This window comes from Vibrio kyushuensis (assembly GCF_050337325.1).
Taxonomy (GTDB): Bacteria; Pseudomonadota; Gammaproteobacteria; order Enterobacterales; family Vibrionaceae; genus Vibrio; species Vibrio kyushuensis.
The window spans coordinates 346,028-461,370 of record NZ_JAKJSV010000005.1 but is presented as its reverse complement, the minus strand read 5'-3'; the positions used below and the strand labels follow the sequence as shown (position 1 = coordinate 461,370).

The 115,343-nt window shown below is 42.0% G+C and carries 88 protein-coding genes (2 of these 88 running past the window's edge); 40 read left to right on the top strand and 48 right to left on the bottom strand.

The genetic code is table 11. The features are described from left to right. Positions 1-8,388 carry part of the coding region annotated (locus L4D20_RS13615) for a VCBS domain-containing protein (protein ID WP_428802137.1) on the top strand (this coding region is incomplete at its 5' end). Its footprint begins 187 nt before the window's first position, so 8,388 of the 8,575 annotated nt are shown. Between the two features lie 103 nt (positions 8,389-8,491). Here the strand turns inward: L4D20_RS13615 and L4D20_RS13610 are convergent. The 3 genes from L4D20_RS13610 to L4D20_RS13600 form a co-directional block, all read right to left on the bottom strand. Continuing rightward, on the bottom strand, positions 8,492-9,685 hold the full coding sequence (locus L4D20_RS13610) for a class I SAM-dependent methyltransferase (RefSeq protein ID WP_428802136.1): 1,194 nt from the start codon (positions 9,683-9,685) through the stop codon (positions 8,492-8,494). Between the two features lie 155 nt (positions 9,686-9,840). Further along, positions 9,841-10,497 carry a nitroreductase family protein gene (locus L4D20_RS13605; protein WP_428802135.1) on the bottom strand — a complete coding sequence of 219 codons (657 nt, stop codon included), beginning with the start codon at positions 10,495-10,497 and terminating at the stop codon, positions 9,841-9,843. Between the two features lie 274 nt (positions 10,498-10,771). Continuing rightward, entirely contained in the window at positions 10,772-11,545 is a 774-nt protein-coding gene (locus L4D20_RS13600; RefSeq protein ID WP_428802134.1) for a RelA/SpoT domain-containing protein, read from the bottom strand. 500 nt (positions 11,546-12,045) lie between these two features. Here L4D20_RS13600 and L4D20_RS13595 point away from each other — a divergent pair, with 500 nt between their 5' ends. Beyond that, positions 12,046-21,099, top strand: coding sequence for a VCBS domain-containing protein (locus L4D20_RS13595; protein WP_428802133.1), 9,054 nt, complete (start codon positions 12,046-12,048; stop codon positions 21,097-21,099). A 118-nt stretch (positions 21,100-21,217) separates the two neighbouring features. Then, positions 21,218-21,868, top strand: a complete 651-nt coding sequence (locus tag L4D20_RS13590) for a thiopurine S-methyltransferase (RefSeq protein ID WP_428802132.1) — start codon at positions 21,218-21,220, stop codon at positions 21,866-21,868. A gap of 154 nt (positions 21,869-22,022) precedes the next feature. Here the strand turns inward: L4D20_RS13590 and purT are convergent, their stop codons facing one another. Further along, positions 22,023-23,198 carry a formate-dependent phosphoribosylglycinamide formyltransferase gene (gene purT, locus L4D20_RS13585; protein WP_428802131.1) on the bottom strand — a complete coding sequence of 392 codons (1,176 nt, stop codon included), beginning with the start codon at positions 23,196-23,198 and terminating at the stop codon, positions 22,023-22,025. Between the two features lie 282 nt (positions 23,199-23,480). Here purT and L4D20_RS13580 point away from each other — a divergent pair, with 282 nt between their 5' ends. From L4D20_RS13580 to L4D20_RS13570, 3 genes are read left to right on the top strand one after another with little or no spacing between them, the layout of a single operon-like run. Next, positions 23,481-24,899, top strand: a complete 1,419-nt coding sequence (locus L4D20_RS13580) for an SLC13 family permease (protein WP_428802130.1) — start codon at positions 23,481-23,483, stop codon at positions 24,897-24,899. Positions 24,900-24,906: 7 nt separating this feature from the next. Next, positions 24,907-26,244, top strand: coding sequence for an ATP-binding protein (locus tag L4D20_RS13575; RefSeq protein ID WP_428802129.1), 1,338 nt, complete (start codon positions 24,907-24,909; stop codon positions 26,242-26,244). After that, on the top strand, positions 26,231-26,704 hold the full coding sequence (locus tag L4D20_RS13570) for a response regulator (RefSeq protein ID WP_428802128.1): 474 nt from the start codon (positions 26,231-26,233) through the stop codon (positions 26,702-26,704). Before L4D20_RS13575 ends, L4D20_RS13570 begins: the two co-directional genes overlap by 14 nt. 69 nt (positions 26,705-26,773) lie before the next feature. Here L4D20_RS13570 and cdd read toward each other — a convergent pair whose 3' ends face one another. The 4 genes from cdd to sbcB all read right to left on the bottom strand — a co-directional run bounded on the left by cdd (position 26,774) and on the right by sbcB (position 30,429). Further along, a complete protein-coding gene (cdd, locus tag L4D20_RS13565) occupies positions 26,774-27,661 on the bottom strand; it encodes a cytidine deaminase (protein ID WP_428802127.1) in 888 nt (295 codons plus the stop codon). A 189-nt stretch (positions 27,662-27,850) separates the two neighbouring features. Beyond that, a complete protein-coding gene (locus L4D20_RS13560) occupies positions 27,851-28,528 on the bottom strand; it encodes a CidB/LrgB family autolysis modulator (protein WP_428802126.1) in 678 nt (225 codons plus the stop codon). After that, positions 28,528-28,893, bottom strand: a complete 366-nt coding sequence (locus L4D20_RS13555; RefSeq protein ID WP_428802125.1) for a CidA/LrgA family protein — start codon at positions 28,891-28,893, stop codon at positions 28,528-28,530. The genes L4D20_RS13560 and L4D20_RS13555 overlap by 1 nt, the downstream gene beginning before the upstream one ends. Before the next feature lie 111 nt (positions 28,894-29,004). Then, on the bottom strand, positions 29,005-30,429 hold the full coding sequence (sbcB, locus tag L4D20_RS13550) for an exodeoxyribonuclease I (RefSeq protein WP_428802124.1): 1,425 nt from the start codon (positions 30,427-30,429) through the stop codon (positions 29,005-29,007). A 280-nt stretch (positions 30,430-30,709) separates the two neighbouring features. Here sbcB and L4D20_RS13545 point away from each other — a divergent pair, with 280 nt between their 5' ends. Further along, a complete protein-coding gene (locus L4D20_RS13545) occupies positions 30,710-31,711 on the top strand; it encodes a metal-dependent hydrolase (RefSeq protein WP_428802123.1) in 1,002 nt (333 codons plus the stop codon). An 89-nt stretch (positions 31,712-31,800) separates the two neighbouring features. Beyond that, on the top strand, positions 31,801-32,181 hold the full coding sequence (locus tag L4D20_RS13540) for a hypothetical protein (protein WP_428802122.1): 381 nt from the start codon (positions 31,801-31,803) through the stop codon (positions 32,179-32,181). 185 nt (positions 32,182-32,366) lie between these two features. Here the strand turns inward: L4D20_RS13540 and L4D20_RS13535 are convergent, their stop codons facing one another. From L4D20_RS13535 to L4D20_RS13525, 3 genes are all read right to left on the bottom strand, one after another. Next, positions 32,367-32,777 carry a hypothetical protein gene (locus L4D20_RS13535; protein ID WP_428802121.1) on the bottom strand — a complete coding sequence of 137 codons (411 nt, stop codon included), beginning with the start codon at positions 32,775-32,777 and terminating at the stop codon, positions 32,367-32,369. Positions 32,778-32,801: 24 nt separating this feature from the next. Beyond that, positions 32,802-33,470: a YiaD family glycine zipper/OmpA-like lipoprotein gene (locus L4D20_RS13530; RefSeq protein WP_428802120.1), complete on the bottom strand. Its 669-nt coding sequence runs from the start codon at positions 33,468-33,470 to the stop codon at positions 32,802-32,804. Positions 33,471-33,605: 135 nt separating this feature from the next. Beyond that, positions 33,606-34,559: a LysR family transcriptional regulator gene (locus L4D20_RS13525; RefSeq protein WP_428802119.1), complete on the bottom strand. Its 954-nt coding sequence runs from the start codon at positions 34,557-34,559 to the stop codon at positions 33,606-33,608. 169 nt (positions 34,560-34,728) lie between these two features. On the opposite strand from L4D20_RS13525, the gene L4D20_RS13520 reads away from it, so the two are divergent. Then, positions 34,729-35,502: a hypothetical protein gene (locus L4D20_RS13520; RefSeq protein WP_428802118.1), complete on the top strand. Its 774-nt coding sequence runs from the start codon at positions 34,729-34,731 to the stop codon at positions 35,500-35,502. Between the two features lie 33 nt (positions 35,503-35,535). On the opposite strand, the gene L4D20_RS13515 is transcribed toward L4D20_RS13520, so the two are convergent. The 6 genes from L4D20_RS13515 to L4D20_RS13490 all read right to left on the bottom strand — a co-directional run bounded on the left by L4D20_RS13515 (position 35,536) and on the right by L4D20_RS13490 (position 44,041). Further along, positions 35,536-36,726, bottom strand: a complete 1,191-nt coding sequence (locus L4D20_RS13515) for an OmpP1/FadL family transporter (protein ID WP_428802117.1) — start codon at positions 36,724-36,726, stop codon at positions 35,536-35,538. 261 nt (positions 36,727-36,987) lie between these two features. Further along, positions 36,988-38,211, bottom strand: a complete 1,224-nt coding sequence (locus L4D20_RS13510; protein ID WP_428802116.1) for an HlyD family secretion protein — start codon at positions 38,209-38,211, stop codon at positions 36,988-36,990. A 2-nt stretch (positions 38,212-38,213) separates the two neighbouring features. Then, complete coding sequence (locus L4D20_RS13505; RefSeq protein WP_428802115.1) at positions 38,214-38,537, bottom strand: MFS transporter; 324 nt, start codon at positions 38,535-38,537, stop codon at positions 38,214-38,216. Positions 38,538-38,886: 349 nt separating this feature from the next. Continuing rightward, positions 38,887-40,260: a CHASE4 domain-containing protein gene (locus L4D20_RS13500; protein ID WP_428802114.1), complete on the bottom strand. Its 1,374-nt coding sequence runs from the start codon at positions 40,258-40,260 to the stop codon at positions 38,887-38,889. Beyond that, positions 40,250-43,576, bottom strand: a complete 3,327-nt coding sequence (locus tag L4D20_RS13495) for an ATP-binding protein (protein WP_428802113.1) — start codon at positions 43,574-43,576, stop codon at positions 40,250-40,252. Before L4D20_RS13495 ends, L4D20_RS13500 begins: the two co-directional genes overlap by 11 nt. Before the next feature lie 15 nt (positions 43,577-43,591). After that, a complete protein-coding gene (locus L4D20_RS13490; RefSeq protein ID WP_428802112.1) occupies positions 43,592-44,041 on the bottom strand; it encodes a hypothetical protein in 450 nt (149 codons plus the stop codon). 134 nt (positions 44,042-44,175) lie between these two features. Here L4D20_RS13490 and L4D20_RS13485 point away from each other — a divergent pair, with 134 nt between their 5' ends. Then, positions 44,176-45,819, top strand: coding sequence for a response regulator (locus L4D20_RS13485; protein WP_428802111.1), 1,644 nt, complete (start codon positions 44,176-44,178; stop codon positions 45,817-45,819). Between the two features lie 87 nt (positions 45,820-45,906). Continuing rightward, the gene (locus L4D20_RS13480) at positions 45,907-47,082 is read left to right on the top strand and encodes an EAL domain-containing response regulator (RefSeq protein WP_428802110.1); all 1,176 of its coding nucleotides are present in this window, start codon (positions 45,907-45,909) and stop codon (positions 47,080-47,082) included. Positions 47,083-47,146: 64 nt separating this feature from the next. Here the strand turns inward: L4D20_RS13480 and L4D20_RS13475 are convergent, their stop codons facing one another. Both L4D20_RS13475 and L4D20_RS13470 read right to left on the bottom strand, forming a co-directional pair. Further along, the gene (locus tag L4D20_RS13475) at positions 47,147-47,974 is read right to left on the bottom strand and encodes an SDR family oxidoreductase (protein ID WP_428802109.1); all 828 of its coding nucleotides are present in this window, start codon (positions 47,972-47,974) and stop codon (positions 47,147-47,149) included. A gap of 241 nt (positions 47,975-48,215) precedes the next feature. Further along, complete coding sequence (locus tag L4D20_RS13470; RefSeq protein ID WP_428802147.1) at positions 48,216-48,995, bottom strand: response regulator transcription factor; 780 nt, start codon at positions 48,993-48,995, stop codon at positions 48,216-48,218. Positions 48,996-49,220: 225 nt separating this feature from the next. Between L4D20_RS13470 and L4D20_RS13465 the strand changes: the two genes are divergently transcribed. The 12 genes from L4D20_RS13465 (at position 49,221) to L4D20_RS13410 (ending at position 61,929) form a co-directional block, all read left to right on the top strand. Beyond that, positions 49,221-50,801: an arylsulfatase gene (locus L4D20_RS13465; protein ID WP_428802108.1), complete on the top strand. Its 1,581-nt coding sequence runs from the start codon at positions 49,221-49,223 to the stop codon at positions 50,799-50,801. A gap of 233 nt (positions 50,802-51,034) precedes the next feature. Then, a complete protein-coding gene (locus tag L4D20_RS13460) occupies positions 51,035-52,339 on the top strand; it encodes an anaerobic sulfatase maturase (protein WP_428802107.1) in 1,305 nt (434 codons plus the stop codon). A 9-nt stretch (positions 52,340-52,348) separates the two neighbouring features. Continuing rightward, positions 52,349-52,888: a hypothetical protein gene (locus L4D20_RS13455; RefSeq protein ID WP_428802106.1), complete on the top strand. Its 540-nt coding sequence runs from the start codon at positions 52,349-52,351 to the stop codon at positions 52,886-52,888. A 10-nt stretch (positions 52,889-52,898) separates the two neighbouring features. Then, a complete protein-coding gene (locus L4D20_RS13450) occupies positions 52,899-53,906 on the top strand; it encodes a tetratricopeptide repeat protein (RefSeq protein WP_428802105.1) in 1,008 nt (335 codons plus the stop codon). A gap of 159 nt (positions 53,907-54,065) precedes the next feature. Continuing rightward, the gene (locus L4D20_RS13445) at positions 54,066-55,013 is read left to right on the top strand and encodes an AAA family ATPase (protein WP_428802146.1); all 948 of its coding nucleotides are present in this window, start codon (positions 54,066-54,068) and stop codon (positions 55,011-55,013) included. Positions 55,014-55,022: 9 nt separating this feature from the next. After that, positions 55,023-55,973: a DUF58 domain-containing protein gene (locus tag L4D20_RS13440; protein WP_428802104.1), complete on the top strand. Its 951-nt coding sequence runs from the start codon at positions 55,023-55,025 to the stop codon at positions 55,971-55,973. Beyond that, positions 55,960-56,472 carry a DUF4381 domain-containing protein gene (locus L4D20_RS13435; RefSeq protein WP_428802103.1) on the top strand — a complete coding sequence of 171 codons (513 nt, stop codon included), beginning with the start codon at positions 55,960-55,962 and terminating at the stop codon, positions 56,470-56,472. Before L4D20_RS13440 ends, L4D20_RS13435 begins: the two co-directional genes overlap by 14 nt. Then, positions 56,459-57,505 (top strand): VWA domain-containing protein, encoded by a 1,047-nt coding sequence (locus tag L4D20_RS13430; protein WP_428802102.1) that lies wholly within the window; start codon positions 56,459-56,461, stop codon positions 57,503-57,505. The genes L4D20_RS13435 and L4D20_RS13430 overlap by 14 nt, the downstream gene beginning before the upstream one ends. Continuing rightward, positions 57,502-59,109, top strand: coding sequence for a VWA domain-containing protein (locus tag L4D20_RS13425; RefSeq protein ID WP_428802101.1), 1,608 nt, complete (start codon positions 57,502-57,504; stop codon positions 59,107-59,109). Before L4D20_RS13430 ends, L4D20_RS13425 begins: the two co-directional genes overlap by 4 nt. Continuing rightward, positions 59,102-60,355, top strand: a complete 1,254-nt coding sequence (locus L4D20_RS13420) for a BatD family protein (RefSeq protein ID WP_428802100.1) — start codon at positions 59,102-59,104, stop codon at positions 60,353-60,355. Before L4D20_RS13425 ends, L4D20_RS13420 begins: the two co-directional genes overlap by 8 nt. A 153-nt stretch (positions 60,356-60,508) precedes the next feature. Beyond that, the gene (locus tag L4D20_RS13415) at positions 60,509-61,513 is read left to right on the top strand and encodes a porin (RefSeq protein WP_428802099.1); all 1,005 of its coding nucleotides are present in this window, start codon (positions 60,509-60,511) and stop codon (positions 61,511-61,513) included. Between the two features lie 134 nt (positions 61,514-61,647). Beyond that, a complete protein-coding gene (locus tag L4D20_RS13410) occupies positions 61,648-61,929 on the top strand; it encodes a hypothetical protein (protein WP_428802098.1) in 282 nt (93 codons plus the stop codon). Between the two features lie 73 nt (positions 61,930-62,002). Here the strand turns inward: L4D20_RS13410 and L4D20_RS13405 are convergent, their stop codons facing one another. The 4 genes from L4D20_RS13405 to L4D20_RS13390 all read right to left on the bottom strand — a co-directional run bounded on the left by L4D20_RS13405 (position 62,003) and on the right by L4D20_RS13390 (position 66,803). After that, positions 62,003-63,037: an ABC transporter permease gene (locus tag L4D20_RS13405; RefSeq protein WP_428802097.1), complete on the bottom strand. Its 1,035-nt coding sequence runs from the start codon at positions 63,035-63,037 to the stop codon at positions 62,003-62,005. A gap of 26 nt (positions 63,038-63,063) precedes the next feature. Continuing rightward, positions 63,064-64,092 carry an ABC transporter permease gene (locus L4D20_RS13400; RefSeq protein WP_428802096.1) on the bottom strand — a complete coding sequence of 343 codons (1,029 nt, stop codon included), beginning with the start codon at positions 64,090-64,092 and terminating at the stop codon, positions 63,064-63,066. Next, positions 64,086-65,597 (bottom strand): sugar ABC transporter ATP-binding protein, encoded by a 1,512-nt coding sequence (locus tag L4D20_RS13395; RefSeq protein WP_428802095.1) that lies wholly within the window; start codon positions 65,595-65,597, stop codon positions 64,086-64,088. The genes L4D20_RS13400 and L4D20_RS13395 overlap by 7 nt, the downstream gene beginning before the upstream one ends. Positions 65,598-65,777: 180 nt before the next feature. Next, positions 65,778-66,803: a sugar ABC transporter substrate-binding protein gene (locus L4D20_RS13390; protein ID WP_428802094.1), complete on the bottom strand. Its 1,026-nt coding sequence runs from the start codon at positions 66,801-66,803 to the stop codon at positions 65,778-65,780. Between the two features lie 390 nt (positions 66,804-67,193). On the opposite strand from L4D20_RS13390, the gene L4D20_RS13385 reads away from it, so the two are divergent. The 8 genes from L4D20_RS13385 (at position 67,194) to L4D20_RS13350 (ending at position 77,324) form a co-directional block, all read left to right on the top strand. Beyond that, the gene (locus L4D20_RS13385; protein ID WP_428802093.1) at positions 67,194-68,153 is read left to right on the top strand and encodes a sugar-binding transcriptional regulator; all 960 of its coding nucleotides are present in this window, start codon (positions 67,194-67,196) and stop codon (positions 68,151-68,153) included. A gap of 9 nt (positions 68,154-68,162) precedes the next feature. Beyond that, on the top strand, positions 68,163-69,149 hold the full coding sequence (locus L4D20_RS13380) for an aldo/keto reductase (RefSeq protein WP_428802092.1): 987 nt from the start codon (positions 68,163-68,165) through the stop codon (positions 69,147-69,149). A 59-nt stretch (positions 69,150-69,208) separates the two neighbouring features. Then, positions 69,209-70,981 (top strand): glycerol-3-phosphate dehydrogenase/oxidase, encoded by a 1,773-nt coding sequence (locus tag L4D20_RS13375; protein ID WP_428802091.1) that lies wholly within the window; start codon positions 69,209-69,211, stop codon positions 70,979-70,981. Beyond that, positions 70,965-71,810 (top strand): class I fructose-bisphosphate aldolase, encoded by an 846-nt coding sequence (locus L4D20_RS13370; protein ID WP_428802090.1) that lies wholly within the window; start codon positions 70,965-70,967, stop codon positions 71,808-71,810. Before L4D20_RS13375 ends, L4D20_RS13370 begins: the two co-directional genes overlap by 17 nt. A 71-nt stretch (positions 71,811-71,881) precedes the next feature. Then, complete coding sequence (locus L4D20_RS13365) at positions 71,882-73,393, top strand: FGGY-family carbohydrate kinase (protein WP_428802089.1); 1,512 nt, start codon at positions 71,882-71,884, stop codon at positions 73,391-73,393. Positions 73,394-73,588: 195 nt separating this feature from the next. After that, positions 73,589-74,746: an iron-containing alcohol dehydrogenase gene (locus tag L4D20_RS13360; protein ID WP_428802088.1), complete on the top strand. Its 1,158-nt coding sequence runs from the start codon at positions 73,589-73,591 to the stop codon at positions 74,744-74,746. A gap of 89 nt (positions 74,747-74,835) precedes the next feature. Beyond that, positions 74,836-76,359, top strand: coding sequence for a CoA-acylating methylmalonate-semialdehyde dehydrogenase (locus L4D20_RS13355; protein WP_428802087.1), 1,524 nt, complete (start codon positions 74,836-74,838; stop codon positions 76,357-76,359). Positions 76,360-76,532: 173 nt separating this feature from the next. Next, complete coding sequence (locus L4D20_RS13350; protein WP_428802086.1) at positions 76,533-77,324, top strand: IclR family transcriptional regulator; 792 nt, start codon at positions 76,533-76,535, stop codon at positions 77,322-77,324. 10 nt (positions 77,325-77,334) lie between these two features. On the opposite strand, the gene L4D20_RS13345 is transcribed toward L4D20_RS13350, so the two are convergent. From L4D20_RS13345 to L4D20_RS13320, 6 genes are all read right to left on the bottom strand, one after another. Beyond that, complete coding sequence (locus L4D20_RS13345) at positions 77,335-78,117, bottom strand: IclR family transcriptional regulator (protein WP_428802085.1); 783 nt, start codon at positions 78,115-78,117, stop codon at positions 77,335-77,337. 84 nt (positions 78,118-78,201) lie between these two features. After that, entirely contained in the window at positions 78,202-79,128 is a 927-nt protein-coding gene (locus tag L4D20_RS13340) for an SMP-30/gluconolactonase/LRE family protein (RefSeq protein WP_428802084.1), read from the bottom strand. Positions 79,129-79,308: 180 nt separating this feature from the next. Further along, complete coding sequence (locus L4D20_RS13335; protein WP_428802083.1) at positions 79,309-80,100, bottom strand: carbohydrate deacetylase; 792 nt, start codon at positions 80,098-80,100, stop codon at positions 79,309-79,311. A gap of 168 nt (positions 80,101-80,268) precedes the next feature. Next, positions 80,269-81,429 carry an MFS transporter gene (locus L4D20_RS13330; protein WP_428802082.1) on the bottom strand — a complete coding sequence of 387 codons (1,161 nt, stop codon included), beginning with the start codon at positions 81,427-81,429 and terminating at the stop codon, positions 80,269-80,271. 216 nt (positions 81,430-81,645) lie between these two features. Further along, the gene (trxC, locus tag L4D20_RS13325; protein WP_428802081.1) at positions 81,646-82,080 is read right to left on the bottom strand and encodes a thioredoxin TrxC; all 435 of its coding nucleotides are present in this window, start codon (positions 82,078-82,080) and stop codon (positions 81,646-81,648) included. A 188-nt stretch (positions 82,081-82,268) separates the two neighbouring features. Then, the gene (locus L4D20_RS13320; protein WP_428802080.1) at positions 82,269-82,991 is read right to left on the bottom strand and encodes a hypothetical protein; all 723 of its coding nucleotides are present in this window, start codon (positions 82,989-82,991) and stop codon (positions 82,269-82,271) included. A 174-nt stretch (positions 82,992-83,165) separates the two neighbouring features. Here L4D20_RS13320 and L4D20_RS13315 point away from each other — a divergent pair, with 174 nt between their 5' ends. Beyond that, complete coding sequence (locus tag L4D20_RS13315; RefSeq protein ID WP_428802079.1) at positions 83,166-83,474, top strand: TfoX/Sxy family protein; 309 nt, start codon at positions 83,166-83,168, stop codon at positions 83,472-83,474. 53 nt (positions 83,475-83,527) lie between these two features. Here L4D20_RS13315 and L4D20_RS13310 read toward each other — a convergent pair whose 3' ends face one another. Beyond that, positions 83,528-84,220, bottom strand: coding sequence for an NAD(P)H-binding protein (locus L4D20_RS13310; protein ID WP_428802078.1), 693 nt, complete (start codon positions 84,218-84,220; stop codon positions 83,528-83,530). Between the two features lie 703 nt (positions 84,221-84,923). Between L4D20_RS13310 and cobT the strand changes: the two genes are divergently transcribed. The 8 genes from cobT to btuD all read left to right on the top strand — a co-directional run bounded on the left by cobT (position 84,924) and on the right by btuD (position 93,073). Beyond that, a complete protein-coding gene (cobT, locus tag L4D20_RS13305; RefSeq protein WP_428802077.1) occupies positions 84,924-85,952 on the top strand; it encodes a nicotinate-nucleotide--dimethylbenzimidazole phosphoribosyltransferase in 1,029 nt (342 codons plus the stop codon). Beyond that, entirely contained in the window at positions 85,952-86,806 is an 855-nt protein-coding gene (locus L4D20_RS13300; protein ID WP_428802076.1) for an adenosylcobinamide-GDP ribazoletransferase, read from the top strand. Before cobT ends, L4D20_RS13300 begins: the two co-directional genes overlap by 1 nt. After that, positions 86,803-87,354, top strand: coding sequence for a bifunctional adenosylcobinamide kinase/adenosylcobinamide-phosphate guanylyltransferase (gene cobU, locus L4D20_RS13295; protein ID WP_428802075.1), 552 nt, complete (start codon positions 86,803-86,805; stop codon positions 87,352-87,354). Before L4D20_RS13300 ends, cobU begins: the two co-directional genes overlap by 4 nt. Positions 87,355-87,363: 9 nt before the next feature. Further along, complete coding sequence (locus L4D20_RS13290; RefSeq protein ID WP_428802074.1) at positions 87,364-87,978, top strand: histidine phosphatase family protein; 615 nt, start codon at positions 87,364-87,366, stop codon at positions 87,976-87,978. Positions 87,979-88,049: 71 nt separating this feature from the next. Next, the gene (locus L4D20_RS13285) at positions 88,050-89,852 is read left to right on the top strand and encodes a M3 family oligoendopeptidase (protein WP_428802073.1); all 1,803 of its coding nucleotides are present in this window, start codon (positions 88,050-88,052) and stop codon (positions 89,850-89,852) included. 319 nt (positions 89,853-90,171) lie between these two features. After that, positions 90,172-91,200, top strand: coding sequence for a succinylglutamate desuccinylase (locus tag L4D20_RS13280; protein ID WP_428802072.1), 1,029 nt, complete (start codon positions 90,172-90,174; stop codon positions 91,198-91,200). 135 nt (positions 91,201-91,335) lie between these two features. Beyond that, a complete protein-coding gene (gene btuC / locus L4D20_RS13275) occupies positions 91,336-92,331 on the top strand; it encodes a vitamin B12 ABC transporter permease BtuC (protein WP_428802071.1) in 996 nt (331 codons plus the stop codon). Continuing rightward, positions 92,318-93,073: a vitamin B12 ABC transporter ATP-binding protein BtuD gene (gene btuD, locus L4D20_RS13270; RefSeq protein WP_428802070.1), complete on the top strand. Its 756-nt coding sequence runs from the start codon at positions 92,318-92,320 to the stop codon at positions 93,071-93,073. The genes btuC and btuD overlap by 14 nt, the downstream gene beginning before the upstream one ends. Before the next feature lie 108 nt (positions 93,074-93,181). Here the strand turns inward: btuD and L4D20_RS13265 are convergent, their stop codons facing one another. The 18 genes from L4D20_RS13265 to L4D20_RS13180 all read right to left on the bottom strand — a co-directional run. Next, positions 93,182-93,757: a nucleoside triphosphate pyrophosphohydrolase family protein gene (locus L4D20_RS13265; RefSeq protein ID WP_428802069.1), complete on the bottom strand. Its 576-nt coding sequence runs from the start codon at positions 93,755-93,757 to the stop codon at positions 93,182-93,184. Between the two features lie 192 nt (positions 93,758-93,949). Next, entirely contained in the window at positions 93,950-94,591 is a 642-nt protein-coding gene (locus tag L4D20_RS13260; protein ID WP_428802068.1) for a sugar transferase, read from the bottom strand. A 10-nt stretch (positions 94,592-94,601) separates the two neighbouring features. Continuing rightward, a complete protein-coding gene (locus L4D20_RS13255; protein WP_428802067.1) occupies positions 94,602-95,789 on the bottom strand; it encodes a glycosyltransferase family 2 protein in 1,188 nt (395 codons plus the stop codon). Then, on the bottom strand, positions 95,786-96,904 hold the full coding sequence (locus L4D20_RS13250; protein ID WP_428802066.1) for a glycosyltransferase: 1,119 nt from the start codon (positions 96,902-96,904) through the stop codon (positions 95,786-95,788). The genes L4D20_RS13255 and L4D20_RS13250 overlap by 4 nt, the downstream gene beginning before the upstream one ends. A 198-nt stretch (positions 96,905-97,102) precedes the next feature. Continuing rightward, on the bottom strand, positions 97,103-98,530 hold the full coding sequence (locus L4D20_RS13245) for a GumC family protein (protein ID WP_428802065.1): 1,428 nt from the start codon (positions 98,528-98,530) through the stop codon (positions 97,103-97,105). Continuing rightward, a complete protein-coding gene (locus L4D20_RS13240) occupies positions 98,527-99,681 on the bottom strand; it encodes a glycosyltransferase (protein WP_428802064.1) in 1,155 nt (384 codons plus the stop codon). The genes L4D20_RS13245 and L4D20_RS13240 overlap by 4 nt, the downstream gene beginning before the upstream one ends. A 4-nt stretch (positions 99,682-99,685) precedes the next feature. After that, positions 99,686-100,414: an acyltransferase gene (locus tag L4D20_RS13235; protein WP_428802063.1), complete on the bottom strand. Its 729-nt coding sequence runs from the start codon at positions 100,412-100,414 to the stop codon at positions 99,686-99,688. 215 nt (positions 100,415-100,629) lie between these two features. Beyond that, entirely contained in the window at positions 100,630-102,003 is a 1,374-nt protein-coding gene (locus tag L4D20_RS13230) for an O-antigen ligase family protein (RefSeq protein ID WP_428802062.1), read from the bottom strand. Then, positions 102,003-103,484: a lipopolysaccharide biosynthesis protein gene (locus L4D20_RS13225; RefSeq protein ID WP_428802061.1), complete on the bottom strand. Its 1,482-nt coding sequence runs from the start codon at positions 103,482-103,484 to the stop codon at positions 102,003-102,005. The genes L4D20_RS13230 and L4D20_RS13225 overlap by 1 nt, the downstream gene beginning before the upstream one ends. Positions 103,485-103,494: 10 nt before the next feature. Beyond that, on the bottom strand, positions 103,495-104,694 hold the full coding sequence (locus tag L4D20_RS13220; protein WP_428802060.1) for a glycosyltransferase family 4 protein: 1,200 nt from the start codon (positions 104,692-104,694) through the stop codon (positions 103,495-103,497). A gap of 10 nt (positions 104,695-104,704) precedes the next feature. Continuing rightward, positions 104,705-105,898 carry a glycosyltransferase gene (locus L4D20_RS13215; protein ID WP_428802059.1) on the bottom strand — a complete coding sequence of 398 codons (1,194 nt, stop codon included), beginning with the start codon at positions 105,896-105,898 and terminating at the stop codon, positions 104,705-104,707. Between the two features lie 155 nt (positions 105,899-106,053). Continuing rightward, positions 106,054-107,127 carry a glycosyltransferase family 4 protein gene (locus L4D20_RS13210; protein WP_428802058.1) on the bottom strand — a complete coding sequence of 358 codons (1,074 nt, stop codon included), beginning with the start codon at positions 107,125-107,127 and terminating at the stop codon, positions 106,054-106,056. Further along, positions 107,108-108,571: a sigma-54-dependent transcriptional regulator gene (locus L4D20_RS13205; protein WP_428802057.1), complete on the bottom strand. Its 1,464-nt coding sequence runs from the start codon at positions 108,569-108,571 to the stop codon at positions 107,108-107,110. Before L4D20_RS13205 ends, L4D20_RS13210 begins: the two co-directional genes overlap by 20 nt. Positions 108,572-108,756: 185 nt before the next feature. After that, positions 108,757-111,108: an ATP-binding protein gene (locus L4D20_RS13200; RefSeq protein WP_428802056.1), complete on the bottom strand. Its 2,352-nt coding sequence runs from the start codon at positions 111,106-111,108 to the stop codon at positions 108,757-108,759. Positions 111,109-111,143: 35 nt separating this feature from the next. Then, positions 111,144-111,947 carry a phosphate/phosphite/phosphonate ABC transporter substrate-binding protein gene (locus L4D20_RS13195; RefSeq protein ID WP_428802145.1) on the bottom strand — a complete coding sequence of 268 codons (804 nt, stop codon included), beginning with the start codon at positions 111,945-111,947 and terminating at the stop codon, positions 111,144-111,146. Between the two features lie 30 nt (positions 111,948-111,977). Further along, positions 111,978-112,664, bottom strand: a complete 687-nt coding sequence (locus L4D20_RS13190; RefSeq protein WP_428802055.1) for a P-loop NTPase family protein — start codon at positions 112,662-112,664, stop codon at positions 111,978-111,980. Continuing rightward, positions 112,664-114,715 (bottom strand): polysaccharide biosynthesis/export family protein, encoded by a 2,052-nt coding sequence (locus L4D20_RS13185; RefSeq protein WP_428802144.1) that lies wholly within the window; start codon positions 114,713-114,715, stop codon positions 112,664-112,666. The genes L4D20_RS13190 and L4D20_RS13185 overlap by 1 nt, the downstream gene beginning before the upstream one ends. A 67-nt stretch (positions 114,716-114,782) precedes the next feature. After that, positions 114,783-115,343: the 3' portion of an OmpA family protein gene (locus L4D20_RS13180; RefSeq protein ID WP_428802054.1), read on the bottom strand. It continues 273 nt past the right edge of the window; 561 of the gene's 834 nt are visible here — the last part of the coding sequence; its start codon lies beyond the right edge, outside the window — the gene reads right to left on this strand; its stop codon occupies positions 114,783-114,785.

Sequence of the window (115,343 nt, the reverse complement as noted above, 5' to 3'; positions counted from 1 at the left end):
ACTGGCACAATCAGTGTGGTTGTTAAAGGTACGAATGACAGTGCTACGGTTGGTGATGACAGTGGTCTTGTTAAGGAAGATAAGGGCGGTAAACGCGTAGCGAGTGGTCAGCTTGATATTCAAGACGTGGATACAGGTGAAGCCGAGGTTAAACCTTACACAGAGAAAAATGATTACGGTACGTTTGCTGTTGATAAAGAAGGCAACTGGACGTTCACCATAGACAATAGCAGTGACACAGTCCAAGCCCTTCCTAAAGGTGAAGAAATACCGCTTGAATTCAATGTGAAGTCATTTGATGGCACCGACAGTGGAACAGTTAGCATCACAGTCAAAGGCACCAACGATAGTGCGACAATTGGTGATGACAGTGGTCTTGTTAAGGAAGATAAGGGCGGTAAACGCGTAGCGAGTGGTCAGCTTGATATTCAAGACGTGGATACAGGTGAAGCCGAGGTTAAACCTTACACAGAGAAAAATGATTACGGTACGTTTGCTGTTGATAAAGAAGGCAACTGGACGTTCACCATAGACAATAGCAGTGACACAGTCCAAGCCCTTCCTAAAGGTGAGAAAATCCCACTGGAATTTGAGGTAACGTCGTTTGATGGTACAGGCACTGGCACAGTCTACGTTGTTGTTGAAGGCACAAACGATGGCCCCGTTGCGATTAACGATCGTTATGACACTCCTAATGAAACGTTATTATTCGCAGAATCATTTGAAGATATGACCTCAACGAGTGGCTGGACGGTTGTTTACGGTGACAATGTAGGTGAATGGAATGCAACTCATGGCTTAGAAGTTCAACATGATGGCCTTATCGCTAAAGCTACTGACGGTAATTACCTAGCAGAGCTTGATGCTCACAAAAACACGTCTATCTCGACGAATATTGATACGTCAGGCCAAGATAGCATACGTGTAGAGTTTGATTATAACCCTCGCCACAATGGGGGCAATAGCTCTTCGGATATGACTTTCAGCGTTGGCGGAGTGGTTATCACTGTTCATGCTGATGGTACTCTTTCCGGCGGTGAGAATCACAATGTTCAAATCAGTGGTGACGACGTAAATGGTTGGTATCAAATTACTGGTGAATTTGACGTTACAGGTGACAGTACTGAAATTAGCTTCGCGGGTAGTGGAGCTTCAGACTCTCTGGGTGCGTTGCTAGACAATATTTCTGTTACTGGTATTAAACAACCAGATTTAACTACTGAAGAAGATGAGCCAATTACTATTTCTTTTGCTGACTTGCTCGGCAATGATAGTGATATTGATGGCGATACTTTAAAAATTACAGACGTATCTACCGCTGTAAACGGTAGTTTTGTAGTTGATTATGACAGTAAAACAATTACCTTTACTCCAACTAAAGACTTTAACGGTGAAGCAACGTTTGAGTATTCAATATCAGATGATAATGGCGGTTCTGATACTGCGACGGTCACACTCAACGTAACTCCGGTTAACGATCCACCAAAGGCTGGTGATGACCATTACCTAAATGATTTAGGCGATAACCTTATTCTGAACGGTAGTTTTGAAGAGTTTACTGCAGCGGCTGGAACCCCTGGTTGGGGATCAAAAGCACAAGCGCTTGATGACTGGACATTTACCACCGAAAGTGGAAATGGAAATGTAGAACTAGTTGATTCTGAGACTGGTCATGCCAACATTGTTGGTACTGACATCAAGCATGCTCTTGATATGGAAGGTACTGGAAAATCAGGTGATAACGTAACCATTTCACAGAGTGTAAATGGTATTACACATGGTGCTGTCTATGTACTCTCTTTAGATGTGGCGAAATATGTTGCGATCCCAACTGCCGAATTGCAGGTAATGTGGAACGGTAAACTGATTGACACCATTACTCCTGCAGACAACAACATGACGACTTACACTTTTCATGTTGTTGGTGAAGCTGGTGACAATACAATTTCATTCCAAGAGATAGGAACTTCAGGTGATAACAGTGGTACTTATCTAGACAATATCAGTCTTCAACAAGTGAATTCAGGTTTAACAATTCTAGAAGACTCAAGTGAGCCTTTAGTTATTTCAGCCGAGCAGCTATTGGGTAACGATACCGACGTTGATGGTGATAAGTTAACCATCACCAATGTTGATCAGCTTGACTCCGACCAAGGTCGAATCGAACTTGTCAAAGATGGTAACGTTGTTACTGAAATCAAGTTCTATCCGGCCAAAGACTTAAATGGTGAAGTATCTTTCGACTACGAAATTAGTGACGGCAACGGCGGTACCGACGATGCCACAGTTACATTGCTAGTAGTACCTGTAAATGATGCTCCAGAGTTCATCAATGAAAACGTTGACGGCGGCGGTTATGAATTTAGCTATGCTGAGGGAATGACGGCGGAGGGTAATGAAAATACTCCTATCGGCAAAGTAGAAGTAACAGATATTGATAACACGGCCGACGAGATTAGTTTCTTTATTAAGAGTGGTAATGAAAATGGTTGGTTTGAAATCAATAGTCAAGGTGAGATTCGCCTGACTGAAACTGGTTTAGAAGCAGCGGCTAACGATTTCGAAGATGCTGGCCCAATCAACGAGCATAACCTAGTTGTTACTGTTAATGATGGTACTGTTGAGGTAGATACCAACGTTAGGCTTGAAGAAAGAAATGTTAATGATAACCAAACAGAATTTTCTAAAGACTCTGAATCTTCTATCTCATATCTAGAAGGTGCTCAAGCAGGCGCTACTCTTGGTAACGTAACAGCAACAGACCTTGATGGTGATGACATTATTTATAGCATCGCCAAAGAAGACAACATATACGCATTAGACGATACAAACAAAGACAAGCCTTATTTCTTTGTCGACCAAAACGGTAACATTAGCCTTACTGTTGACGGTGCTGCAGCTTATGCCAATGACTTTGAGCAAGCTAGTAACTCTCACTCGATTAAAGTAACAGCAACTGGTACAAGCGGTGAGGGTGAAGACACAGTTAGCACTATTGACGTAACGTTAAGTGAATTAAACGTAAATGATGAAGACACTAATTTTGCGTCAGACTCTATTTCGTTCAACTATGAAGAAAACCAAGTCGCTGGTGCTACGATAGGTACTGTCGAAGCCTCTGATAAAGATGGCTCCAATATCACTTATTCTATTAAGCAAGGCGACAATGTCTATATTGACGATAAGCCACTTTATGCAGTGGATGAGAAAACTGGAGAAGTTAGCCTGACTGAGGAAGGCGCTGCAGCTTATACAAATGATTACGAAGAAACGGGTAACTCTCATAAGATTAAAGTGACAGCGACAGGTACAGATGGTGAAGGCGATGACACTATTGGTACCATCGAGGTAACTCTCAATGAAACAGATGATGATAGTGATAATCCACCAGAATCTGAAAGCTTCACTTATTCTGTAAATTCAGCGGCTAAAACCCAAATAGTCTTCGACACGGCGAAAACACCAATCGATGGTGACAATAAAGCGTCTAACGACCATATATCAGATGAAGAAGATGACGCAGATAATAATGCTAATCTACAAATCGTAATTACTGAATTACCAGATCATGGAACGCTTTACTATAAAGATCCAGCGGATGGTGAGTTTAAGTTAGTAGAAGAAGATCACCTCTACGGTAATAGTAGTCAAAAACAATTTGATGCTGATTCCATTCACTATGAACCATACGCTGATTCTGATGGCTTTATTCTTGGTGTTAAAGATGCTCAATTGAATGAAGAAAATGCTAATAGTTCAGACTTCCTAAATTGGGGTGATGCTACGAGTAAGGGCGATGAACGAGTCTTGACGTTAGAAAATGGTGATAAGGTAACGATAACTTCATCAAATGGCCCGTTAGTACAGTATTTAGGTGATCCGAATGCAAGTCATGTTGGTTACGGAATTGGTGCTAAGAACGATGGTGGTATTCAAAGTAATGAAACGATATCGATAGATTTTAGTAGCCGACCAGCTGAGAGTGTAAAAATTGGATTAGATGGATTAGGTGGCTGGTTTGACGAAAATCTGGAAGATGGAGTCAATACTGGTAATGAATCTAGTGTTGAAGTCACCGTTCACTTCAATACTGAAGATGGAAGTGATAGCAAAATATTTACCTACCAGAAATCTGCGAATGGTGATGTCGAGCTATTCCACCCGATTACAATTCCACCTTCAGGCGATTTTGACGGTGGTACATTAACAGCGGTCGATGGACCACTTCCAGAAGGTGCACAAATCACTAGTGTTGATTTAAGTACTATTGGCAATGGTAACTGGGAACTTCGCTACTTAGAAACAGAAGCGAGTGATTCATTTGATTATCGTGCAGTTGACAGTGATGGTAACTTCAGCGATGAGTCTACGGTTACCATAGAAGAAGAAAATCTTACTCCTACAATTGACCTAAACGGTAACAGTTACACGATTAATTTTGAAAGCGAAAGTGCTTCACATTCCAATGTGTTTGGTTACTTTACACTTGATGCTGACGGTAAGCCTACATCTCCAACAATCATTATATTGGACAGTAATTCCAATTTGATAAAAGATGATTTGTTGGCAAACTTAGAATCAACGGAAGGATTACAATATTTCTTGATCAGTGATGGTGCAGGTACGTTAGGTGATAGCCCTAAATTATCCTTCTCTGCTTCGGGTGAGCTTTTAAATGATAATAAGTCAATCGATAAACCCGTATTCTTATCTAACGACGACCGAGAAAATAGTGATAGTACGAGTCAATATAAGTTTCACGTTAACGATGAAGATGGCGTTACTGAAATACGAGTCGAAGATCTATCAGTGAGCGACGGTAGTGGTATAGATTATAATGATCTCGTCGTTACATTACGCCCTGTAACAGATAATGGCACAGGCTATCAAACTACCTTCACTGAAGGCGACTCAGGTGTATCCATTGTAGATACAGACATAGATGTTTTTGATGATAAGGATATTATCTCCAAGATTACGATTGAGCCTACCAATGCGACAGAGTTTGATGGACTCGATTCTACGGCACTGCCATCAGGTTGGACGCTTACAGAAGACAGTAGCGGTATCTTTACTCTGAGTAATAATAACGGTCAGACAGACGCTGCTGATTTTGAAGCGGCATTGAAGTTGATTCAATTTACTAATGCCAGTAATGACCCAAGTGAGACTAGCAGAACGATAGAATTTACTGCTTATGATAACTTGGGCCAGCAGTCTAATACTGCAACAACGACAATTAAAATAATCGCTGTTGATGACACTCCAGATGCTGCGAGCAATGAAATAGACACTCTAGAAGATCAACCTATTGTTCTTAATTTAGCGCATTTTGGAATAACGGATAACTCGGTTGAAGTTACAGTGAAGTCTTTGCCTGTTGATGGTGTACTTGAAATAAAAGGGACTGACGGTTGGGAAGCCGTGACCGACGAGCAAGTTATTTCAGCAGATCTCATTGAAGATGGCTCTGTTCGTTTTACCCCTGATTTACATGAGTCTGGTAACGAAACTGATTTTAATGCAGATGGTGTTGGGGATCAGAAAGAAGACTACGCTTCATTTGATTTTGTTGTAAGTAAAGACGGCAACTCATCTGAAAAGCAGACTCTAACAATTGATGTTACTCCAGATGCGGATGCTCCTATTGTTGAATTAGTCCTAGGTAATATACAAAGCAAAAATGTAGTACCGAATTTTGATACGTCAGATAAAGAGGTGATCAAGGTATTGTTTAATTCAGGTGGGCTACTGAATCAGGTGAATGATGGGAATTTAGTAGAAGGGCCAAACTCAAGCGGTAACCCTCTTAACCCTGGAGATACGTCAGACGACCGTAGTGAAAATAATGATTTGTTTATTGCAAGAGCGCAGCACAATGAAATACCTGGTGGAGGAAAAGCTGAAACTCCTGTTCATTTTGTTGGCGATGTTTCAAGTGTTGATCAGGGAAGCGATATTTTCATCGGAAGCAAATATAACGATAAATTCGATGGGGGCATAGGCGGAGTTGATGATGAGAACCAGACAGACAGTGTTATATACAGCGGGGATCTATCTGATTACGAAATTCGTTGGTTCTCACCTGATGACCATGGAGAAGTCGGCTATTGGATAGTAGAAGATAAAAGGTTCATTGATACGGCACACCAAGGCCCTGCGAGCGACAAAGAAGCAGGTGATCATTTATACGAAATTGAGCAGATCATTTTTCAAGATGGAATTATTTTGCTCGATAATGTGAATGGTACATACGAAGTATTAACCGAAACGATTATCCCAATTACGAGCATTGAAATAAATTTACCTGATGCTGATGGTTCCGAACACTTATCAAATGATCATATTGAATTATCGGGTATACCCGTTGGTATCGACTTATATATCGGTGGTGCTCAAATTATTGCAGAAGACCCTGCAATAGATGGCGTCCAAACTTTCCACATACCAGTCGATTTGAATGCTGATAATGGATATGCAGCTAAGATAAGTAATGCTGAATTGAAAGTACCATCTGATTATGATGGTAGTCTTGATTTTGAAGTTACAGCCAAAGCAACATCTGTTGATGCTAATGGTTCTGAAGCAACAGGTTCTGACACTGAATTTGCTACAGTTTCTCCGGCCGAGTTAATAGTAGGCACTTCTGAGCCAAATACGCTAGATGGTAAGAGTGGCGATGATGTCATCATTGGAGATACTGGTGGGGATCAAGTAACTATCACTCCTGCAACTAACTACAACATTGCTATTCTGGCTGATACTTCTGGGAGTATGGAAGGATCGCGAATTACATTGTTAGAGAAATCATTATTGAATTTTGTAAAAGGCCTTGATACGCACGAAGGAACGATAAATCTTTCCATCATTGGGTTTGCAAACATAGCTTCAGATCCAATTGTTATATCTCAATCTGATATACAAAATGGGAAATGGGATGATATTGAAACAGCTATTAATACTCTATCTACAGGTGGTTCAACAAACTATGAAGCTGCATTTAAGAGTGCTGAAGCTTGGATCGATGGTTTAGGTAATGACTCAGAAAATATCACACTGATGGTAACTGATGGCAAACCAACGACATATATCGGAGACGACTCTAGCTCTGGCAGTTCAACGGACGAACTTGATATTGCTCGAGCGCTAGATGCCTATAATAACCTAGCGTCAGTGAGCAAAGTTCGTGCAATTGGCATCGCAACTGACGTAGATGAAACCAATACACTTCGTATGTTTGATAATTCAGACGTAGCTGATGGTGCATTTACGACAATTGGAGAAGGTACTATTGTCAGTGAAACGACTCAGAGCCTTGTCGTGACCGTGTTTAATGACGAACCTGCAGCGACTGATATCAGTGACGAGTTTACGATAGCCACAAATCAAATAGCATCTTTAGATCTAGGTTTCTCTACAGGTAGTGGAGGTGGTTTAGCATCGAGTGATAAGTTTACATGGAAAGTTGAACGATATGATGGTGAAAAGTGGAGTGCTGTGCATGGACCAATTAATTCAAGATCTGATACAGACTTAGACCTTTCAGTAGAAGGCACATATCGTATTTCAATTACTTTGGATAATGTTACTGATGATCCTAAAGATGAGGTTAGTCTTGAAGCCGAAATTGAGATTATAGAATATACACAAGTACCACTTGGGGAAGTTGATGTTGTAACCGACGGCACAATGTTAGCCGCTGCCCTCATTGGCGAACTATCAACCTCTAAACCTCAAGACCTAAGCGAAGATACTCTCAACGGAAACAAAGGTGATGACATTATCTTTGGTGACGCTCTAAACGGTGGTGCTCTAAATACACTTGCTGGAGTTGACTCTTTAGACGGTTTATATGAGCGTGGTGACACCGAAGAGACGATATATCAATTTATTACCGATAATCATGAAGTGTTAGGTGCCAGTGACACTAAAGGTGGTGACGATATACTCAATGGTGGTGCAGGCAATGACGTTATTTATGGTCAAGGCGGAAATGACACTATAATTGGTGGCGAAGGTAACGATTTCCTTACCGGTGGAGAAGGTAACGATCTATTTAAATGGGTAGATGAAACTTATACTAATCATCTTGACGTTATTACTGACTTTAAACTAGGTGAAGATCATATTGACTTGTCGGAGCTTGTAGACGGTAATACTTCTGAACAAATGGACAGCTTCTTAAGCAATATAAAGGTTGATGTAGAAGGGACCGGAGCAGAAGCTGATATTAAACTGACTCTAAAAGATGGTGACAATACCCAGGAAATTGTTCTACAAGACGTTGGTAATCAACAAAAATTTGCTGAATTTATAGATATGGGCACCCATACTCCAGCAGAAAATATGAGTTTACTAAATGATATTATCAAGTTGAATATCGATTAATAGTAATAGGGCCGACAGGCCCTTAACCTAACTCTTCAACACAACAAAAAGCCCGAAGTTCAACTAAGAACTTCGGGCTTTCTTTTACCTGCTTTTAAATGCCTTAAAGAACCTTACAAGCAAAACCTTTCAGGTAGAAACCTTCAGGGTAAGCGGTATCAATCAAGTGATCTGCTGCTTGCTCAAAACGCTCTACAAATTTCACGCTACGGCCTGCATCAAGGGCTGCATCTGCAATTACTTTTTGGAATAGATCTGCGCCCATTAAGCCAGAACAAGAATATGTCAGTAGTGTGCCGCCCGGTTTAAGGATCTGCATCGCTAGCATGTTAATGTCTTTGTAGCCATTCGCGCCAGACGTTAAGTTGTTTTTACTAGAAACAAACTTAGGTGGATCCATCACGATAACGTCAAACTTAGTGCCTTGGTCACGGTACTCACGAAGAAGTTTGAATACGTCAGCGTTTAAAAATACGGCGCGCTTTTTAGAGATATCAAACTCGTTAATCTCTGCGTTGTATTTTGCAGTATCAAGGGCAGGTTGAGACACATCAGCGTTAATAACACGCTTTGCGCCACCTTTAAGCGCGTATAAACCAAAACCACCAGTGTAAGAGAAGCAGTTAAGAACGTCTTTGTCTTTCACGTACTTCATAGACTGCTGACGGCTGTCGCGTTGATCAAGATAGAAACCTGTCTTGTGACCATTGATGATATCAACGCTGATTTTAACGCCGTTCTCTTCAATAATGACAGACTCAGGAGGAGTATCACCATGAAGAACACCAACAGTTTGTTCTAAACCTTCTTTCTTACGTACCGCGACATCTGAACGCTCATAAATATTGCACTCAGGGAAGCACTCTAATAGAGCCTCAACTAATATGCTTTTGTTATGTTCTGCTCCTGCACTAAGCAGTTGGCATACAAGATAGTTTTGAAACTTATCAATCGTAATGCCCGGTAGTGAATCAGACTCGGCTGCGATTAAGCGATAACCCGTTAAGCCATCACGTTCAATAATATCGTCGCGCAGCAATTGTGCCTGTTGAATTTTCTCAACAAAGAAGGCTTTATCGATGTCTCTTTTCTCAAAGCTCCAAACACGAGCACGAATTTGAGAAGTAGGAGAGTAAGCCGCTTTCGCTAACCATTTACCATCGTTTGCGTATACATCGACGGTTTCTCCAGATTGTGGGTCACCTTCAACACGTTGAATACCACGAGAAAAAACCCAAGGATGTTTGCGACGTAAAGACTTATCACGGCCTTTAACAAGATAAATAGCAGGAGTCATTTGCTTACTCAATAGAAAATTTTGGTGGGCTATTGTCTTGCAAGCGTTAGTAAAAAGCAACGAGATACTGATATATGAAGGGGAAGTTTATAAATGAGTGGGTAAAGGATGCTTAGCTCCTAAATTGGCAGGAAATAAGCATCACATTATTTGCCTTAAAGAACCGTGATTACATCTTCAAACGGTAAGCGAGATTTAGGTAAATTCGCGTTGAAATCTTCAACTTCATTATGGTAACCCATAGCCAAAGCAACATTACATTCGTAGCCACCAAGCTCTTTTGCAAACTCTTGGTTAATCAGCTCAGAATCAATCCCTTCTAGAGGGGTCGAGTCGATATTTAAGCGAGCAAGTACATGCAATGTATTGCCAAGTGCCAAATACACTTGAGACTTCGTCCAATCGGCGGTGTTACCCGTTTCATCGGTGTTTAGCTCAGCAAAAACAAAACCACCAAATGCGGCTTCACGGTCTTCAACTTTAGTGCGGCCGTCTTCAATCCCTTTATCTACAACCTTTGCATAGTCATCGCGGTTATAATGAGGGTTATGAGCGAATAAAATGACATGCGAAGATGATTTTACGTGAGGACGATTAAATTGAAATTTATTCGCGAAAGTATCCTCCAGTCTTTGTTTAGCTTCATCGCTTTCAATAACAATAAACTTCCAAGGTTGAGAGTTGATTGATGAAGCTGATAAGCGAATCGCTTCTAGTAGAACATCAAGGTCTTCTTTAGAAATGCGCTTAGAAGGGTCATATTGTTTTGTCGTGTAACGGCTTTCCAAGTCACGGATAATTGGGTGTGTCATCGTAGTACCATAGGATTAAAATTATCGAGAGTAGAAATGTAAGTTAAAACAATGTCTTAATCAATATTGGAGTGCTTTTTTAATGTAACAAAAGTAACTGATTAGCAAACTGATGGCAGGAAATAGGTTCTTACAGCTACGTGGAATAGCTTATGATTTATCATGAAATCAACATCGATTTACATAGTAAATTTAATACTTGCTATGACGGTTATTGACAATAAAAAGCCAAATGCGATAAGGCATTTGGCTAGTATTTAAGTAGCCGTGATAGTTACGCTGCTTTGATATGGGTAGTAATGTACGGTTGCCATGCATCTTGATACATCTGCAGTGATTGGCTTCTCATCTTGTTAATTTTGGTTAACTCGAACTGAACTAGATCACGTTGCTCAGAAGCGGCCGTGCGTTCAATACTCTGGATAACTTCATAGAGATCATGCTCAGGGCCATTTTTTACGTCTGCAATGGCTTTAAGGTGAAGCTGAACCTCTGCAACAATGTTAGTTTTTGGAAGTTTTACTAATAGGTTAAGGTCGCGATAGCCAGAAGGTGCCGGATTTTTAAAGCGATTCTTCACTTTTACGATATCTGTTTCTCTATCGAGTGCTTCATATACTTCCATCAAGCTTTCAACATCATCAGCAACAATAGTTGCTCTAGCAATGTCGGTGATGCGTTCAACTTTTCCGCCAAGCTCATGTTTGATTTTCTCTTGAGCACGGTGAGATGATTTTATACCTGCAAAGTGAGCGTTTGTTTGGGTCAGTAGCGCAGTACTGTTACAGATGTTTTCAAGTTCAAACTGAGCTTGGTGAGATTTGCTGTAAAGAGTATCAAAATCCGAATGAGGTTGAAGAGGCGTAACGTTTGTTGAAGGAATGCCGTAAAGGCCGCTGAGGTTATGTTTGAATAACTTAGCACAAACTTCATTATGACTTGGTGAATGCTTGTCATCACTGTTCGGCACAACAGGAAGTGCAGCGAATGCAGGTGTACGAGTCAGCATAAATAGCATGATTGCTGTCGTACGAAGAAATACGTTCATTCATTCTCCTTAAAGGATGGTGACTTAGTAAAAAGTGTATTTAAAAGACACTAAGAACAACCATTTTAAGCAGCTAATACATATATGGGGCCAGCGAATAAAAAACCAATACCAGTGATATATACGTTGCTTGGGTTGTGCCTTAGATCACATAGAAAATGAGTCAAACCAGCTGTCTATGTCTAAATTCCACAATATAGAGCCATTATAAACTTCGAGTATTAATGGAACATGAACACTTCAGTCAGATTCGAATATTATTCCGTTTTTTTCGTTTCGTAATAGCAGCACATCAGCACTTCAATTAGGTTTGCTTTAATGATTCTCAAATTGAGAAACAAAATGGAAAACCTAAATGCAATCTAATAACTACACCTATCCATTTGATAAATAACCAAATAAATATTGGATCGTATTTTGCTACCTAATGACTTCTAGGCCTTGTTCCAATAAGGATTGTTGTTGAGGCTCCAGCGTCACGTCTAACCAAGGAAGTCACCATGAGTAAACTAATTCAATTACCGGTTGATGCAAAAATTGTAATCAAACAAAACGGAGAGCTAGTACTACTAACGGAAGGAGAACCGCTACAGTCTGGTGATATTGAGATTACTCGTGAAAAGTTTGAAGCGATGACAAAGGATGGCTCAGACACAAAGCTTTTGAATCTTGATGTTACCCCCCATGAGGATGCAGAAGCGCTATTTTCACTTTTGGAGCAAGGTTTAGATCCAACCCAACTTGATGAATTTGCAACAGCGGCCAACGCCATCAACAACAGTCAGTTGGTCAATGTGGAAACAATTGAAAGAGATGGTAGTGAAACTATAGCCAAAACCTATTTTGAAACTGATGCTAATACGGAAAGTACGCAAAGAGACGAAATTTCCTTATTTGACGATCCTGCTTTTAGAGGAACGAATTCAGCCCCGGTTGTATTTAGTGAAACCAGAACATTTTCCGAAGAGTCAGGAGCGAGTTTACTAGGGCTAAACGTTCCATTTGATACAGACAGCACAACTCTAGTGATCACCATTACGGCATTACCAGTACATGGTTTAATCAGTCATTTAGACGGTTCATTGATCAGTATTGGTGACATATTAACGTTAAGTGAGCTCTCAGAAATATGCTTTCATGCTCCTGATGACTGCGATGATGGTGAGATTGCAGGCGTGTTGTCATATCGTGTGGACGATGGAAGTGGCCAGCTGAATGGGATACAAGAAGCCAGTGTCGAAATTATCGTTCTGTCGATAAATGATGCACCTGTTGCTTATGACGATGAGAATTCGATAAATGAGAATCAAGTGTTAGTCGCAACACTGCCTGCATCAACCGACATTGATGGCTCAGTTGTAGATTATCAACTCGTTCAAGCACCTACTCTTGGGTCAGTGGTAATTAATAGCACCGGTTCATATACGTTTGACGCGAGCGAAGGCTTTGATTACCTGCCAAAAGATCAGACGCTGGAGCTAACATTTACCTACATAAGTATTGATGATGATGGCTCTTCGAGTGAAGAACAAACAGTAACGATTACAGTGGTCGGGACTAATGACGCTGCAGTGATATCAGGCGACGCGGAAGGGATTGTTATTGAAGACTTTTCATTCGAAGAGAACGATCTATTGCTCCTTTCAGAACGCGGTTCACTGCGCTTAAGTGATGTTGACGGAGAAGCTGAAGAAGCGTTTGATACTGAATCGGTTACTGGTACTGACGGAGCTTTAGGAGCATTACAAATAAGTTCTGAAGGTGATTGGCAGTATCAAGTGGATAATAGTTTGGTGCAGTATCTTGGTGAAGGTGAGACCAAAATTGAAAGCTTCACACTTACTTCGATTGATGGAACTGAGCACACGGTCACCATCACGATAACAGGAGTGAATGATACTGCAATAATTTCTGGTGACGCTTCTGGTTCAGTTTTGGAAGACTTCAGCTCTGAAACCCTTACTGATAATGGTCAGCTGCTAGTTTCTGATGATGATCAAAATCAATCTAAATTCAATATCGCTAGTGTTATCTCACCCGAAGGCGCTCTGGGTTCCATTACTATTGATGAAGATGGGGCGTGGGAATATTCGGTTGATAATGACGCTGTTCAGTTTTTGAGTGAAGGTGAAACCAAACTGGAGAGCTTTGCCGTTAGCAGTGTCGATGGTACCGAACAGACCATTAATATCACGATTACAGGGGTCAATGATTCCGCTGTTATCACTGGTGTAGCCTCCGGTGATGTTGTTGAGTCAAATAGCGCAGTAATGCTATCTGAATCAGGTCTACTGCTCGTTGATGATACAGACCAAAATGAGTCAATTTTTGATGTTGAAAGTGTTGTTGCACAAGACGGTGTTCTGGGCGCATTGACTATTAGTGAGTCGGGGCAATGGAATTATAGCGTTGCCAATGGGCTTGTTGAATATCTCGGTGAAGGTGACACGAAAACAGAATTGTTTACCGTCTCAAGTGAAGATGGAACAGAGCACACTATTGAAATCACGATTACTGGAATTAATAACACAGCGGTCATTACTGGAGAAGCGACAGGTGACGTATTAGAAGGTAGTGCGCATACCTTAACGGATACAGGCGTGCTCACTGCAACCGATGTTGACCAGGGTGAATCGATTTTTGATGTCGAAAGCGTAGTCGCTCCGTTAGATGCTCTAGGGGAATTGAGTATTAGCGAGGCTGGAGCATGGCAATACACCGTACTTGACTCTTTAGTGCAATATTTGGGTGAAGGCGAAACCAAAGAAGAAATTTTCACAGTTCAGAGCGTCGATGGCACACAGCATAATATATCAGTTGAGATTGTTGGCATTAACGGTGCTGCAGTGATAACAGGCCAAGCGACAGGGTCGGTTACGGAAGATGACGATGATACGGTATTAGAAGAGTCCGGAAAGCTAGATGTAGAAGATGAAGACCAACAACAGGCGGTATTTGATACTGAAAAAGTAATAAGTAGTGATGGAGTGTTGGGTACATTAGAAATAGATGAAGAAGGTAACTGGCAATACCAAGTGGACAACAATAAGGTCCAATACCTTGGTGAGGACGAAACCAAGCTAGAGCGCTTCACGGTTTACACAGTTGATGGAACTGAACATACGATTGATGTGACGATCAATGGTATCAACGATACGGCTCAAATTGAGGGTGACGCTTCTGGCGACGTTATTGAAGACGAACATGCCACTACGTTAACAGAGCAAGGGCAGCTAACGATAACCGATGATGACCAAAACCAATCGGTCTTTAAAATAAATAGTGTGACTCCGCAAGGAACGGTACTTGGATCGTTAACCATTGATGAAGATGGCGCGTGGGAATTCAACATCAGCAATAGCCAAGTGCAGTATTTAGCCGTTGGAGAGCAGAAGATTGAGCGGTTTGATGTACAGGGCAATGATGGAACTACGCATACAATAGAAATAACCATTAATGGTACAAACGATGCACCAGAGATTAGTGGTGTGCTCTCTGGGTCAGTACAAGAAGAATTAACCACTCAGATTAGCGGTACTTTACTAGCCTCAGATATCGATAATGGTGCGTCACACACTTGGAAAATTGTAGGAAGTACAGAGTCTACTTACGGTGAAATCAGCATTGACCAATATGGTAAGTGGACTTATGAACTCGATAACGATGCAGCTCAAAGTTTGACGGCCGATGATAATGTCACTGAAACGTTTGTTGTAGAAGTAGCTGATGGGTTAGGTGGTGTCGATCAGCAAAACATAGTGGTCACAATACAAGGTACTAATGATTTACCTGTCATTTCTGGGGACGATAGTGGGTTTACCGTTGAAGACTTAGTCCAAACGACAGATGGTACTTTGAGCGTTGCAGATGTAGATCTCAATGATGATCACGCATGGTCGATTCAGGGGGATGGAGACGGTTTATATGGTTCGATCACTATCAATCAACAAGGGGAATGGGAATATACACTCGACCCAACAAAAGTACAGTCGTTCGAACAGGGCGAGTTATACAGTGAACAAACATTTACCGCAGTAGTCGATGATGGAAACGAAGGGACACACACGTTTGATATTAATGTCGACATACTCGGTCAAAATGATACCCCTTCAATTTCCGGTAGCTGGAAAAAATCAATCAGTGAGGATGCAGGTAATAAGGTGCGCAGTGGCACGCTTGTAACTGGTGATCCTGACGTCAATGAAACGCATACATGGACAATCACGACGGATCCAGTTGGCGAACACGGAACTTTAACGTTGAGCAGCAGTGGCGTATGGACATACACACTGGATACAACGGATGAGCAAGCTGAAAATACTCAAGCTTTATCACTTGGGCAGTCCTATCAAGATATCTTCTACGCACAGGTTTCTGATAAGCACAATCAGATCGATACTCAAAAAATCATGGTGACCGTTAATGGGAAAAATGACGAACCGGAAATAGCCGGTGTTACCACGGGATCCGTGACAGAAGATTCAGCAGCGTTCATTAGTGCTAACGGTCAATTAGAACATGGAGATGTTGATGGTAACGATCAGCACTCGTGGGAAATTCAAATCACCCAAGGACAATATGGTGTTATTGAAGTAGATGATGCTGGGAAGTGGACGTACACACTCCAAAATGAACATGCTTCTGTTCAAGCTCTCCTGCCTAGTGAAACGCTAACAGAAACGTTTACCGTCAAAGTCACAGACGATACTTATGATGATGATTCCTCAAACAATGCTTCCGACACAGAAGCGATCACTATTACGATTACTGGTGATAATGACCTTCCAACGATTACTGGGGCAACGACCGGCAGTGTTATTGAAGCCACTCCAGAAAAAAGTACCACGACGGGGACGTTACTTGCGTTAGATACCGACGTTAATGACATCCACTCATGGGAAATTGTCGGGGAAGATCAAGACGGAGAAACTAACGGTGAATATGGAATTCTGACGATTAGCGATGAAGGTCAGTGGTCATACATTCTAGATAGTACTCGGTTAAGTACGTTATCGATTCCACCAGGCACGACCGAGGTAGATTCATTCCAAGTAAAAGTAACCGACTCAGTTGGGGCAGAGGAGTTTGTCAACGTTAATATTTCTGTGGCGGGCGTGAATACTGATCCTGATATAGAACTTGGTATTGCTCCGCCAATTGTAGAAGACGACATTGCTAATAGTATCTCGGGCACCTTCGGTTCCGGTGACCCTGATATCGGTGATAGCACATCATGGAGTGTTATCAGTGCCCCTAGTTACGGTGACTTTACCTTGAATGGAGCGGGTGATTGGCAATACACATTAAACAATGAGAAAGACGCGGTAAATGAGCTAGATGAAGACGATAGCTTGCTTGATAGCGTTCAGATAAAAGTGGTCGATCAATTCGGTAAGGTTTCGATTAAAGATTTCATTATCGACATTGAAGGGAACAATGACGCTCCAAATATTGTAGGTAACCTAACTAAAACGATCGCAGAAGATACGGCAAGCTTCTCGGGTGACCTGAACCACGGGGATCCAGATGCTGACGACACCCATACTTGGACCCAAAGCCACATAGCGGGTGATTATGGCTACTTTGTTCTGGAATCATCAGGCCGTTGGACTTATCACTTAAGCAACCATTTAGACGAAATTCAGCAACTCAACCCAGATCAGACGTTGAGTGAAACGTTTAGTGTTGAAGTAGAAGATAGTCAAGGTGAGACCGATAGTCGTGATGTCACCATTATTATCAAAGGAACGAATGATCTTCCCACGGTTACAGGGGAGTCATCGGGAACTTTCGTTGAAGGCCAAGTGATTGAGGAAATCGTTGAAGGATTCCTGCTCGAGCAATGGCAAGATTTGGTATTACCGTTCAATTTAGGTAACGGAGTAGCGCCAGATACAATAGAGCAAATTATTGAATCTGCGGGTACACCAGACTCATCTGAAGTGGTTCAAATACCAGACCTTAAGACAAGTCATTCACCGTCGATTACTAATGTATCAAGTATGTTGACGGGTCTCGTCTACTTGGATGCCGATGAGACATATGTGTTTAGTGGTGTTGCGGATGATTCATTTAGACTTGAAATCGGCGGCGAGACACTTGTTTCTGAAACTTGGGGAAGCGTCGGGAGCGATGGTTATAACTCCGCAGAATTTACACCGGAAGCGTCTGGTTGGTATACGGTTACTGCATTCCATGATAACGAGGCCGGGCCGGGTAGCGCGACGTTTAATGTAAAAGTAGGGAGTGCGGCCCCCGTTGAGTTGAATACGACTAATTTTGAGATTGTTCCTGATGTTACTTATCTTGAAGGCAAAGTGAATTTTGACCCGATGGTTGAACATGACTCTGAGGAGGGGGGCTATTACCCTGCTTCTAGCTCTGAGCCTGTCGATGGTGAAATCGTTGGAACTCTAACGCTAGCCGATATTGATGATGACGATGTGCCTAGCTTTATAGAGCTTGATTACGTAGGGAACCTAGGTGACTTGGCTATTGAAGAATCAGGCGATTGGGCATTTGAAGCCAGTCCTGAATTATTGGATTCACTACAACAGGGTGACGTACATACAGAAACGTTTACTGTTATAGCGATTGATGAGTTTTATGGCGTCATTACTCAATCTATCACCATCAATATTGAAGGGACGCAAGATAATGCTTACGTACCTAGTGGTAGTTTTGATTCCTTTGAAGACATTCAGCTTGCAGATACGGTACTTGATGAGCAGACAGTAAAAGAAGACGTGGATGATCTAGATAGTGACAATAGCGATGGTGACTTCACTTGCAGTGGAACGTTAGCTATCCCTACAGGGCTTGGTACTTCAGCAACGTGGGTGTTGGTTGAAGGCTTTGGTGAATATGGTGATTTAAGTCTAGATCGAGATGGAAACTGGCAGTTCACGTTAAACAACAGTAGTGAGGCGGTACAATCATTACAAAAAGATGAAGAAGCTCAAGATACGTTCACATTCTTCGTCGTTGATAATAACGGTAAAACGGTGGTTGATAGTGAAGGCGTTCCACAGTTACTAGAGATTGTCGTTAATGTACAAGGTAGTGAAGACGCACCGAATATCACGGGTACATTGGTTGGTAGTACCGATGCAAACAGCGCATCGACGATCAGCGGGGAACTCGCACCAGGGGATATCGACACTAATGATTCCCATACATGGCATTCGATGTCTCAATCAGGGGATTATGGCGTATTTTCCTTAGACGAAAATGGGACGTGGACCTATAACATAGACGAAACGCTGACGACATTAATCGAGCTTAACGGGAGAGACTCTGCACCTTTACAGGAAACATTTACCGTTAAAGTCGTCGATATGTTTGGTCTAGAGTCTGAAAAAGATATTGTTGTGACAATTAATGGCGTGAATGAAGCGCCTACCATTTCTGGTGTTAACGTGGCGAGTGTCAGTGAAGATAACCAAATCACTCAAACCCTACAACTGATCGGTCAGGATGTAGATTCTGGCGATACCGTTACGTTCCAAGCAAAAAGCCTAAATGGTACTTATGGTCTGTTTATCATTGATGCACTTGGGGAGTGGAGCTATACCATTTACAATGACGAACCGCACTTACAAGCATTAGCTGAAGGAGAGCAAGTCACTGAAAGCTTTATTGTTTATGCGAGCGATGACCTTGGTGCTGAAGCAAGCCAAGTTATTACAGTGACGGTTACAGGTTCAAATGATGCGCCTATATTGTCTGGTGATACACAAGGAGTGGTAGAAGAGGCACCGGCAAGCAGTACGAGCGGGAAGTTAACGGCTGATGAAACTGATGTGGGTGACGTCGTCACATACGGTGTAGCTGAAGCCGGAGACTATGGGACACTTACGATTGACTCTGAAGGTGAGTGGACTTATGTGGTTAATGACTCGCACCCTTCAGTAGAAGCCATTGCTGTGGGGGAAACGTTAACTGATACGATTCAAGTACAAGCTATTGATGCAAATAATGATGTTTCTGAGAGTTTATCAATCACTATTGTCATCAATGGTACCAATGACCTTCCTACCGTATCTTTAGCTGAAAGCAACACCGAAGGGATGATAGATTCTGATAGCGTAGCGACAAACGTGGTTGGGACATTAGTTGCTGATGATTTCGATACGTCAGACACACACACCTTCTATTTATCGGGTAACGCTCAATCAGCGGAGGGTAACTTTGGTGAGCTTACGTTAAACCTCACGAGTGGAGAGTGGGAGTATCAACTTGATATAGATGCTGGGCTACTACTTAAAGATGAACTGGTCAGCGACACTTTTACCGTTTACGTAGAAGATGATAACGGTGGTGTAGGCTCTCAAATAATTACCGTTAATATCCAAGGTACCGATGATAATCCAATCATAACGGGTACCGCTACAGGGCAAGTAAAAGAAGATTATTCCAATAAAGCTTCTGGTACCGTCAGTGCCACTGATACAGAAACCGATGACTCAAACCTTACGTGGCAATTAATAAGCAGTAACGTAGGCCAATACGGTACTCTGAGCTTTAATGTCGCCACAGGAGCTTGGTTGTATTATCTAACTGCAGGATCAACCAATAATCTACCGTCTGATACTACTGATATTGAAGCGTTTATTGTTGAAGTATCTGATGGTGTGAAGACAACGCAAGAGACCATTACCGTGACAGTTATGGGTAACCATCTTGTACAAGGCAGTGAAGGGTACGATATCTTAAATGCCACAACTGCTGATGAATGGCTATGGGGCGGACCAACTGATTTAAGTGATGCAAACCAAAAAGACACATTTGCTTGGAGTGACACCACTGTTGGAACAGATCTGACTCCGGGCGTCGATTATGTGAAAGATTTTGACGCGCTAAATGATATTTTAGATCTCAGTGAATTCGTAAACGCTAGCGGTGTATGGACATCGGAAGACGTTGCTCATAGCGTAGTCCTCACTGAACAGAATGATGAAGTAAACATTGAGCTTAATGATGCTAATGGTGACTTAGTACAAACCGTTATTCTTCAAGGAGTGGCTTTAGATGATTTGGCAGAAACGGACACCGCTGGGTGGACGGATGAAGCGCTACTCAGTCACCTAGCGAGCGAACAAAAGGTTGTTATTTCAGAGCAATTTGGTCATGAAGGGAAAGACACGATATCAGGCACATCAAACAGTGAAACTCTGATGGGCGGTGCAGATGAAGATCTATTCTACCTTATGGCTGATCAGTCGGGCACTATTGCCAATCCGGTGATAAAAACCATTGGTGATTTTGATACCAGTGAAGATACCATCGACATAAGTGACCTGTTAATCGATTCACCGAACATGGAGGATTTACTTGCTAACATTGAGGTGGACGTTGTCGATGATGAAAATGACCCGTTTGACGCAGCAAGCACGACGCTATCTGTAACAGACGAATCTGGTGGTAAAACAGATGTCGTTATTAATAACCTAGGCTGGAATGAGCTTGGTATTATCGATGTTGCAAACGCCACCGATGAGACCGTAATCAGCGCATTAGTGGATCAACTCAAACTGGTAAACGTTGGTGAATAGACCTTAGTGCTAACTTATGGCTAGTCAGCCCTCAAAATGAACGATAAACTCAGCGTAAAAAGCGCTCTCGGGTACGTTACCCCAGAGCGTCGAGTTATCATAATATTGAGGTAAATTGATGCAAGATCCTGAGTTTTGGCATAATAAGTGGGCAGCAAATCAAATCGGCTTCCATTTAGACGATGTAAACCCATTGTTGGTTCAATATTGGTCTCAGACTGAGCCGAAAAGAAGTGACTCTGTGTTTGTCCCACTCTGTGGTAAATCAGAAGATCTTGTATGGTTAGCCACTAAACATGACGATGTTCAGGGTGTTGAACTCAGTAATATTGCCGTTCGTTCATTTTTTGCAGAGCATTTTTACACGCCAATGGTCACCACATTAAATGGACAACATGAGTTGTATCAGTTTGATGAACTGTCGATTTACGCCGGTGATGTATTTACCGCACCCGTTGCGAACGTGGACATTGTATACGACCGAGCTGCTTTGATTGCTTTGCCTGAAGCAATGCGTGGGCAATATGTAGAATTGATTAAATCGAAGCTTTCGCAAAATGGTCGTATTTTGTTGGTCACGTTAGATTATGCTCAAGATGAAATGGCAGGCCCTCCCTTTAGTGTTCCTAAAAGTGAGGTTGAAACCCTATTCTCAGATTATAAGATTACACATTTATATCGTGACGATGCAGATGAGAATCATCCAAAGAGAGTAAAAAAAGGTCTGAGTCGGTTTGCCGAAGAAGTGTGGCTAATCGAGCAAAGATAGTGCTTATTTAGGCGCACCTTTAAAAAGAAAAATCCTAACTCACTCATTGAACAAAATAATTTTTGATATAACAATGGTGGTTAGGACTTTTTGTTTTGGCGATAGTGTTCGTTTGGCGCTAGCTAAAGCCAGATAAGCTCGTTATTCGGTGAACTTAATACGTTATCTTAATCTTCTGAGCGCTTTCGATTGCATCTTCAATAGCTTTATCAACACTGTCACGACGTGTAAGTGAAACACCTAAACGGCGACGACCATCAATATCAGGCTTACCAAACAAGCGAATCTGCGTTTGAGGCATTGCTAACGCTTCATTAAGGCCTTCGTAACGGATATTATTTGAAGTTCCTTGCCCGAGTACTACCGCAGACGCTGAAGCACCATATTGCTTAATCGTGTTGATTGGCATACCAGTAAATGCTCGAACATGAAGCGCAAACTCTGAAAGCTCTTGAGATATAAGAGTAACGAGACCAGTGTCATGTGGGCGAGGGGATACTTCATTAAAGATCACTTTGTCGCCTTTAATAAATAGCTCAACACCAAAGATGCCGTAACCACCAAGTGCGTTCACGACTTTTTCTGCGCTGTATTCAGCCGCTTTACGCGCAGTGTCTGTCATTGCTTGAGGCTGCCATGATTCACGGTAATCTCCATCTTCTTGACGGTGACCAATCGGCTGGCAGAAATGAACACCATCGACCGCACGTACCGTAAGGAGCGTGATTTCGTAATCAAAGTCGATGAACCCTTCAACGATAACTCGACCTGCGCCAGTACGGCCGCCATCTTGTGCATAATCCCATGCCGCTTGAATGTCATCTTCAGTTTTCATGACACTTTGGCCTTTACCCGATGAACTCATCACGGGTTTACATACACAAGGCAGGCCAGCAAATTCTACCGCTGCTTTAAACTCTTCAAACGTGTCGGCAAACTTGTAAGGAGACGTTGTAAGTTCTAACTCTTCAGCAGCGAGACGACGAATACCTTCGCGGTTCATCGTTAACTTCGTTGCGTTAGCAGTAGGGACAACGTTTAGTCCTTGAGCTTCGAGCTCAACTAACTTATCAGTCGCGATAGCTTCAATTTCTGGTACAACGTAATCCGGTTTTTCAAGTTCAATAAGCGCTTGAAGTGCATCTCCATCAAGCATGTCGATGACATGACTTCGGTGAGCAACTTGCATTGCAGGTGCATTTTCGTAGCGATCACATGCGATAACTTCAAAGCCTAAACGCTGACATTCAATTGCAACTTCTTTACCTAGTTCACCTGAACCAAGAAGTAAAACTCGAGTAGCACTTTTGCTCGTAGCGGTACCAAACATAAAAACCTCTTCATCAAACTGATTTGTAAATTCTGTGACGGATCATACTGATTGTGACGGCAAACGCAAACGTTTGCGTAAAATTAAAATAAGAAAAATTTGTAACAAGATCAGTTAGCAACAAAGAAGTAAGTTCATGCGTAAACATCGACAGAGAATGACGTTTCATTGATCTAAAGCGGGGTAAATATCGTCCAACGCTTCAATAATGGACACTTAAAGTGTTGGAGTGATTGCTCCAGAACCAGTGTCGTTATTAATCTCAGGAAGAGTTGCCGTACCATGCGTCAGTATATGAAATACATCATTCCCATTGTTATCCCCCTAATTATCTTAATGTTGCCCTTATCAGCCTTTCCGTTTGAAGGCTTGACCATCGTACAACAACGAGTAATCGCTATATTTTTACTTGCGGCACTGTGTTGGGTATTTGAGCCGATTCCAATCTATGCCACGTCCGTTGTCATTATTGTTTTGCTGCTCTTGATGGTATCGAATAAAGGGATATTCTTTTTCAAATTTGGTGAGGGAGAGGCTCATTTTGGAGAGTTACTTGCTTACCAAGATATTATGGCAACATTTTCCAGCCCAATCATTATGCTATTTCTGGGTGGTTTCTTTTTGGCGATGGCAGCGACCAAATATCGTCTAGACGTAAACTTAGCGCGCGTTCTACTAAAACCATTTGGTCAAAATCCTAAGTACGTGATGCTTGGCTTAATGCTTATAACTGGCATCTTTTCTATGTTCATGTCGAACACAGCAACAACTGCGATGATGCTATCAATTCTTACCCCTGTTATTGCAGTCTTTGGCCCAAAAGACCCGGGCAGAATTGCCTTTGCGTTGTGCATTCCTGTAGCTGCTAACATCGGCGGTATCGGAACCCCAATTGGAACGCCACCTAACGCGATTGCTTTAAAATACTTAGTCGGTGATAACTTAATTACCTTTGGTGAGTGGATGGCATTTGGCGTGCCATTTGTCATTATTATGATGGCGTTGGCGTGGTTCCTTATTGGATTCATTTACAAAGCCGATCAAAAAACCATTGAGCTAAGCATTAAAGGGAAATTCTTAAAAACACCAAAAGCGATTGTGGTTTACATTACGTTTGCGATGACCATTATTCTTTGGTTAATGGGCTCTTCTCATGGAATGAACTCTTACACCGTTGCACTTATTCCTGTCGCTATATTTTCTATCACTGGCATCATCAATAAAGAGGATCTTAAGAGAATATCGTGGGACGTTCTTTGGCTTGTCTCTGGTGGTATTGCTCTTGGGCTAGCGTTAGATAAAACAGGCCTTGCTCGATTGATGGTTCATAGCATTCCATTTGACGCTTATTCTCCATACGTAGTGTTAGGTGGTGCGGCATTCTTGTGTTTGGTTATGGCGAACTTTATGTCTCACACAGCAACGGCTAACTTACTGATGCCAATCATGGCAGCCCTTGGTTCATCAATGGCGTCATTAACCCCATTAGGCGGTGAGTTAACCCTGATCTTAGTGGTTACTTTTGCGGCATCATTAGGTATGTCACTTCCAATCAGTACACCACCGAATGCATTAGCACACGCAACGGGACATGTTCAAACCAATCAAATGGCAAAAGTCGGAATCGTTCTGGGTGTCGTCGGGGTTCTGCTGAGTTTTGTCATGGTCTGGGTGTTACATTCAGTAGGTCATATAGGTTAGAAACGATATGCCTCAAGAGAAATTTAAACAGTTAATACAACGCTACTTTAGTGATGATGATAGAAAGCTCACCATTTCAGCCGGTTCGACTGTTCTTGAGCAAGGTGAGAACAATGATCGGCTGTTTTACGTATTAAGTGGTGAGCTAGAGGGGTATTTCACAGAAGGAAAAGAACTTCAAACAAGAGTGTTCTCAGCATCTGAAGGTGCGTTTATTGGTGTTCATAGTTTCTTCTCTGAAACGTGGATAGCATCTTCTACCGTTGTTGCGAAATCAGATACGCAATTGGCTTGGGTAGATCGATATACCCAAGCATTTGAAGCGCAAACATATGGTCCGTTAACGGCTCAGTTTACTCCTGTGATTGTGAATGAGCTATCACGCAGGCAAAGGCGAGCGACCCAAGAAGCAGTTGCAAAAGAGCAAGCGTTGCAAAAGCTACACACTGCCGAACAAATGACGACATTAGGACAGTTAGCAGCTGGCATCGCACATGAACTCAATAATGCAATTGGAGTGGTGAGCAGCAAATCTGAGCGTCTAGAGTCGGTATTGTTAGAACTGTTAGAAGAAGTACACCCAGAGGCTAGCCAGTTCTTTGATGCCGGTTTAATGCAAGGGCAAAAGAGCAGTTCTAGTGAGGTTCGTAAACGCGGCAAGTTGTTTGAAAAGCAATATAACTTACCAAAGGATACGGCACGAGATCTCGCACGGGCAGTTCAAACTGATGAAGTGAACGATCACTGGTTATCATCTCCAAAAGAGGCCATTCGATTCTGGCAAATGGGCCGTGATATTCATGATCTTCGATTGGCGTCAAAACATACGGTCGGCATTGTTAAATCAGTAAAGCAACTTGGTCGAACCGATATCGATTTAGAAGAAGAGCTAGATATTAACGATACGATTAATCGGGCTGTTTCTTTGCTTCAAAGTGATTTAAGAAGAGTAGCGGTAAGAATTCGACCTGCTGACTTGCCTACGTTCAAAGGATCACAAACAGAGCTTGTACAGGTTTGGGTCAACATTATTAAAAATGCATGTGATGCGATGGAAGAGATTGAAAATCCAAGTATCGAAATACAAACACGCATACATAAGAATCGAATTTTAGTTACGGTGAATAACAATGGTCCGGAAATAGAACCTTCTATTCGAAGGAAAATCTTTCAGCCAAACTTTACGACCAAGAAAGGCGGCCTTTCATTTGGCTTAGGTTTAGGGCTCTCTATCGTCAAGCGCATTGTTGCAGGTTATGGCGGCAGTATTGCGGTTAAAAGTGATAGTGAGAAAACAATATTTAGAATCAAGTTACCAATCGAGGGTGAACATGGAGAAGCTTAATTTAATTTGCGTTGATGATCAGCGAGAGGTATTGAGTGCAGTTTTACAAGACTTAGAACCGCTATCAAGTTGGCTAAACATAGAAGATTGCGAATCGGCCGATGAAGTTCTGGAACTGATGGATGAGTTGGATTCTGAAGGTGAAATGATCGCGGTTTTAATTTCTGATCACGTTATGCCTGGAAAAACAGGGGTCGAGCTTCTAACAGAAGTGTCAATGGATTCTCGGTTTGGTAATACAAAGAAAATTTTGTTAACGGGTCAAGCGACACACTCAGATACGATTGAGGCGATCAATGTAGCCGGTATTAACCACTATTTTGAAAAACCGTGGGAAGCGGAAACCTTGGTTAGTAGTGTGCGAACCTTAGTAACACAGTACATTTTTGATCAAGGGCTTGATTACACTGATTATCAAAATGAACTGGATCAGCAGGTGGTTCTGTCTCGTCTTAGGTAGACAAATACAATAATGCTCAGCACTTGCTGAGCATTATTAATGAGGAGCACTTAAAACAAAGAGTGAGCTTTAAATAGTCGCATACGTTAATGAAATGTCGGGATTGATTGCTTCTAGCGTTGCTTGAGTGTCCGCAACGTGACTAATGCTTCCTTCATTCATTTCGACGAGTGAAGCCGTTTCAATATCGTCAATCGAAGCATCATCCAGCAACAGTTGGATAATCGCCACTTGCAATGGTGGTAAGCTTGGGTTGAACGCCGCGTTCTCTGCATAAGCACCACTATAGACTTTTCCATTACTAAGTCGAAGCGCCACACCACTCAAGTTATTTGTGTAAGGTGCGTGACTACTATTGAGTCTTTGTAATGCGATAGCCACTAGTTCATCATCATCTTTGCAAGTATGCTTATGATCCAATTTAGACATAAGCCCCGTTGTAATGCCCAGGTCAGCAGGCCCGAATGATTCTGGCAAATATTGTTGTAACGTTTTTTGCTCTCTTTGTGGTAACTGAATAACCAGATTATCGGCCGTTGTCAGTTCATTCATAAATTGACGACAGTGACCACAAGGGCTGAAATTAATGGTGATATCACTAATCCCTTCTTCGCCCTTCATCCACGCATGGCTGATAGCAGATTGTTCAGCATGTACAGTTTGTCCTAATTGGACTCCGGAAATTTCAACATTCGCACCAAAATATAAGCGACCAGTTAGACCACGGACGATAGCACCAACATAAAAACTAGAGAGAGGCGCGTAGGAATAAGCAGCTGCGAAAGGCAGTAAAGCAACACGCAATTGAGCATCTTCTAAGCCAGAGATCTCAAGAAGTTGCTGAAATTGTTGCTTAGAAAGTGTCGCATCAAAATTATCGTCATTTAGAATTGGTGACAAAAAGTTAGATATAGCTTCTGGTGCGTCTTGTAATGCTTGCTGAAGTAGGGTGTTCATTCTGAGACCTCTTATTTTATCTAATATTCATTCTATTGAATGCTAGATAATAAACAGAGATCTAAATCACACAAATGATTGCAATGATAGTCAAGATTTCATTGCGAGAGTGAAGTCACACATTGTTTGGCCACTATATCGCAGTTTTAGGCTCTATATTGTTATGAAATCGTAAACCTATAAATGGCTTCAGAGCATCAACCAAACAGCGAAAGCAAAAAATGACGGTGCTAAAATAGATGTAATTACGCCGCAAATTACTAAAGCTAATGAGCTGAAAGCTGCGTCTTTGGCATCTTTTTCTGCACAAGTCGCGGTTCCCAAAGCGTGGGATACCGTTCCCATAGTGAGACCTTTAGCTATTGGGTGAGTAATGTTGAGAAGATTATAAATAGGGTACGCAAACATTGCTCCAAACAGGCCAACTAACAATACAAATATTGCAGCAATAGCAGGCTCACCACCAAGGCTACTTGATACTTCCATCGCGATTGGTGTTGTGACCGATTTACCCAATAAGCTCGCGATCAACGTAAGTTCTGTTTGCATAAAGACTGCAATGATTGTTGATGTGAACATAGACATAATACTGCCCACGCCACAAGCGAGCATGATGATACGCCAGTTTGCTCTGATCTGTGGTAGCTGTTCGTATAGTGGATAAGCCAGTGCAACAACTGCGGGTTGCAGCAGGTAGTTAATCCAGCGATTGTCAGCGTAGTACTGCTCGTAAGGCACTTTGAGCCAAATTAATGTAGGAATTAAAATAGCGATACTGATCATTAGTGGGTTAAGCAGCGGGTTATTGAGCTTCTGGCTTACGAAGCGAGCGAAAAGGAAAACGATGACGGTAATTGGTAACCACATTACGCATCTCCTTTCTTAAGTAGGCGATCGAGAAAGTAGCCAAGAGTGACAAGAACGATAAAAGTCGCACCAATGGTTCCGGCTAAAATTGGTAAAGCATTTTCAATTAACGTATCAAAATGAAGCATTAGCCCGACACTGATGGGAACAAAAAGCAGAATCATATAGCGTATAAACAGGGTAGCGCTTGGTTTTACCCAATCCACTGAAACAAGACCACTTGTAAGCAATCCAAAGAGAATCAGCATGCCAAAAATACTGCCAGGAATAGCAGTGTTCAACCACGTTTGAATCGCATTTCCTATCAACAAGCTCACGACAATGAGTGCCATAGAAATTACATATTGCATCAACTTAATCGCCATCGATTTGGTATTTTCCTAATTGAGATAACTGAAATGAATAGAATTGAATCGTGTATGAAATAAGTGCCTAGCAAAATATAAGATAGGCACATTGCAATGCGAAAACCTAGACTATGATGCGAGCTTCTCTACGTATTTATAGACAGCTTTTAGAATCGCCATTTTCTTCTCATCACTTTCATGTTCATGTGCAAGGTTTTCTAAGTTGAGCATGTAACTCTCAATATTACTTTCAAAGTAATCACGACTATGGTTTGCCCATCGAGCTTGCTCTTGCTCGCTCAAGGTTAAAGGGTAGTGTCTTGCACGGTAACGAAACAGAAGCGGCGCGATACGTTCATCGTTAAATGTAATATCTAAGGCAGCTAAGTTCGTAGGGTCGGTTGATCGAATGATATCCATCGATGCTTTATCGGCAGGAGAGAAAAATCCATCATAAAGCATAGTGTCAACATCGCCGCTTTTCTCATAGTCACGATCAACACTGTACAAACCGATAAGCTTTTCGCGAATCTCAGGGTTTTGTTTTATAAGCGCTAGATTTTTCAAGCACTGCTCGCGATTAATACCAATCTGCTCTGCATTCTCTGCCGTCAATGTTTTCGCTGGCGCAAGAATAGGGCATTTGTTTATGTGAAGAAGTTTAATCGGAACCGGCAATTCATCTTCAGCCAAGTCACTTCGTTTTGTGTATAAACGCTCTCGCAATTCATCGCTACTTAGTTCCAACAGTGGAGAAGGATCTTTTGCTAGATCAACAACAATAGCGGCGTTCTTATTGGTTGGGTGCCAAGCAACGGGAACTATCCAACTGGTGTAATTGCAGTCACGACCAAACATGCCTGAAACATGCATTAGTGGCGTCATGTTTACAATGTCGATGAGTTCGTTGAGCTTACGCTTATGGCGCATGCTCAAAAAGTAGTTAAACAGTTTTGGCTGAGCTGCTTTTAACTTCTTTGCCATTTCAATAGTGGCAATAACATCAGCCATCGCGTCATGCGCATTTTCGTGTTCAATGCCATTGGCAACAGAAAGATGCTCTAGTTTAAAGCTTGTGTGACCTTCTTCATTTTCGGGCCAAACAACACCTTCAGGACGAAGAGCGTGACATGCACGCATTACATCTAAAAGATCCCAGCGAGAATTACCGTTTTGCCAGCTCCAAGCGTACGGATCGATGAAGTTTCGGTAGCAGGTATATCGGGTAACCTCATCATCAAATCGAATGTTGTTATAACCGAGGCTTGTGGTATTTGGCTTTGCCATCTCTTCGTGAATCTTGGCGATAAATTCAGGCTCAGGTAAACCTTGTGACTGCGCTTTTTGCGGTGTAATGCGAGTAATTAGTGCGGCTTCTGGATTAGGTAGATAATCAGCGGGTGGCTGACAATAGATAACAAGAGGCTCACCAATAATATTGAAATCTTCATCGGTACGGACCCCAGCAAATTGGCTTGGGCGATCTTTGGCGGGGCTAACACCCCAAGTCTCATAATCGAAAAAGAAGAAAGTAGGTTGCTGCTCTTGTTGCATGGTTGATTTACCAGATAGGTCATTAGCTTAGGGTTATTAGACCATCGCAGGGGTTGTATAGCAATCTGGATATTGGACTAAGGAAGTATCAACTCTAACCCTACCAATATAAAGAGAGGAGCATAGACGGGTGTTTCTGAGTTTTAATTGAATATAGAAATAATTCTACGTGACGGCTCTTAGTTACAAGCTGTTATGTTATTCAGCCGTTAAAGTCGATTTTGTGGTGAAGCGTAATCTATCATCTACAATTAAGTCATCTAGTATCAATGAGTTAATTATGGACCCATTAACACAGGGAGTGCTTGGCGCCTCTTTGTCGCAATCAGTGAGCAAGAAACAACACATAGTTGTTGCGGGAGTTTTCGGGCTACTCGCTGGAATGGCACCGGATTTGGATATATTAATTCGGTCACAGAGCGATCCGTTACTGTTTCTGGAATACCATCGGCAGTTTACTCATTCACTGTTATTTATCCCTATTGGCAGTTTCATTTGCGCTTTGGTTTTGTATCAACTGCTTGGAAGGCAGCGCGGACTCTCATTCAAGCAAAGCTGGCTTTATTGTGCTTTAGGCTATAGCACTCATGCACTTCTGGATTCCTGCACTTCTTACGGTACTCAGCTGTTTTGGCCGTTCATCAAAGAACGCTATGCGTGGAATACAGTATCAGTGGTTGATCCCGCATTCACACTTCCAATATTAATCATGATCGTTTGGGCTACGTTTAAGAGAAATGCTTGGTTTGCTCGTATTGCATTTGTTTGGGCTTTGACTTATCCGACGATAGGGATGATACAAAGGGACAGAGCAGAGGCTGCTGGGTGGCAACTAGCGCAAGAACGGCAACATACACCGATTCGACTAGAAGCCAAACCGAGCTTTGCGAATATATTAGTATGGAAAGTGCTTTATGAAACAAAGGAGTATTTCCATGTAGACGCCGTGAGGGTCGGGACATCAGTAAAAAAATATCCGGGTGAATCTATACTTAAGCTCGATGTTAGCAGGGATTATTCTTGGCTTAATCCTAATTCGAAACAAGCTTATGACATTGAACGTTTCCACCAGTTTTCAAAGGGTTTTTTAGCACAAGACCCGGTCGACGAACTGAGGATCTTCGATGTGCGATATTCGATGATCCCGAACCAGTTCAATGCTCTATGGAGTATCAAGCTATCTCCTGAAGCTACTTCGGAAGAACACGTAACGTATACAACACACAGAGATAATACTAAGGCCTCAAGACAAATCTTCTTTGATATGGTATTAGATTTTTGATGGAGACACGCTTCAATCTTTATTGAGATAGTATTTTTTTATAAAACGCGCATAATCCTGCTATACAACACTTAAAGAAGAAATTATCTATGACTGATTTTCAATACTATTTTCACCAACTCCCTTGTTTCAACTGTAAAAAAACTACAGTAAACACTGATCTTGGTTGGTTAACTGCTGCGATGAAAGAGGATGTCGTAACGCAATTGGCCGAAGTTATCGCGCAAGGCAACCTTGAGGCAGATCTATCAGTAAACGTAACTTGTACCAAAGACGAAGCGCGAGATTACTTATTGCTGAATTTCTACGGTTATTCAGATGAAGAACTAGAGAATCAAATTGAAGCGGAAGATGAGAAAGAAGTAGCAGATGAAATAGCAGAACTGCTGGAAGAAGGTAACGATACGGTAGTATTTGAACATGAAATCGCACTACAAAGTTGTACTGATTGCGGTGTTGATGAAGAGTAGAACAAGCGAAATCATCAAAATTTAACATGTCATCAGACCTAACATGATGTTCATTTTGTTTAAGGCGTTAGAAGATATTAATCTAACGCCTTTTTCGTTTATGGGGTTTGCAGTAGAGAGTTTACAGGTTACTTCAAGTTGGATTAATTAATGTATTCCTGTACTAGCTTGCCCAACCTTCGCGCTTAACACGTAACGGTTTTACGAATACGATAATTCTCGTACCAGTAGCCTAATGTATATGTGACGATCGTAATATCGGTTATCGCAAAAGGGATAAAGCTCGTATTTAAGTGTGCTGTTTCTGGATTAAAGAAATTCGAAGTAAACAAATAAACCATAAATAACTTCTCTAGAAATGAATATAGAATGACAGGTTCTCTCCAACGTCGCACATAGGCAGAGGCCGCGATGAAGAACCCCATCAATCCAACCATTATTCCCCAGTGCCTAAATAGGAAAACATAGTTTGAGTCATAGGGGAGGTTATTCATCTCTTTTAATGCAGATTCTGGATTGAGAGCGTAGATCCCTGCATACATGGTGATTAGACCACCAATGACGAGAAATGGTTTGAGAAAACGATTAAAGAACATAGCTGTACACCTATTTAGGTTTGACTAGTTAAGTGCCAAAATGTTGATTTCAACACGGCGGTTACACGCACGTCCCTGTTGAGAATTATTGTCACAAATTGGGAATCTTTCACCGAATCCATGAGTAGAAACACGGCCAGAGGACACTTTTTGATTCACCAAGTAATCACCTACAGATTCAGCTCTAAGCTCAGATAACTTTTGATTGCTTGAATCGCTCCCTGAATTATCTGTGTGACCTTTTACTTCCAAGCGAGTCTCTGGGTACTCTCCGACAATTAGAGCCACACTGTTTAACGTTGGGTAAACGTCTGAAGATAGATAGTAAGACCCCGAATCAAATCCAATCCCGTTCTCCATAATAAGCTGAAGTTCGTTCTCACTAATACGTTTAACTTGAACGCCTGAATTCACTAATTGTTGACGAAGCGCCTGCTCTTGTTTATCCATATAATATCCAGCGCTTCCCCCAACCACACCACCCAACGCTGCACCACGGAGCGCTCTCTTTTTTCGTTCATCGGAGTTATCACCTGTTGCGGCGCCAAGGGCTGCCCCAGCAAGTACGCCAATCATTGCGCCTTTGGTCGCAGAATTTGTTTCCGCTTCTCCGGTGGTTGAATTTTGCCTTTGTGTTGCTTGACACCCGGTGATCATAGTAATTAACGAAAGAGCTAGAATTGATTTTTTCATCGTGATGTATTCTCGATTATGTCTAATGCTTTGCTCCGGTATCTTTAGGTGAGAGCAAAGACTTATTAAAGAAGTTCAGGAGATAGACTAAAAATAAACACCACAAAATTCATCGGTAAATCTACTGCATGGGTATTAACACTGAATAATATTCGGAGCCAGTTCATCCAGTTTGTGTTGTATGGATTTCTTAATTAATTCACTGCTGTATTGATATAAAGGATGGTTGTGATTTCGTTCAAGGTAGTACATTGCATGGCTGATGTTTTCGGGCAGAAGTTTACTTAACCATCTCGGCTTTAAGCACTGAATTGATTCAGAACACATTGATGCGGCAAGTGTTTCGGTAACGGCGAGAATATCAGAGTGCTCAGCAAGACAACTCAGCACCGACATGCTCGCGGAACGATATTGGAAGTCGAATTTTCCAGGATACTGCCTTTCTAGTATTGCATTAAAGTCGGTCAGCCCTGGAACTAAAATGCCTCCAGTCGGGTAGGTGGAAAATTCAGACTGAGTGAAACCTGAAGCCTCCCAAGGATGATTATTTCGAGCAATTACGATCGGTTCGCTAGTCGTTAGTGCCACGGAACGAATAGATTTAGGTGTCTCTATTGGGTAGAAATTTAGCCCAATGTGGACCTCACCATTTTGAATAGCTTCAAAGGTTTTGTCGTTCCAAGTGGTGATATTAAGTTTTGCATTAGGAAACATATCGAAGACCACAGAACTGGTTAACTCCGTCGCGATGGCCTCTAAAAACACACTTGAAACGGCAATGGTGAGCTCACCATCAAATTGATGAGGCTCAGCGAAGATATGTGACGATAGACGATTGTCTAACAGTTCAATATGTTCATTCAGACCATGACCAATTTCATCGGCGCGATGGGTGGCGTGAAGCTCATTACCTGATAAATAGAACAGTTTATCGTTAGTGAACTCTCGTAACTTTGCCAGTGTTTGACTTACCGCCGATTGCGTTATACCCAGTGTGTTTGCTGCTTTTTTTGTACTTCTATGAATATAGATGGCATTAAAAGTTCTTAGGTAATTTAAATTTAACTGTTGATTGTATTTTCGGTACATATTAACTACGACCCCGTATTAATTAGCGACACTATTTTCCTGTTAATAAGTGAATTAGCATTACTAATATTTCGAATAAGTAGAGTATGAAACTCAGTTTATTTAGAGTGCTTGCCACAACAAATGAGTAATAATTAAAGGCATAGCAATGAATAAATTAAACGCACTAATGACTACCTTAGCCATGGTATCGGTCGGGGTGTCGACGTCTTCCTTTGCGGGTGATAATAATGAAGGACAGGAATATCATGATGCAGATCCGAGAAACAGTTCGTTAAGGGCTGCGGTTTTTTCTGATGATCAAGGAGAGTTAAAGCTGCTTGCAGGAGGAGGTGCCGGTGGGCTAACCAGTGATATTTCACAAACCGTGGGCTTTGCGGAATATTATACTCAGACAAATAATGCAAGGTTTCGAGCGGCGCACTTTGATAGTTTCGGGGGAGTGTATTTGGATGTATATCACCTAGATGATGCCGCAGGCATGTATACGACGGGTTATATGCTCCCCTTATCAAATGATGATGGTACGTTGTTCTTTCCTTCACTGAATTACACCTATGTAGATTTTAAAACCAATGAACTTGCAGATTTGGCTAACGGCATAGCGGGCTCTCCTTTACCTGCTATTACATCAAGCCAGGTATCTATGGCGCTTGGCGGTGAAGAGGCGCATTTAGGTTCTGTAAATTTATATGCGCTTCACCCTTGGAATGACACGCATTTTTCGGTATACAATGTAAATCTAGGATCTTCCTATGGTGGCGTTAACATGAATGTTGCTAATCTCATGTGGCTGCAAGGGATAAAAACCAAAGTAGCAGACAAGACAATTAACATAATGTTTGAATTCAAATATGACTATATCCAACTAGAAAATACCGTTATGGGTAATATTGATTCTGAAGAAGTCACCGCATCAGTTGGCATCGATTACCGTTTCTAAATAAGGGCACGGATAACGTGCCCAAATCGATAATTAAAACGTAAAGTTTGCCCCAATAAAGTGGATACTACCTTCAAACGAGCCATGAATTTCCGTGTATGACGCGGTTCGTTCTATTTCTACCGACCCCAAATCTGCATACTCATAGAAGAGATCGATACGAGTGGTATTCCAGTAAGTGCTCGCACCTAGAGAGTAGCGATACTGCTCTCCGACGGGAAGGTCGACCCATTGTTTGGTTGGGTCATCTTGTGGTGAGGTTTCATACGAAAATCCAGCCTTAAGTGCCCAGTCTGCGTTTAGCTGGTAATCCGCACCAACCGCAACTTTCCAAACATCGTCCCAATCTCGGTTGATCGCAAGGGATGGATCTATTCGGTTTAACGGATCGTTATAAACTGGAGTTTCTGAGAACTCGCTCCATTGATGAAATTGGATTGATGACAGTAGGTCCAGCTTTGTTGTTAATTCATAACGACCACTTAAGTCGATGATTGCCGGTATGACGAGCTCAGTTCCAACTATCGTTTCTCTTCCATTAATTAGCTCTCCACCGGACGTTAATGTCGCCGTAATATCGTCAAAGTCGTGAATTAACTTGGAGCGGTAGCTTAACCCCAATGACCACTGCTCAGCTTGGTACATTGCGCCCATGTTATAGCCAAACGCCCAGTCTGTTGCCATGTCAGATTCAAAGCCAGTCGTACTTACTTCCAGAATCCCATAATTGACCTGTGCTCCAAGACCAATCGACCAATTATCGTCAATTTGATAACTCAGGTTCGGGTTAATCTGTAGCGCTGACATGAAGGCTTTATCAAGATGATTTGCACCATCCCAGTTGTCACCATATTCGATGGATGACCCGCCTACAGCGCCAAAGTTAACACCAATGTGGATGTCTTCATTGAGCTGACGTACGTGGAAGATCCCCAGAGAAGGCATGATGGTTTCAGCATTAGCGTTACCATTATAGCTGCCTATATCATCATAGTCGGTGTAGTCCATCTGCAAATACAGAGCCATGGTGTTGATTGTTGTTTTACTCTCGCCCATATGGCTCATAGTGGCAGGGTTTGTCCAGCTTGCTGTGGCTGTTTCAGTATAAACACCGTCGCCAGCTCCGCCTGTACCAGCGTTGGCCGTTACGGCTTCTTGAAGTAATAAGCCACTAGCATTCGCGAAAGACGAGCAAATTAACAGAGTTAGAATTGATTTTTTCATAATGTTCACTTAAGTAAAAACGAATGAGTACGTTCACTCATCACGATTAATGTGTTTTAGAGAGAAAAGGGGGAAACCTAGCCACCAGTTATGGGCAGGACCGTCCTTGGTCCGACTAGGTTTCAAATGGTGTTAATTATTGGCATCAAATCATTTGGCTAACGAGGTAAACAAAAACCGATAGAAATAGACACTGACTTTTTCTTCTGTGGGTGATATCAACAAAGTCACAGATTTGATGGAATAGATTCATATGCTTATCTACATGCTGTATAAGAAATAGATCTGAGCTTTCATACGAATAATGATGCCTCGAATGACGTTCAAGAAGTTCAAAAATGGAATCGGCTTTTCAGCATTAACCCAAGCTAGACCAACAGCACCGACAGGAATGTCGTAACCGTCAGGCTCCGTTATACGTAAACGTACAAAGTGGTGCTTATTTTTGACGTTCTTACCTGTCGTGGCGCGAACATTGGTCTCTTTGGCTAGCAGTGAACCTTGAGATTCACCTGTCGCTTCAACAATACCTTCGACTTGTGCTGAGAAAACCTTGCCCGGATAAATCGCTGTGGAGAACTCAGCCTCTTGGCCGACTTTGATGTTACGAAATGCTTGGTGATTAATTCGCATCAACACGAATTTTTCATTACTAAACATCTTAAGGCGTGGCATTGCTCCAACATATTGACCTTCACGAGCCATAAAGTTCGTAACATAGCCATCGGTAGGGGCGAAGACCTTAGTTTGAGATAAATCCCATTCAGCTTGTTCAAGTGATGCTTGTTTGTTTTTGAAATCTGCTTCTTTGCTCATTACGGTTAGCTGTGATTTCGCCATCAGATTTTTGTTTTTTTCCGATGTAATCAGTGCTTTATCATATTGAGATTCTAAAATTGAAATCTGGCTCTTAGCCATAGCAATCACGGTTCTTTGTTGATCTAGGTTACTCTCAGTAACAGTATTTTTTACCTTCGAGTTTTGATCGACAAAGCGCTTAAGCGTGCGTTGTTTTAATGTCAGATCATATTTTGCTGCAGTAATTTGATTGTTAATAATATCGATATCTTCAAGAGAAGACTGGAAATTAGTAGTGGCTATATTGATGTCTTGTACGGCTGATTTATAGGCAGTCTGTGCAATAGTGACTTGAGCGACGGCTTTATCAACAGCAATGACATAGGAATCGTTGGTGAGTTCATACACCAATTGGCCACTGGTTATCTCTTGGTTTGGTGAGATATGAAGCTTTTCAATGTTTCCGGTTACTCGTGTTGAGCCTGGACGAAGCTGAATATGCGGAGATTGAACTACGGAGCCGCCAGAGAGATCCATTGGCGCCCAAGTGATTAGTCCGACCCAAACAAACATTAACCAGGCTGTACCACCGCCATAGGCAAATGTTTTAAATGGCGTTCCCCAAGGGATACCGACTAAGCGGAGAAGATATATAAATAGAGCCCAAACAGCTAAACCTTCTAACATGGTTATTCTCCTACACTTTCTGTTTGATTAGGTGAGGCATCGTGCCAAATATGACGAACACGACGGATGCTTTGCTCGACATCTACAAAAGCAATGATGACTGCGACAACCCATACCCAGTGCCAAATGAATCCAATCCAGGTGAGTATCGTGACTAGACCAATTTGTCCGTGTTTCATTTTATCGGCATGATGAATAGGCAATTCATGAAACTTCCAAAATGCATAAAGGGCACCTAAAACAGTACCAATGAGTACAATCCCTGCAACAACGTGTAATCCAGTGTCGAATCCAGTTTCGACAAAAGGCATGCTAATTAAACTCATAAAGCTTCCTAAAGTGGTGTAAAAAAGAGTGAGCTAGAGTCGTTACTTAATCGGTAACGTGTAACGAAATGTTACGTGTGGCGAGCGGAGAACGAATCAGTAAATTTACTGCTCTGAATGAGAAGCGTACTGAACATTGATCTGACGGGGTATTTTCTGCTTGTTCGTATGGGGCTTATGACAAGTACGCATCGATGTTACGCATTATTTGGCCTCTCTTAGATTAACTGAACTTAGATTAACCGTACTTGGTTTGACAGTGATTGGCCTGAGAATGTTTAGTCTGAGAGTGATTGGCGTAATGCTGTTTAATTTAGCGTTAAATAGCCCTAAAGTGATGTTTGGCGTGCTAATTTGTAACTGGTTTAATCATAACCACCGACCGATTACCGTGTTCAATCGGTCTAACGGTAATATTGGCCACCATTGGGGGAACAGTATTAGATATTCCAGACTTCAAGGTACAGACGGTATTATAGCTTTGATGATCAGTTAGAACTTTTGAAAACCAAAAGCCAACAGAGTCACCTTCAATTACCTGCAGTAAGAAATCCAGAGGCTTTCCTCTAATGTCATAACTGTTACTTTTGCCAAACCATAGCTCAGCAGCGGGGTTGCAATAGGTGACTTTTAAATTCTCATCAGCGGTAATAATAATGTCACTGATGGCGTTCAATAAATCTTGATTGAATTGTAATGTACCCATCAGGTTTAGGTGATTATCTTCAATGTTTTTAGCGAGGCTAGAGAGTTCATCGCGGTAAGGGTACTGGAACGGTTCGGGCTTAGATGAACGGTAATTTGATAGCCACTGGCTCATTTGAACAACAGGCTTACTCACGTGATTTTTTAAGATCAGATAGAAAAATAAAACTAATAGAATGACCACAACAAACTCAAACACAATAATGGTCAGAAGCTCGCTAGTTAGAAGATGCTCAAGTGGACGGTGTACCACCAATTTAAATGGAATTATGTTTTTATTACTATCTATCAACCTAAAGGTGGACTGATTGATACTCCCAACAACTATACTTGTTTCAAGTTGTCCTGTTATTAAAGGTAGTGCGGAGAAAGAGACGGAAGTATCCTTATCAGCGGGCTCTAATTGCAATTTAGTACCAATGATTTTGGAGACATCATCAATCAAAAACTGATCGATTTTTTTAGAAAATGAAATAAAGCCGGTGGCTTGGGATAAATTAGATTCGTTAAAAATGGCCCGAGTAGCGACGACATAGAGTTCACTTTTCTCTACAATAATTTGAAACTTAAGGTCTCCGTAATAACTTAAGTTATTAAAACCATGGACGCGTTTATACACTTCCTGGTTAAAGTCAGGTTGGTGGGTTTGATAGAGTAACTCTTCACTTTTAGAGAAGATTGAAATGGACATAAATCCATAATCTAAGAGATGATCTAACAACGGCGCATAGGTGCTATCACTCTTGTGGTCATTGTTAGCGTGTTTAGCGAGTTCACTCCAGTACGAGTAATCTAAAGTAAACTGAATACTAGTGTCGTACTTTAATGAAATGACATTAATAGCAAGTTCACTTAATTGATGAGTATGCTCTAGTTCTTTATCCGTCGTGATTTTGCTCGCCAATATGGCAGACATAGACGAAAATATCACGCTAATCACTAAGAACAGGCATATAAATATAGCGGTCAATCGAAACTCAATTGATGTATTGAGGCGTGTTACGATTTTAGCCAGCATGCGTGTATTGCTCGATTTGCTTAGCGATTAAAGCCATGTACTGATTCAAGATTTGTAATCCTTTTACAAGCTCATCTAGGTCCATATCGAAGGCATATTCCTCTAGTTGATTTGACAACTCCCCAGAGGACTCCAATCCTAAGTATAAGAAACTCCCTTTTAGTTTATGAAAGGCATCTTTATGTTGTTGCTTCGTCTTATGAGCATCTTCGGTTGAGCTATGGTCTAAATTGGCTAAGAAAGACATGAGTATATTTTTAGCCATCTCTTCATCATCGCCACATATCTCAATAACATGATCGGGCGAGAATGGTGGCGCAGCCTCGACGAGAGAGACTAGGGCATTAAAAGGTTTGTCACTAAGTGAAAGTTTCGTAGAGTTGGTGACTTGTACTTTTGTTGGTAAGAAGTCATTAACTAAATCATCAAGCTCGTCAACCTCGTACTGTCCTTGTTGCGCTGAAGTATTTGGCGGTTTTGGCATCGAGCTGATGGCTAATGATTTCTCGCTTGGCTTTAAACGGGAATCGACATTTTGTTGATCTTTTTCTTCAATGATAGCTATAGAGTTAACGAGTTTGTGCTCTAAGATATCAATCGGGCATGGTTTAGATAAGTAGTCATCAAACCCAGCATCTAGACACTTTTGGGAAGTGCCACTAACGACATCGGCGGTTAATGCGATCAGATACGGTTTATTTGGTTGTTGGTTAAGTTTTCTGGCGAGAGCGAAGCCGTCCATTATTGGCATGTGACAATCAGACAACACGATATCGTACTGGTTACTTTGGCAAAGTTGATAACCTTCTTGACCATTTATCGCGACGTCGTGACGAATAAGCAATTTATTCAATTGCCCCGAGATAACCTGTCGGTTTAATTCGTTATCTTCTACGAGAAGAATAACAACGTTTGAAAAATCGGAATTTGAAAATAAACCCTTAGTGTTTTTTTCGCTGTTTTCGACAGATTGGTCATCCGTTTTTGTTAGTGTTAATTCCGTTTTAAATTGTGTGCCTACACCTGGAATCGACGCCACTGAAATATCCCCTTTCATGGCATCAATGATCTCTTTGCATATGCTCAAACCAAGCCCAGTGCCGCCGAATTTACGGGTGGTACTGTTTTCTGCTTGTGTGAAAGGACTAAATAAGTTTGGAATCGCATCTTCAGGAATACCAATTCCCGTGTCTTTAACATAGAGCGCTAAGGTATCAGATTGAGATCGGTGCTTGATAAGCGATACCTCGATCGTGACCGTTCCTTTTTCTGTAAATTTAATTGCATTAGACACGAGGTTATTGAGTACTTGCATTAGCCGGGTCGTATCACAAAGGTAATTCGAATGCAGGGCAGGGGATACGATAATATCGATGGAAAGCCCTTTATCACTTGCGGTAATAATGAAATTCTCACGCACTTGGGTCAGTAGTGATTGGATGTTGCAGTTCACCTCTTCAATCGTGAGTTTACCTACTTCCATTTTTGAAAAATCAAGGACATCGTTAAGTAGAGCTAACAAACTGTTTGCGGCTCCGTTTAATGATTTAAGCAGCCCTTTTTGTTCTTTATTCAGTTCGGTAAAAGTAAGCGCTTCTGCCATTCCGAGCACGCCATTCATCGGGGTTCGGATTTCATGACTCATTCTCGCAAGGAAGTCTGATTTAGCGGTGGCAAGTTGTTCGGCTTTATTTCGTTGAACCTCTGCGTTGTGTAAAGCACTCTCTAGCGCAGAAGCAAGTTGCAGTTTGTTGCGTACGCTTCGACGATAGAACATGAAAGCAATAAGCAGTGCAATCGCTCCGACCAGTACATAAATTGTGTATTGTTTAGTGACCCTATCAAGTTCACTAGAGATGTTGATTGAGTTTGCTTGTCTTTTCCAACGATCTTGAGCTTCTGTTTGTAGATCACTTCCTAATGAGAACAACGCATAGTTAAACAGGCTCGTAGTGTTTTGATGTTTTTTCTGTAGACCGATTCTTATTGGCAGATCAAAGTTAAGATTTTCTGCCCTAAGTACCTGAAGGTTGTGAAGCTCTTGTGCTGATACTTGGTAGGAGACATTAAATATATTTCCGACAAAGGCGTCTGTCTTTCCTTCTGACACTGAAAGGATGGCTTCTTGAATACTTGGAAAGATAACCGGAGAAAAATTAATGCTCGATTTTAATATGTTGTTTTCTGCATAACCCTCAACCAATGCGATATCTAAGCCATCCAATTCAGTACTTGAGCTGTAACCTTCTTTACTGGTTATTGCGGCAATGTTATTTCCTATTGATTGAGTAAAAGCGAGAAAAGAGCGCTCTTCAGTCTTAAATAAACCGGGGAAGAAATCGACTTCTTTCTGCGCTAGAGCATTAAAGGCGGTATCGAAATCTTCATAACCAACAGGTTCAAAATTTAGGCCGATCTGTCTAGAGATCTTCTTAATAATATTAACTAAGTAGCCATCAACAAAAAAACCATCAGAGGTAAAATCAGGCTCGCTTCCTTTTACGATGTAAGAGAAAGTTAGGGTAGGAGTTTGCGCTAGTATACTGACATGTTTCGGTGCTAGGTTCTTATCATAGGTGCCGATTAGTAATGAGTAATAGGAGCTACCTTGGCTAAAATATGTATACCAATCGTCTAGTAAGAGAGAGAAGTCGTCATTGATAATAGAGTGATTGATTTTTTTAATCAGAGCGGTGTTATGTTTGCTGGTTATTGCTGAAATTTTTATTCCCGGATCGACTTCATTACTAAGCACGAATTTTTCCAATAAACCAATACGTTCTAGCTCAGTTTTTATCTCATCAGTTTTGATTGTATAAAGGTAGTCGACATTATTGAGAACTCGGCTGATATCTTTGATGTTATAGCTGTGCATAACAACATCGTTATGGCGATCAAAATAGGAAGGAAGTACATTAGGTGGTAGGTTTAGCGCGATTTTACCATTAGTTTCGCCGCTAAGGTTCTCGTAGAGAGCTCCAACTAAACTAATGTAGGGTAAACTGACAAGAAACTTGCTCGAAGACACCGACGAACTGGTTGCTGTGGTGATAAAGTCTATCTCTCCACGTTGTAATTGTTTGCTTAACTCTAGAAATGTACCTTCAACAATTATTGGCTGATAGTTATTCTTATACGCCCATTGTGTCCAGTAGTTAAGTATAAAACCGAGTACCTCTTCTTTATCTGGAACCTCTCCGGATAAAACTTCTGGTACACCTATTGTTATAGTAGGGTTGCTCTCTTTACTCTCTGATGCAAAAGCTAGAGAGCTAAAGAGAAAAATACACAGAGATAAAATCAATCCATTACGCATGAGATACACTTTCTATTAGTTAATAGTAATAGTCTTGACCTGCCATATCATTTGGTCTCTAAAATACTGGTTTGTTGTAATAGGGTACTTTGATACATCGAAGAGCAACCAGTAAGGACCTCTTTTTTCAGGCAAAGGTTGAAAATTTACTTTATTTACGAGTATAGCTTCGTGCAGAACAAGCATTCGATATTTAACCGCGATTTGGTAGCCATTTTTTGCCTGTAAAGTGAGACTAGAGATTTCATTCGAATCATATGCAGTTATGAGATTTTCCATCCGAACACCTGAGTAAGTCTTGGTTTCATTATGCCACGGGAGCCAAGTTGTTAATTGGCTCGTGGGCAACGACGAAAAATCTTGCTCTGTAATACTGTAGACGTGACCGCTTGAGTCAATGATCTCCAGTGTCGTTGCGTAGACATGACTGACACTAAATAAAGCCAAAATTAATAGTTTCGACATGTTCATTCCCTAACAATTGCCTATCTTGTCATCATAAAACGCTAACTAAACATACTAAACAGTATATTTACCGTATTTATCATTTTAAATTGGCGTACTATCATAAACATAGGTAAATCTTAAGGGGTTTGATAGTGCAGGCATCACCATTTTTACTTCAGTCGCTCAAAACATTAGTGATCGATGACAGCTCAATGTATCGTGCCTCGGCGCGTGAAATGCTAATTAAATTGGGTTTTAGTACCTCTAACATCATTTTTGCTAATGATGGGAAACAGGCGGTTTCAGTATGTCGAGAACTATCGTTTGATTTAGTCTTATGTGACTACAACCTTGGTATTGCGCCTGATGGCTACGACTTGTTAGATCAGCTTAAAGATGAAGATTTGCTGCCTCCAAGTTGTGTGTTGGTCATCATCACTGGTGATGGAAGTTCAGAGGTTGTTAAAGGGTTCTCTGAATTGGAGCCCGATGGCTATCTACTAAAACCCATTAGCTTCGATATATTGAAAGATCGATTGCCCAAGCTTATTGATAAGAAACTTAAATTACGAAAACCTCTTGAATTAGTCAATGCTGATAAATTTGATGAGGCGATTGAAGAAGCTGATGCACTTGCGTTTGCGGGGGGAGAGGTTGGTTTTAATGCGCAGTTACTGAAAGTTAAAGCGCTTATGCTAAAAGGGGAGTTACATCTCGCTAGAAATTTGTTGGTCTCTTTAAAGAACCCAAGCAAGCCTTCCGCTATGCAGCTTGAACTCGCTAACCTAGCATTGCAGCAACGTAATTACCCTTTATGTGAATATTTACTCGAGTCATTCTCAAGCTCAAAAATAGCTAAGCCATTAGATTTAAGAGCGAAACTTGCCTTTGTTAAGGGTGAATATACTCAAAGCGTTGAGTATCTAGAACAAGCCATTTCAACGTCGCCTAAATCGATCACAAGATACAGTTTACTGACGTATTGTTATGTGGCTCAGTTTGATCTTAATGAAGCTATCACCGCACAAAAAAAACTCATCAATCGCGCAAAGGGGTCGTTTCGATTTGATATTGAGATGATTCAACTAGGGGCTTCTTTGTACTTAGACTTCTGCTCATTGTCCCAAGAATCATCAAATATAACTCAATTGAAAGATTTCCCTACTTGGCTAGGTGAGTGGCGGGATAACTTCCCTCGAATATCGTATCAATATTTCGAATTACTCAGTGTTGCAAGAGCACATCTCATTCAAAGTAACATCCATAAAGCGACGGTCGTTTACCAAAAGTACAAGATGTTGCTAGAACAAAGAGACGAGCCTATTTCTTTAATGGAGCAAATTGAGAGCGTTAAGATATCGATGCTGTTACGCAATTCTGAGCAGTTTGATGCGGAATACGAGAAGCTAAAAATTACGCTGAATAGAGATAAGGATACTAATATATGTTCAGCGGCTCTGCTGCTCTATATAGCCAAGTGGGTTGCCCAGATGAGTTCCTTGTTAAGTGAATACGATAGCAAGATAGCGCTAAGTCAACAGCACTTTGCTGCAAGTGAATACGAAGATGCGGTATTACGCTCTATCGAAGCAATGGCGGTAAGCCCGGTTGGTAATGCTGATGGGAGCATTCATACATTACGCTGTCTTTCTAAAGCTTGGCCTGTCGGCAAGTCAAAAAAAGAGATGTTGGCCATATTTAATGCCAATAGAGATGCCGTCATTGGTTGCGATTTCGCCCAAACGACTGAATATGAAAATTTAATGAAAAAGATGCTGAGCCAATTTAGTTTATAACTCGCATTGTTCGTAAATGTAGTTAAGCCCATAAATACGGTGTATTTGCTTGTCACTTTATCGAAAAGTTAAACCCAGAGGACGTACATGAGTAATCTAAGTTATGTCTTAGTGATTGAAGATGACCCATTCCAGCAGGCGGTCATTGAATCTATGATTCAAAAGTGCCAAGTAATGACCGTCAAGAGCGTGTCTAACGGTTTTCTTGCGTTACAGAAGATAAAGGCCGAGATACCTCGGTTAGTCATTTGTGACCTTCACATGCCGGTGATGGATGGCGTTGATTTTTTATATGAACTGTCAAAAGAATCGGAAACACCACCTGTATGTATCCTCTCGAGTGTTGACGTTGAAATACAGCGCTCGGTGGTAGAAATGGCGAATAAATATGGCATTGAAAACGTTATATCAATCAATAAACCGTTATCAATAGATAAAATTGAAAACGCGTTATCTCTTATCGAAAGAGGATTAGCCAAATCAAAGTCGAAAGTGGTTAAGTCCCCATTTCAATTCTCTCGTTTAGAGCTTACGTCAGCATTAGAACAAGGTGAGATTCAGCCGTTCTTGCAGCCTCAAGTGGATAGCCATTCACAATCAATAGTCAGTGTTGAAGCATTAGCACGGTGGGATCACCCTAAGCATGGCTTATTGTCTCCATTTCATTTTCTAGATCAAATCTCAGAGCACAATCTAGATTATGTTTTGTTTAAGGGCATCATTTCTCAGTCAATTAGCGCCGCTTCCGCTCTTCGAGATAAAGGTCAATCCCTTAGTGTCTCGGTGAACGCCACGCCTAGTGATTTATTGCAGGATGGGTTTCTAGCTTTTGTACTTGAGCTTCTTAGCAAACATGATTTTCCTGCTCGTTTGCTCACTATAGAAATAACCGAGACGCAAGTGACAAAAGAGGAGGCAAAACTACTTCACATTGTCAGTAAGCTTCGTATCAATGGTATTGAGCTCGCAATTGACGACTTTGGAACGGGCAACTCTTCGCTTAGCCAGCTTATATCAAGTCCATTTACAGAGCTGAAAATTGATTTGAGTTTTGTAAAAGAGATGCTAACCAGTGATAAACATATGGCAGCAGTGAGCTCGTCTATCATGCTAGCAAAAAACTTAAAGCTAAAAACGGTTGCGGAAGGCGTTGAAACAAAAGAGCAGGCGGAGACGCTTTGTCAGTTAGGTTGTGATTTGATGCAAGGGTATTATTACTACAAACCTCTCTCTATAGAAAGCTTACTCAGATGCTTTGACTAATTGTTATGGTGAGTCAGCTTCTTTTGCTATAAAAAGCCAAGAGTGGGTGCTCTTGGCGTTATGTTTAAGCTGGTGTGCGCTCTATTAGTTTAACAAAGAGTTTCCCCAACGCATTCTCCCCAATTAGCCTTTGAACCCAGAACATCAACTTTGAATCTAATGTTGTTTGGTAACTTAGCTTTGGTTTGTTATCTAATCCCGCTTTCAACATGTTGTTTACAGTGGATTTAGGTGATGAACCTGAATTATAAGCATTTTGCAGAAAGTTATGAGATTTACGAACAATGCTGTCATAAGCTTCCAGTTCGGATGTTACTTTCATGTCTGCCAGTTGAATCGCATCAAACTCCGTTTGAACACAGCCAGGTTCAATCGTTGAGATGTGTATACCAAACCCTTGAACTTCTTGAGCAAGCCCTTTGGCCATACCATTTAGCGCATGCTTAGTGGAAGAGTACCAGGCGTTCATACTGGTGGAAACACGACCTGCAATAGAAGTCGTGAAAATGATTCGACCTTGTTTACGTTTTCTCATATGGGGCAAGACTGCTCTCGCGATCCTAGCGGCGCCGTAAACGTTTGTATTGAATTGGCTATGGACTTTTTCTATCGAGGTTTCTTCTACGGGCCCTGCGATAGCGAACCCTGCATTCGCGTACACAATATCGATATGACCAACCTCTTCAATCATGGTCTTAACGAGTTCATTGACTTGTTTTTCATCAGTGACATCGACGCTAAATATGTGGGCTCCATTGGCATCAAGATTAACCATCTTCTCTAGTCGCCGAGCAGCGCAAAACACGGTGTGATTTTTCTCTAATAGGTTAAGGGCCAGATCATTTCCAATTCCCGACGATGCGCCGATGATAAGTATATTTTTTTTAGACATTGTTTGACTCCGAATAATTACGAACCCTCAAATATAAATAAAAGTTCTCGCTACTAATATTCTGTTATTGAAGGAGGGATATTGTCGATATACACACGAGTTAAATAAAATACAGTGTTCAGTGCTGGATCAAAATATAGAGAATTAGAAAGTTTGGATAGAGTAAAATTACCGCATAAATCTGGTTTATGCGGTTAGTCGTGTTAGTGAACGTAGATCAAGAGAGGGAGGGCGTTACGATCTATTCTTCAATACCTAAGCCATTTCTCAAAGCAAACTGAACCAGCTCGGTATGATTTTCTAAATCGAGCAGATCCAGCATACGATACTTATGAGACTCTATCGTTCTAGGGCTAAGGAAAAGCTTTTCTGCACATTGTTTTGCCGTATAGCCTTGTGCAAGTAACGTTAGAACGGAGCATTGCTTTTTCGAAAGCAACAGTAATTTTTCACCTTCATTGGCATTATCAGACTGGTCTTGTTTAAGGTTTCTTGTCATTGTTGAGTGCTGCCAATAACAAAGCCAGATATCGCACAGCAGCTTTAGCCGAGTCATTTGCTTTTCGGTTAATGGCGTTATATCACTGTTAAACTTAGAGAATGATAGTGCTCCCCAGTTTTGTCCAAACAATTCTAGGCGGATAATCCCATGCCAGCGGCCGCCTTCGGAGTGCAGGATCTTAAGTGTGTCGATTTTATGATTCACCATCTCTTCGGCAGTGAAGCTGTGCCAAGGCGCTTTTGAACGAAGCAATTTCATATAATCTTGATAGTTGCCAGGTAGAAACATTTGCTTGTTTAATTCTGGGACACCATCACGGGAAACGGAAACTGTTTTACCGTCGTTAAGTAGAATCATTGAGTTTGGGAAAAGAGTCAGCCGATCGATTTTAAACCAATCCAGAGCGGCTCTAGCAACTTCACGAAAAGTGTCATCAAAGTGCTTGGGTTGGCAGGCGATAAGGGTAGTCGATTGCTGAATGACAAGTTCTTCAAAAGAAATAATATTGCTTTCTTCTATCATCAATCAGTGCCTCATGTTTTAGGTGAATATAATAAGCTAACGTTATTGATGGGTTAGTGTCAATATTATAATAATATTTTGTATGATTTATAAAATCGAATTCAGTAATATAAATATCAAATAATTCCTATGCAGTAATACTACTGATTACCCCTATTAAACATTCATAAATAATAGCTCAGAAATCAAAATCTATTTAACCTAAATCAAAGGTCTTGAGCTATGTTCAAAAAGAAAACCTTCCTACAGTTAGCAATGGGTGCAGCACTCGCATCAACTGCAATGGCAAGTTACGCCACTACCGACACCAGTCGCCCAAATATTCTCGCAATTTGGGGTGATGACATTGGTATTGATAACATCAGTGCTTACACCAGAGGTCAAGCTGGCCACTGGACACCGAATATCGACCGAATCGCGAATGAGGGCGTATTGTTCACTGATTTCTACGGAGAGAACTCGTGTACCGCTGGTCGTTCAGCGTTCATTACCGGTCAACATCCAATGCGTACTGGTCTAACAAAAGTAGGTATGCCGGGCGCAGCTGAAGGTATGCGTCAAGAAGACCCGACCATCGCAACGATGCTTAAAGATAAAGGCTACATGACCGGGCAATTTGGTAAAAACCACCTAGGTGATCGCGACGAGCATTTACCGACTGCGAATGGCTTTGACGAGTTCTTAGGTAGCTTATATCATTTAAATGCGGAAGAAGAGCCAGAGAACCCAGATTACCCGAAAGCGCCTGGATTTAAGGAGCGTTTTGGTCCTCGTGGTGTAATCCATTCATTCGCTGATGGACGTATTGAAGATACAGGCGCTTTGACAATTAAACGTATGGAAACTGTGGATGAAGAGTTCCTTGAAGCTGCGCTTGATTTCATCGACCGTGCTCATAAAGAAGAAAAACCATTCTTTGTATGGTTCAACTCAACACGCATGCACGTATGGACTCACCTAAAAGAAGAGTCTAAAGGGCTATCAAAACGTGGTGGCCTATATGGTGATGGTCTAGTTGAACATGACAACATGGTTGGTCAGCTACTCGATAAACTCGATGAGTTAAAGATCGCAGATAACACGATCGTATCGTACACAACAGATAACGGCGCAGAAAAGTGGTCTTGGCCTGATGGCGCGACATCACGCTACTACGGTGAGAAGAACTCAACGTGGGAAGGTGGATTCCGCGTACCCGCTATGATGCGTTGGCCAAACAAAATACCAGCAGGCAGTGTTGCTAATGAAATAGCCGCGCATAACGATTGGGCACCAACATTTCTTGGCGCTGCTGGAGAAAAAACAATTGTTACTGACCTGAAAAAAGGTAAGAAGCTAAACGGTAAAGAGTACAAAGTTCATTTGGATGGCTTTGATTTGATGCCTGCACTTAAGAAAGGTAACAACACAACCGCTGATAATTCTGTGGAATGGCCTCGTAAAGGTTTTGTTTACGCAGCCGATGATGGTCACATCTCAGCAGTCCGTATGGGCGATTGGAAAGTGATGTTCACAGTGAACGAGTGTCACGGTATTGAAACTTGGCAGTGCCAGTTTGAAGAGCTTCGTTTCCCTTATATCTTCAACTTACGTCAAGACCCGTATGAGATGGCTCATAAAGAAGGCATCGGATACCAACAGTGGCGTGTTGAGCACCTTCCTTACATGTACTTGGGCGCGGCTTATACGTTCCAATTCTTGAAAACATTCCAAGAGTTTCCACCTCGTCAGGTACCGGGTTCATTCTCAATCGATAGAATTGTTGAAAAAATGAACATTTGGCAGAGAGCACAATACCAATAAGTATTTGAACTAAAAATTGGGAAAAGCAATGAAAAGCGGACGTTATGTCCGCTTTTTTATGCCTATCGAAAGCTCTCCAATTCACCAATAAGAAGAAAGGGACAAAGCAGTAATACTACTGATTACCTAAGAGTGCCTCTGGTGAATAATGAGCACAGACAACAAGCAGCACCAATCAATTCTTAGGGAAGTAACAACACAGTGAATGTGAGCGAATAAGAAGAGAAAACATCATGACAAATCAAACTCAACGTAAAAACATAATGTTGCCAAAAGACGCTCCGGCTAAACGAATGAATATTATGACTAAACCTATTGGTTCAGCATGTAATATTGATTGCACTTACTGTTACTACCTAAGTAAAGAAGAGCTACTGGGTCATGAAAGTGGTTGCGAAACCAAAATGACGCCAGAGATGCTCGAAACTTACATCAAAACATATATTGAACAGCATAATTTCCCTGAGATCGTATTTCATTGGCAAGGTGGAGAGCCAACCCTACTTGGTGTTAACTTTTTCCGCGATGTTGTTAGATTGCAAAAGCAGTACTGCCCACAAGGCGTAAAGATAGAAAACAACCTCCAAACCAACGGCACACTCCTTAACGACGAGTGGGGCAAGTTCCTAAGCAAAAACAAATTTTTAGTCGGTTTGAGTATTGATGGCCCAGAGATGATCCACAACGCCTATCGTACTAATCGTGCTGGTCGCGGAACGTTCAAACAAACCATGAAAGGTGTGGAAATACTTCATAAGCACAAGGTGAACTTTGCAACGTTAACCTGTGTTAATAACTTGACTGGTTCGAACCCTTTAGAGGTTTATCGCTTTCTTCGTGACGATATCCGTTCGCCACAAATGCAGTTTATTCCGATTGTTGAACCTAAATCGTTTCGAGATACCGCGCCTCAAAAATGGTCGGATGATGAGATCCTCTTCCAAGGCATGCCAGAAACTGAACCAAGCCACCCTAATTCAATTGTAGAGGCTTGGTGTGTATCACCTACACAATGGGGATCCTTTCTATGCACCATCTTCGATGAATGGCTAGAAAATGATATTGGTCAGGTGAACGTACCATATTTTGAATCGTGCGTGGAAACCTGGATGGGTCGAGTGAATCCATTATGTACTCTTGCTCCCATGTGTGGAAAAGGCTTAGCCATCGAGCATAACGGTGACGTGTTTGCTTGCGACCATTACGTATACCCAGACTACAAACTTGGAAACATTAATGATGCTTCGTTAGAAGACATGCAGTTCTCTAAAGGCCAAGAAGAGTTTGGTCGCGCCAAAGAGTCAACATTGCCGAAACAGTGCCGTGAATGCCCTTACCAATTTGCATGCTTTGGCGAGTGCCCCAAAAACCGCTTTATTAAAACACTCGACGGAGAGTTCGGTCTGAACTACCTGTGCGCAGGTTGGAAGCAGTTCTTCTCTCACATTGACCCATATGTCTCGATGGTTGTGGCGACTATGGGCTACCCAGTTCGCAAAGGCATTAATGCAGACGCAATGAAAATTAACTTTAAGTAGGGGGTTATCATGAATAAATTAATAGCAGTACTAGCCATGTTTACTGTCTCGATTACTCCAATCGCATCTGCCGAAACAATCGATACCAATGATATTGATAGACTATTTAATCAAGCCTCAGTTGACGCAGTTATTTCAATGGCTTACCAGACGAAAAGTGCAAGATACACTGACTTTGCTCAGCTTTTTAACTTGTGCCAAAAACGCCCGCAAGATGAACGTTGTGGTGATGAGTACAAAACAAAACGCACCAATTATGAGGTGGCGAAATCCAATCACGGCGCTTTAGTGATGGTGAATACGCCTGAGTTTCAGTCTCTATTTATGCCTGAAGTGAACTACCCAGAATTTGTCGGTTCACTAAAAGCATTGGGGTATCTAGACTCAGATCTTGAATCCTCAAAAACAAATCAAATCAATCAAGAGCAACTGCTTGTAGCACTGAATAGATGGCTAGATTCAAATGGGTTTGAGCAAACATCTGAGATCTATTTTATGCATGCTTTATTAGTTAGAGCGCAAGAGCTATCTCAACAGCTTGAAAGCTAGGGTGGGATACATGAATAAACTAGAGAATCTGACTTGTTCATATTTCAGCGTTATTCTTACGGGCGTCATTCTAATCGTTTCTCACATGAGCTTTGCGACCGAAGTTCAAGTTACTGATAAACTGATGACTGAACTTGAGCAGCAAGAGGCTTTGCTCGCTGAGTATTCTCAAAGTGAGGCTTTGGGCCTTGAACAAAGAATCTCAGCTACTGTTGCTCTTGGTGATTATTATGGGGCAAATGCGATGATCGCGGTTGCTCGTGCTTCACGTTCAGAATATCAAGAGCTTCGTATTGCCGCCATTCAAGCCGCGGCACAATGGCAAGGAAAGGCAAAGTGGGATGTCGTATCTCCACTCCTCAATGACCCCAACGGCTTAGTGAAAAACGAGGCGGTTCGTACCCTCATTGTATTGTGGCCAGTGATGTCCCAATCGTATATCGAGATACTAGAGCCCTCTGTTGATGAGTATTTAGATAACTTGCCTGCAAGCTTAGAAGGAGATCTCGAGAGAGCGTGGTTCTACCGAACTCAAAGCAAACATCAACTAAGTGAAGCGTTGTATTTGGAAATGCATGCTACATACAGTGACCCTCGTATTTCAATCGTTCAGGCAGAGTACTTAAATAGCGCTGATAAAAACGAACAGGCTATATCAGTTCTAGAAGTTAGTTTATTTGAATTTCCTAGCTATGCGCCGACCTATTACAGCCTTGGTTTAGCGTATCACCGAGAAAACAATTCGGAAGAAGCTATAACGCACCTTGAGCGGTCATACGAAATAGATCCTAACAGCACCACATTTGGGTACGCTTACGCAACGTTAGTCGGGGTATCAAACCCTATGAAAGCAGCGCAAGTGTTCCAAGATATCTACGAGCTTAACCCTGAATCTACTTATCTATATGCATGGTGTAACGCTCTATTAAGCGCTGGTCAGGCTGCTGACACTTGCTTGATTGAACTTGAAAAAGTAGCACCCAAAGAAATCGTTGCTGATTTAAGACAGCGTTATTAACCCTCTTTAATTGTATTCGTGAAGGAAAGCTCAATGCCGACTGACTCTGACTCTGTAATTTCAGCCTCTTATACTGCAAAGGCTGATAGTTCAAACGCTACTATTTCAAACACTGCTATTTCAAATGGTGCTAATTCAAATACTGTTATTTCAAGCTTAATGGAACGGGTAAATCAATCCATTGTTGGGCAAGAGATCGTTACTAAATCAATGATCATTGCTTTGCTAACGGGCGGTCACATTTTACTTGAAGGGCTTCCGGGTACCGCAAAAACTCGCGCAGCGAAAACACTTTCCGAGCTTTTAACGTTAGGATTTAGCCGCGTTCAGTTTACGCCCGATTTATTGCCTTCCGACGTAACTGGCACTCAAATATATCATCAAGAGGAAGCGACATTAACGTTCCAACCGGGCCCTATTTTTCACTCAATGGTATTGGCAGACGAAATAAACCGAGCACCAGCCAAGGTACAAGCGGCACTGTTGGAAGCGATGGCGGAAGGCACGGTGACAGTAGGTGGCGAAACCATGAAACTGCCCGATCCCTTTTTGGTCATAGCGACCCAAAATCCAATTGAACAAGAAGGCACATATCCGCTACCTGAAGCTCAAATGGACCGATTTATTATGAAGGTTGATGTGGAATATCCTGATGCAGATGCCGAGATGGAGATCATCGATTTAGTAAGAAAAGAGGAGCTTGGAGAAGCCCTTATCGATAAACAAGAGTTTAGCGGTATTGAGCAAGCCGCTGAGTGTATTGCACAGGGTAAAGACGAGGTGAAGCGCGTTTATACCGCTCAGCCGATCAAGCAGTACATTGTAGATTTGGTCATGGCGACTCGTTTTCCACACCTTTATCCGCACTCGAATTTAGATAGTTGGATAGAGGTCGGCGTCAGCCCTAGAGCGTCGATTTCTCTTGATAAGTGTAGCCGTGCTCATGCGTGGATTGAAGGGCGTGACCACGTAACGCCTGACGATGTAAGAAGTGTTGTTCATTCTGTACTAGGGCACCGTATTACGCCAAGTTTTGATGCGCTGTCTAATTCCGTCAGTTCAAAGCAGATTGTTGATGAGCTTTTGCTTAGCGTTGCGCTGACGTAGGGGAACACTATGAATATCGATTACGACCCAAGAATCGCTGTAAAGTTTGAAGCCTTAATGGCCATGAAGTTGAAAACGGCAGGTTTTCGTTTACCCCCATCCTCTAAATTGTCGAGCCGTTTGGCTGGCTCAAATCGCTCAAAGTACCGTGGCCGCGGAGTGAATTTTGAGGAGTTTCGCCACTATCAAATGGGCGACGATATTCGTAGCTTGGATTGGCATGTAACTCAGCGTACTGGTGAGCCGCATGTTCGTCTTTACAGTGAAGAGAAAGATCAATCGGTAATATTGTTCGTTGATCAACGTAGCAGTATGTATTTTTCTACCATCGATACAATGAAATCAGTTGTTGCGGCCCACATCAGTGCCTGCTGCGCATGGAAAGTGACAAAGGATAGTGACCGTATTGGTGCGATGCTGTTTAACGACCGGGATATTAGTTGGTATAAGCCGCAGCGAAATTCAGCCCACGTATCACGCATTCTGCGGACGCTAACGGAGATGAATAAAGCGCTATCGGAAACCCAAGTTAAGCAGCCTTCGCAGGTCATCGAGTCGGGCTTTAGTCGAGGGCTATTGAAACTAAGCAGACAGAAGCTCAAAGGTAGCTTGGTTGTTATGGTGAGTGATTTTACCAATTTATCAGATGATGACCTAAATCGCATTAAGTGGCTGAAGCAACATAATGATGTATTGGGTGTTTCAATCAGTGACCCAATGGAAGTAAACCTCGCATTCGACGAATCTGCAAATATAAGTGACGGGCAACTACAGCTCCCTGTAGGTCCGTCATTGAATTCAAAATTGACTTTGTATAATCAAAATAATGCGATACACAATGAACGTATACGTCACTTAATCCATGCTGGTGGTATGGATGTCATTCAACTTGATACGTCTGGTCGTCATCTTGCTCAGTTTATAGAGCAGGCGAGTGGAGGTCGAAGTGTCAAACAATAATATTCTTTTAAAAAACCTGATAGAACCCTCTGCTCGTCCAAGCATTGATTGGTTCCCAAGCACAATAGGATGGAAGTGCCTGTTAATCGTATTGGTCGCAGCTGTAATATGGGGAGGGTATCGTTGCTATACACGGTTAAAATCTGAATCGTATCGACGAAAAGCGATCAAAGCTTTGAATCAAATACCATTCACTCATCCAACGGCGCTAGAGCTTCAATCAGAATTAAGACGCTTTAACAGTGTTGTAAAGCACGTCGCTTGTTTTGCTTACCCTAACTCGCGTGTCGCTATGCTTACAGGTCAATCGTGGGTCGACTTTTTATACAAAACAACATCGAATAATGACCTTGATAGTTCTCTGTTAGAACGATGGCAAAGTGAGCTCTATCAATTGAAGCTTGTAAACTCGTGGGAAGTCGCAGACTTGAATAGGCTTAGGATCCTGTGTATTACGTGGGTAAGAACTCATGATAGGAGCGACTATGATCGAGTTTGAAAACCTTTGGGCGTTTTTTCTCATACCGTTACCTGCTGTTGTCTACTACATTGCCCCGCGTCATCACACTCGCCAACTGGCTGTTATAGTCCCTTTCTTTAGCCTACTCATATCGACTTTGAATTTGAGTGCGAGTAAAGGTGCAAGTGAGTTGAGCGCGACACCTTGGCAACGATTATCGCTTATCTCTGGCTGGGTGTTACTTATTATTGCCGCTGCAAAACCTATGTGGTTAGGACCAGAAGAGACTCGGCATTTGTCTGGTCGCGACTTGATGATGATTGTTGATCTATCAGGCTCGATGGCAACGAATGATTTTACCAATGCGAATGGAGAGCAGATATCAAGACTAGCCGCATCAAAAGAGGTCCTGAGTGAGTTCAGCCTACAGCGAAAGGGCGATCGCCTAGGCTTGATTGTGTTTGGAGAGTCAGCTTACGTTCAATCACCGTTCACCGTGGATCATGACGCCTGGTCCAAATTATTGAATGAAACCCAGCCGTCAATGGCAGGTGCCAGCACCCATTTAGGTGATGCAATCGGTCTTGGAATTAAAACCTTCATTTCAGAGGCAAGCGCTGTTGATGACAATGGACTAGAGAACACAACTAATAGTAGCAAGCAGAGAGTCATGATTGTGCTTACCGATGGGAATGACACCGATAGCTTGGTTCCACCGATTGATGCTGCAAAGGTGGCAGCCGCTCATAATATAAAAATCCACGTGGTGGCTATGGGTAGCCCGAACACGACGGGAGAGCAGGCGATTGAGATGAGTGTTATTGAAGAGATTGCGGATATTACCGATGGAGAGAGCTTTCTGGCCATGTCACCAAGTGAATTGAGTAATATCTACCAAGCAATTAACCAGATTGAACCACTCGTGTTTGAAAGCTTTAGCTATCGGCCAAAAACGAGTTATCACTACATTCCAGTGATCATTGCCATCATTCATCAGCTTATATTTATGGCATTCAGCGTGGTTCGACGTCGAAGTCTGTTCCTTACAGGTGAAGGTGTAGGGGCGAAATGATCATGATGACAGTGATTGAAAACTTTCACTTTACTAGACCTAGTTGGTTATTGCTTACTCTGCCTTTCTTAGTGCTAGTGATTTTGAATTGGCGTGGTGAGAACCGAGGGAATGCTTGGGCAAAAAAGCTACCTAAACACTTACTAAAAGCGCTACAGGTCGGAGACTCTAACTGGAATAGTCGCATACCGATTAAAACACTCTCAGTCCTGGGTATTATGGCGATCCTAGTGGCATCTGGCCCAAGTTGGTACCGACAAGCGTTGCCGTTTGGCGAAAGCACGACGCCTTTAGTTATCGTGTTGGACGTATCAAATTCAATGCAGCAGCAAGACCTAGCACCGAGCCGTTTGTTTCGAGCCAAACAGAAAATACTATCGCTTATTGAGTTAAGACAATCAGGGACTACAGCGTTAATTGTCTATTCCGGAAGTGCTCACATGGCGATGCCTTTGACACAAGATATCGAAGTTTTTAGACCACTGTTAGAGTCAATATCAGCTGAAGTGATGCCTAGAGACGGTAAGTTTGCAGAATATACCTTGGCCGTTATTGAGCAGGTATTACCTGAAAACAGCAATAATGCGACGGTGTTATTGGTGACCGATGCAGTAAATCAAAAAGCGTTTAACGAATATCAAGATTACTTTGGCGTTAAACCGTATCAGTTACTTGTGTATGGAATTGGCGATGAAGCGATCACTACGCCATATCCGTTGGAGTCTCGAACGCTTTCGTCTTTGGCTCGATTAACGGGGGGAGAGTTCGTTACGTTTACTCAAGAACAAGGGGATATAAAGAGACTTAACCGTGAGATTATCTCGTTTTCTGAGCTTTCTGGTGGCGAGTTTGAACCGTGGCATGATGCAGGATATCCATTAGTTTGGTTCATCATTGTCCCTTACTTATTGTGGTTTCGAAAAGGTTGGCTGGTTAAATGGAGTCTCGTCTTTTTAGTTTGTAACGCGTCATTATTTCCCTCACCTGTTTACGCAAGTGAGCTTAATTGGCTTGATGTATGGTTAACGAGAGATCAGCAGGGTGCACTGCACTATGACAGGGCCGAATATACCAGCGCAGCAGAGTTGTTTGAGAATGAAAATTGGAAAGCTGAATCGTATTACCTTGTAGGGGATTACGAAACTGCCCAGCAGTATTACATGCGAAATGATGATGTAGCATCGCTGTTAGGCGCTGCTGCTTCACTCGCTCACATGAAAGAATACATAGCGGCGAAAAAACTCTATGAAGAGATTCTACAAATTGATCCGAGTAATAAAGTCGCAGGTAATAATCTACAAGTAGTGACCTCAGTTATCGAACATATCGATACCTTCACTCAAAGCCAATCGAATAGTAACGAGCAGCAAAGCAGTAAAGAGCGCGGTGACAAACCGAAAAGCTCTGAGGGCATATTACAAGAAATCGACAAGAAGCAGCTAATTCAAGAGTCGTTGTCTGCGAAAGATATTCTCAATAATCCAGTAATGAACGAGAAGTGGATGAAACGTGTAGAAAGTGACTTAGCCAATTTTCTAGCGACTAAGTTTCATCTACAGCTTGAACAAGGAAAGGGTAGATCGACGGAGTGGCGTGATGAGTAAAGGTCTAAAAAAATCCGTTTTTAAATTGTTGCTTATATCGCTGCTAATATTTGTCGGACATGCTCAAGCAAGCGTGATGAGTGAGCTTCAAGAACAAGGCAAAGTGAGTATAAAAACGTGGGTGAGTGGGGACATTGAGTCAATTTCAACTCATGAGCAAGTGATTGTTAATATAGAGGTATCCACAGATACTTGGTTTACTAAAGGCACGCGAATTCACCGTATTGAGGTCGATGATGCGCTTGTCATTAATCGTAGTTCGTTTGCCATAAACTCTACAGAACGTATTAATGGAAAAACCTACTCGAAACAACTTTGGGAAATAGTGCTTTACCCTCTGGTTAGTGGGGAGTACCGAATTCCGCCAGTTACCGTTGAGCTAGAAGTGAAAAATGGAAAAGATAAGGTTAGCGGGCAGTTAACGACGAGTCCTTTGAGGTTTCGCACACATAAGCCAATGGCACAGACGACCAAAAGTCATCACTGGGTGACAGCTACGGTTTTAGAAGTAACGGATCGATGGGAAGTGATTCGCTCAGCATCGAATGAGGTAACGGAAGAGTCATCGGTTCGTGTAGGTGACTCTTTGAAGCGAGTGATTACAACAACCGCGAATGATACTAGCATCATGCTATTACCGGACTTATTACAAGAACCAGTGCTGATGATTGATAGCTTAGCGTTTTATCCTCAGGCGGCAAAAAATGAAGAGCACCAAGTTCGTGGTGAACGTTATTCAAAAAAAGTAGAGACAGCGATATATATCGTTAAACAAGCAGGACGCATTACCCTTCCTCCTATTGATGTTTACTGGTGGAATCCAGATACCAAATCAAATACGAAAGTAATATTAGAAGAACAGACTTGGCAGGTAACTCACACCTTTTCATCATGGATTAGTTTGTATAAAAGCATAATTATCAGCTCTGTCTTGTTGGTGTTATTGATAACGGTAAGTTTATTTAAGGTATATAGGTACTATAAATCAAGATCTCTACCTAGGTGGGTTAGAACCCTTATAGCGATAAAAAGAAATTTATTACCGAATTTTGAATCGGTTTTATATGAGCGCTTATTAATAAAATATGACCGATATAGGTTGATAGACGGAAATAAATTAGCTGGAACGTCAGATAATGAAGAAATTAAAATTGTACATCAACGATATAAGCGTAATGAAACAGAAGATTTATCAAGATACCAATTAATTAATATATGGATAAGATCTATAGCTAAAAAGTATTAGTTACTTCGGTTGGTTCTTGGTGATTAATAAAAAACTCGAATAAATGCAGTAATATTGCGGTATTTTCATTCCACCAATTTAGTAAAAATGACCACACATTCGAAGTCGCACTAGCGATGAAGTTAAAACAATCGATAGGGAAAAGTGGTCATTATGAAAAAAACAATCTTAGCAATTTTAATTGCATCAACAGCTACATCAGCATTTGCGGTTCAAACGAGCTCTCAAAATAGTAAACCAGCATTTGAATTTGATCCTGTACATAAGGACCAGTTTTCAGTATCAGGATCTTTTGGTCTCGGCGGTTACTACGATACTGAGTCTGATGCTTTTTATGATGACTGGGCAACAGGAATGACCATTGCTGTTAACTATCAAAACAACCGATTCCTAGGCTATTTTGAAACAGATTTACAAGTAAATTGGACGACAGATGACAAAGCAAATCCTTGGGATATCGAAAGCGGTACAAACACCGATGTAGATAAAGCATGGTTAGGCTTTGATACTGGTTACGGTATTGCTTCATTCGGTTGGGAAAATGATACTGCACTAGACAGAGTGGACGGTGCTGGTGATATGACTTATGAGTTTGGAGCTTCTGCTGGAGATGCTTCAGATGCTTTTAACGTCGTAAAATTTGAAGGTTCTACAGTAGGTGTGGCATATGGTATCTCTTACTTTGAAACAGAAGATAGCCATAGCCTTGCGGACAAAGGCATTAATGGTTACCTAGGATATCAGCATGATGCATTCAATGTATATGCGGGCTATGAAGAGCGCGATGAAGCAGACTTTAGTGTTATTTCACTTTCGGGTAACGCTAAGCTAGGAAAGATTAAAGTTGGTTTTAACTCATGGATTGATGAAGGTAAAAAAGACCTAGAAGTTAACTCTAACGACTATCAAAATAGCGGTTATTACTTATCTTCGGCGTTTTCTATTAACGAGCAACTAACTCTTGCAGCAGGCTACGGCGCAAATACCACGGAAGAAATTGGTCAGGCTGATGAAGACAAAAGCTACTATAACGTTGCAGCCATGTACACACTGAACGAACGAGCGGATATGGGTATCGATATTAAACGTGATATCGACGCTGGCATCGATAGTGACGAAGAGACATATGTATTTGCAGCGGCATACTATTACTTCTAATTCCCCAAAACTGTAGCCAGTTAGTCCTTAACTAACTGGCTAGTACTGCCTTTAATTCCCCTATATCTGGTAGCCTAATATTAGGGTTTACCACATTTAGATTATGTAAATGTGGATTTAAGTTCGGAGTTAAAATGATTATTGATATTGTTGCTAAGGGTAGTATTTATGGCAACGAAACAACTTTTCGCTGTGAGGCTAATAAAGAAGGATACTTTGAGTTATCGAAAATAATAGGAAGGAAGTCTGGTACTAGACCACAAAGCCTATGCAATAAAGTATATGTAGAGACAAAAGAGGAAGCGGCGAGATTGTTGCTGACGAATAAGTATTACATATCTTTAACTGGACGATATTCAGGTATTCACAGAAAATCGTTAAGAAGGATAGCTGCTTGTACAATTGTGAAGGTTTAATTCTAACGGAACAGATATTAGCAACAGGCAGGCATCTTAAACCAATGCCTGTTGCCATTAGATAACCACTGATTTAGTTTCCAATTTGTTTCTTACTCACCAAGTGGTTTGAAGCCGCAGCTGCTAACAGTGCAGCACCGATAACTAAGGTTTGAAAATAGGCAGGGACAAGCGTCAGCATGCCGACGGTGAGTGTCATGATGATAAGCGCCCCAATGAAAGAACGCAGAACTTTGCCTTCACCGCCACTAAACGCAGTACCGCCAATGAGTACGACTAATATAGCGGTAAGCTCCATACCATCGCCGGATAACGGATCACCGATGGACATGAAACTCGCACGGGCAATACCGGCTAAAGAAGCACAAGCGCCTACGATAGCGTATAAGCTAAATACGACTAACCCTGTCTTAATGCCGGATAGCTTCGCTGCGGTTGGGTTGCCCCCTGTCGCTGCGGCGTATTTACCAAGTAACGACCGATTTTGCAGCAAGATGAGGAAAGCGGTCACACCAACGGCTACCCAAAACGCCATCGGTAAGCCCATCAATACGGCGTCTCGTCCATAGTCATTAAACCAACCAGGCATTTTCATATCGCCCATTGATTTGATGGCCGATACACCATCTTCTACCAGCAATAGAGCCACACCTTTATACAAACTCAGTGTTATTAATGTCGCAATAACTGGGGTAATACCAAACTTTACGACTAACAATCCGTTAAACGCCCCGAGTAAAACACCACAGAACACCGTAATAGAAAATGCTGCCCAAAACGGTACACCATTAATAGCGAGTAGTGCATAGATAACAGCACTTAAACCCATGGTACTTCCTACGGAAAGGTCGATATAACCTGAGATCATCAATAACGTAAATGCCCCAGCTAATACCAAGATTGGCGCAGAAACACGTAAAATATTGATGATGTTTTTCTTATAAAGAAAGTTGCCGCGTTCGAACAGCGCGTATTGTTCTAAGTTAACACTACTAAGAAAAATCACTATCGCAGCTAATACAAAGTAAATGTAGTAATTGAGAACAAACTTAGACACTTGGTTACCGAAGGACGACGGTGTGTTGAACACTTTTGTTGAATCAGACATGACGTTCACCTATTGATTGACTTCGGTTATTTACTGCGAAGGGACAACGCCCACGTTTGAGCTGTAATAGCTAAAAACACCGCGACGGCCCTCAATATAAATTGCCAGTCGGGTGACAAGGTGAGGCCGGTGGCTGCCGATGTCACCACCGCAAGTATGATGGCGCCAAAGAACATACCGATGACAGAACCAAACCCACCTGCAATGGCAATACCACCTAGAAGTGCGATAACTAACGCATCGAACTCCATAAGCAGGCCGCGGTTAGAGAAGCCAGATTTGAACTCAGAAGAGAGTAGAATCCCGACTATTCCAGCAACTAAAGCACTAAACAGATATAAATAAGTAATATGCTTGGCATTATCAATACCAGACAGCTTCGCGGCTTCAGGGTTTGCGCCAATCCAATAGGTAATGCGTCCGAATACGGTTTTACGCTCGATAAAAATAGCCGCTAAAAAGAGAAGAAGCATGAAGAGAACGGGGAACTGCATAGAAGTGCCAAACACTTTGAGACTACCTAATACACCAAACTCTGAAGGTAAATTAGTGTTTCGTTGTGAACCCTGAGTAATAACTTGTGCTATTCCTCTGGCAACCATCATTGTTCCTAATGTGACAATGATAGAAGGGATACGAAACCGAACAACGAAGAGGGCATTTAATCCACCAATAACTAATGCGCCCAACAATGCACCTACAATCGCTAGCCAATAAGGCAAACCAAGGCCAGAAGAGAGTGCAGAAGCACCCGTGACCGATTGTGCAAACCATACAGATAGAACACCTGATAGGGCGACAATTCCTCCAACCGAGAGGTCAAAGTTTCCAGAAATAAGCAAAAACGATACGCCAACCCCGAGTGAAATAACTGCCCAGTTATTGGTGACTAAGTTCAGCATGTTCTGAACTTGAAAAAAGTTTGGCACCAAGACGGACGCCACTAAAAACAGTCCAACAGCAACTAGGGCGACCAACAATGTAATATACATTTGGTCACTGACTTTACGGCGTTGTACTGGTGAGTCGTTTAATTTTATGGAAGTATTTAACATACTGCCTCCTCAAGGCCACCAGTAGCAGCGTTCAAAATATAGTTTGTATCAACGTCCGGCCCATTTTTAATCTCAGAGACTAATGAACCGTCATAAAGTAGGAATAAGCGATCGCATACTCCGAGTATCTCTTCTAATTCTGTAGAAAATACCGCGACAGAGTTACCTTCATTGGCAAGACTTTTAACGAGATCATAAATCTCGGTTTTAGCACCAACATCGACTCCACGCGTCGGTTCATCTAACAGCAATAATTTGGCTTGAGAGAATAGGCATTTCGCGATGACTATTTTTTGTTGGTTGCCGCCTGAGAGTTTCTCGGCAGGTTTTTCAATCGAGCTTGTGGCAATCGACAGCTTTTCAACATAATCGTTAGCGGCATTGAGCTCATCGTCTGCTTTGAATACCCCAAAATCTGACATTCTTGGTAAGTTCATCACAGGAATGTTTTCGCGAATAGTCAGACTGGTAAAGAGCCCTTGTGTTCTACGCTCTTCGGGTACTAACGCAATACCTGCCGCTAGTGATTCTTTAGGGGAATGACCGATTTCTTCGCCATTGAGTTTAATGCTGCCTGTTACTTTGTCTGCGCCAAATATCGCTCTTGCGATTTCCGTCTTTCCAGCGCCAACAAGGCCATAAAACCCAACAATCTCGCCTTTGTTAATATCGAAAGAGACGTTATTGAGTCGCTTGTTATTGAGATTGCGAACGGATAAAAACGTATCGTCAGTGACAGTGTCTCGAGGGGTATAATCATGGAAGATGGTTCGTCCAATCATCATGTCGATGAGCTCTGCGCGTCCTTCCACTTCAGAAATGGGTTTGGTTGAAATATGTTTACCGTCTCTCATGACAGTAACGGTATCCCCTAAGGATAGAATTTCATCAAGCTTGTGAGAAATGTAAATAACGGTGACATTTTGAGCTTGAAGGCGTCGAATTACCGTGAAAAGCCGGTCAACTTCACGCTCAGATAAAGCGGCGGTTGGCTCATCCATAATGATAATGTTGGCACCGGAAGAGGCTGCGCGCGCAATCTCCATAATCTGTTTTTGGGCGACGCCAAGCGTCGAGACTCTAGCGTAGGGATCAATCGAAGGTTCTATCGTTGCCAACGTTCGAATCATTCTTTCTTCTAGGTCGGATTTTATTAAAAAGCCAAATCTACTTTTTTCCATGCCCAAGGTTAGGTTTTCAAGTACCGTTAGCTCGTCAACAACATGCAACTCCTGAAAAAGGGTAGCAATGCCGGATTCTCTGGCGGATTGTGTCCCTTTTGGGCTATACGGTTTACCGTTTACTTTCATGGTGCCTTGAGTTGGGTTGATAGCGCCTGTGATCATTTTCACCAGAGTCGATTTACCCGCACCATTTTCACCGATTAAACAATGTACTGTGCCGTGTTCAATTGAAAAACTGACATCGTTAACCGCCCGCACACCGGGGTAGTCTTTAATGAGCCCTTGAATTGAAAGAACAGAAGTAGAATTTTGACTATTCAAGATGATCTCTCCTTTAGTTGTTGGTTCTTCAAACTGTTGAATCAGTGTCGGCAATACAGTTGAAGTGACCTTTCCTTGTCTATGAGATTTGAATCTAACTTCAGTTAACATGCGGCTTAACGCTATGCTAAGCCGCCGTTGACTGTTACTTAGTTATAAGCGGTCACATAATAATTGATGTTAGTTACTAAATTGCGCGTCTAACCATTGCTGTGCGTCTGGCTTTGGCATTGACCAATAAGAGATGGTGTATGCCTTATAGAAGAACTCTTCAGCTTCAACGCTGCTAGGTGCTACTTTTTCATTGATAACGTCCATCACCAAGTCGATACGTCCGCGTGCAGTTTCAACCGGCGGAAGACCCATAGATAGCTTCAGGCTAGAGTCGGGATCATAAATTTGGTCAAACTCAACCGAGTCAAAGTCTACACTCGCAACGATTTCAGTATGAGGTTTACCATTTTTAAACTTACCTCGGCCAAGTTGAGATAGCGCAGCCATAGTTCCCACTGTTAAGTTTGAAGCCTCTGAATAGATAAGGTTGACCTCAGGTTGCTGAGTTAATAAGTCGACAACAATCTGTTTTGCAGCTTCTTGACCGCCACTTGCATCTAAGGCTCCAAGGTTTTTCGCGGTAGGGTCTACTGATAATACGCCATCAGCAAATGGGTTGGTTCGGCCTGAACTTACTTCGGTATGGTTTGGCCAACCTAGCTGAACCATAACAATAGGTTTGTCTGGGTTTGCTTCTTTCCATGTTCGAGCCATTTGTGCGCCCATGTCAAACGATACTGTCGCCTCATCGCTACGTGCGGTCGGGATGCCTGTATCGGTAATCGGGCTGAAGAAAGAGGTCATTGCGATATTCTCTTCCAGTGCTTCTTTCACACCTGGTGTGGCTGCTTCGCCATCCCAAATGTGAAGTGATGCACCATCAAATGCGCCCGCTGCAACCTGATCGATGTTTTGTGTCATGACCGCAGAGTCGGCTTTCCCATCAAAAATAACCACTTCCGCGCCATACTTCTCTTTTGCGTAGCGTTTCGCTTCGGTTGCTTGAGATTGGTGGAAAACATTCGACAAGTCTGAAACGAAAAATGCTATTCGCTCATTTGCCTGTGTCGTAGCAGCAAGGCTTGAAGCAACAAGAATACTTGTAGCGATAAGTCCTTTATTAAAAATCTTTTTTAATGTTACTGACTTCATGATCTTCTCCATGTGTATTAGGTATTCACTTGTTGTTATCACTGATTTGAATTTTCTTTCAAACGGTGAAATGTATTTCACGTGTTAAAAGGTAGTGAATGAAAATTGGACGGTCAATGGCATATTGATACATTACGTATCAATATTGTTAAAAATGTGATCGTTCGCAACAAATGAGCCAAAACGAAACTTTTTGTATCGTTTTAACTTGTAAAAGCCTCTTGTTGTGATTATTTTTTACACAGATGAAATAAATTTCACTGCTTATGAACAAATAAATGTGCCCTGATTGAGCTTAAGAAAAACAATACCGCTCAATAAATCGCGACTATATAGATAGTTGTATAGAGAGAAATACAGGCCGAGTGGACAGTGAACTAGGGAGAGATTATGGCGATGAGTGAACAAGACGACATTTTAAGGCAAACAGCTAAAGTTCTGACGTTACGTTATATGGAGAACCTAAATCAGTCCGATATAGCTAAGCAGCTTGGTTTGTCGACGGCCAAAGTGAACCGCGTCATTAAGCAAGCTCATGATGATGGGCTGGTGGAAATAACGCTGAATCTGCCACAAGAGAGAACCCATACGTTGGAGCAACGAATGCTCGACGCTTTTGGGCTCAAGACGGCAGTGATTCAACCTAGTTTAAGTAAAGATGAAAGTGTGGTCACTCGCCAAGTGGCTAAAGCAGCAGGCGAATTACTGATAGAAACGGTGAAACCCGACAGCGTTATTTGCATCAGTGGTGGTAAAACCATGGCTCAAATAGTGGAAGAGATTAAACCGATGAGCTTTCCTAATGTCCGAGTCGTCCCCGCAACAGGCGGAATCCAAGGCCACCATTTCACGGATGTGAATTATCTCGCAAGTCGGTTAGCTGAAAAACTAGGGGGTAGCAGCACTCAGCTCCACGCACCTTTGTTTGTGGATACCGATGAGCAACGCTCAATACTGATGGAAATGCGCAGTATTAAAGAGGTATTGGATCTCGCAAGAAGTGCGGATATTGCTTTGGTTGGCGTTGGCTCTGTCGCCAGTGAGAGTGACAGTTATTACGATTTACGCTCGTTAAGTGGTCACCAAGCAGAAACGGTCATCAGCGCTCAGTGTAAAGGCGAAGTTCTTGCGCATCTTTACGATGAAGATGGAAACAAATGTGCTGAACATATTAACCAGAAACTGATTGGACTGAATCTACAAGAATTGAACAGTATCGAACACAGCATTGGCGTAGCAGCGACTCATTCAAAGGTCGATGCTCTAGTCGCGGCACTAAAGGGGCGACTAATGAATGGCATAGTTTCGGATGAAGATACGGTAGCCCGTGTATTAGAACTCATTAAATAGGAAAAGATCATGAAAAAAAGAGAAATAGGAAAGTCAGGAATTGAAGCATCGGTGATTGGTTTAGGTACATGGGCTATGGGCGGCTGGATGTGGGGTGGTACTGACGAAAAAGCCGCAATAGAAGCCATTCATGCCTCGCTTGATAATGGCGTATCGCTCATTGATACCGCACCGGCTTATGGTCTTGGAGTGTCAGAAGAAATTGTCGGTAAAGCAATAAAAGGTAAGCGTGACCAAGTGGTCTTAGCGACCAAGTGTGGATTAGTTTGGCATACAAACAAAGGCAATCACTTCTTTGATGAAAATGGCAAACCCGTTCATCGCTATTTAGGCGCTGATGCGATTCAACACGAAGTGGAACAAAGCCTTAAACGATTACAAACCGACTATCTCGATCTTTATATTACGCATTGGCAAGATCCGACTACGCCAGTCGAAGAGACGATGGAAGCGCTGTTATCTCTCAAAAAAGCCGGGAAAATTCGAGCGATTGGAATTAGTAATGCCAATCAAGCGGAACTCGCGAAGTATCAAAGCTGTGGTGTTGTCGATGCAGTACAAGAGAAATATAACCTAATCGATCGTCAATTAGAGCAAACACTACTGCCAACAACGATTCAAACTAATGTTGCCTGTCTTAGTTATTCATCTTTGGCGATGGGGTTGTTAAGTGGGAAGGTGACGCCAGAGCGAGTGTTTACCGGGGATGATCAACGCATTACTGATCCAATGTTCACCATTGAAAATCGCCGCTGGGTACAGAAATTTTGCCAATCTATAGAACCTATTGCTCGACAAAAAAATATCAGTGTCGCTCAACTCGTGATAGCTGCGACGTTGCAACAACCGGGAATTACCTACGCCTTATGCGGTGCGAGAAACCCACAACAAGCGATTGAGAATGCAGCCGCTGGTAGTGTTGAGTTGTCATTAGAAGAAGTGAAATTTATCGATGCTAAATCCCTAGAGTTTTTTGGCGAGTTGGAACTGGCTTAGGCCGTATTTCATAGCGTTCAAAACCGGTTGGAAGGAACAGCACTTGGCAGGAAGCAAAGATGAATAACAACACAAAAGTATTCCAAAACTTAAATCTACAAAGTGGTTTCGATGTCGTGGTTATTGGAGGAGGTATCAATGGTATTAGCGTATTTAGAGAGCTTGCACTGCAAGGCGTTAAGGTATTGCTTGTTGAAAAAGATGACTTTTGCTCCAAGGCAAGCGCCGCTCCTTCTCGGATGATACATGGTGGTTTGCGCTATCTCGAAAATGGTGAATTTTCATTGGTGAAAGAAGCGCTATTTGAGCGTAATCGCTTACTCAGTAATGCACCTCATTTAGTGTCGCCGCTGGAAACGACTATTCCAATATTCTCAACCTGGTCTGGAATTTTTGATGGATTGTTTAAGTTTATCGGGCTTAAAGACCGTCCTTCTCAGCGCGGATCTGTGGTGATTAAACTTGGTCTTAGTTTGTATGATTGGTTTACCAAACGAGACCAAATGATGCCTGCCCACAAAATGCATTCTGCCAGTGTAACGCAAAAACGCTGGCCGTTAATGGGTAAGAAAGTCAGCAGTAGTGCGACCTATTTTGATGCTTGGATAAGCTCACCTGAGAGACTTGCCATGGAGCTTATTCAAGAAGGCATTAAAGCAGGTGGAACTGCGCTTAACTATACAAAAGTAACTGATTTAAGCGATGGACGACTTACGTTGCAGCAGACGGGCAGTGAATCACCAGCGCATGTGTTTAGCCGTCATGTTGTGAATGCAACTGGGGCGTGGGTTGATAGCACCAATGGTCTTTTGACCGCACCCAGTCAATACATGCAAGGCACCAAGGGATCGCACATCATTGTTGATAATGCCGATCTTTTGCATGAGCTAAAAGACAACATGTTGTTTTACGAAAACAGTGAAGGAAGGGTTTGTATTCTATTTCCATACTTTGGCAAGGTACTTATTGGCTCAACAGATATACCAGTGAGCGACCCTGAATCGGTTCACTGTACCGACGAAGAAATTGACTACATTTTGGAATCGTTAAGAGGTGTACTACCCGATCTCAATATCAGTCGAGACCAAATTGTTTATCAGTTCAGTGGTGTGCGTCCATTGCCTTCTGTGAATGCATCAACAACAGGGCAAATACCGCGAAGTCATTCGATTAAACGGGATTCTATAAATGGAACGGACGTGTATTCACTAATTGGCGGGAAGTGGACTACGTTTCGGGCTTTCGGCGAAGAAGTGTCTGATGAACTATTGGAAGTACTTGATAAGCCAAAGTGCTGTAGTACTAAGCAAAAGCAAATCGGCGGAGGAAAGGGTTACCCTGTCACTCAAAAGGGTAAGGGAAAATACGTGTCGAAACTTGCCGACCGTTATTCTACTCAGCCACACAATCAAATCGACGTTTGGTTCAAGCGCTATGGAACTGGGTGTGAAGGTCTACTGGAATGGTTGGAAGGTCAGTCTGATTCACTGCTGAATTCACTCCCTGATTATAGCGTAGGCGAACTCACATACATTCTAGAACATGAGCATGTTGAAACGTCTCTAGATGTATTTTTGCGACGAACTTCGATTGCCATAGAAGGTAAATTGAATGATGCGGTTTTTGAAGAAATATCGGACATAACTGCTGATTTCTTCAATTGGACCCCACAACGAAAACAGGAAGATCGCGAGCAAACAAAGAATGTCTTGCTCACCTTTCATGGCGTCGAGTTAGACGGCCTAAAAAAGACGCCTGAAACCACATCACAATCAAATAATGTAGAAAATCAACAATTAGAAAATGGAGAAGAGTATGTATTTGACCAATAAGGTTAGGATGAACCGATTGTTTAAGAACGGGCGATGCCTCGATGTAGCGATTGATCATGGAGTCTGCAATGAGCCGTCTTTTCTAGACGGGCTTGAAAATATGAGCTCGGTCGTAGAGCAGTTGGTTAATGCAAAACCTGACGCTATCCAGATGAATGCCGGTCAAGCGGACCTTCTACAAAATGTCGACGGTAAAGATAAGCCGGCATTAGTGATGCGAATAGATTTGGGTAACCCTTATAACGCAGAGCGTCACCGCCACATGTGGGCGCTTCTACAAAATGCAGAGCAGCCAATCATTCAGGCTTTACAGATGGATGCCGCGTGTGTTGTGGTCAATCTATTTATGCTTCCAGATGAGCCCGATCTATTTAAACAATGTGTCGCGAACATCAGCAAAGTTAAAGCGGAATGTGAAAAATACGGTATGCCTTTGATGGTAGAACCGCTAGTGATGCAGCCAAATACCAAAGGGCAGGCTTACATGGTCGATGGTGATTGTGAAAAGATCGTGACGCTTGCTCGAATGGCTCGTGAGCTGGGGGCCGACATTATTAAAGCAGACCCTACCGCTAATGCTGAGGATTTTCATAAAGTTGTTGAAGCCGGTCGTTGTCCAGTCCTTGTGCGTGGCGGTGGTCGAGAAGATATTGAGTCGGTATTTAGTAAAGCGAGAGCGTTACTTGATCAGGGTGCGTTAGGTATGGTTTACGGCCGTAATATCTATCAGCACCCAAACCCAAGCCGTGTTGTTGATGCGCTGATGGCGATGATCCATAACGATGCGTCTACGTCAGAGGCCATGAACCTTTATATTGGCGACAAATAAGGCATTGGCGATAAAAAAACAATTCGCGATAAGTAAGAGTCAGTAATAACTAACAGAATCAGGGAGGGGATATGACGTCATACGCACTTGGAATTGATTGTGGCAATACAGCGGTTAAAGCCGCGTTATTTGATGAAAATGGCGTAGAGATTGCGACCGTAGCCAATAACTATCCGACCCATATCCCTAAACCTGACTATACCGAAGCGGATCTTGATGAATGCTGGGGGCTGTGTGCTGATGCTATTCGCCGAGTAATGGACAAAACTAAGGTAGATCGAAACCATGTTGTCGCTGTTGGTTGTAGTGGCCATGGAAACGGGCTCTATCTATTGGACACAAATAGAGCACCATTGCTCGGTATTAAATCCCTAGATAGCCGAGCGCAATCAGATGTTGAGCGTTTGCAAAAATCGACTCTATTTTCGACCATCAATCGTAAAAATCATCAGGGTGTGTGGAGCTCCCAAACTGCACTGTTATTACATTGGTTAAAGCGTCATCAACGAGAGACGTACGAACAAATAGGCGAGGTGCTTTTTTGTAAAGACTACCTGAATTTCAAACTTACGGGAGAGTGTGCAACAGAGTGGGGAGACATCACTGCTTCAGGTCTATTTGATTTTGAATCGGACAGTGTATCTGATGAGTTATTAGGCGCTTACGATATTGCTGACATTAAATCTAAATTGCCAAACATCCTAGAGAGTAATCAGGTGATTGGTGGCATTACGTCAGAGGTTTCTGAATTAACAGGACTAAACATTGGAACGCCTGTTATAGCAGGGCTATTTGATGTAGTTGCATGTGCGTATGGCTCGGAAGCCTACCACCTCGGTGAAACGTCTGTTGTCGCAGGAACGTGGAATATTAATCAAGTTGTCACTGACACGCTTCCTCCTCAAGAGATATTCATGGGGTGTAAACTTGGGAAAGATCGTTACTTAGCGATTGAAGCAAGTACATGTTCAGCCTCAAATTTGGAGTGGCTCGTTCAGCGGTTCTTTACAGAACACGTCGATAATTCACTATCAGGTGAAAGTGTATTTGAGCGATTTAATCGTCAGTTAGAAGATGTTGAATTGAATGATACCTTACCGCTATTTCATCCTTACTTATATGGTTCAACGGGTCAACAATCCCCATCCGCCAACTTGTTTGGCTTGAAAGGCTGGCATCAAGATATCCACATTGTTTATGCTTTTTATGAGGGCATAGTGTTCGCGCATTTAGAGCACATTAATCGCCTACGAATTGCGGGATATCAGATGGACTCTGTCGCAATTAGTGGCGGAGCGTCTAGAAGTGATTATTGGTGCCAGTTGTTTGCTGACATTCTTAACGCTGAAATTAAAGTGAGCGCATCTGATGAAGTTGGCGCTAAGGGCGTAGCTATGCTTGCGCTTAGCACCGTTTCGGAATTACTAGCTAGAGACCTTCCTCAAACGAATAGGCCTCAAATGAATAAGCTTAAAACTAAGGCGTCACAACGCGTATTTAGACCAAGCGATGAACGCCATGAGTTCTATGTAGCAAGATTTAAGAAGTATTGTTTTTTGAAAGAGTTACTGGCCGACGTCTAGCGAAATAGCCGATCTTTTTAAGCCAAATGTCTGTTTCATCAAATGTATAGATGACCAAATATTTACATGAGTAAATAAGCGAACAAATAAGAGTAAGCAGTCAGTGATGATCTCGACACAGATCATTTCTGCGCCCAAAATATATTTTATTAAATAATGATACTAAATGTATCGATATTAAATTTAAGGTGATTTATGAGCCAATCTATTGTTTTACCAAAATTCTTAGAAGTCGGAGAAGGCGCAAAAAGTGCAACTGGCGACATAGCACGTCAGCTTGGTTGTAAACGAGTGTTGATAATCTCGGATCCAATTATGAAGACGTTAGGTCACGTTGAAAATCTTCAAGCGATTGTCACAAAAGCCGATATTCAATCCGATATTTTTACGGACACTATACCTGAGCCTACCGAGGCGTCGATTCTTCCAGCGGTTACCAAAGCGATTGAGGGAAATTACGATGGCATTATTGCATTAGGCGGCGGCAGCGTAATAGACAGCGCAAAAGCCATCGCGTTATTAGCTCAATATAAAGGCCGTATCCGCGATCACTCTGTACCAAATGTCGTCACGTTACCGATCATGCCACTCATTGCCATCCCAACAACCGCAGGTACGGGTTCTGAAGTGACGAAAGTAACTATCATTACCGATGAAACGAATGATGAAAAGCTGCTTTGTATGGGGCCTGGCTTAATTCCGGCTGCTGCCATTATCGATTTCGAACTCTCTATGACAGCGCCTGAACGTATTACTGCGGATACAGGAATAGACGCTTTGACTCACGCAGTAGAAGCGTACGTGAGTGGAAAGTCTGGTTTGTTTACTGATCAGCAAGCGCTGCTCGCAATGAAGCTTATAGCGCCTAATCTACGTGAAGCAGTTAATAATCCAGATAATAAACACGCCAAAGAGCAAATGATGCTTGGTGCAACACTCGCTGGCATCGCATTTTCCAACGCTTCAGTGGCGTTAGTTCATGGTATGAGCCGACCGATCGGTGCTCATTTCCACGTACCACACGGCATGAGCAACGCAATGCTGCTTCCAACGGTTACTGAGTATTCGATTCCAGCTGCGAAAGCTCGCTATGCAGAATGTGCTCGTGCAATGGGAGTCGTCGAGTTATCAACCAGCGATGACGCCGCTGTTGAAGCATTACTCATTGAATTAAAAGCGATAAATAGAGACCTAAGCGTTCCATCGTTAAGTGAGTTTGGCATAGACAAACAAGAGTTTTGGTCAAACCTCGACATTATGTCAGAGCAAGCTTTAGCGTCAGGGTCTCCTAACAACAATCCACGAGTACCTGATAAAGAAACCATGATCGAGCTATATAAAGCGGTTTGGTAACTAAAGTAGCTTGTTAATTGAAACCGACTGGTAACACCAATTTAAAATTTTAAATCAAAGCCCCAAATACTTTATACAAGGAAGAGAATATGATCTGTAATTTCATCAATAACCAAAGTGTTGAGAGCCATTCAGAAAGGCAGCAACCCGTCTATGACCCTGCAACAGGTGAGATACAAAACCATGTGAAACTTTCGGCTAGAGCAGAAGTAGAGTTAGCCATTCAAGTTGCCGACAAAGCATTCAAATCATGGTCAGCGATTACACCTCTAAACCGTTCACGTGTTCTGTTTCGCTTTAAAGCTCTACTAGAAGAGAATCGAAACGAACTGGCTGACATCATCAGTCGCGAGCACGGAAAGGTGTTTAGTGATGCGTTAGGTGAGATCACTCGCGGACTAGAGGTTGTCGAGTTTGCTTGTGGGATTCCGCATCTACAAAAAGGCGAGCACAGTTTAAATGTGGGGACGGGTGTGGATTCCCATTCTCTGATGATGCCTTTGGGCGTTGTCGCTGGTATTTCACCGTTTAATTTCCCTGTCATGGTGCCGATGTGGATGTTCCCAATCGCGATTGCCACGGGCAACACATTCATTTTAAAACCGTCGGAGAAGAACCCTTCCGCACCTCTATTTTTAGCTAAATTATTACAGCAAGCAGGGCTTCCAGACGGAGTGTTCAATGTCGTTCAAGGCGATAAAGAGGCGGTTGATACATTACTGCAAGATGAGCGCGTTCACGCCGTCAGTTTTGTCGGATCTACACCGATTGCTGAGTATATCTACTCTGAAGGCGCGAAATACGGTAAGCGTGTTCAAGCATTAGGTGGCGCTAAGAACCATATGCTTGTCATGCCCGATGCGGATATGAATGGCGCTGTTAATGCTTTGATGGGCGCAGCGTACGGTGCAGCCGGTGAACGCTGTATGGCGATATCAGTCGCGGTAACCGTAGGCGAAGAAACAGGGGACGCATTAGTACGTCTTCTTCAAGACAAATTGGCGACTCTCAAAGTGGGTCAAGGTTACGGTCAGGAGATCGAAAATGATATGGGGCCGCTTATCACCAAAGAGCACAAACAAAAAGTCTCTGGCTATATTCAGCAAGGTGCTGACGAAGGGGCAACCTTGGTTGTAGATGGCAGGGAACTACCACTAGCGAAATCAAGCAATGGTTATTTCGTTGGTGGCACATTGTTTGACAACGTCACGACTAATATGACCATCTATCAAGAAGAGATCTTCGGTCCAGTGTTGTGTGTATTGCGCGCAGACAATTACCAACAAGCCCTAAAGATCATTAATGATCATGAATACGGAAACGGCACCGCTATATTCACCGCCGATGGGGACGCTGCAAGAGACTTTTCAAGCAAGGTTCAAGTAGGAATGGTGGGGGTGAATGTCCCAATCCCTGTACCGATGGCCTTCCACAGTTTTGGCGGTTGGAAACGTTCGTTGTTTGGGCCTTTACACATGCATGGTCCTGATGGTGTGCGATTCTTCACTCGAATGAAAGCAATTACTACACGCTGGCCTGAGTCTGATATCAAATCAGGCGGTAAGGAAAATACTCAAACTCAAGCCGAATTCGTCATGCCAACCATGAAATAACGCATTGATGTGAGGAGGTGCGCGGTAAGATTTTCTAACTTAACAAAGGCTTACTTTAAAAGTAAGCCTTTGTTTCTTATACACGTAGGCCATGTCACTGTTGCGCTTAGGTCACAAAAACAATACGCTATAGGAAGCACATCGAATCCCATTTCAAGGAAGAACTCAGCTTTATGTCAACACTTAACTCGACTACCCCAACGAAAGGTTCAACCTTAGATAGAGTACTTCAAGTGCTGTCTTTGGTGGCAAGTAGCCGAGGGCATATAGATAGAGAGTCGATTGCCAGTCAGTTGAATATGCCAATGGCTTCTGCAAACAAGCTGATTACACATCTAATGTCTCTAGGGCATTTACAGGAAAATATTGTGGGCCGAGTGATAGCAGGGCAGAAACTGCAAAACCTATCTCATGATATTTTAAAAAATCAGCGCTTCTCTGATCAGCGAGCGTCCGTATTGCAGCGTTTATCTGACCATATTGGAGAAACCTGTGGAGTATCAGTGCCAAATGGTATTGAAATGATCTATTTTGAACGAGTGAATTGTAACTGGCCTCTACAGATTAATTTGGCAGAGGGGAGTCCCGTTCCTATTGCAGCATCAGCATCCGGTAAGCTTTACCTTTCTATGTTGGATGAAGAGATCAGAAAGAATGTGGTTCAGAATATGGGGCTAACCGAATACACGCCGAAAACCATTACCAATGAAGCTGTATTTCTAGAAGAGTTGATACGTATTCGAGAGCAAGGCTTTGGGGAAGATAATGAAGAGTTTGTTGATGGCATGGCTGCCATTTCTGTACCCATCGGGTCTGATGAACTTAGCTTTGGTTATCTGTTTTGTCACGCCCCAAGTTTTAGAACCTCTTTAGGGCAGTTAAAAACGTACTTACCTGAAATGCAGCTAGCTGCAAAAGAGATTCTCGACTTTACCGTTAAAGAGCTTGTCCATAAGACGCTATAACTTTGTTAGTCTAATTAAACTGATCTTTCATATCTCGATAAACGGCCTCTAGGCTTTGCTGCGCAGAACGAAGAATAGGCAAGTAATTCTCAAGATCATTAACACTCTTACGGCTTTTAGGGCAGTGACAAAATGTTGCTGCCATAAAGTTCCCATGCTGGTCGTAGAGGGGCAGCGCTATCGCAACCATTCCATCGATAAACTCTTCATCATCAACACTATAACCACGACGCTTAATCAAGCTGAGTTCACCCTTTAACACCTGTAAGTCGGTAATCGTGTTTTTAGCGCATTGTGTTAATTCAATTTTGCTTAAGACTTTACGAAGCTGTGAGGGGGTCAGTGTACTTAAAAACAGCTTCCCACTCGCTGAGGCCCATAATGGAGTAGGAAAACCGACTGGAATGACTATTTGTAGTGGCCAGTTAGTTTGAATTCGGTCGTAATAAACCATGTGCGGTGTTGGGTCGTCATTGGCGAGCGCTAAACCACATGTCTCTTCAAGTTTACGAGACAAACCATGCAGAATGGCTTGGCGTTGCAGCTTGTGCTGATTGGTCCATTTAACATCCAACGCGATAGATAGCATTTGTGAGCTCGGATAAAAATGTCCACGCTCATCTTGCTGAATGTAGTTTGTCTCTTCTAACAACTGCAGTAATCGATGGCAGGTTGGTTTAGGTATCCCTGACTCAAAAATGATATCGGAAGCGGGGACTGGATTTTTTGACGAACCGATCCTTTCGATGACATTGAGCAGCCGATCGACCGAGTTAACTTTTTCCGACACCATAGATTCCTTTTAAATGACTTTTACATTCATCTTAATGCTAATGCAAAGATGAGAATCATATCTTCCCAAACTATTAATTTAATATCAACTTGTTAGAGCTTGAGTGTTTGTGCTCTTCATCGGTAGCAACGTTGAGATTAGACGAAATTCTGCATTCCCCTTAGTTGGAGCGTCTAATATAAATAGCTGCCCAGACTGAGGGGAGAGGTTAGCCTCTGTTTGAGTCAGACCGTAGTTTGCTGTCGTTACAAATAAAGAATCAAAATATTTTCCCCCGAACGTGCATCGGGTCGCATGTTTCACGGGTAGTTCGATGTCACCCAGCTTTTTGGCGCTGCCTATTCTGGTTGGCGATGGCATATAGTAACTGATGATTCCAGCGTCCCAGTGACATATATACACGTTGCCATATTTGTCGGCACACAGACCATCGGGAAGCCCTTCATGTGATCTGAACTCAACAAAAATTTTCTTGTCCAAAATGTGAGTCATGCTCTCATCAAGTTGATACTCATAGACTTTTCTTTGAAACATATTAGAGCAGTAAGCTCGTTTTAGGTGCTGGTTAAAACAGATACCATTTGCGACACTAAATTCTCTGTCCATCTCTAAAATTGAGTTATTATTAAGCTGAAATAGCTTCCCGTCTGGTGATTCTAACTCTTCACAATTCATTGAGCCGAACCACAAATGGCCATTGGGAGATGCTACTGCGTCGTTCATATGAAGTTGTGGTGAATGCATAAATGGATTTTCAATTAAAGAGAAACTGTCAAAGCTGGGTGAGCTATAAAACAGTCCTTGCTTGCTCGCGCATATCCAATGGTCATTATCGCAAGGTACGATGGCAGTGATATCAAATGGCGTTTTGAAATGGTTTATTTGCCCGTTATTGATGAAATATTCATAAATATCGGTACCAGCAGCGTCTACCCAGATTATGCTTTGTGAACTAGTTTTCCAAATCGGTGACTCACCAATGGTCGTCGTTATTTCATTAATTGAATTCACACTAATTTACCTATATTGATACGTATAGTTTCAATATAGCAACTGAACCCTGTTTTTACAGTGATGTCACGTTTGTTTTGTGATCAGAACCAGCGATAATGGTTCTATTGCCTTACTTTAAATGACAAGCCCAAATTTACGCCTATTTGCACAAAGTTGAGACTGTATAAAACGCAGGCTTTAATCATTTAACTCAATGAGTTTTTTAATGCCGATTAATTCAAAATCGTTATCTTCTAAATACGCCCTAAATTTTTCAGATGTAACTATATCAAGATCCTGTTGACGACATTTTGCCGCCCAGCGATGAACTTGTTCACTCGATAATGAGAGTGCATTTTGTTCGGTATCATCAAGCGCACAGTGACTAATAATGTGGTAAATGCCAGCTTTATAGGAAGAGAGCCGCTTCGTGATTTGGTCAAAAGTTAAATGTGTCATCGTGAAGCTATCATCAACGTACTTATAGTGACCTTTCTCTACCGCGTAGGTATAGATAAGCCCAAATTCAGACGCGACTTCTTCAACTGCATTTGCAATAGGTTGAAAAATTTCTGAGCCATCAAACAGTAGCTCAGGAAGCATGTGTGTTTCAACGTGGGTAGGCGTCACCCCGCTTTTTATAACTCTTTGAATTTGAGCTCGGTACTCGTTTTTTACATCTTCTATGTTTAAGCTTCCCAATAATTCCGAGTAGTCACTATAAAAATATCCTAGTTCATTAGATAGGGACTTGGCACCGGTAATTGGACCACAAGACATGTTAGTCCACTCACAAGTCAATGTTAGATGTACGCCAATAGGTAGATCATGTTGCTTGGTTAAACGAACAGCTTCTGGCAGCCAAGGCGCAGCAGCCATAAAATTACTGCTTTGAAGTAAGCCGTGTTGAAATCCACGTAGAATTCCCTGATTGACACTATGACTGATGGCGAAGTCATCACTAGTGATGAGAAGGTATTTTTTACTCATGAGTTTGACCTATCTACTGTGTTTTAAACGCCATAGCACTATATCGGGAATGCTAGAGTGGCGAAAGGACATAACTGTAACCATAAATACAGGGTTAACTTTCTGGCTATGAGACAGAATAGCCATGCGTGTTAAACGCACAGCTATTAATTACGGTTCTGATTCTTTTTATTCACCAGCCATAATTTGGCGTTTTCCTTTCACACTTGCAAATAGCATGTAGAGACACGTTGCGAGTAACGAAACAAACAAGTAATCCATTAGCCCATTTTGGGAAGCAATGAACTTGTTGGCGATAATTGGGCCTGAAACTGAGCCAATACTATAACTAAACAGCATAACTTGTGTTGCTGAAACGATGTAGCTTGCGTCCAATCCATCGCAACCTAAGTTAATAGCGACAGGGTAAAGTGCAAAGATTGCCATACCCAAAATAAATAGGCTGACTGCAAATACCCCCATATCACTGTGTAGCACGGTTATAGAAACTGCTGCGACACCTAATAAACAAAACATTGCCATCATTAACGTTCTCCCCAAAAATTTAGAGAACAAAGGAACCATCGGCTGCACAGCCATACCACCAAGAATGATTAAGGCCATAAGCCCCCCAATATCGCTATTGTTGATTCCACGTTGTTTTAGTTCTAATGGCATTAATCCGTAAATTGCGCCAAGCGTTAGCCCGGAAACAATACAACCTATAATGGCAGCATGATTGAGCTTGGCGATCTGTTTAAAAGATAGTCGTGCAGACTCTTCACCTTTTGGTTGATCAGAATCACCAAAAATCAATACCAAAATAGCAATTAGCATCAGGGTCAAAATAGCGATAAATGGTACGCCACCAGTCACGCCAATAGTGCCAATCCCTAACTGGCCGATAGAAGATCCTCCGTACAGAGCGCCCATATATAGGCCAAGTCTTTTTGCACGGTTAGATTCATCGCCATGCAAGAGCCAAGATTCTACAATGACAAATACACCTGCGACCGAGACACCCGCAGTAAATCGAGCAAAAAGCCAAACCGACGTATAATTGAGGGCAGGCATTATAATCACAGTCGCCATTAGCACAACTAAACACAAAACAAATGCATTACGATGACCTAATCGAGAAACTATTGGTTCAATTCCAATCGCACCAGCGAGTAGGCCCGCATAAAAAATACTGGCTAACCAACTCGCTAACCCCGAGTCTAAACCGTAGTGAGGCAACATAAGAGGAATCAAACTCATCAAATAACCTGATGCAACGGCGTAAAGGGACAGTGCAATAACAGGTACTGAAATACGAGTATTTTGCGCAGAAGTAGTTGATTTTTCCAATGAATGAGCCTCCGAAAGTATAAAGTTAGGAACGTTTTCGGGGGCGAATATGGGCTTAATTTGAATGGAGGTAAAACGAATTATTTTACTCCTAACGACAAAAGATATTTATCGCTAGGAGCGGTATGTTGAACCTAAAAAATCACTAATTAAATTGCGATTAATTTGCGATTAATTGAAGGTTAAAGGTACATGAAAATTGAAAAAATGTAGGTTCTACTTAGTGATGGCTTGATTTAACCATTGATCAAACTGACCTTTTGGTAATGCTCCGTTTATCATATCGACACGTTTTCCACCTTTGAACATCATAATGGTTGGTATGCTGCGAATTTGATATTGAGCTGCTAGCTCTTGTTGAGCTTCTGTGTCGACTTTGACGTATCGTATTTGTTCGCTTCTCTCTTCTGCTGACAGTTCAAACACAGGAGAAAAACCAACGCAAGGGTTACACCATGGGGCCCAAAAGTCGATAACGACAGGTTGGTCACTTTCGAGTAGAGCGCTGATATTGGATACAGTGCCTTCGATTGGTGCGCCATCCAATAGAGCAGATTGACACTTACCACATTTCGGGCTTTCTGAAATACGTGTATTAGGAATTCTGTTGAGCCCCTTACATGAAGGGCAGCGGGTGTTAAATGTAGTCATGGCGTTCTCTGTTCCATCTGAGTGCGGCGTATAGTGAATGGATGGTCTCTGAATAGACCAAAAGGAAGATTCAATTACGCTCTAAAATATTTCTAATAAGATACGAAAATAACAGTCAATAATAAACAGGATTATGGCTGTTTATACCTATCAATATGATAGGCATAAACTATGATCTTGATGAACTCCTAAATTGCTTCTGCTTTTTCTGTTTTTAGCTGTTTCAATAGGGCCATTTCATCGTTTAAGCCGATTTTGACTGATTCTAGTAAGTACAAAAAATGTTCTTTTTGTTCAATAGAGTAGTCACAATTCTCATTAGAAAGTGCAGTTAGGCCCATCTTGACTAGATCATTAGCGGTGGTGAGGCGTCCGTTGCGTTTTTCTTGGGAAATACGGTACTTTAAGTTCTCAATATGAACTTGAAGTTTTAGTTGGTCTAAACGAGCAATCTCAATATTGGAATCTTCGATATTGAGCACTCCCATCTTCCGTTCGTTATTGATCGCTACTTTTAGGGCTTTAATCCGTTTAAGAATTGAGATGCATTCTTGAGAGCTTTTTGGAACTTTAAAAGCACCATTGGCAGGGGTGTAAGGTAAGGAAAGTGCTTTTACAGCAATTTTACTTTCATTAAAGCGATCAATGATATTTGTATCTTTAGGTCTTAAATCGGCCATCGCTTCAGCAATGAAAAAACAGCGTTTAGTTAAGCTACTATTTAGCGTTTTACTTGATGGAATAGGATAGGAGCGATGTAACAACCCGTCATAGCGCTTAAGAGATAGTTTCAGGCGCTGAAGATCTTTTTCTATCTGTTTTTCTCGATTTGATCTTTTTAATATTCGGGTATAGAAATACAAACTAACTAAGGCAAGTGCACTTACAATTCCAGGAAGAATAAACGTCATTCTAACGGCCGTATTGATAAAAAAGATATTGTATTCGTTTATGTGGTGGTTGTTCTAGTCCTTATGTAACAATTAGTTACGCGACTAACATATTACGTGATGGATTGATGAAAATATGTACGTTATTTATACTGAAAGCAGATACATTGTTCCGTTTAGCTATTAGGGTGAACCATGGGGAAGTTAAGAGATTTACAAGGGCTTGGCCCTAAGTCTGAAGCAATGCTGGTTAATGCAGGTATAGATTCAGTTATGTTGTTAAAAAAGCTAGGGGCGATCAGGGCATTTATTAAGGTAAAGAAACAGGGTGATATTAACCCAAGCTTGAACCTACTTTACGCAATGGTTGGAGCTCTAGAAGGTAAGCACTGGTTGGAAATTGCCAAGAAGCAAAAGGCAGAGCTAATTATTCAGCTAGAGGGGTATGAAGAACTTGAAGCTCTGTTTGAATCAGAAGGTGAACCACTAAATATAGCTGATTAATGTAAGCCAATAACGTTTACCCAACACACAGGGTGTTAATGCCGCCATTGCAACTAGTAGTTATAACGTTTAACCAAACGTTTCATTTCTGAACTGTTTAACGTTTTATGTGTATGGCTACTCTGATCGAACACTTCATACAGCATCGCTTTCGCTACATTTTCAGCTTTGATAGGAATGTATTTAGAAAGAGGACCGATCATCAAAGGGGTAAGAAACTTTAATACATATTCGACAATGACTTCGTTTTTCCGAGTCTCGTCTCGTAGGCCTGTTAATGGACCAGGGCGAGCAAACACTAGTTTATCAAACCCCATCCTACGAATTGTCTCTTCCATTCGTCCTTTGCACTTCAAGTAATGAGAGAGCGAATAAGGAGAAGCGCCAATACTTGATACAACGGCGAGCTTTTTAACACCGACGACTTTCATTGACTGAGCAACGTCGCAGACAAGTTGATAATCGACCTGTTCCAGTTTCTCTTTCGAGCCTGCTTGTTGAAGTGTCGTGCCAAGGCAGATAATGCCAATTTTAGGGGTTGGGTTTTCATTATGCCATTCAAGAATACGTAACTCGTTATCTTGAATTTGTTCTAACTTAGAGTGAAAGAAGGGGAGTTTTTGACGAGTTAGTGCATACACACGTGTGATTGGATCTTGCTCTAGAAGATGCTTTAGCACTTCTGTACCTACCAGGCCGGAGCCTCCAGCAAGAATCACGACCGAATTATCACCCCAAATACTCATTGTATAGTTTCCTAAATTTGTACTTTCTATTGATCTAACTTACTTCGTTCTAGCCTGACGTGCTATATGGCTATGAATGCAAGCAGTTTGAAATATATACAAACGTAGCGCCTTGATCTGTGACCAAATATCCAAAGTTTTTAATCATTTATTTTTGTTACCATTGCTTTACAGGGTATAACTAAGATAGAAAATCAGCCTCGTTATTTGAGGCTGATGAGATTTAAGTCAATGATAATGGCACTTTTTTCTTTCCCTTGCTTTGTGTGCGTGAATGCGAGTTTTGCTTTTTATCATTTTTTCTAGGTGATTTTTGATTAGCAAACATCTTTACTCCTTACGCTGTAACACTTGATTGAGTCGTGTTGAATCGTAATCTTATGCATCCTTCATGCCTAAATTTGCTGATGATACCGCCTTATTATGGCGGTCTTTATAGGTTAGATGATGAATTTATCAATATCCAATTCAAACTGATTGTCATATTAGAATATTTCTCACGGATTCGTATACTGAAATGGACGCGAGGTTAAACGGTTGGGCCTTTAACAATGCTTACTAAATATTTTTGCATGATAGTTAAGTGTTTGATTTCGAGTTAAACTACGTATAAACCCAACACGGACGTGTGACCAATAAATGCATTGATGCAAAACCTATTGGCTTTCTGAACGTCCTCATTTAGATGAGACCCTAATCTGTCATGTTAAATCGCGATTTTTCACAACAAATCCAACACCGTATCGACCAGAAAACCAAACCTCTTGGTGCGCTTGGGCAACTTGAAGGGCTCGCTTATCAACTCGCTCTTATTCAAAGCCAAGGTCATGATGCCGCAGTGACGAATATTGCCATCAATAAACCAACAGTCGTTGTTTTTGCCGGTGACCATGGTATTGCTGATGAGGGTGTGAGCATTGCGCCAAGCGCTGTGACTCAACAAATGGTCATTAACTTTCTTCAAGGTGGGGCTGCGATCAACTGCTTTTGTCGTGTTAATGATGTCGCCATGAAAGTCGTGGACACAGGTATCTTATTGCCCGTTGAACATAGCAGCACGGATTTCATTGTTCAGCGTCTCGGAGACAGAACTCAGAATCTATCTAAACAAGCAGCAATGAGTAAAGAAACGGTTTTGGACGGCATTGAGTTAGGAAAAAGCCTAATTAAAGATATTATCTCCCAAGGCAGTAACGTTGTTATGTTTGGAGAGATGGGCATTGGTAATACGAGTAGTGCATCAGCTATCTTAGCTGCTCTCTCAAAAAGAGATGTCGGTTCGTGCGTTGGGCTGGGAACGGGCATTAACCCTGAACAGTTAGAAAAGAAAATTGAACTGGTTACACAAGGTGTCGCTCGATGCTCATCGTTAGATCCTATATCGGTGCTGTCTGAAGTAGGTGGCTTTGAAATTGTACAGATGGTTGGCGCGTTCATTGGTGCTTACGAACAAAAAACACCCGTTATCGTTGATGGGTTTATCGTGACTGCCGCTGCGTATGTGGCATCCATTATCAAGCCAGAATGTCGTGAATATATGATATTTTCACACCAATCAAAAGAAGCGCCTCATCAATACTTACTGGAAGAACTGAAGGCTAAACCATTACTCGATCTCTCGTTACGATTAGGCGAGGGGACTGGTGCGGTACTTGCGATGCCTCTTATTCGTGCGGCAGCTGAATTTTACAATAATATGGCAAGTTTTGAAGACGCGGGAGTGACTGTGTAATGTCGAAAACCGTAAAGTATCAGCTTGAACTGTTTTGGCTTGCGCTGAGTTTTTTTTCACGCATACCGATCCCCAAGAACACGCCTTACAGTGATGAGCGTATGAATCGTTCTGGTCGATACTTTGCGCTCGTTGGGGCATTACTTGGCCTAACCTGTGGTGCCATTTACTCGTTACTTACTCTCTTTCTACCAAATGAGATAGCAATATTTATTACCATGCTTTTCAGTTTAATGCTGACGGGGGCTTTTCATGAAGACGGCTTAACTGACATGGCCGATGGTATTGGTGGTGGCATGACGCTAGAACGCCGTTTGACCATAATGAAAGACAGTCGAATTGGTACTTATGGTGCGTCCGCGCTAATCATGGCATTACTTGGAAAATTTACGCTGCTAAGTTACTTGGCGAATATCAATTATTCAGAAAAACAGTATCAATTATGGGGAACTGCGGAGGCGACGTCTTTACCTGTGGTATTACTCATGTTTTTGATGGCTTATACAGTTAGTAGATCATTCGCAGCGTCTCTTATTTATGATATGCCATACGTGAGTGACAGCGATACAAGTAAGAGTAAACCGTTAGCGAATAAGCAGACGACTGGAGAGTTGTGCTTTTTAATTGCATGCGCTGTTGTAACAACATTGATCTTTTCACCTGCGGTATTCATCACTGTCTTTGCTGTGCTGATTGTAAGTCGGTATCTGTTTAAGCGTTGGCTATTGAGTAGAATTGGTGGGTTTACAGGCGATTGCCTAGGAGCAGCACAACAACTTAGTGAATTACTGGTGTATCTTATCCTTGTGGGCTTTGCTTATAACCAATGCGTTCTATTCGGAGGTTGGCTATGACTATTCATCTCGTGTTAGGTGGAGCGCGCTCAGGTAAATCGACTCATGCTGAAGGCTTGGCTAAATCTCAATTACTGAATGCTACGCATCAAGATCTGAAATTGCATTACGTCGCCACAGCTCAGCCATTTGATGATGAAATGAAAATGCGAATCAAGCATCATCAGAATAAGCGTGGCCAACAATGGCAAGAACATGAAGTACCGATACACCTCGCTAAGATTGTCTCGGGCTTTAATGCTAAAGATGTCGTACTTATTGATTGTCTAACCCTTTGGTTGAATAACATCATTTTTCATCTAGGTGACAATGTCACAGAGCAGCAAGTTCAAACAGAGATAGATAGACTGTTAAGTTCATTAGATGAAACGGATGCAACTATAATATTGGTCTCGAATGAAGTTGGCCTTGGTGTTGTCCCTCTTGGTGAAGTCTCCCGCTTGTTTGTGGATCATGCTGGATGGATGAATCAAAAGATTGCAGTCATTGCATCTCATGTTGATTTTATCGCAGCAGGAATAGCACTGACCTTAAAACCACAGAAATAGGAGTGGCGATTGGACAGCACCTATAATATTTATCTATTACGCCATGGTAAAACAGAAGGGCCTGCTGCCCTTAATGGCATTACTGATGTTCAAGTGAGCGATGTGGTTCAATCGAACATTGCTGAATTACTATCCGCTGAACGCTTGGGTTTTAAAACGATCGTCACTTCACCGTTAAGTCGATGCCGAGATCTCGCTGAGAGGATAACGAGTAGAGATTCATCAATCGAATTTGCTGTAGAACCTAGGTTCCAAGAGATGAATTTTGGGGATTTCGATGGAAAAACCTTTGATGAGCTTCAACCGCAGTGGAACGTGCTTGATTCATTTTGGAAAGATCCAGCCAATCATTCTCTACCCAATGCTGAAAGCCTGCAGGGCTGCTACAGCCGCGTAAGCGGTGCTTGGGATGAAGTGGTCTCGGAGCTTAACCAAGATACGCTCATTATCTGCCACGGAGGCACGATTCGACTGATATTGGCTCATGTTCTTAATGTCGACTGGTCAAATCCATCGTGGTATTCAACACTTAATATTGCTAATCAATCGATTACTCACATCAAAATTTTAAAATCGCATCAAAGTGCGCCCCACGTTCAAGTGATTGGGAAGCCACTTTTTTAAATCAATTGCTTTTAACACTAGGTCTAGTGAATGGATCTTGTTACTAATAATGCCAGTTAAGGATTTTATATATGACCGCACCAAGTTGGGATCTCTCTATCGCTTATCAGGGGTTAGACGACCTTAAGATTGAACAAGATATTCAATTAATTGAGCAGTGTATTGATGCTTTAAAACTTCATGTTGGAAATCGTGTTCAAGTACAGGTCATGCAAAATGCGGTTCAAACCTCAGAAGCAGCTGGGACATTAATGGCAACGATCAATACGTTTGCTACTTGTCACGCCTCCGTTGACTCATCAGACGACACTGCAAAAGCATTGATGGGACGCATTGCGAAACTTAACTCCACGCTTAGTCAGTCTTTCGCACCATACAGCGATACGATTACTCATGCCGATAATGACTTCATAGAGCAGGTGCTTGCACATAATAGTGGTGATGTTTCGGGTCAAGCTTTTCAATTTGATTGTTTACGTCGCCTAGCTGACACCAAATTATCGGTTGCTGAAGAACAGCTCTTAACGGCGTTTGAAGTTGATGGGAAAGATGCATGGGGGAGAATGTATGACAACCTAACGGGAACGCTTCAGGTTGAGTTGGAATACGCTGATGGAACTACCGAACAGATGGGCTTCTCTCAAGCGGCAAGCTTACTTTATGGTAATGATTTCGCGAAACAACCTATTGCCTGGAAAGCCATTCAAAAAGCGATGGAAGTTCATAAAGAGAGTTTCGCATCGGTACTAAATGCTTTAGCGGGCTGGCGTCATACTGAAATAGAGAAGCGCTCGACAAAACGAGAGGTGCATTTTTTAGAGCCTAGTCTTCACGACAGCCGTATTTCTGAAAAGACACTGGATACTATGATGTCGGTTGCTAAATCGAATCGCCATGTGGGACAAAAAGCGGGTAAGTTGATGGCAAGAGTGCATCAGCTTGATGAAATGAAACCTTGGAACCATCAAGCAGCGATGCCTGAACTTACTGATTCTCAAGGAGAGAGTGGTTATTCGTTTGACGAAGCCATTGAGGTAATTCGCTCTGCGTTTTCTGAAGTTGCCCCTGAAATGGCAGAGTTTGTTGACGTTATGGTTGAAAATGGCTGGATTGATGCAGCGCCTAGTGAGCAGCGTCGCTTAGGGGCGTATTGCACCAAATTGGCGGCTACACGCTCTCCGCTCGTGTTTATGACCTGGGGTGGAAGTCGTTCTGACCTGCTTACATTAGCGCATGAACTAGGGCATGCATTCCATAACTGGGTGATGAAAGACATGCCACTGTGCAAAACCCGTTACCCGATGACATTGGCAGAAACAGCATCCATATTTGCAGAAAATATTGTACGAGACTACTTACTGAGTCAGGCTCAAAACACGAACGAGAAACTTGAAATGCTCTGGGAAGAGTTGTCTTCATGTTACGCATTGATGGTTAATATACCGGTACGTTTTGAATTTGAAAAAGCATTCTACAAACAGCGTAAAAATGGAGAGCTTTCAGCTAATCAACTGTCAGAACTGATGAGTGAGCATTGGCAAGCTTGGTACGGAGATTCGATGTCTGAAGCTGACCCTTACTTCTGGGCAAGCAAGCTCCACTTTAGCATTTCGGAGGTGAGCTTTTATAATTACCCATATCTGTTCGGTTATCTATTTAGTAAAGGTGTTTATGCTCAGCGAGAAGGTAAAGGTGAGAGCTTCTATACCGATTATATAGCACTACTTCGTGATACAGGTAGCATGAATGCGGAAGAGGTTGTCGAGAAACATTTAGGAATGAAACTGACTGACGACGAATTTTGGCAACAGAGCATCGATCGTGTAAAAGAGAAGGTAGATGAGTTTGAAAGGCTACTCGACAGTAATAAATAATATGATGATGGGACTTGCTTTTATCGGTTAATCTTTTCTTATAAAAGGTTAACCGAGAGTGGTGTATTAGAGAGAAAACTCAAATTAGCGTCTCAACTTATGATCGTGGTTAATTTATAGTATCCATGCTTAAGCTATTGTTATTTCGACTAACGGCAGTGTTTTGAATGAGTATGTTTTGTGCATAAAACATACAGGTCTTCAATGCATTGCCATTTTTGCGATTTATAATCAGATTTCTGTTAATAAGTGGGATCGTATCAACATATTTTGCCTGTCCAATTCATTACCATACCGCTGTGAAATAAAGGAGTAACACATGACGAAAAATCTCTTTCGCCAATCATTTCTTTTAGACAGCTTAGATCTAAAACATGGAATAGAAGCTGCGGAATATACCGCGCCATCTGGAGTGATTTTTAAGCTGCATCAACGAGGCGTTCTCGAAGTAACGCCTGCTCAGTACAGTGAGCAAACCAAGAATGTTATTGTTTCGTGCGGTATTCATGGAGACGAAACGTCACCGATGGAAATCGTCGATAAAATAGTAACTGATATCTTGTCTGGTTTTCAGGCTGTTTCAGAACGCTGTTTGTTTATCATCGCGCATCCAGAGGCGACAAATCAGCACACTCGTTTTATCGAAGAGAACTTGAATCGTCTATTTGATGAAAAAGATCATGCGTCGAGTCGAGAAGTCACCATTGCTGACAGTCTAAAAGTGTTAGTGGCTGGTTTTTACCGAAATACACACGTAGAGACACGTTGGCATCTTGATCTTCACTGTGCGATTCGTGAATCAAAGCACTACTCATTTGCTGTGAGCCCTAAAACTCGTCACCCTGTGAGAAGTCGTGCTTTATTCGACTTTGTTGAGCAATCGCATATCGAAGCGGTTATATTTTCTAATTCTCCGGCAAGTACGTTTAGTTGGTTTAGTGCTGAAAATTTTTCTGCTCAAGCGCTAACGATTGAACTAGGGCAAGTTGCACCGATTGGTGAAAATGAACTAGAGAAACTCGTCGCGTTTGATCTATCGCTACGTGATCTCATTGCTGCGAGCGAACCTGAGCATCTTGCTAAGAAAGCCATCATGTATCGTGTTAGTCGCACCATTGTAAGACTACATGAAGAGTTCAACTTCCTTTTTGATGATAATGTTGAAAACTTTACCAGCTTTAAGCATGGGGAAGTATTTGGATACGATGGTGAAAAACCATTGATGGCGAAAAACGAAGATGAAGCGATTGTTTTTCCTAATCGTCATGTCGTTGTCGGTCAAAGAGCAGCGCTTATGGTGTGCAAAGTCGAGATTCGTTATGATCATGATCAGGCTATTTACGACTGATCAGTTTGTCCCTGAAGTTTCGAAATAGCTTATTACCAATAAGTTACGTTACTACTTTCTATTTTAATGGCTTAACGCTAAGGTTAAGCCATTATTGTTTTCAAAGGTTATCAAGCGCTAGAGTTTGGTAAAAGCATGCAATTTAATCAACTTCTATTACAAAAGCATCGCCGTTGGATGCGTTACTCTTTAATCCTCTCTCTTCTGTTATGTATCAGTAGTTCTATTTACTTGATTATCGGTGAGTTGACGATATCTCCATTTGGTTCACTCTCTTCCCTCGAGTATCAACTTTTATATCAATTACGTTTACCTAGGCTGATCGCAGCCATGGCGATTGGTGCCTCCCTTGCTGTATCGGGGGCTGTACTCCAAGTTCTATTAGGCAATGTATTGGCTGAACCCGGAGTGCTCGGGATATCAGGCGGTGCAAGCGTCGCGATGGTTATTGTTCTATTTTTCTTCCCACTCGCTGCTTCTGCGCACGTATTTATGCTCGCTGCGGTTGCAGGGGCGATGGTCTTCACCTTAATTTTAGTGAGCATGGCTAAGGCTATGCGCTTGACCACAGCACGCTTGTTACTCGTCGGCGTTGCGCTTGGGATTTTAGCCAGTGCAGCAGTTACGTGGGCATTTTATTTTAGCGACGACCTTAGCTTACGTCAGTTAATGTATTGGCTAATGGGCAGTATTGGTGGCACAAGTTGGTATCAACACACAGTTACATTGGTGATCTTACCCGTTCTGCTCTGGCTTTGCTTACAAGGCAATGTGCTAGACAAATTAATGATGGGCGAAGCTCATGCAAAACAACTTGGTGTTAATGTTGACTCAGTAAGGTGGAAACTGATTTTTGCTGTGTCTATTCTGGTTGGTGGTGCGGTTGCGATTGGTGGCGTAATTGGTTTTGTGGGTTTAGTTGTGCCGCATTTACTACGATTGGCGTTTGGTACGGAAAATAAATATCTCATTCCCGTTGCTGCACTGAGTGGTGCGTTGCTTGTGGTTGTTGCCGATCTTATTGCTCGTTTAGCGCTTGATTCGGCTGAACTACCACTTGGTGTTGTAACCACAACGTTAGGAGCGCCTATATTTATCTGGATGCTGGTGAAAAATCATGATTCAAATTAATGGAGTTTGTGTTGATTCGCGAATATTGCCACTATCATTTGAATGCAAGGCTGGCGAGATACTGCATATTATTGGACCAAACGGCAGTGGTAAAAGTACGTTGCTATCCGCTATAGCTGGAGTCTTACCTTTTACTGGAGAGGTTAGTTTAAATGAAGTAGATGTTGGCTCTGCGTCGCTAGACACACTTGCTCAGTACCGAGCTTATCTAAGCCAAAGTTCTAGACCCGCTTTTAATTTGGAAGTGTTTCAATATTTGGCATTATCCGTTCCAAAACTGTGCAGTTTTGAAGACGACAACGTGCAGAAAGCCATTACTGAACTGACTAAGTTGGTTGATATTGAAGATAAGCTTCATCGTTCTATTCATCATCTATCAGGGGGGGAATGGCAACGGGTGCGTTTAGCCGCGATATGTCTTCAAGTATGGCCGTCACTTAATCCTCACGCCAAACTACTCATTTTAGATGAACCAGCTGCTCCACTGGATATTGGGCAAGAATCACTGTTATACCAACTTATTGATGAAGTCGCGAAGCGTGGTTTGTGTATCATTATGGCTAATCACGATTTGAATCGGACACTGCGTCATGCTGACAGCGCCATTTTGCTTAATAATGGTGTTATGCAAAAGGTAGGCAGTGTTGATCAAGTGCTAGATCCAGAACTATTATCTACCGTATTTCAAACATCAGTTAAAAAAGTATCAATAGAAGCTAAGTCTTACCTGATTTTTGACTAGAGAAAATAATAAAAGTAACTTCAATAAAAATGGCGAGCTAAATTAGCTCGCCATTTTTGATCTGTTAACTAAGTTGACTGAAAAATCATGGTTATGATTGAATTAAGCTTACTTAGTTAAAGGTGCTAAATCAGCCGGACGGTAGTAAACAGACTTTAAAACTTTACCTTGGCGAATTGTTTTTGCTTCAGATACAAAATCTTCTGCACATTTAGCAATGATGTAATCACCTTTTTGAACGGCCATTAGCTTAATACCTTGTTCTGCGTAGAAAGCTTCAGTTTCAGCATACTCAGTCTCATTGCGACACACTTTACTCATATTGCTTGAGTGCACTTCATCCCAGCATGGTAGGAAATCTACGCCACGATTAATCGAGACATTAAGAAGAAGATCAATCAAGTAACTAATCGCTACATTATCTTCAACTTTACTGTGACCTAAGTGAACTAAACGCCCCATTAGTACGTAGACGCTATCGACGATGGCATCAGCTTGTTCCATTTTACAATCGGCTTCAGCGAGCTCTGTAAGTTCTTCGATAATTAAAGATGTATGAAGAGTATCTGCTTTTTCATTTAAGCTCGCTACATCAGCAACAGGAAGATCGAATGTACTACGGAATTCTGAGATATCACGATAAAGATGATCAAAAATAGGTTGAGTCAATTGAGATAAAAGCATGAACAAAGTCCGTTATAAATGTGCGTAAATAATTCCGGCTATGATAGCAAAGCGTAGGGCTTGCTTCTATCTACTTGTTGCTACATTTGTTATGAGAATAGGATTAGTAGAAAGGGCTTTATACGTTGTCATAGGTACAAAAAAGGAGTTACCATAAAGTAACTCCCTCTGCGTTATAGTGGTTAGTTCTTATTATCGACCACGTCCATCAACCATCACAATGATCGTTTTAGAAATGATACTCAAATCCATCATTAGCCAATTGCGTAAAGAACTCAATGAAAGTGCATAGCTATGGTCAAAGCCGACTTTACGACGAACATCATCAATACATGTGTCATAACCTTGGTTTACTTGAGCAAGGCCAGTAATTCCAGGCATTACACCATAAGTACGGTCCGCAAAGTATGGGATTGCTGTTTCAAGTTTATTATAAAAGCTTGGACGTTCAGGGCGAGGACCAATCAATGACATTTCACCAAGAACAACATTAATCAATTGTGGAATCTCATCTAAACGCGTTTTTCTTAGAAAGCGACCAACCGGCGTTATACGTGGGTCACCTTCAGTTGCCCATACTGCTCCTGAGCGTGTTTCAGCGTCTTGGTACATGGTTCTAAACTTGTAGATTTCGAAGAACTCCATATGGCTCGGTGTTGATTTACCCACTCGTAACTGTTTGTAAAATACAGGGCCAGGTGATGTAACTTTGATTGCTAGAGCAATGAATGGCATCACAGGACTAAGTAGTAATAGACCGACAATTGCACCTGTTAAGTCAAAGATTCGTTTTGCGCACCAAATTGAAATACGGGTTGATTTGTTAGTAGTCATAATAAATTCCTTAGTGATTAACTCTTGTCCAGCGACCAGATTCAAAACCTAAAAGGTAACGAAGTCCACCAACAAAATTTGCGAAGTGGCCAGATACTAGGTAAGTCATGAGCTTGCAAAGTTTGCAGGTTAAAACGGTTGGAAATATAAGGCTCAGGGTAGCAAGTGTATAAACTGTTACTTGTCCAACTAGAGCCGCCAAAAACAGTGGGTGTTCAATTAACATAAATGAAGTACAAAGGCATATCAGCATCAGGTACGGCATAGTTAGTCGTAAACCTTTACCTGAGATGAATGCAAATGCGACCCCTTTGTACTTTGGATTAAATAAGCTAGATAACAGAATTGCTTGTTGCATGTTACCTGCTGATATACGTAGGCGGCGTTTAAAGTCATTGCTTTGATTTGTTGCTTCCAGTTCAACTGCCACCATTTGATCATCATAAATTGCGTTATACCCCTGTTTTACTATTTGCATGGGCAACACAAAATCATCATTAATTGTGTTGCTGGCTAATGGCTGAAACAGGTGAGTTCTAAATAGATAAAACGCGCCGTGTGCCCCTAATGTTGACCCAAGGGAGGCTTCGTCATGCTTAACTTGGCTTTGATAATTCCAATAGCTTGCTTCGCCTTCGTTATTGGTTTCTAGTAATTGATATCGGCCGTTAACAACACCTGTCGTTTTGTTTTTGAAATGCTGTTCTGCGACCAATAACGCGTCAATGGAAATTAGAGCTGAGACATCGGATAGGGCAGTAATGTCAGATGAAATAGTAAGCATTTGCTGATTGATAACAGCGACCTTTCCACGATTTTCATCAAAGTCTCTTATTTCGAAATGAACATCACTACAAATAGATTCTTGAATCGTATCTTGTGCAATCGACACTGTGTTGTCAGTACAGCCATCACAAGCAATAATAATCGTCAATTGATTACGAGGATAATCCAAGCTAGCTAGGTTACGGATTTTATCTGCAATCCATAGCTCTTCATTATACGCCGCAACAAGTATTGTGATTGAAGGGCGAGCGCGATCAAGTTTGTTACTACGATAGCCTCTGGTTGTATTGGCAAGTTCCGTTTGCGGGTGATTCTTTGAATACCATTTTAGAACCAGTGGATAGCCAACATGGTGATAAACAATCAACGTTGCGCTCGCTAGCGATATGAAAATTGTAATGAATTCGATCATGCTAGAACCTCCGTAGCGATTCCATTCTCAGCGAGCGTTTCATACGCCTTAACCATATTTCTAATGTTATTGTTTTTAAGTACAAACGCTCTTGGTTCGCCGATAGCTGTAATTCGCGTCATATGAAAAAGTACGTCAGCCATATCGTGAATGTCGTTTGCTCTGATCAGTTGTCCGGTTTTCGGACATAATGTTTCGCGGCTTGCTCCAACGTTAGTCACAGCAGTACGTATGTTACATGCTTGCGCTTCGAGTGGAGATAAAGGAAAACCTTCAGAGCGAGATGGTAGACAGAATAGGTCGAGTGCTTGATAAAAACGTTGCATGTCGTCAACTAAACCTAAAAAGGTTACACGGTCACTAACTGCGTATTGATCTGCGATTCGTTCAAGAGCAGCTCTCTCACTACCAATACCTGCGATAACAAGATGAATACTTTTTGGCAGGTAAGAAAGTGCTGCAATCGCTAAATCATGCCCTTTCACGCGCTCAAGCCTACCTGCACAACCAATAATGGTTTTGTTAAACGGGATACCAAAGTGTTTTCTAGCAATATTCATTGAACCAGGACGGAATCTTTCACAATCGACTCCATTTTTAATCGTTGTCGTATTTTCATAAGAAAAACATGACAACAACGTCTCTTTTACTAGGTTAGCATCGGCGACAAGTAGGGGCTTAGTTACGTTCAATGCCAATCGTTCAAGGCGAAGATGTTTGTCATTATTCAAATGCCATACGTCATGTTCGGTGTGAATTCGAGTAGGTACTGATGTTAATCGAGCAGCAAGGCCCGCATAAATGAGTGGGCCAATATGATGGGTATGTACAACATCAGGCTTAATTTGGTTAAAGGTTTTTATCAACTGAGTTAATGTTTGAAATTTAACCCCTGGCTTTTTTTCTAGAAATAGGATTTGACTTGTAAATGGCTTCAAACGTGGCCATTTCTCAATTGCTTGTTCTTTTTCACCCTCTAAGCTAACGATCATGACTCTATTAAGAGGGGTAGAGAAAGTAAGAAGATCAAGCGCTAGGCTTTCTAGTCCTCCTGGAGCTAAGTGCTGCACGACATGGATAACAGTTTGTCCTGTTGCTGTGTGTGTAGTTTTCATGATTGGCTCCTAGAGTCTGCACTGTTTTAGTATCTATCTATAACAATGCATGGAGCGTACCAACTTTAACTCCCTTTTATATCAGTCTCTTAGGGTGGTTTTTGGTGTTTTATTATGAATATTCCAAAATGAGAATCGAATTGAATAACAAATTGAAGACGGTGCTTTATTTTGAAAATGAAGAGAACCTAGCGTTAACTAGGCATCTATTTTAGGGATGATAGTAATAACGGGAACCCCTGTAAGCTCTTCAAGCTGATCTTTACGACGAACGGATGTATCGAAAAGTTCAACGATTGTGGCTAAACCACAGCCAAGAGCAATACCAGCGACAATGCCTGCTATGACAAAAACAATGGATGGAAGGTTAGAGGGGCCACTTGGTGAAAAAGGTAAATCGATGATTTTAACACGCTTGTTTTGTTCAAAAATACCAAGAGAGCCTGTTAGCTGAGCCATTTCATAGCGCTCGACTAACTCATCGTACAGTTGTCGTTTTATTTGGACATCACGTTGTAGCCGATAAAGTGCTTTCGCATTGTCACCAAAGTTATTGGCTTTTTGCTCAAGCTCAAAAATCATCTGTTTTAAGCTTTTGGTTTCTTCATTTAATGACTCGTACTGACCACGAACGAGTTGTAAACTGTGAAGTTGCGTGACTAGTAATGGCTGTACTTCTGAAAGATCAGACACCGTTGACGTGCTCGCAATATCCCAAAGTTGGTCACTGCTTAGGTTAGGTTGTTCGACTTTTAGCAAAGAGGTACGTTCGATTTCCAATCGAGATAATTCTCTCTTTTTCGCTTGCACTGCACTGTGTTCTTCAGTGTAACGAGCTCTTAAAAGGCTAAGGTCACTTCGAATCTCTATTATTTGCTCTTCTATTTTACCTACGACAGGGTTCGTTTTTGACAGTTGTTCATCGAGGCTACCGAGGCTTTTTTTAACCCCCGCGAGTTCCGCCTTTTTTTCCGATAGACTCTGTTTGAGTGTCGCAAGACGATTTAAGCTTTGTGCCTGCATTTCAGGGCTAACGGATGAGTTCTCGTTTTTGAAATCGGCGAGTGCATTTTCTGCTGTATCTAGATCACTTTGGCGTTTGTCGATATGAAAGGCTAGAAACTCACTAGAGTCTTTAATGGATGAACGCTCTGGTGCTAACAATTGCTCTATAAAATGATCACTGATCGATTGAAGAAGTTCCTTCATCCCTTCGGCTTTATCGGATTTCAGTTCTATTTTGAGAAAGTCTTTACCAAGCTGGGAGACATTCAAACTGGATGATATGTCATACATCACCTGATCAATTTTGGCAGGTGCAGTATTTTCGTCGATTAGGCCTTGTTCTAAGGCTACAGAGTGCAGAACATGGCGGCTCTTTAGAAGTGTGCTTAATGCATTAAGACGATCTTTTAACATGGTAGAAACTGCTATATCTTCAAGAAACGGATTCATTTTGGCGGTTTCTTGAATCAACATGCTGGTATGAGAACGGTAAGTTGTTGGTGCAAGTTTCGAAATTCCGGCTCCGATAAAAGGTAAAATCAGAATGGGTAAACAGATGAGATAGCGCCGTCTCCAGGCTGCACTAAATATTATGATCAATCGAAACTTTAATTCATTCATAGAAGCTCCAACATCCAGTCAACAAATTCACTGCGTGCGTCCCAACTGTGCTGATTTACAATCCCTGAAGGCAATGGCTGTTGATGTCTAGCTGCTTGTAACGCAATACTCATATCTTCACTATTATTTACTACATTTACGTAGCGTTTGTATGCTTCTAAAGCGGGAAAAGAGGTCGATATTATTGGACGTCCAGCAGCAAGATATTCCATTAATTTTAAGGGACTACATGCAATAATTTGCTCATTCAATTTAAAGGGTAGCAGACTTACATCCCAATGCTGGCTATATCGGGGTAATTCGTGATGAGGCTTTGGACCGAGGTAAAAAACATTGCTGCTTTTAGGCAGTTTTGATTGGCTTAGCTCTTGCGGACCAATAAACACAAAGTCCCAATCCTGATTATTAGCCACAACCTGTTCAATCATGTCGTAATCAAGCCAATTAGATAAGCTGCCATAAAAACCTGCGACTGGACGCCCTCTGTTCGGTAGGTCTGATGCTCTTGGTGCTGCCGTTGAGAACAAATCACAATCTACACCATGGGGCAGTAACTGTGTTTTGGAGGCAGGAAAACGAGACTGCATCTCTTCACTTGCCGCGAATATGAGGTCCGCTTTTTCTATCAATTTAGATTCGTGCTCTGAGACGACTGAATGGTCCACCCCTGCGAGCGATGAAAAATCATCGCCACAATAATAAACGACTGCTGATTCGCCCATGTACCCACAAAGATCAGCGGCGGTAGGAAGAGAACACCAAAGCACAGGCTCATTGAGTTTGGCTTGCTGTAAGAGAGGCTTAAGCTGGGCAAGCATCATTGATTTAGCCATACTCCGAGCGAGCCCTGATTTTGGTGCAGGTATGGTTTTAAGGTTAACAACAGTGACATTACCGCAGGATCTCTTCTCTTCCGCATTCATTTCATCACCTTGAGAAGATGTATTACTGGGTGTCGAGAAGCCACCTTTAGACCGGCCAAGAAGCTTGTTAATTGCGCGTTTTCCGTCGTGAGCATTGAACTTGGGTTGACGCAAACCGATTGAATTAACCCAGACAACTTTACGCTGCGCAGCCAAGCGTTTAATGATGTGCTGGGTGCTAGAGGGAAGACCTCCAAAGTCTTCACCGAATACGATTAGATCATGCATGGCGTTATTCCCCATGTTGATGTGAGACGATGGTTTTAACCACCTTGGCAGGATTTCCTGCGGCGATAACATACGGAGGAAGATCACTGACAACCACGCTTCCTGCTGCAACTACAGTACCTTCACCAATTTTAACGCCTTGGCGAATTGTGACATTAGTGCCTAGCCAAACATCTTTCTTTAGAACAATATCACCTATTTGTGATTCGTCATCTGGCTCGCCGAGAGCGCGGCGGTGGGCATCAAGGGGGTGACCGGAGTAGCCAAATAAAAATGCTCGACCCGCAATTCGTACGTTGTCTTCGATAATGACCGTTCGGCCAACAGCAATCGTTGTTTGCCATCCAATATCAACATTTTTACCTACAATAAGCTGAGGGTTACTGGTTGATGGTCTTCCACTGAAGGTGGTTTGGCCGGAAACTCGGCAGTTTTTACCTAGGCTAATTTCGAGTGGGCCAGAAATAAATGGAATGCCGCCATATAGAAACAGTCCACGACCATACTGATTTAACCGGCCTTTAAATGCAGGCGTATGGAACAGAACTCGGGTCAGTGATTGCCAAATGGTACAGGTGAGTTTATACACACTATAGATCAGCTTATTTAGTACTTGAGGCGTTGGTATTTCAAACATGCGAATCTTTTTGAGAATCAAAAACAGACCGCGATAAGTTGGATTTGGGTGGCATTGTAGCCATATCTTCATATCATTTACGCGAGTAGCCAACATATTGTCACCTGTGCTTTTGTAAGAGTTATTAGTTCTATTACACAGATTGTGCCAAAACATTAATTAATAAATATCAATAACTTAAGGTGGGTGTTGTTTGCAGGTTTTATTATGCAACTTAATGATTCTCAAATTGAGAATTGTTTTGCATAGTTAATTTGGGCAATTCCAGGCCTAATTGCTAATTGCTAATTGCTAACTTTGGAGTTTGGATTTTAAGAAGCTTGGTTCTCATTGATTTGAGTCTGAGTAATATTAGCGACCGCAACGGTGAGCGCGGCAAGAATATAAATCGGCCAGTTAAAACCTTGGGTAAGAAATGTTCCTGACACAATGGTGCCGATAAGCCCAGCGTAAACAGCATTAGCGGCAACGATAAGGTTAGCGGAATAGTGATCTGGATTCTTAGCTATCGCTGCTAGGGTATTTCTTGCGCTCAATATTAACGAAGTAATGAATCCAATAAATACAATAAGCCCTAAAAAGCCCGTTTCGGCTAGTACACCAAACCATGTGCTATGAACGGCGTGGTTTAGGCCATCCCAATGTGGGCTATAAAAAAAATAATTCGCATAAAAATTATCTATTCCAACACCTGTTAGTGGATTATGCAGTGCCATTTTAAAGGCCGCTTCCCATGCGTATAAACGACCCATTGCTGACTCATCAATTCCTTCCTCTGCTGCGCCTCCAGATGACCTATCGGAAATGCCCGCTACAAAATAGAGAATGATACCTGCAATAGCGCCAAGTGAGATAAGCAATACTTTTGAGCGAATTAATTTAAGTGCATAAATACCAATAACGGCAATTGACCCCAATAAACCACCACGACTTTGAGTCGCGATGATTGCGCTCATTAATAAGCAGGTGGTGATTAAGGCGATAAGTCGACTCGGAATTGGAACGCCTTTGGTCGTAACAAGTGCAATTGAGAACGCAAGTGGAAACATCAGAACTAACGATAGGTCATTTGGATCCCCCAACATTGATCCAATACTGCGGCCAATTGATACTCTTGTGCCTTCTACTAGGTCGATTCCATTGATTGAATTAAAGATAGCGACGCTGGCAATTAACGCACCTGAGAGTGTGATCAGGATAGCGATACGACCAATGTTCTTATTGTTGTTCACAAGCCACGCGATAGCGAGCGTCATGACAATGATCTTCCAATACACAGATTTAAAGCTCGCGATGGCGATACCAGGACTAGAGGCAAACAGAATTCCAATAATTACGAGTACCCAGAAGATAGAGAGCCAAGTAAACGAGCGATGCCAATACACCTTAATCTGCTTACTTACTAAGGTATGCCAAAGTAGTGCTGAAAGTGCACCTAGGGATAGCATCAAAGGGATTTTTAATGAGTAGAGAGCAGGAATGGCTTCGTGAATACGAAAAAATGAAAAAAGTACAAACAACGTCACCAACCAAAAGGTTTGGCTTAATACAAACAGGGCGCCTAACGGGATAAGTGCAAGAACGATGGGAATAACGGGGTGAGGTACAAAATACCAAACAACGCTGATCACACAACACAATAATGAGATGAATAATGTTGAGAGATAACGTTGTTTGGTTGTCATTACAGTCCTCTAATCACGCTCGGAAAATAGCGGGAAAGGTTAGGTAATTCAAATGCATCTAAGAACTTGAATCGATATGCGACCGCCAAATTAAATATAGCACCAAACAGAGCAATCAGGATTAACCATAGAGGGTGCTGATTGAAAAAGCTTAACGCTAAGCAACTGAGAGTGTTAATTAAAATCAATAGTATTGCAGAGTACTGGTAGGGCAGTTTGATTAACCGCTGACTAAAGTAGAGAATCAGTGTTGCTCGAGTTACCTGAGCAATGGCAATGGATACTATGATCCCCCAGACACCATACCCCACTAGAGCCCAACATAGCCCAAGGCCCCCTACGGTACATGCACTATTGATCATTAATATCAATTGGGTCTTTTTATGTTGCAGAATACCTATATTGACTAGGTCAGACAGTTCTTTAAATAAGGCAATCAGTATCACCCCTGAAAGTAACTCGGTTGCGGTGATATAGGCTTGAGGAAGTGTCCATGCGATGAATATTTGGCTCGCGCTGGCGACGGTTATAGTCAGGATCGAGATATAAACCAATCCACATTGCGTCACTTGCGTCGTATAAGACTTACCTTGATACATCAGTGCATTAAAGCGTTTTGGCATCCACCACATACTAAAGGGCTGAATAAGAATACACATTGCTAACGAGAACTTTGCAGCCACCGAATAAAGACCAAGAACCTCGATAGAGAAAGAATAGCCAATAATCCATTTTTCAGCGCCTGTTAACCCAAAAGCTACAAGTGTAGAAAGCATTAAAGGTATAGAATATTTTAGTAAGCTTTTTAGGTTCTTAAGGCCGGCCCACACCCAAGTGAATTGATTGACTCTGTGTAGTATCACGAGTTGAAATACACCCGTTAAAACACCGATAGCATAGATATATGTCACGACAGGAGCGGTATAAAGAACAAATATAACAGCAGACACCTGTAGAACACTGCTTAACACACTGATGACAAAGAAAACGTTCGCGCGGTCTTGAAACCTCAACCATGCCATACTGATCCCTAACGCACTCTCAAACCCCAGCACAATACAAAGCAGTGCTATATCTGTTGATGTGAAAATGGATTTAAGTGAAGGCAGCATAAACAGAAGAACAGTGACTAACGTCGCGACGATAAGCGATAACAAAACAGCATAGGTGTAGAGTTCACTGACCTTATTAAATTGTTCGATCTTACATTTTAGCTCTCCAACAAAGCGATAAAGGTTCTCGTGCATGGCAAACCCAACAAGCAGACTTAGGAAAACGGTCGTCGTTGCCAGTAGCTCTAATTTACCAAGCTGCGCAGGTGATAAGAACTGCGCAACGATGGGCAGCATAATAAGGGACATGCCTTTTACAAGAAATATACTAACCGCGTAAATAAGCATATTTTTTAGCGAGTTAGGAATCTTATTGAATAGCCCCTTATTAAGAAATGTTTTATTAAGAGACATTTTATTAAAAGACATGGTAATCACCTTAACGAATAGCTTTCGTTGGTATAAGTGATGGTTCCTCATTGATAAAGTCAGGATGGTTTAATCCATTAACAAGAGAACGATAGCAATTTTCAGCTTGGTATTGCTTGGCCACGTTAAAGGCTTCACTGCCCAGTGTTTTTATTAAATCGACGTCCTGAGTCGCACGCGAAATCGCTTCGGTTAATGAGCTAACACAGTTAGGTTCATATTTAATACAGTTCACATTATGAGTTAGTACTTGGTCCCAATATGCGTTGTCTTCGGGAATGATGATGCACATTCCAGCGGCCATAGCCTCAAGGATCGATAGGCCGAACGGTTCATTACGGCTTGTTGAAACGAATATATTGCTACGGCTACGAATTTCGTCGAGGTTTTTGGGCTCTTGATACCATTGAACATGCGGAAGCAGAGTTGGTGCATTACATGTTGGCAAAGAGGTATCAATCGGGCGAATGAAGCAGATATTCGCTGCGAACGGTGATTGTTTATCTAACTTTTTTGCCGACTCGGTGAGCATGTCCAAGCCTTTCCACTTAAGCAGTGATGCGCACCAAAAGATAGTCGGGAAGTCGTACTGAACTCGGCTAGGCCAATGCATGTTAGATATACCATTTTGAAAACTTTGATAATTTTCACTTAATAAAAGGTAGTTGCTAAGTGCATAGGCATCGACGCCTGAAAGCTTCGTTCTCAGGTAATGGTTTAGTGCTTTGTAAACGCTATTCTTGGCCGAAGATAGATAATAGACACGGTCAGCAATTGTAAGGCAGTATCCTACCGAACGTGATTTCTCTATCGGTCCGTGAATTAGCTGAATAATAGGGATGTTGATGAGTTTTTTTACAATGTATAGAGACATATCAACACCAGGACCAGAGTTCCCTATGAGGGCTGTGATTTTCTCGCTACGTAACCATACCGCCAAAATGAATAGCGTGTAGATACACTGTTTTAGCCAATAACCTAATCCATTATCAACTTTACTTAACCCTGCAATTGAGGGAACGGTTATTACGTTGACTTGATGCTGTTTACAAAAATCATCGTTAGACCATGACTCTTTATGCGCAGTTAAAATTGTATATTTTGAATGGTTTGGGTTGGTGAGTAGCAATGCTTCTTTACTCGCGATTTTTGAGCCACCAAGAAACGCAACAGGATCAAATATAAGGTAATGATTCATTGGGATATTCATAGCTATTTCCTTATGCGATACGATTTGCAAGGAACGTTCTAATTGGGCTAATTGCTTGCCAAAAAGAGGTCGTTGGTTGCTGATTTTCGGAAATAGCTTGAACGTAGATCTTCTCAATTGCTCGAGCATTGTGAGTCGCGGTATGAGTTTCTAAGATGTGCTCTTTAGCTCTAAGACCAATGGTCTTGGCACTTTTTCTGTTTTTTACGACAGCACGCATGGCGTTAACGATAGGACCAGTCCCGTTATTTTTGTAAAACACAGCGTTATTCTTGTGAGTCAAAATCTCTGGAATACCACCTTCAAATGGCGCAATAACGGGCAGAGCCGCAAGGGCTGCTTCTGCAACAACAAGTCCGAACGCTTCTTGACGAGCGCCACTTACAAATCCATCAACGCCCTTTAACCAACCTTGTACGTGTCTTTGCTCACCCACAAAGTGGACGTGGTCTGATAGGTGTAAATAGTCAGCTTGCTGTTCTAGATTTGCTCTTTGTGGTCCATCACCGATAACAACTAAATGAACGTTTGGATACTCTAAAAGAAGGTGGCGAAGGGCAAGGAGTAGACGGTCAACGCCTTTACGGTGAATAAGGGAGCCTACCGTTGCGAACGTGAAGGCATCTTCATCGATATTCAGTGCTTTCTTAACATCGACAGGGGCTTGATTTTCAAGCCTTTCGACATCAATTCCGTTGTGTACGATAGATAGACGTTCTTGTGGGTATCCATCTTTAATCAGTTGATGAGTGATCGCTTTACTTACCGCAATGATTTTTGGTGAGAAATGCAGACCTAGAGTTACACGGTCACGTGCAGGGTAGTCAGAGTGAAGCTGAGTAACCATAGGGGTGTTGGTCACTTTTGCTACGGTATACATCCACTGACATGGCGCTCCACTATTAACGTGAATTAAGTCAATGTTTGCTTTTGCGATATATTGTTTTGCTTGTTTTACCTGACGTAACCACGCTCGTACATTGAAACGAGGCGAAGACCAACCTAGTAGAATAGAAAAAGATTCTAGTTCACTGTGAATTCCTGCATTAATCATTTCGTCATGCAGTGAAGGGTTGTTGGTTAAGATAAACGGAGTGAAGCGACTACGATCAATATTTGAAACCAAATCAAGTAGACACTGCTCGCTACCACGAATCCAGTCATCTCCATAATGTACAAATAAAATATGCTTAGTCGTCTTCATATTGTTACCCCTTTAGTTTCAATCTGAAATTGAGTTTTTATTTCTATAGGGATAACTGCAATAGAGGTGCCAACTATTTGCGGAGGCTAAGTTGTTGATTTGTGGTTGTTAGTTGGTTGATTTTTTTTGTAGGAATTGATTTCTCAAATTGAGAATCAAATTTGATAGATATCTAAAAGCTGCGGGAGCACACTTTTTGTCGAGTAATGTTGCTCAATAGTCTGTTTTGCTGCATGTCGAATTTTCTGTTTATCGCACTCGCTCATCAATAGCCATAGTTGTAATTGTTGTTGAAGATCTCCTTCGTTATCGACAATAAACCCATTGTTTTGATGTTCAATTAATTCGCTTAGATCCCCGACATTCGTACAAAGAAGGGGGATACCACGCGCCATCGCTTCTAACCCAGCCATGGGAAGACCTTCATATCGAGATGGAATAACCAATAAATCTACATTCTTCCAAATTGATTCCATATTCGATTGGTGACCATGCAAGGTGAGATTACTTGGGCAACGACTAATTAGGTCACACTCCATTGGCCCGCTTCCGTAACAGTGAAACTCATGTTCAGGATTTATTATGGCCAAATTAAGAAATCGGTCGGGGGCTTTTTCATGGCTCAAGCGCCCTACAAAAGCTATTTGACTGCCTTTAGCACAATCAATATTTGTTGTGTCTATAAAGTTATTAAGGGTATACGAGTGAGAGGGTAGCTTTCTTTTGATTAGCTGACTGACGGATAAACGAGCGTCTGAAAAAAAAGCACTATATCGATCAATAAAATCGTATAGCCAGACTTTTCCTTTTGGTGTTTCACCCGCATGAAATGTTGAGATTTGCTTAAATGGGCCGTCATGTATCAGTTTACGAGCAAGGCGGCTATAGATGCTCGCTTTGTACCCATGGGCATGAATCAAGTTGGGTTGGTACTTTAAGATAGCTTGCTTTAGCGACTGATAAACGCCGCTAGAAGGGAAGGCGTGATTGAGATAGAAGTAGCTAATTGATGCCTTTTCTAGTTTATCGGCAAGCTGCGCTTGTTCACCGTAATGCGCAATAAAAACAACTGAGACATCAATATCAAACTTTTTAAGTCCGTTCGCTAATTCAAAAACATGGGTCTCAATGCCACCAAAGGCAAGGCTATCTATTAATAGCCAAACCTTTTTCATTTTAAATGAGTCTGAAGTGAAAGAAGACACTAAATCAGACGGTGCTGTGTTCATCTTCAGATTCCCATGCCTGTTTCTTACGGTAGACAGTAGAAGGGCTGAGTTCTAATAAAACCGCTGCATTAAGAACATTTCCATCGCAAAAATCAATCGCGTTTTGTATCGTTTCTCGCTCGATTTGCCACATTGGCCTGATCGCTCCGCCATGGGTCGGGGGCTGCACACCCATTGTGTCTGGTGTACTTGGTGCCATTAGGGCTTCTTGCGCTGGTGACGGTGCTAGAGAAGGTGGTGCAATGGACTCTGGCCTTGGAGACGTTGTCGCTTTATGTTTAAGGATCTGCTCTGGTAGATGAGCAATAGAAAGCTTTGATTCATCGTTGAGAACCACAATATTTCGAATAATATTTTGAAGTTGCCTAACGTTACCGGGCCATTGGTATTTTTTCAACAGTGCTTCAGCATCGTTGTTAATACCTGAGAATTTTTTACCATCCTCTTTCGCGTAGAGTTTAAGGAAGTGATTAGCCAATACTGCAATATCATTGCCTCTTTCACGTAAGGGGGGCATCTCGATAGGGACAACATGAACACGATAATAGAGATCTTCTCTAAATCGACCTTCCTCGACTTCCACTAATGGATCTCGATTGGTCGCACATAAAATACGAACGTTAACTTTGGTCTCTTTGGTTGCACCTAACGGAGTAAATGTTCCCGTTTGTAAGAAGCGCAAAAGCTTCTTCTGCATTTCTAAGTCCATTTCACAAAGTTCATCAAGGAACAGCGTTCCACCATCTGCTTGCTGTGCTGCACCCTTGCGATCAGTGCTTGCCCCAGTAAATGCGCCTTTTACGTGGCCAAAGACCTCACTTTCCATCAAATCTTTAGGAATTGCGCCGCAGTTGATGGCGACAAAAGGCATCTTTTTACGTTGGCTCTCTTTATGGATAGCTTCAGCACAAACTTCTTTACCAGTACCGCTTTCACCGTTAATAAATACACTAGCCGTTGTCGGTGCGACAGAGTCAATGACCTTGTACACCGCCTGCATGGGTAGGCACCCACCAAGAAAGCCGTGGAATCGTTTTCGGTCAAACTTAGTTTCAATATCTTCGACTAAGTGTTCTAGTTTTGCCTGCTTTAAGTGAAGGGTTATAGAAGTTTTTAACCTATCGGCTTTGATAGGTTTTTCCAGGAAGTCTTTCGCCCCTTTTTGAATGAGGCCGACAGCAATATCCACTGAACCATGCGCAGTAGCAATAACGGCAGAAGTAGGGATCTGATTTTCAGATATCCAGTCTAATATATCTTCGCCAGACATATCAGGAAGCTTTAAATCCAATATGATGAGATGAGGGACGTTACGTTCTATAAAGGCTATCGCTTCTTGTCCGGTTTCTACGTGAAACAGGTCGTAAGGTTCGTCCTTAACATATTGTTTATAAAGTACAGCGAGAGATGTTGAGTCTTCTACTAGGAGTACCTTTGGTTTCATTGTCGACGTCCTTGTTATTATTTTATGAAACATATTACTTATAGTAATTAACATAACCTATAAAATAAAGGAACCATCCAATATTCAATCTGTTACATGATTACTATGTCTTTATCAAATAACGTATCTGTATAGAAAAATGTTCCTGCTGCAACTCGTGGTCTAGTACAGAAAACGCTCAACCTTTAGCTTGAAGAGGTGACAAACCCAAGCTCTTTTCTAGCGATGATTGCCTTAATCGATTTACTAGCGATACTTTGCAACGTTGGAATTAAGTCGAAGGCGTGAGCATTTTTCTTCTCCAAACATAATTTTTCTATATCGCGTGATATTTCCGAAAGAGAACGGTTACCTAGAGCTAGAGATGAACTGCCTAACGTATGCGTTTCGAATTCGAGTTGGTCGATGTTCTTATCCTTAGATGCTTGAAGGATGTTATTAAGACGAACTTCTGTCTCTTCCAGGTAGTGGTCGATAAGAATAGGTATAACTTCTGCACTCGTGTCTTCGATCATTTGTATCAATATGGTTTCGTCAACGAACTGAGCAATGTTGATATCATTGACCTCGTTATCATTCACTTTTTCAACAATAGTTTCTTCAACACTATCTTCTTCAATACTATCTTCTTCAACAATAATAGTTGGCTCGGAAACTGTCGTTGTTACTGCGTCATCTATCATTAATACCTCGGCTGACTGAAGCTTATCTGATAAGAATAAGTTAATTTTTTCAATTAGCTGAGATAAACGTACAGGTTTTGATAAATAATCTGTCATACCAGCAGAAATAAAGTGTTCTTTGTCTCCGCTAAGTGCGTGGGCAGTCAATGCAATGATAGGAAGTGATTGCATTTTTTCGTCGTCGATAGATCGAATAATGTTTGTCGCTTCAATACCATCCATCTCTGGCATGGAAATATCCATAAACACAATATCGTAAGTATAATTCTTGATTTGCTCGACGGCTTTAGCGCCATTATCTACAATGTCGATGTCAACACCGGCATGCAAGAACATATTTTTGATGACGAGTTGATTAGCTTTATTGTCTTCAGCAACAAGTATTCTTGCATCTTTAAGCTCTTGTGCGAGCACTGGATTTGAAGGGGCGACATGACTGACAAGCGAATCAGCGAGTTTTAAATTAATAGCGAAGGTGAAGGTACTTCCTTGTTCATACTGGCTAAAGACTTCAATACTACCATCCATCAGTTCACACAGACGTTTACAAATAGCCAAACCTAGCCCGGAACCTTCTTGAGTACGGGAATAAGTTTGATCAACCATCGTGAACTCTTCAAAAAGGTATTCAAGTGACTCTTCTTTGATACCAATACCTGTGTCAGAAACCGTGCAAATAATCTTGCAATCATTGCCTTCAGTCGCCGCATCAATTTTTATGGTAATGTTACCTTCAGTTGTGAACTTCAGTGAGTTGCCAATTAAATTATGAAAGATCTGGCGCACTCTATTCACGTCACCTGTGACCATACTCGGTACCGTACCATCAACAAAACAGTGAAGAATTAGGCCTTTCTTTTTCGCTTCAGGGCTAAAGCTGTCGATGACACTGTTAACACACTCTCTGAAGTTAAATGGTTGTTGCTCTAATAGAAGGGTGTTGGATTCCATACGAGTGAAATCTAAAATATCATTGATTACAGAGAGTAAGAAACCGCCTGAAGTTGTTGCTGTATTAACGAGTTGTTTTTGCTGTTTAGTGAGAGGCGTTTCTTCGAGCAGCGATAAAATGCCGAGCACGCCATTCATTGGTGTTCTAATTTCATGAGACATAGAAGCAAGGAAGCGGCCTTTTGATTCACAGGCATTCTCGGCTTCTGCTCGCGCTGATTTTAAGTCGGTATAACTCTTATTTAATTTGCTCGACATGTTATCAAACGCTCGGGCTAAAGTACCAAACTCATCTTTAGAAGTGTCATTAAGCTGGTAACCCGGCCCTTTTTCACTGAGCATATTAGTCGCAGTTGTTAAACGTACTAGGCTTTTCGTTAGGTAGGTTCCTAAGATAAATGAGAAAATAGCAACAAGAATAACTTCTATGGAGGCGATACCCACAATGGATTTTTGAGCCGTTTCGAGCATGCTACTGATGGCGGCAGTACCAAACCCCATATCGATATGCCCATACTGAGTGCCGCCACTAATAATGGGGACGCGAGTATCAAAAATACCATCAGAGACATTGCTTAATTTGTCATCGATATTCATGTCTCGTTTCAGTAAGTCCATGTCGCCATCACAGGCAAGTACTTTTCCATGTCTTACTATTTTTACGTACTGAACGCCTTCTAACGTCATAAATTCACTAACGAGGTATTCTAAGGTAGCAATATCGGTAGAGAGAACCGCGTCTTTTGTAGCATTAGCAAACATGGTCGCGGTTGAATTAGCGCGTTGTATTAATTGTTTTTCATTTGATTCGGATAGAAATGACATAGAACTAAAAACAAGGAACATAAGTAGTACTATTTCGATCAGTGCTATACCGATTATTGTTTTTGCTCGAAAAGTCATATTTCACCTACCTATGGTTTAAGTTTAGGTCAGTTTTACTGTTTAATCTCATCGATGTTCAGAGCACGTACATCGTCCCAATCACTGTTTGCACCATTTACAAAGCCCTTTATATTGAGAGGCTTTAATAGAGCTCGTCCTTCTTCAGTATCATGAAGCGCAGCAAGTAATGATTGAACTTTTGCTGCCAATTCAGGATCGACTCTAGGGTGATGTGCAACAGCGTGTGGTGTGTAACCTTTAGTGGTGTATATGGGCGTTAATTGATCACGAAGTGACTCATCGATGGAGTTGAATGTGCGAATGATACCGCCACCGGCAGGATATAGACCTTTGACTACGGCGAGATAAACGGAATCGTGAGACGATACATAATCAGGCTCAAAAGTTACCCCTTTTTGTTTAAGTACACTGCGAGTAAGAACCGACGCTGCGAAAGCAGCAGGAGCAGGGAAGGCTAGGGTACTACCGTCTAGTTCTTTTAAGTCTTTTATATTGCTGTCTTTTCTTGCAACAATGATACCTTTGATCTTTTTATCTTTTGCTTTAGAAATAGACATATAGCCGGGATTAGCGCTAAACGTTGTGTAGTGATAAGGATTCATATAGGCAAAGTCATATTCGCTAGCGCTTAAACGTTCTTCAAACATTGGGATATTTTTAGCGGTTGAAAACTCGAACTTTTCCCCTGTGTTTTCTGACAAATACTCCATGATAGGTGACCATAGCTCAGCAAGGCGGCTCGCAGATTGTTGTGGAACGATTGCGAACGTAATCTGGTCGTCAGCAAACACTGGAGATACAAAAGTTATTAGTAATGCGTATAGTATATTTCTCATCATAATCACCTAATTAGTGTTAGTTACTTGTTATGCTGATTGGGATAGGAATTCATTTCTGTTCAGCCAGTTTTCTATTTTTCGACGCCATTTTTTAGGTATAAATGGAATACGTCTAAGTTCTCGAATTATCTCTAAGCTTAGTGGCGGTTGATCTTTGACATTTAACACGGTCCCTAATAAGTCGATTTTTCCGCTTTTTAGCAACTCAGTAGCTTTTCTAATCTGTCCAGCTGACGTCACACCGCCTTTAACAACTAATATCGTTTTATCACAAGCATTCGCGATACTTTGGGCGGGAATGTTACTGCGGTTTATCTGTAAAAGAGGGGAGGTATCGATAATGATTCGGTCATACTGGTCTTCCCACTCCTTTACGGCATGACTCATAAATGCAGGATCTTTGTAGGCAAGTTGAGTCGATTTATCACTTGGAACAACGACGCCGGTGAATAATCGATGGCTATCTACGTGCTCGATCAAATGAGTTCCATCGTCTGTTGCTATTGTGAGCTCTTTAAATGCGGGGTTAAACATATTCAAATCAACCAGTAGTGCGTTATGTCCAGCCAATAGATACCGCTCTGTTAACGCGCTAGCCACTGAGGTAACACCATCAAGAGACTGACAAGCGGTAACACACAGAGACTTACACTCAGCAAGTTCTGCGGATAAATATATTTGCTCAATTTCGGCGTGAGTTGCAGGAATCGTCATTAGAGTGCTCCTATCAACACGATGGCAGTGGTAAGTCGTAGAATGTCTTCTAGTCCAACACGGGCTTTCTCTAGCAAGCTTTGGCTGCGATCAGGGATGAAGATGGTGTCTCCAGCACGTAAAACAGGCAGGTGATAGATATTGGCCGTTTTACTAAACTCAATCAGATCGAAAGTACGAGCCTGTCCTTGGCAGCACGACATGTTAACCACTGATATCTTTTCTAGATAAGCGGTATTACTTGGCCCGCCAGCTTCAGCAAGTATGTCGAGAATGGTCATGTTGTCGTCAAAGGAATAACGACCCGGTCTGTTAACTGCTCCAAGAACTCGAACGGTGGATTCCTTTGATGTATCTAACCAGTTTTTGTTTTTTTCAGGGATATAAATGGTGTCACCGGTTGTGACGCTTGGCAGTAAATTCTCATCACCGGTTTCAAAGTACAGTGACAAATTGAGTTTACTGACTTTCGAATAAGTTTTATCGCGATGAGTGACTCGAATATTATGAATGTCAGCCTCTTTCGTTGGACCATCAGCAGCGGCCAAAATATCTAAGAAATGCATCTCTTTAGTAAATCGAAAACGTCCGGGAGTATTCACTTGTCCAAAGACATAGATAGAAGCATCGGAACTTTGGCGCACCCACTGAGCTTTATTGTCAGAAGGGTCTCGGGGTAAATCATGAATACGTACAATAGAGCCAGCAGCAATAATTGGAAGATCGTTTGGCGGCGCACCATTAAGGATAAACGCATCAAGGTCAAACACGATAAGTTCTTGCTTATGATCGATAACTTCAATCTTAGTTGTGTCGGCTCTTAATGTAGGGCCGCCAACATGCGATAGTAAATCCATTAGGTTCATTTCGTCTGACCACTCGATACGGCCAGGTCTTACTACTGATCCCATCACGTTAACAGCGCGACTAGGGGCGACCTTTAACCAAGATTTTTCGTTCATATCCGTTTTTTCAGGAACAAATATCGCGTCACCCGGGTTAATTTCTGGAGGCAATGAGTTGATTAGCCCTTCGGTGTAGGCGGCTAAATCAAAGGGGATGACTTTACCATTCGCTTTAATGATACGAATCTGGCGTGATTCAGCATACCGGGTAGGGCCACCTGAATTCGCTAATATATCCATAAAGCTTGCACCAAGCTTACCTTCGAATGCGCCAGGGCTCTTAACTTCTCCCATAACGTACACAGTATTGGCACCTGATTTTATTTCTTCTTCCTGTTTTGGAACAAAAACGGTGGCACCGGGCTTTAGCTTGGGAAGAAGAGTAGAATCGCCACTATCTAAATAACGCTTTAAATTGAATAGCTCTGGTGTGGTGTCTGTGATGATACGAATTTGCTCTACACTGGCATAACGCGTTACGCCCCCAGAGCGCATCAGGATATCAACCAAATCCGTTCCTTCTTTGTAAGAGAATGAGCCGGGTGCATGAACTTCACCAAAGACTTTGATTGCGCTTCGTCCATCGGCGCTGTCACCTGAATCGGCAAGTTTCGCAGGATCGAAATCTTGCTCGATATTACTAACGAGTGGAGAGGCAGGAACGAAAAGAGTATCAAGCGATTGTAGAGCAGGAAGTTGAGATTCATCACCCGTGTCTAAAAAGGCTTTGTAATTGAAGGCTTGTTTGTTACCACCACGTTTAAGCAGCATATTGTTAAGCTGTGCACCGGAACGTAGACCTCCGGCAGCGTGAAGTGCCATTTGAATATCGGCACTTTTAGATAAGGTATATTCGCCAGGAGATTTAACGTACCCCTGAACAGAGACCAAAATCTGCTGTTCAGCTATGAAGACAGAAGCGTTGGATAGATCACGAAATACGGACTCTAGCGCACCTAAAACGGTTACTTCTAACTGTTCTTCATCGTAGCCAGCTACAAAAATCGCACCGACTTCTGGTAGCGTGATTCTTCCGCGCTTATTTACCTGAAAACCACGGTTTAACGTACTTTCGCCAGGCAAGTTTACCTGTATTAGATCGCCAACTTGTACGACTTCGTTCCCGCCCTGTAAATCACTGTCCATTTCACTAGAAGCGTAACTTGTTTGGAATCCAAAGACTCCAACAAAGCAAAGTAAAAATAATGATAGATTATTCATACAATCCTCCTAGTGGTGCATCTGCTGAGTAGTCTTGCGTCGAAATTATTTCAATACTGACTCGACGGTTCGTTAACATGACTCCAACAGAGTCTCCTTCAAATAAGGGTAAATCAGACCCTAAAGAGTGGGTTGTAATACGAGTAGCTTCTAAACCAAATATGGTTAGGTATCGTTTGACCTGTTTCGCTCTGCCCATCGCTAATGCCTGATTATGTTCATCGTGGCCTCTAGCGTCTGCATGGCCCGTAACCGATAACTTCAGCATGGTGTTTTCTACGAGAATATTGGCGGCTCTCGCAAGGTGGCCCATATATTTTGGGTTTATCTCTGTTGAATCTAATGCAAACTGGTTATCGACGTTGAGTAAAGCAAACAATTGGTCAATAACAGCCAGCTGCTGATTTAACTGGAATTCACTTTTAGGGGGAGTACAACGAGTTTGAGAGGTGACGTAATCAAGCTGTACTTCTAATTCGTGCAAACGTTTTCTCTGAATCACTAAGTCATTAGCAGCATCAAGCAATAACCCACCTTCAAGTTCTCGCGCAAT

What these genes read in the sequence shown, in the direction of transcription:
- L4D20_RS13610 (WP_428802136.1), bottom strand. Translation starts at nt 9,685, where the DNA reads ATGACTCCTGCTATTTATCTTGTTAAAGGCCGTGATAAGTCTTTACGT.
- L4D20_RS13605 (WP_428802135.1), bottom strand. Translation starts at nt 10,497, where the DNA reads ATGACACACCCAATTATCCGTGACTTGGAAAGCCGTTACACGACAAAA.
- L4D20_RS13600 (WP_428802134.1), bottom strand. Translation starts at nt 11,545, where the DNA reads ATGAACGTATTTCTTCGTACGACAGCAATCATGCTATTTATGCTGACT.
- L4D20_RS13595 (WP_428802133.1), top strand. Translation starts at nt 12,046, where the DNA reads ATGAGTAAACTAATTCAATTACCGGTTGATGCAAAAATTGTAATCAAA.
- L4D20_RS13590 (WP_428802132.1), top strand. Translation starts at nt 21,218, where the DNA reads ATGCAAGATCCTGAGTTTTGGCATAATAAGTGGGCAGCAAATCAAATC.
- purT (WP_428802131.1), bottom strand. Translation starts at nt 23,198, where the DNA reads ATGTTTGGTACCGCTACGAGCAAAAGTGCTACTCGAGTTTTACTTCTT.
- L4D20_RS13580 (WP_428802130.1), top strand. Translation starts at nt 23,481, where the DNA reads ATGCGTCAGTATATGAAATACATCATTCCCATTGTTATCCCCCTAATT.
- L4D20_RS13575 (WP_428802129.1), top strand. Translation starts at nt 24,907, where the DNA reads ATGCCTCAAGAGAAATTTAAACAGTTAATACAACGCTACTTTAGTGAT.
- L4D20_RS13570 (WP_428802128.1), top strand. Translation starts at nt 26,231, where the DNA reads ATGGAGAAGCTTAATTTAATTTGCGTTGATGATCAGCGAGAGGTATTG.
- cdd (WP_428802127.1), bottom strand. Translation starts at nt 27,661, where the DNA reads ATGAACACCCTACTTCAGCAAGCATTACAAGACGCACCAGAAGCTATA.
- L4D20_RS13560 (WP_428802126.1), bottom strand. Translation starts at nt 28,528, where the DNA reads ATGTGGTTACCAATTACCGTCATCGTTTTCCTTTTCGCTCGCTTCGTA.
- L4D20_RS13555 (WP_428802125.1), bottom strand. Translation starts at nt 28,893, where the DNA reads ATGGCGATTAAGTTGATGCAATATGTAATTTCTATGGCACTCATTGTC.
- sbcB (WP_428802124.1), bottom strand. Translation starts at nt 30,429, where the DNA reads ATGCAACAAGAGCAGCAACCTACTTTCTTCTTTTTCGATTATGAGACT.
- L4D20_RS13545 (WP_428802123.1), top strand. Translation starts at nt 30,710, where the DNA reads ATGGACCCATTAACACAGGGAGTGCTTGGCGCCTCTTTGTCGCAATCA.
- L4D20_RS13540 (WP_428802122.1), top strand. Translation starts at nt 31,801, where the DNA reads ATGACTGATTTTCAATACTATTTTCACCAACTCCCTTGTTTCAACTGT.
- L4D20_RS13535 (WP_428802121.1), bottom strand. Translation starts at nt 32,777, where the DNA reads ATGTTCTTTAATCGTTTTCTCAAACCATTTCTCGTCATTGGTGGTCTA.
- L4D20_RS13530 (WP_428802120.1), bottom strand. Translation starts at nt 33,470, where the DNA reads ATGAAAAAATCAATTCTAGCTCTTTCGTTAATTACTATGATCACCGGG.
- L4D20_RS13525 (WP_428802119.1), bottom strand. Translation starts at nt 34,559, where the DNA reads ATGTACCGAAAATACAATCAACAGTTAAATTTAAATTACCTAAGAACT.
- L4D20_RS13520 (WP_428802118.1), top strand. Translation starts at nt 34,729, where the DNA reads ATGACTACCTTAGCCATGGTATCGGTCGGGGTGTCGACGTCTTCCTTT.
- L4D20_RS13515 (WP_428802117.1), bottom strand. Translation starts at nt 36,726, where the DNA reads ATGAAAAAATCAATTCTAACTCTGTTAATTTGCTCGTCTTTCGCGAAT.
- L4D20_RS13510 (WP_428802116.1), bottom strand. Translation starts at nt 38,211, where the DNA reads ATGTTAGAAGGTTTAGCTGTTTGGGCTCTATTTATATATCTTCTCCGC.
- L4D20_RS13505 (WP_428802115.1), bottom strand. Translation starts at nt 38,537, where the DNA reads ATGAGTTTAATTAGCATGCCTTTTGTCGAAACTGGATTCGACACTGGA.
- L4D20_RS13500 (WP_428802114.1), bottom strand. Translation starts at nt 40,260, where the DNA reads ATGCTGGCTAAAATCGTAACACGCCTCAATACATCAATTGAGTTTCGA.
- L4D20_RS13495 (WP_428802113.1), bottom strand. Translation starts at nt 43,576, where the DNA reads ATGCGTAATGGATTGATTTTATCTCTGTGTATTTTTCTCTTTAGCTCT.
- L4D20_RS13490 (WP_428802112.1), bottom strand. Translation starts at nt 44,041, where the DNA reads ATGTCGAAACTATTAATTTTGGCTTTATTTAGTGTCAGTCATGTCTAC.
- L4D20_RS13480 (WP_428802110.1), top strand. Translation starts at nt 45,907, where the DNA reads ATGAGTAATCTAAGTTATGTCTTAGTGATTGAAGATGACCCATTCCAG.
- L4D20_RS13475 (WP_428802109.1), bottom strand. Translation starts at nt 47,974, where the DNA reads ATGTCTAAAAAAAATATACTTATCATCGGCGCATCGTCGGGAATTGGA.
- L4D20_RS13465 (WP_428802108.1), top strand. Translation starts at nt 49,221, where the DNA reads ATGTTCAAAAAGAAAACCTTCCTACAGTTAGCAATGGGTGCAGCACTC.
- L4D20_RS13460 (WP_428802107.1), top strand. Translation starts at nt 51,035, where the DNA reads ATGACAAATCAAACTCAACGTAAAAACATAATGTTGCCAAAAGACGCT.
- L4D20_RS13455 (WP_428802106.1), top strand. Translation starts at nt 52,349, where the DNA reads ATGAATAAATTAATAGCAGTACTAGCCATGTTTACTGTCTCGATTACT.
- L4D20_RS13450 (WP_428802105.1), top strand. Translation starts at nt 52,899, where the DNA reads ATGAATAAACTAGAGAATCTGACTTGTTCATATTTCAGCGTTATTCTT.
- L4D20_RS13445 (WP_428802146.1), top strand. Translation starts at nt 54,066, where the DNA reads ATGGAACGGGTAAATCAATCCATTGTTGGGCAAGAGATCGTTACTAAA.
- L4D20_RS13440 (WP_428802104.1), top strand. Translation starts at nt 55,023, where the DNA reads ATGAATATCGATTACGACCCAAGAATCGCTGTAAAGTTTGAAGCCTTA.
- L4D20_RS13430 (WP_428802102.1), top strand. Translation starts at nt 56,459, where the DNA reads ATGATCGAGTTTGAAAACCTTTGGGCGTTTTTTCTCATACCGTTACCT.
- L4D20_RS13425 (WP_428802101.1), top strand. Translation starts at nt 57,502, where the DNA reads ATGATCATGATGACAGTGATTGAAAACTTTCACTTTACTAGACCTAGT.
- L4D20_RS13420 (WP_428802100.1), top strand. Translation starts at nt 59,102, where the DNA reads ATGAGTAAAGGTCTAAAAAAATCCGTTTTTAAATTGTTGCTTATATCG.
- L4D20_RS13415 (WP_428802099.1), top strand. Translation starts at nt 60,509, where the DNA reads ATGAAAAAAACAATCTTAGCAATTTTAATTGCATCAACAGCTACATCA.
- L4D20_RS13410 (WP_428802098.1), top strand. Translation starts at nt 61,648, where the DNA reads ATGATTATTGATATTGTTGCTAAGGGTAGTATTTATGGCAACGAAACA.
- L4D20_RS13405 (WP_428802097.1), bottom strand. Translation starts at nt 63,037, where the DNA reads ATGTCTGATTCAACAAAAGTGTTCAACACACCGTCGTCCTTCGGTAAC.
- L4D20_RS13400 (WP_428802096.1), bottom strand. Translation starts at nt 64,092, where the DNA reads ATGTTAAATACTTCCATAAAATTAAACGACTCACCAGTACAACGCCGT.
- L4D20_RS13390 (WP_428802094.1), bottom strand. Translation starts at nt 66,803, where the DNA reads ATGAAGTCAGTAACATTAAAAAAGATTTTTAATAAAGGACTTATCGCT.
- L4D20_RS13385 (WP_428802093.1), top strand. Translation starts at nt 67,194, where the DNA reads ATGGCGATGAGTGAACAAGACGACATTTTAAGGCAAACAGCTAAAGTT.
- L4D20_RS13380 (WP_428802092.1), top strand. Translation starts at nt 68,163, where the DNA reads ATGAAAAAAAGAGAAATAGGAAAGTCAGGAATTGAAGCATCGGTGATT.
- L4D20_RS13375 (WP_428802091.1), top strand. Translation starts at nt 69,209, where the DNA reads ATGAATAACAACACAAAAGTATTCCAAAACTTAAATCTACAAAGTGGT.
- L4D20_RS13370 (WP_428802090.1), top strand. Translation starts at nt 70,965, where the DNA reads ATGTATTTGACCAATAAGGTTAGGATGAACCGATTGTTTAAGAACGGG.
- L4D20_RS13365 (WP_428802089.1), top strand. Translation starts at nt 71,882, where the DNA reads ATGACGTCATACGCACTTGGAATTGATTGTGGCAATACAGCGGTTAAA.
- L4D20_RS13360 (WP_428802088.1), top strand. Translation starts at nt 73,589, where the DNA reads ATGAGCCAATCTATTGTTTTACCAAAATTCTTAGAAGTCGGAGAAGGC.
- L4D20_RS13355 (WP_428802087.1), top strand. Translation starts at nt 74,836, where the DNA reads ATGATCTGTAATTTCATCAATAACCAAAGTGTTGAGAGCCATTCAGAA.
- L4D20_RS13350 (WP_428802086.1), top strand. Translation starts at nt 76,533, where the DNA reads ATGTCAACACTTAACTCGACTACCCCAACGAAAGGTTCAACCTTAGAT.
- L4D20_RS13345 (WP_428802085.1), bottom strand. Translation starts at nt 78,117, where the DNA reads ATGGTGTCGGAAAAAGTTAACTCGGTCGATCGGCTGCTCAATGTCATC.
- L4D20_RS13335 (WP_428802083.1), bottom strand. Translation starts at nt 80,100, where the DNA reads ATGAGTAAAAAATACCTTCTCATCACTAGTGATGACTTCGCCATCAGT.
- trxC (WP_428802081.1), bottom strand. Translation starts at nt 82,080, where the DNA reads ATGACTACATTTAACACCCGCTGCCCTTCATGTAAGGGGCTCAACAGA.
- L4D20_RS13320 (WP_428802080.1), bottom strand. Translation starts at nt 82,991, where the DNA reads ATGACGTTTATTCTTCCTGGAATTGTAAGTGCACTTGCCTTAGTTAGT.
- L4D20_RS13315 (WP_428802079.1), top strand. Translation starts at nt 83,166, where the DNA reads ATGGGGAAGTTAAGAGATTTACAAGGGCTTGGCCCTAAGTCTGAAGCA.
- L4D20_RS13310 (WP_428802078.1), bottom strand. Translation starts at nt 84,220, where the DNA reads ATGAGTATTTGGGGTGATAATTCGGTCGTGATTCTTGCTGGAGGCTCC.
- cobT (WP_428802077.1), top strand. Translation starts at nt 84,924, where the DNA reads ATGTTAAATCGCGATTTTTCACAACAAATCCAACACCGTATCGACCAG.
- L4D20_RS13300 (WP_428802076.1), top strand. Translation starts at nt 85,952, where the DNA reads ATGTCGAAAACCGTAAAGTATCAGCTTGAACTGTTTTGGCTTGCGCTG.
- cobU (WP_428802075.1), top strand. Translation starts at nt 86,803, where the DNA reads ATGACTATTCATCTCGTGTTAGGTGGAGCGCGCTCAGGTAAATCGACT.
- L4D20_RS13285 (WP_428802073.1), top strand. Translation starts at nt 88,050, where the DNA reads ATGACCGCACCAAGTTGGGATCTCTCTATCGCTTATCAGGGGTTAGAC.
- L4D20_RS13280 (WP_428802072.1), top strand. Translation starts at nt 90,172, where the DNA reads ATGACGAAAAATCTCTTTCGCCAATCATTTCTTTTAGACAGCTTAGAT.
- btuC (WP_428802071.1), top strand. Translation starts at nt 91,336, where the DNA reads ATGCAATTTAATCAACTTCTATTACAAAAGCATCGCCGTTGGATGCGT.
- btuD (WP_428802070.1), top strand. Translation starts at nt 92,318, where the DNA reads ATGATTCAAATTAATGGAGTTTGTGTTGATTCGCGAATATTGCCACTA.
- L4D20_RS13265 (WP_428802069.1), bottom strand. Translation starts at nt 93,757, where the DNA reads ATGCTTTTATCTCAATTGACTCAACCTATTTTTGATCATCTTTATCGT.
- L4D20_RS13260 (WP_428802068.1), bottom strand. Translation starts at nt 94,591, where the DNA reads ATGACTACTAACAAATCAACCCGTATTTCAATTTGGTGCGCAAAACGA.
- L4D20_RS13255 (WP_428802067.1), bottom strand. Translation starts at nt 95,789, where the DNA reads ATGATCGAATTCATTACAATTTTCATATCGCTAGCGAGCGCAACGTTG.
- L4D20_RS13250 (WP_428802066.1), bottom strand. Translation starts at nt 96,904, where the DNA reads ATGAAAACTACACACACAGCAACAGGACAAACTGTTATCCATGTCGTG.
- L4D20_RS13245 (WP_428802065.1), bottom strand. Translation starts at nt 98,530, where the DNA reads ATGAATGAATTAAAGTTTCGATTGATCATAATATTTAGTGCAGCCTGG.
- L4D20_RS13240 (WP_428802064.1), bottom strand. Translation starts at nt 99,681, where the DNA reads ATGCATGATCTAATCGTATTCGGTGAAGACTTTGGAGGTCTTCCCTCT.
- L4D20_RS13235 (WP_428802063.1), bottom strand. Translation starts at nt 100,414, where the DNA reads ATGTTGGCTACTCGCGTAAATGATATGAAGATATGGCTACAATGCCAC.
- L4D20_RS13230 (WP_428802062.1), bottom strand. Translation starts at nt 102,003, where the DNA reads ATGACAACCAAACAACGTTATCTCTCAACATTATTCATCTCATTATTG.
- L4D20_RS13225 (WP_428802061.1), bottom strand. Translation starts at nt 103,484, where the DNA reads ATGTCTTTTAATAAAATGTCTCTTAATAAAACATTTCTTAATAAGGGG.
- L4D20_RS13220 (WP_428802060.1), bottom strand. Translation starts at nt 104,694, where the DNA reads ATGAATATCCCAATGAATCATTACCTTATATTTGATCCTGTTGCGTTT.
- L4D20_RS13215 (WP_428802059.1), bottom strand. Translation starts at nt 105,898, where the DNA reads ATGAAGACGACTAAGCATATTTTATTTGTACATTATGGAGATGACTGG.
- L4D20_RS13210 (WP_428802058.1), bottom strand. Translation starts at nt 107,127, where the DNA reads ATGAACACAGCACCGTCTGATTTAGTGTCTTCTTTCACTTCAGACTCA.
- L4D20_RS13205 (WP_428802057.1), bottom strand. Translation starts at nt 108,571, where the DNA reads ATGAAACCAAAGGTACTCCTAGTAGAAGACTCAACATCTCTCGCTGTA.
- L4D20_RS13200 (WP_428802056.1), bottom strand. Translation starts at nt 111,108, where the DNA reads ATGACTTTTCGAGCAAAAACAATAATCGGTATAGCACTGATCGAAATA.
- L4D20_RS13195 (WP_428802145.1), bottom strand. Translation starts at nt 111,947, where the DNA reads ATGAGAAATATACTATACGCATTACTAATAACTTTTGTATCTCCAGTG.
- L4D20_RS13190 (WP_428802055.1), bottom strand. Translation starts at nt 112,664, where the DNA reads ATGACGATTCCTGCAACTCACGCCGAAATTGAGCAAATATATTTATCC.
- L4D20_RS13185 (WP_428802144.1), bottom strand. Translation starts at nt 114,715, where the DNA reads ATGGACAGTGATTTACAGGGCGGGAACGAAGTCGTACAAGTTGGCGAT.